This window comes from Tardiphaga sp. (assembly GCF_044340795.1).
Classification (GTDB): domain Bacteria; phylum Pseudomonadota; class Alphaproteobacteria; order Rhizobiales; family Xanthobacteraceae; genus Tardiphaga.
Genome location: NZ_JBIISY010000001.1, coordinates 1 through 86,383, shown reverse-complemented (window position 1 = coordinate 86,383; position 86,383 = coordinate 1). Strand labels below are relative to the sequence as shown.

Sequence of the window (86,383 nt, the reverse complement as noted above, 5' to 3'; positions counted from 1 at the left end):
ACCCGGCAATCCATCTTGAGCGGCAAAACACGGGGCTAAAGATGGGTCCGCGGGTCTCTAGCGAAGCTCGCTTCGCGCTGCCCGCGGATGACAGCTCCATATTGCGGCTTCTCGCCAGAACGAAAAACGGCTGCCGGATACCCGGCAGCCGTGTCCCGAACTGATCTTTCGCGCAACGCGATCAGGCGCTGGCGCTGGTCTCCGCCGCGCGGTCGGAGCGGTCGGCATAGATGTAGAGCGGGCGTGCCGTCCCATCCACGACTTCCTTGGAGATGACGACTTCCTCGACACCTTCCAGACCCGGCAGGTCGAACATGGTTTCGAGCAGGATCGCTTCCAGGATCGACCGCAGGCCGCGGGCGCCCGTCTTGCGCTCGATGGCCTTGCGGGCCACCGCACCCAGCGCCTCGTCGGCGAAGGTGAGCTCGATATTCTCCATCTCGAACAGGCGCTGATACTGCTTCACCAGCGCGTTCTTCGGCTCGACTAGGATCTTCTTCAGCGAGGTCTCGTCGAGGTCTTCCAGCGTCGCGACGACAGGCAGACGGCCGACGAATTCCGGGATCAAGCCATACTTGAGCAGATCCTCGGGCTCGACGTGACGGAAGATTTCACCGGTGCGGCGATCTTCCGGCGCCAACACCTGCGCGGCGAAGCCGATCGAGGTGGTGCGGCCGCGACCCGAAATGATCTTTTCGAGGCCAGCGAATGCGCCACCGCAGATGAACAGGATGTTCGTCGTATCGACCTGCAGGAATTCCTGCTGCGGATGCTTGCGGCCGCCCTGCGGAGGCACGGAGGCAACGGTGCCTTCCATGATCTTCAGCAGTGCCTGCTGCACGCCCTCGCCCGACACGTCGCGGGTGATCGACGGATTGTCCGACTTGCGCGAGATCTTGTCGATTTCGTCGATATAGACGATGCCGCGCTGCGCACGCTCGACATTGTAGTCGGCCGCCTGCAGCAGCTTGAGGATGATGTTCTCGACGTCCTCACCGACATAACCCGCTTCGGTCAGCGTCGTCGCATCGGCCATCGTGAACGGCACGTCCAAGATTCTTGCGAGCGTCTGCGCGAGCAGCGTCTTGCCCGAACCCGTGGGACCGATCAGCAGGATGTTCGACTTCGCGAGTTCGACATCGTTGTGCTTGGTCTGGTGGTTGAGGCGCTTGTAGTGGTTATGCACCGCGACCGAGAGAACCTTCTTCGCATGGAACTGACCGATGACATAGTCATCGAGCACCTTGCAGATTTCCTTCGGGGTCGGGATGCCGTCACGCGACTTGACCAGCGAAGACTTGTTCTCTTCGCGGATGATGTCCATGCACAGTTCAACGCATTCGTCGCAGATGAATACGGTAGGACCCGCGATCAGTTTGCGAACTTCGTGCTGGCTCTTGCCGCAAAACGAACAATACAGCGTATTCTTGGAGTCGCTGGTACCGACCTTACTCATTCCTATCTCCGTCCGCCGTTCGATCTTCGTTCGCAGGGTGTCGCTCAGATCGGGACACGTCCCGTAGATAGAGCAATTGCCGTACCAAAAAAGACCTTTGTTCCAAATTGCCGCGTGAATCCGCGGCCAAATCGAATCTCCGCGATACTAACCGATCCACGCTAGCGAACCATGCTGGCAGCCGATGATCAAGAATTCGCTAATCGGCGCAGCGTCACCATTTATGACGATTACGCGATTTGCGCGCGCTTCGCGAGTGTCCCCGGTAATCCGGAGCGCATTGCGCGAATAAGCGGCTCGTATTGTGGACGAAAGCGGAACTTTGGCGTCCAATTCCGGCACTGAGTACCGGAACGAGCTATTCGATCAGTTAGCTTTGATCTTGGTTTGTATCCGGAAAAGTCGGAGCGCGCATGCGCGATCCGACGCAATGTTGCCAAGCTGTTCCCGGCCAGTGCCGGAAACACCTTCTCGCCTTAGACCGGCTTCGCCGGCGCTGCTTCCTCGGCACGCTTGTCGATGACCTTGTCGATCAGCCCGAATTCCTTCGCCTGATCGGCCGTCATGAAGTTATCGCGCTCGAGCGCGTTGTGGATCTCGTCATAGGGACGGCCGGTGTGCTTCACATAGATCTCGTTGAGCCGGCGCTTCAGGCTCTCGACTTCCTTGGCATGGATCAGGATGTCGGTGGCCTGGCCCTGGAAACCGCCCGAGGGCTGGTGAACCATGACGCGGGCGTTCGGCAGAGCGAAGCGCATGTCCTTCTCGCCTGCGGTCAGCAGCAGCGATCCCATCGACGCGGCCTGGCCCGTGCAGAGCGTCGAGACCGGCGGGCGGATGAACTGCATCGTGTCGTAGATGGAGAGACCCGACGTCACCACGCCACCGGGCGAGTTGATGTACATCGAGATTTCCTTCTTCGGATTCTCGGCTTCCAGGAACAGCAGCTGTGCGACGATCAGCGTCGCCATGCCGTCTTCCACCGGACCGGTCACGAAGATGATGCGCTCCTTCAGGAGGCGCGAGAAGATGTCGTAGGCCCGCTCGCCGCGATTGGTCTGCTCGACCACCATCGGAACGAGGTTCATGTAGGTTTCGATCGGATCGCGCATAGAGCACCCAAAGGGTTGGAGGAGACAGGCCGCGGGAATGCGCGAGTGTCCCGTGATGCAGGAGAGAAGTGCGAGCCCACAGATATGAGCCAATCGGGCGACAACAAGACCATGGGTCGGATCGTCGCCCTGCCCCGCAGTTCAAGCCGATTCTGGCGGGCACCGCAAAGCGATGCAGCACCGTTCGGAACTGATTCGGGCGGTATCCTTAATGACAAAACGCCGGCTGGAGGACCAGCCGGCGTTTTGATTAGAACGTTCTAAAGAGTGCTCTCTCGGTCGTCGTGCCCGGGCTTGACCCGGGCATCCATCTTTCGATGCTTGATGCGAAGATGGATGGCCGGGTCAAGCCCGGCCATGACGGAGAGTGTGCCGGCTTACGCCGCCTTCTCGTCTTCGTCCTTGTACAGGTCTTCCTTGGACACCTTCTTTTCGGTGACCTTGGCGAGCTCGAGGATGAAGTCGACGACCTTGTCCTCGTAGATCGGCGCGCGCAGCTGGGCGAGCGCCTGCGGGTTGCTGCGATAGAAGTCCCAGACTTCCTTCTCGCGGCCCGGCATCGAACGGGCGCGCTCGATCACGGCGCGGCCGATCTCGTCATCGGTGACCGAGATCTTGTTCTTCTCGCCGATCTCCGAGAGCACGAGGCCGAGACGGACGCGGCGGTCGGCGATCTTGCGATACTCTTCCTGCGCGGCTTCCTCGGTGGTGTTCTCGTCGGCGAAGGTCTTGCCCGAGGACGCCATTTCCTGCTGGATCGAATTCCACATCAGCTTGAACTCTTCGTCGACCAGCGACGGCGGAGCATCGAACTTGTGTGTCTCGTCGAGACGGTCGAGCAGATGACGCTTCACGCGCTGGCGGGTCGCACCGGCGAACTCAGCAACCAGACGCTCGCGCGCGGCTTCCTTCAGCTTGTCGAGCGACTCGAGGCCGAGCGACTTGGCGAACTCGTCGTCGATCGCGGTGTCGACCGGTGATTCAATCTTGCTCGCAGTGGTCTCGAATTCCGCGGCCTTGCCGGCCAGCGTGTCGCTGGCGTAGTTGGCGGGGAACGTCACCTTAAGCGTGCGGGTCTCGCCGGCGGCGATGCCAACCAGCTGATCCTCGAAGCCCGGGATGAAAGTGTTGGAGCCGATCTGGACCGGGATGTCCTCACCGGTGCCGCCTTCGAAAGCAACGCCGTCGATGGTGCCCTTGAAGCCCACGACCACGCGGTCACCCGACTCGGCCTTCGCACCGGCGGCCTTCTCGGTGAATGCACGGTTGGCGTCGGCAACGCGCTTGATCGATTCCTCGACGTCAGCATCGCTGACATCGGCAACCGGCTTCTCGACTTCAAAGCTCTTGAAGTCGGCGAGTTCGATCGGCGGCACGACTTCGACGGCCACGGTGTAGGTCAGGTCGGCCTTGCCGGAGAGGATGTCTTCGACTTCCTTCTCTTCGGTCGGCATGGTGATCTTCGGCTCGGTGGCGAGCTTGAGGTTACGTTCGGTGAAGATCTGGGTGTTGGTGGTGCGGATCAACTCGTCCACGGTCTCGGCGGCGACCGAGCGGCCATAGAGGCGCTTCAAATGGCCAGCCGGAACCTTGCCCGGACGGAAGCCATTGAGCTTCACCTTGCCCTTCAGGTCTTCGAGGCGCGCATCGACCTTGGCTTCGATGTCGGCAGCCGGAACGCTGATCTGGAATTCGCGCTTCAATCCGTCGGAGACGGTCTCATTCACCTGCATGGCGTCAATCTTCTTCCCGCTTCGTCCGGCCGTCGGCCGAACAGTGTCAAATTGGTCCGACGCCGGGCCGCAAGGCCTGCGCCAATGGTTAGGCCGATCCGCCTTCGCGGAGGCAAACCCCTCGCGGACACGAATCCGGAAATCATCATGGTCAAACGCTATCTGCGCTTGGTGCGGGCAGAGGGACTCGAACCCCCACAACTTTCGTCACTGGAACCTAAATCCAGCGCGTCTACCAATTCCGCCATGCCCGCAGAAAACATCATGTCCGGCCGCGATGTCGCGAGCGGCGGGCTTATAACACGCAGACGACAAACCGCAGCAAAAAAATGGGCCGGCCGGAGGCCACTTGCCGCAGCCGGTGCAACTGGACTTTCGCGCCCGAAAGTGGTCGGAATTTCCGCATGACGAACAGCCATCTTGCCCTCACCCGTCGTTCCCTGCTGGCAGCTGCCGGCGGTGCCCTGATCGCCCCGCTGCTGCCCCATGCGACTTTCGCTCAGGCCGTCACCGCATTGGAGTTGCAGGCGAAACCCGGCCCGCTGATCGTCCGGCCCGGCACCAATTCGGAAGCGGGAACCCTGCATAGCGCCCAGAAGGGTCCGCTGCGCTTCAACCGCGGCGACGAAATCGACGTTCAGCTGGTCAACCAGCTCCCCGGTCCCATCGTGTTGAATTGCCGCGGCATCAATGCCGTGTCCGGTATCGCGCCTCTACTCGACCGCAAGCCGGTCGCCACCGGCGCGAAGGATTCGTTCAAGCTGATGATGCGCAGCGCCGGCACGTCCTATGTGGACATGCGGCTGCTCGGCGACGGCCAGTCGCTGCCCTCACAAGTGCGCAGCATGGTGGTGCAGGAGACCGATCCGCTTGAGGTCGACCGCGACGAGGTGCTCCTGGTCGAGGACTTCCGCATACTGCCGAACGGAAAGTTGCTGGCACCGGGCGTCGATCCGACAGACTCCGCGGCGATGTTCCTGGCCAACCGGAAGGCGCTCCACGACATTCCGGTCAAGACCAATGAGCGGCTCAGACTTCGCCTTATCAACGGCTGCCAACGCTCTGTGATCGCCCTCAAATTCGAGGATCAGGATGTCCGCGTCATGGCCATTGACGGCCAGCCTGCGGAGCCATTCCCGGCGCGCAACAATCAGGTCGTGCTGGCACCCGGCACCCGCATCGACGTCTTCCTCGACACGATCAAACCTGCGGGAACCGTCACCCCGGTCCTGCTCCACGACGGCAAGGACATCCGCCGCATCGGCCAGCTTGTCACCTTGAAGGACCCGCCGCTCCGGGCCATTCCGATGCAGACGGCAACTCCGCTGCCGTCCAACGGCCTGCCAATCCAGATCGACCTCAAGAGCGCCATGCGTTCGGACCTGGCTGTTGGCTCGCCCGATACCGGCTGGATCAAGCCGCTCGATCTCGGCCCCTCCACCGCCCCGGCCTTCAAGGTGAAGCCCGGACGCCCGGTGGTCCTGACCTTGAACAACAAGGCCAGCACCTCTGCCGTCCTGCAAATGCACGGCCACCACTTCCGCCTGCTGGACAAGCTCGACGACGGCTGGAAGCCATTCTGGCTCGACACCTTGGCCCTCGACCCCGGCCAAACCCAGCGCATCGCTTTCGTGGCCCATCACCCCGGTCGCTGGCTGATTGAATCCTTCACCACCGACTGGGCCTCCCCGCGCCTGGTGCGCTGGTACGAGGTCGGCTGAGCTCAGTAGGGAATGCCAAGCCGGTCGTAGAGCCGCCTGAACACGGCCGGCATGACCTCTGTGAGGTCCTCCGCAATCAGCCCCGGCCCCGCTTCGGAGCCGGCCTCGCCATGCATCCACACGCCGATGCAGGCCGCCTCATAGGCCGGCACGCCTTGCGCCAGAAACGCCCCGATCAATCCGGCCAGCACATCGCCTGAGCCGGCCGTCGCCAGCCAGGGCGGCGCGTTCGCGGCGATGGCTGCGCGGCCATCAGGCGACGCGACCACCGTGTCGGGGCCCTTCAAAAGGACAACGGCCCCGGATTGCCGGGCAGCAGCGGTTACGCGATCGAACTTTGACGGCGCCTCAAGATCCGAGTTCAAGCCACTGAAGACGCGCGAAAATTCACCCTCATGCGGCGTCAGAACAACTTGAGTTTCGGGATCAGCCTTGACCAGATCGAACAGCCGATCGGGCGCATCGGCGAAACTGGTCAGCGCATCCGCATCGAGCACCAGCCTCCGTTTTGCCGCAAGACCTGCCTCTATGAAGCCACACGTTTTCGCGCCGATCCCGGCTCCCGGGCCGATAACGCAGGCATTGATCTTGCCACCGATCAGGCTGGCGAACTCATCCGGCGTATCGACCGGCCGGACCATGACCGCCGTCAGTGCCGCGGCATTCACAGCCAGCGCGTCACGTGGCGATGCCACCGTAACCAGCCCTGCTCCGCCCCGCAGCGCCGCTCGCGCGGACAGCCGCGCCGCACCGGTCGCCGCGATGTCGCCTGAGACGACTACGGCATGCCCTCTGGTGAACTTGTGCCCATCCACCCGCGGCAGCGGGAATGCGTCCTGCCACAGATCGGGATTGTTCTCGGCGGTCTTCGGCCCGATCCGGTCCAGCACCCCGTCATCGATGCCAATGTCGATCACCCGCAGCTTGCCGCAACAGCTGCGGCCGGGAAGCAGCAGATGGCCAGGCTTCGGCCGAAAGAAGGTCACGGTTTCGGTGGCCAGAATGGCCGCCCCCATCACCGCACCAGAATTGCCATTGATGCCGCTCGGCAGATCGACAGAAAGCACCGGCACACCCGACGCGTTGATGGCGTCGATCATGATCTTCAGATCGCCCTTCACTGGACGATCGAGCCCAGCGCCGAACAGCGCATCAATGATCAAGGCCGGCGACCCGATCAGGGAGGGATCGCAGGGCAGCACCTCCCCCTTCCATCCCTTCGCCGCCAGCGCCGCATCGCCCTTCAGGGTCGCGCGATCGCAGAGCAGGATCACAGACACCTCGCGTCCCTGCGCCGCAAGCTCAGCCGCCGCGACAAATCCGTCGCCACCATTGTTGCCGCGACCGGCAATCACAAGGATCGCCCCTTCCTCGGCTAGATCATTCGCCGCATCGGCGACCGCACGGCCGGCGGCTCGCATCAGCTCGAAGCCTGGCGTGCCGGCCGCAATCGTCAGCTCGTCGGCGCGCGCCATCTCTTCTGTGGTCAGGAGCTCCATCACGCCTTCCGTATCGCCTGTTCGAAAGGCAGCCGCGAATTCGACCATGTCGGACGGTCGTGGCTGCACTGAATTTAACCAATCTGCCCACTTGCTAGACAAAAGCGGTGAGGTATTCTCGTCCGAAGCCTCTTCAGTCCTGTCGTAAAAACCTGAAAATGCTTCAAAAATAGCCGCCCGCTGAATTTGGCATGGACCCTGCTTTAAGGGAAGCCAACATCACACCGAGGCAATCCAGCATCAAATGATGGAGAAACCGGGAACATCGATGTTGATTGGCGAGAAATTGCCAACGCTCAAGCGGCGGGAGCGCAACTCCGCCCGAATGTGAGTATCAAACTAACTGTGCGCGCCGCCTCGCGGTCGCTGCGCAGGAACGACGCAACTTCAAGTCCAGAAACTTTCGGCCGAGATTGAGTGCCGGGGAGACGTTCAGTGAAAAAGATCGAAGCCATCATCAAGCCCTTCAAGCTCGACGAGGTGAAGGAGGCGCTTCAGGAGGTGGGGCTGCAAGGCATCACCGTCACCGAAGCCAAAGGTTTTGGCCGTCAGAAAGGTCACGCTGAGCTCTATCGCGGTGCGGAATACATCGTTGATTTCCTGCCCAAGGTGAAGATCGAGATCGTGATCTCCGACGACCTCGTCGAGAAGGCGATCGACGCCATCCGCCGTGCCGCACAGACCGGCCGCATCGGCGACGGTAAGATCTTCGTGTCCAATATCGAGGAAGCCGTGCGCATCCGCACCGGCGAGTCCGGCCTCGACGCGATCTGAGCACAGACCGTCCCTACCGGGCTGGACGCTCTCCAAGGGCGGTGCTATCCGATTCCCCGACGTCTCGAGGCGTCAGCAAAAGGCTGCTTCGGCAGCCTTCTTGTTGCCGCCTCTTGTTGTTGAAGACATATGGCTGTGACCCTTTTGTCATACGCCATCGTACCGTCCGGAATTCGGCCCGCACACAAAGGTAGGGAAACCCATGACGACCGCCAAAGAAGTCCTGCAGTCCATCAAGGACAACGACGTCAAATACGTCGACCTGCGTTTCACCGATCCGCGCGGCAAGTGGCAGCACGTCACCTTCGACGTTTCGATGATCGACGAAGAGATTTTTGCCGAAGGCACCATGTTCGACGGTTCATCGATCGCCGGCTGGAAGGCGATCAACGAATCCGACATGACCCTGATGCTCGATCCCGCCACCGCGGTGATCGATCCGTTCTTCGCCGAGACCACCATGGTCATCACCTGCGACGTGCTCGATCCCGGCACCGGCGAGCCCTATAACCGCGACCCGCGCGGCATCGCCAAGAAGGCGGAAGCCCAGGTCAAGGCCATGGGCGTGGGCGACACCGTGTTCGTCGGCCCGGAAGCCGAATTCTTCGTGTTCGACGACGTCCGCTTCTCGGCCCAGCCCTACAATACCGGCTTCAAGCTCGACTCGTCGGAACTGCCGACGAATTCGGACACCGAATATGAAAGCGGCAATCTCGGCCACCGCGTCCGCAACAAGGGCGGCTACTTCCCTGTGCCGCCGCAGGACTCGCTGCAGGACATGCGCTCGGAAATGCTTGGCGCCATGGCGCGCATGGGCGTCAAGGTCGAGAAGCACCATCACGAAGTGGCGTCGGCCCAGCACGAACTCGGCATGAAGTTCGACACCCTGACCCACATGGCCGACCAGATGCAGGTCTACAAATACTGCATCCATCAGGTCGCGCATATCTACGGCAAGACCGCAACCTTCATGCCGAAGCCGATCTTCGGCGACAACGGTTCGGGCATGCATGTGCACCAGTCGATCTGGAAGGACGGCAAGCCGACCTTCGCCGGCAACAAGTATGCCGACCTGTCGGAAACCTGCCTCCACTATATCGGCGGCATCATCAAGCACGCCAAGGCCATCAACGCCTTCACCAACCCGTCGACCAACTCCTACAAGCGTCTGGTCCCGGGCTACGAAGCGCCGGTGCTGCTGGCCTATTCGGCCCGCAACCGTTCGGCCTCCTGCCGCATCCCGTTCACGACCTCGCCGAAGGCGAAGCGCGTGGAAGTCCGCTTCCCGGATCCGATGGCGAACCCCTATCTCGCTTTCGCCGCGATGCTGATGGCCGGCCTCGACGGCATCAAGAACAAGATCGATCCGGGCCCGGCGATGGACAAGGATCTCTACGACCTGCCGAAGGAAGAGCTGAAGCAGATCCCGACCGTGTGCGGCAGCCTGCGTGAAGCCCTCGAGAACCTCGACAAGGATCGTGCGTTCCTGAAGGCCGGCGGCGTGTTCGATGACGACTTCATCGATGCCTATATCGAGCTCAAGATGCAGGACGTCGAGCGTTTTGAGATGACCCCGCATCCGGTTGAATTCGAAATGTACTATTCGTACTGATCGGATTGCTCGGTCAGCGACAGGATCAAGGCGCCCGGGGAACCGGGCGCCTTTTTTCTATGCCTCTCATGCGCGCGCCGCGTCGCTCTCCAGGACAAAGCCGCAGACCAGCGATGGCCACCTGTACGCGCATGCGGCGAGATCCTTGAGTACTGCTGCAACACTGAACCAATCGGGAGGTTTCAGCTTGATCCCGGGAGGTGTGATGATGTCCCACAATCCTATTCTTCTCGTTGGCGGCTCCGGCATTGTCGGCCGCTGGGCGTCTCGCTTTCTGCGCGAGGCGCATCCCGATGCGCCGCTGCTGATCGGTGGCCGCGACGGCGAGAAAGCCGCAAATGCGGCCGGTGAAATCGGGCGCGCTGAAGGTGTCACGCTCGATATGACGGCCGGCGATCTCGGCCTCGGCGAGCGTGAAGTGAGCGCCGTCGCCGTATTGTTCACCGATGAGCGGGCTGCGGCTTTGCGATTTGCGCAGTCGCGGGGCGTGCCGCATCTAAGCATTTCGCCCGGCATCATTGAACTTGCGCCGGAAGTCGCGGCCTATATCCACAGCCCGTCCGCCGCACCGGTCGTGCTCGGAACGGAATGGCTGGTGGGCGCGACAATGGTGCCGACGCTGGAATTTGCCAAGGCGTTCGGCCGGGTCCACGACATCAGGATCGGCGCACTTCTCGATGAAAAAGACGCGTTCGGGCCGGCGGCGAATGTCGATCTGGAGCGACAGACGAAAACAATGCCCGCAGCGCTCGCGCGCCGCGACGGCGCCTACGTCTGGCGCACCGGTGACGATGCCAAGGCGAAGTTCCGCGCCATCGACGGCACCGAGATGGCTGCCTCGGCGCTGTCGCCCAATGACGTCGTCGGCCTGGCCACCGCGACCGGGGCGCCGAATGTCACTTTCAATCTCGCGCTCGGCGTGAGCTCCAGCCGCCGCCGCGGCGGGCCGATGTCCACCGAGATCATCATCGAACTGGCGGGCGAGGATCGCGACGGGCAGCCGCTGCGGACGCGCCATGCGGTGGTGCATCCCGAAGGACAGATGCCATTGACGGGACTAGGCGTCGCCATGTTGCTCGAACGGCTGACGGGTCTTGATGGACAACCGCCGCCCCCCGCAGGACTCTACTTCCCCTACCAGTTGCTCGACCCTTCCGCCTATTTCACGCGCCTCGCGGACATCGGCGGACAGATACTGACACTGGATGCGACGTGAGACGTGTCGCTATTTCCTCGTAAACGCCCGAGCTGGTTCAAAGGCTTCGGAAAATCCGACAGCTTGTACGGCGCGTGCAGCGTCGGCGTCGCTTTCGGACCACGGGAGTTTGGCGGCAATCGTGCGGGTGACTGGCTGGCCCAGCGAGCCACCAAAATCGAGCGGCCACAATCCGTTCGGTACCGCCTCGACATTCACGGAGCGCAACTTGACGCCCTGCCCTAGCGGCGACAGATCGTCATGCTTCAGACGAACAATCGTGGATGAATCGCGCGGATTGCTAAAGCTCGCCAGCACAGGCATCAATTCGCCGGATACCGGCACGGCGCCGGTCTGGCTGCCGACATCGCGAAAGGCGATCTTGCGGCCGGCAGCCTGATAGGCACGCATCGCCACGAAATTGGCGCCATCGAAGTCGGCATTGCCCTTGTCGTCATGCAGCATGAGCGCAGCAAGGTTCTTGCCGCCGCCGAGATCGACCATCACGGCATCGCCGCGCGACGTCGTCTTTCCACCGGGCTGGTAACCGCGATAGGGATGCACCGAGACGACGCTGGACGCCGACTTGACGCCCTCGGGTGTATCGACTTCGACGGTGAGGCGATATTTGTGCGCGGGACGATCGGTGCGGATCCAGTCGCCGACCACGATCGCCACGAGCAGCACCACCGGCCCCGCCCATTTGAGAATTTTCATCACGGCCTCCCGTATCGGCCATGCACCATGGCGACGCATTCGTCAAAGCGGCGATATGTCGTGGTGACGGATCGAAGCCGTCCCTACACCGATCCATCGATCATGACTTCGACGAGATGGGTCCCCCCGTCCGCAAATGCAGCGTCGAGCGTCGGGCGCAGCTTTGCGGGGTCCGTGACCGTCTCCGCCCTGAGGCCCAGCGACTTGGCTAGCGCCGTAAAGTCGACGGCGGGATCGGCAAAATCCATTCCGACAAAGTGATCGTCCTGATGAAACGACAGCAACCGCTGCTTGATGATGCGGTACCCGCCATTATTGGCGATCACCACCACCAGCGGCAGCTTGTGGCGGGCGGCCGTCCAGAGCGACTGGATCGAATACATCGCGCTGCCGTCTCCGGAGAAACAGACGACGGGGCGATCCGGATTGGCGAGACTGACGCCGACCGACGCCGGCAGGCCCCAACCGATGCCGCCGGAAGCGAGCGCGTGGTAATCGTAGCGATCGCGATAGGGCTTGAGCGCTGTCATATGGCGCGAGGATGTGAGGCCCTCATCGACCATGATCGCATTGGCCGGCATGGCCTCAACCACCTGCAGTGCTAGCCAGTCCGGATCGATCGGCGCGCGCGAAGCAGACTTGCTGATCTGCTCGACCAACCTGGCGCGGCGCGCGGTCCAGTTGCCGGACGCCAGCGCCGCCCTGCCCTTCGCGGCACGCGTTTCGAACTCCGGACCGCCGGCCTCCTGGAGCGCCGGCGTCAGCACCCGCAGCGTTTCCTTCACATCGGCCTTGAGTGCGATCTCGGCGCTAAAATTCTTGGCGAGATCCCAATCGACGAGGCCGACCTGCACGATGGGCATGCCGTCCGGCAACGGCAGCGTTTCACTATGTACTGACATCCGCAGCGGGTCAGCGCCGAGCACGATCAGGAGATCATGGGGCGCCAGCAGGTCGCGCACCTGGGTCTGCGTGCGCGACAGCGATCCCATGTAACAGGGGTGCTCCGACAGAAAGTGCGAGCCGTAAGGCGCTGACTGCTGATAGACCGGCGCGCCGAGTGCAGTTGCGAAATCGGCAGCTTCCTGCAGGGCGTCGCTTTTCACGATCTCGTCGCCCGCAATGATCACCGGACGCTCAGCCTTCAACACCCGTTGCACAATGGCGGCCAGCGCATCGTCCGACGGCCGGATGCGTGTATCGACGCGGGTGGCACGCCCGAGTTCGAGGCCGATCTCTGCATTCAGGATGTCGCCGGGCAGCGAGATGAAGACCGGGCCGGTCGGTGCGGTGGTCGCGATCTTGGCGGCACGGCGCACGATGCGCGGCAGGTCCTCGAGGCGCGTGACCTCCACCGCCCATTTCACCAGCGGCTCGGCCATGCGTACCAGCGGACCATAGAGCAACGGCTCCATCAGGCCATGCCCCTGCTCCTGCTGGCCAGCGGTGAGGATCATCGGTGTACCCGTGAACTGCGCATTGTAGAGCGAGCCCATGGCATTGCCGAGGCCGGGAGCCACATGGACATTGCAGGCGACGAGCCGGCCGGAGGCGCGGCTATAGCCATCGGCGATGGCGACCACGAGACTTTCCTGCATCGCCATCACGTAAGTGAGGTCGGGATGGTCCTTCAGCGCGTGCATGATCGGCAGTTCAGTGGTGCCGGGATTGCCGAACAGATGCGTGACGCCTTCGTCCTTGAGCAGCGCGAGAAAAGCCGAACGGCCGGTAATGCGATTCACGGATGTCCTCCCATTCCCGCGGTCCTGGCCTGCGGGTTCGGTGCATCTTGGCGTGATTTGTGGTGCGGCGGCAGCCGAGACGGGGTCATGGCTGCGTTGCAGGCGGCAATGCGCTGTCTCGCCGCAACAGCTTCGACGCTTGACCGCCGCCCGCAATTCGCGAAACAGTGATTTTCCACGAGGTGAATTTCAGATGCCCCTGCCCGCCGATTCCCATGTCCCATCGCGCAGCGATCTCGCTTGGGCGATTTCGGTGGGTGGCATCACCACGGTGGCGTTCGCGATCTTCGTGGTGTTCGCCTGGTACTTCTCCGCGACGCTGTTCCTGGTCTTTGCCGGTGTCCTGCTCGGGGTTGCGCTCAATGCGATAACGCAATTGCTGGGCCGCGTCATGGGCGGGCCGCAGCCGCTACGGCTGGCGCTGGTCTGCGTATTGCTCGCAGCGATGCTCGGCGGCCTGCTCTATCTCGGCGGTGCAACCATCGCCAGCCAGGCCAAGACGCTGTCCAGCACGCTGAAATCCCAGGTCGTCAGCGTGAAGACCTATCTGGAACAGCATGGCGTCGACACCAGCTATTTCGACTTCAACAGCATTCTGTCGGAAGTACCGAAGGACGGCGAGAAGGAAACGACAGCAGCCGAAATCCCCGGCACCGTCGCGCCCAGCACGGCACCCATCCCCCGCACCAGCAACCTGCCGAGCGCAGGCACCATCGCTTCATCGGGCGGCGCCATCGTGACCCAGACGCTAAAAATCCTGCTTGGCACCGTGGGTGCCGTCGGCAATTTCTTCATCGTGCTATTTCTGGGCCTCGCCTTTGCAGCGCAGCCGAGCGTCTATCGCAGGGGCCTGCTGCAACTCACGCCGAGGAAACATCGCGCGCCCGTGACCGTCGTCGTCGATCGCATCAGCGACACGCTGCAGCGCTGGCTCGTCGCCCAGATGATCACCATGGTGGCGGTGGGTGCCGTCACCTGGCTCGGCCTGAAGCTGATCGGCATTCCCAGTGCATTCATTCTCGGCGTACAGGCCGGCCTGCTCGCCTTCATTCCTACCGTCGGTGCCATTCTCGGGGGCCTGATCGTGGTACTGGCCAGCCTCGCCTCGGGCTGGTTCGCCGGCGCATCGGCCTTCGTGCTGTTCATGGCCGTGCACGCGCTGGAAAGCTACATCCTGACGCCGATCCTGCAGCGCCAGGCGCTGGATATTCCGCCGGCGACGCTGTTTGCATTCCAGATCACGCTGGGCGTGGTGTTCGGCGTCTGGGGCCTGGCGCTGGCATTGCCGGTGATGGCCATCGGCAAGGTGGTGATCGATTTCCTGCGCGAAGACGACGAAGACCCCGCGCAGGAGCGTGAAGCGGCGACGGCCTAGCTTACGTCGTCAGCACCGTCTCGGTGTGCTCGACATAAGGCGGCGTTTCGAAATAGGGCCCGACCAACGCGCGCCATTCGGCGAAATCCGCGGAGCCGCGGAAATCCACCGTGTGGTTTTCCAGGGTTTCCCACTTCGCCACCAGCCGATAGCGCGACGGCAACTCGACCGATTTGTGCAATTCGAAGCCGAGGCCGCCTTTGGCACGCAAGAATAGCGGCTTGGCCTTGGCGACGGCCGCCTCAAAATCATTTTCGCTGCCCGGCTTGACGTCGATTTGTGCGATTTCCGTGATCATCGTTTCCCGACCCTTTGTTTGCGGTCGGGCAATGTAGCCCGGATGCGACGAAGCGCAATGCGCCGCGTGGGATCACGACTTCGCGAAATAAACCGCAACCGTGGCGATGATCGCCGTGCAGGTGGCGATGAAGGCGATCAATGGTCCGCGGCTTGTCTGCGTGCCGTAACGCCCCTGCGCGCGGCGCTGCGCGATCAGCGCGGTCTCGTACTCGTCCGAGGAAGAGAACATGCAGGCAAATCCCGAGCGCGCTGCGCTGGCAGCGGCATCAAGGGAGAGAAGAGCTGGATGAGAGGAGTGATCGCGCGAGGTCATCATGCGATCAGCATGGAATCGATTGGTAAACCGTCCCTTACTGGGCGATTTCCATTTTCATCGTCACACCGGCGCGGGCGACGGTTACTGCCGGTTTCGGCATCAGTCCGGATGCCGCGGCTTTACGTCCCTGCGCGAGCGATAGCGGCTCCTCTTCGGCCGACTGCACGCGGTTACGGCCGCCACGCTTGGCTTGGTAGAGCGCCGTATCGGCCGCAGCGAGCAGCACGTCGAGCTCGGTACCGGCAGGGCCACCGGCCACACCGATGCTGACGGTGGTCGCCACCGGTGCTGCGTCGACCTCGATGCCGCAACCGGCGAAATTTTCACGCACCCGCTCGGCAGCCTGCATCGCCTCGTCCAGGTTACATGGCAGCATGGCGGCGAATTCCTCACCGCCGATGCGCCCGGTCAGATCGGTAATGCGCAGCGAATGGGTGATGACCGAAGCAAACAGCTTCAGCACCTCATCGCCGACGGGATGGCCAAAGCGGTCGTTGATCGACTTGAAGTGATCGATGTCGAAGATCATCACCGTGATCGGGCGACGGGCCTTCGCCTCGCGTTCGATCATTCGTGCGGTCGCCTCGGCAAAGCCGCGCCGATTGAGCAGGCTCGTGAGCGGATCACAGGACGCCGCTACCTTGTGGGCCGCGACGGTCCGTTCGGACACGAGCACGAAGATCAGGAACACGGTGCCGACGGCATAGAGAACCAGTTCGACTGCAAAGGCCGTCACCCAGATGCTGTTGCCGAAGGTCGCATCGTCCGGATGCAGCACATCGCCAAGCAGGATCGGGAGCATCAAGGCGAAACCATGCAGAAGCGGTACCAGCACTGTCGGCCAGCGACGTTGCACCGATTTTCTGCGCTCGAGCCCGAGCTCATAGGCGGTGAGGACCGCATAGAACGCGACGATGCCCGCACCGATAGTGGTCCGCAGCGGCATCATATCGGCCGGCAAGGCAAAGATCGCTGCAATCCAGGCGCCGGCGCCGAAAAACACGCCGCGCCATATGGGCGCGCGGCCGTGGAAGACCCGTGCAGCAGTCCACACCATGCCGCAAGCGACGAAGCCGATCGCTGTGAATGCCAGTGTCGACATCTCGCCCAGCAACGGCCCGACAAACGTCCACAGGCCGACCGAGGCACCGCCGAGCAGATAGGCCGAGCCCCACCAGTTCAGCGCAGGGATATTCTCGTGCCGTCCGAAATAAAGGAGCATTCCACCAAGCATCGCGGCGACAAGGGTCGCCACCAGGTAGAGTGTGGATGTGTCGAGCAGCATGTCCGCGCACCGGCAATCATTTGCAATATCACCGACCTGCATCGGTCGGCTGGAAGAATCGCGATTGCGCGAACGTAGCTATGTACCCATTGGAAATTCGTTTTATCGCAAAGCAAAGTTTTCGGGAAAAACTACATCAATCTGTCTGGATGCCGTCGCCGGATACCCAAACACAAAAAAGGGCGCCCGAAGGCGCCCTTTTCCGTATCGATTTGAACGAGGCGATTAACGCTTCGAGAACTGGAACGAACGACGAGCCTTCGCCTTACCGTACTTCTTACGTTCGACGACACGCGCGTCGCGGGTCAGGAAGCCGCCCTTCTTCAGAACCGAGCGAAGCTCCGGTTCGAAGTTGGTCAGAGCCTTGGACAGGCCGTGGCGCACGGCGCCTGCCTGGCCGGACAGACCACCACCGGCGACGGTGCAGATCACGTCATACTGACCGGCGCGGGCTGCGGCGACCAGCGGCTGCTGGATCAGCATGCGCAGCACCGGGCGAGCGAAGTACACTTCGACGTCGCGGGTGTTGACGACAACCTTGCCGGAGCCCGGCTTGACCCAGACGCGGGCAACCGCGTCCTTGCGCTTGCCGGTGGCATAAGCGCGGCCCTGCTTGTCGACCTTCTTCTCATAACGCGGCGCGTCCGGTGCGGAGACCTTCAGCGAAGCGAGCTGGTCGAGAGACTGCATGGTATCGGACATTATGCGGCCCTCTTGTTCTTGCGGTTCAGCGCGCCGACGTCGAGCGTCTCGGGCTGCTGTGCTTCATGCGGGTGCTCGCTGCCTGCGTAAACACGCAGGTTGCCCATCTGGACGCGACCGAGCGGACCACGCGGGATCATACGCTCGACAGCCTTCTCCACGACGCGCTCCGGGAAGCGACCTTCCAGGATCGACTTGGCCGAACGCTCCTTGATGCCGCCGATGAAGCCGGTGTGGTGGTAATACATCTTGTCGTCGCGCTTGCGACCTGTGAACACCACCTTATCCGCGTTGATGATGATGACATTGTCACCGCAATCGACGTGGGGGGTGTAGATCGGGAGGTGCTTGCCGCGCAGGCGCATGGCGACCAGCGTGGCGAGGCGGCCGACCACGAGACCGGTGGCGTCGATGACGATCCACTTCTTCGTGACCTCGGCCGGCTTTGCCGAAAAGGTTTTCATTTTGAGATCCGTATAAGTGCGACGGGGTGAAACAGAGATCGGCGCCCGTGAAGGCGCCGAATTGAGGGTGGTTCTAGAGAACCGCCCGGATTCCGTCAATGGTCGTCAGCGCAAAAATCTAAAGCGGAATCAATACCTTATAATTAAGGTGCAATATTACCTCAGGAATCACGCTTTATTCGGAATGGAATAGGTGGATGTCACATGGGCAATCGGGTCCGCCGATGTGCCCGACAGCAGGTTCACTTCCCCCACGGCCAGACGCTTGCCGAGTTTCAGAAGCTTCGCGGCCGCCAGAACGTCCTGCCCCGGTTGGCCCTTGCGCAGGAAATTGATGTTGAGGCTGGTGGTGACCGCGAGGCCCACAGGACCGATGGCGGACAGCAGCACGACATACATGGCGAAATCGGCCAGAGCCATCAGCGTCGGGCCCGAGACCGTACCGCCCGGGCGCAGCATGCGCTCGCCATAGGTCTGGCGCAGCAGGCAGGTGGTGCCGTCTGCATGTTCGATGGCAATATCCCCGGCGCCAAAAGCCTGCGGAAACTCGCGCTTCAGGAACTCTTCGAGCTCCGGCACCGTCATTTTCGCGTCCGTCATGTCCCCGTCCCGTCGCTCCGTCTTTTCGCCGACACCGTCCTGTTACATTATGGTGACGAATAAGCCCAGCCGATGGAAGACAAGACATGGTTCAACCTGCCCGCGCGGAAACGGCGCACCCATCCATTCTCTTGCGTGAGCAGGTCGGCGATGTCGCCGTGCTCACGCTCAACCGTTCCGCGGCGCGCAACAGCCTGTCGGACGGATTGATTGCAGAGCTGCATGCGGCATTGGATGAGATAGCCGGCGACACGTCCGTCCGCGCCGTTGTGATCACCGCGAAGGGACCAGCCTTCTCTGCCGGCCATGACCTGAAGGAATTGACGGCCCGCCGCGCCGATGACGATCGCGGCCGCGCCTATTTCGGCCAGTTGATGAATGCCTGCAGCGCAATGATGCAGGCCGTGGTGCGATTGCCGAAACCGGTGGTCGCCGCCGTGCAGGGCATCGCGACGGCGGCTGGCTGCCAGTTGGTGGCCAGCTGCGATCTGGCCATCGCCTCTGAAGAAGCCCGCTTTGCCACTCCCGGCGTCGATATCGGCTTGTTCTGTTCGACGCCCATGGTCGCACTGTCGCGTAACGTCCCGCGCAAACAGGCGATGGAAATGCTGCTCACGGGCGAACCGATTTCGGCCGAGCGCGCAAGGGAGATCGGTCTCGTCAATCGCGTGGTGCCGGCCGGCACGGAGCGCGATGCGGCCATTGCGCTCGCCCAGCAGGTGGCGCGAAAATCCGCGCATACGATCAAGATCGGCAAGGAAGCGTTTTATCGCCAGGCCGATATGAATCTCGCCGATGCCTATCGTTTTGCAGCTGAGGTGATGACGGAGAATATGATGGCGCGCGACGCCGAGGAAGGCATTGGTGCGTTCATCGAGAAGCGCATGCCGACATGGGAAGATCGATAACGCTCCCCCTCATCCTGAGGAGCCGCGCAGCGGCGTCTCGAAGGATGACCACGGGCTCCGTTGCCTTGCATCTCATGGTTCGAGACGCGTGCGTTGCGCACTCCTCACCGTGAGTGACTGAGATGAAACTGGAAAGATAATGAACCACGACAATTACAGCGACGCCTATATCCGCGAAATCCTCAACACCGTCAAAACCGTCGCGATGATCGGCGCGTCGCCGCAGAATGTGCGGCCGAGCTACTTCGTGTTCAAGTATCTCAGTGAACGCGGCTACGACATGATTCCGATCAATCCGGGCCAGGTCGGCAAGAGCCTGCTCGGCAAGCCCTTCGTCAGATCGTTGGACGACATCGACCGCCCCATCGACATGATCGACATGTTTCGCGGCAGTGAGCATGCGATGCCGATCGTCGAAGCTGCGCTTGCCCTCAAGACACTGCCGAAGGTGATCTGGATGCAGCTCGGCGTGCGCAATGACGAAGCCGCAGCCAAGGCCGAGGCGGCCGGCATCAAGGTCGTCATGAACCGCTGCCCGAAGATCGAATATGGGCGGCTGTCGTCGGAGATCCAGTGGATGGGCGTCAATTCGCGCACCATCAGCGCCAAACGTGCGCCGATCCCCACCCAGGGCATGCGGCTGTCATTGAACCGCCAGAGCCTGGGTGGCGGCAGCACGACTGCGGCGGATCGCATCGCCCAGCTCGGCAAAGACAAGAACGACATCGTCTGATCGCAGGATGCAGCAGTTTATTTTTGCTGCAATCACCTGCTGCAGTGCGGCTGTTGCGAAGTCCGGGCAGGATGTCGCCTCACCTTGACGACGCCGCTGCGCCCGATCAGTTTGGCGCCAACCAAATCGACCTTTGATGGGGAGTGATGATGAACGACCGTATTCCAGGTTTCGGGACCCTCGCGGTGCATGCCGGCGCGCAGCCCGATCCGACCACCGGCGCCCGCGCGACGCCGATCTACCAGACCACCTCCTTCGTCTTCAACGACGCCGATCACGCGGCCTCGCTGTTCGGCCTGCAGTCCTTCGGCAATATCTATACGCGCATCACCAATCCAACGACCGCCGTGCTGGAAGAGCGCGTTGCCGCCCTTGAGGGAGGCACCGCTGCCCTCGCCGTGGCATCCGGCCATGCCGCGCAGCTTGTCGTCTTCCAGCAGTTGCTGCAGCCCGGTGACGAATTCATCGCCTCACGAAAACTCTATGGCGGCTCGATCAACCAGTTCAGCCATGCCTTCAAGAGCTTTGGCTGGAACGTGGTCTGGGCCGATCCCGATGACATCGCGTCGTTTGAACGGGCCGTGACGCCGAAGACCAAGGCGATCTTCATCGAGTCCATCGCCAATCCGGCCGGCTCGATCACCGATATCGAAGGCGTCGCCGCCGTTGCCCGCAAGGCCGGTGTACCGTTGATCGTCGACAACACGCTGGCCTCGCCCTATCTGATCCGCCCGATCGATCACGGCGCCGACATCGTCGTGCATTCGCTGACCAAATTTCTCGGCGGCCACGGCAACTCGCTCGGCGGCATCATCGTGGACGCCGGTACCTTCGACTGGTCGAAGGACGGCAAATATCCGGTGCTGTCGGAGCCGCGCCCGGAATATCACGGCATCAAGCTGCAGGAGACGTTTGGCAATTTCTCCTTTGCCATCGCCTGCCGCGTGCTCGGCTTGCGCGATCTCGGCCCGGCGCTGTCGCCATTCAATGCCTTTCTGATCCAGACCGGTATCGAGACGCTGCCGCTGCGCATGCAGAAGCATAGCGACAATGCCAAGGCGGTTGCCGAATGGCTGTCCACGCATCCGGGCGTGGCCGCGGTGAATTATGCGGGTTTGCCGAACGACAAGTATCATGCCCTTGCCCGCAAATATGCGCCGAAGGGCGCGGGTGCGGTGTTCACCTTCAGCCTGAAGGGCGGTTACGACGCGGGCGTCAGTCTGGTGTCGAACCTGAAACTGTTCTCGCATCTGGCCAATGTCGGCGACACCCGCTCGCTGGTCATCCACCCGGCTTCGACCACCCACAGCCAGCTCGACGACGACGCCAAGACGCGTTCGGGCGCCGGCCCGGACGTGGTCCGCCTGTCGGTGGGCATCGAAGACAAGGAAGATCTGATCGCAGATCTGGAGCAGGCGCTCAGCGCGTAAGCTCAGCATGTAGGGTGGGCAAAGGCGCTCTAGCGCCTTGCCCACCATCAAGTACACGGATGGTGAAGGTGGGCACGCTACGCTTTGCCCACCCTACATAACAACGATCACGCCGGACGCAGAACCGGCGCGGCCAGCGGCGCGTCGCGTACCTTCATCCGCTCCACCTGCAGGATCGCCAGCGTCAGCACGATGATCGCCACGCCCTGATGCGCGAGCGCGAGATCGATCGGGACCTGATGCAGCAGCGTCAGGATTCCGAGCATCGCCTGCACCGCAATCGTCGCGACCAGCCACAACGCACCATTCACGACTGACCGTTCCGCCCGTCCGAGCAGCGCATCGAGCGCATGCCAGATGGCGACGGCGAACAGCAGATAGGCCGTCATGCGGTGCTGGAACTGCACCGTCAGCGCGTTGTCGAACATATTGCGCCACCACGGATCCTCGAAGAACAGCCGTGACGCCGACGGGATGAAGGCGCCATCGATCTCCGGCCAGGTATTGAAGACGCGCCCGGCGCGGAGGCCTGCGACCAGTGCACCAAAATAGATCTGCAGAAAGGTGAGCCCGAGCAGAACCCAGCTCGTCACGCGCAGACGTGTCGATGCAAGCGCCGTGGTGCCGGCATTCATCCGCCGCAGCACCCACACGATCGCAGCAAAAATGATCAGCGCCAGCATCAGATGCACGGCAAGGCGATATTGCGACACCTCGACACGATGGGTCAGGCCCGAGGCCACCATCCACCAGCCGACAAAGCCCTGCAGGCCGCCCAGTGCGAAGATCACCCACAGCCGCGCCTTCAGTCCGGATGACAACACCCCGCGCCACAGGAAGAACAGGAACGGCAGCAGGAACACCATGCCGATGGTGCGACCGAGCAGCCGGTGGCTCCATTCCCACCAGAAGATGTTCTTGAATTCGGCGAGGCTCATGCCGTGATTGAGCTCACGATATTGCGGGATTTTCTTGTAGGCTTCGAAAGCCTCGTGCCAATGCGCTTCGGTCAGCGGCGGCAACGTGCCGGTGACAGGCTTCCATTCGACGATCGAGAGGCCGGATTCCGTCAGCCGCGTCGCGCCGCCGACCAGCACCATGGCGACGATCATCGCCGCGACCACCATCAGCCACCAGCGCACCGGGCGCAATTCCTTGTCGCGGATTTGGGAAATGGCGGCCATTGCAATCAATCTCGGCGCTTTCAGACAGCGCTTTACAAAACAGCGCTTTTAACGAATTTTCGCGCCCCTTATAGTCCGCCCGCCCCGCCCTGCAAAGTTGGGCACTTTGCCCACCCAGCCCCGGCTTTCATGAAGATCCGCACGCGAAAATTCCTTGGAACCATCCTGCTCCTGATCCTGGTGGTGGTGTGGTCGCTGCTCGGCATGGCGATGGCGCAGATGCCCTGGCTCGCTGCCTCGGGCTGGCGGCAGGCGATCTTCTATGTGGTGGCAGGCATCGGCTGGGTGCTTCCGGCCATGCCGATCGTCAGCTGGATGCAGAAGCCCGATCCGGAAGATGCGTGAGGCTTAAAGCGCTCCGCTCATCATCACGCGCAGAACCCGCAACGAGCTGCGCCGGCCATCCCATGCGAGCCGTGGCAGCATATGCAGGTCGGCACCAGCCGTCACCATGCCGGGCACCGACGTCACCGCACTCGTCAATCCCTGCTCCGCCACCATCGCGACGTCGCGCGCGCCGAAGGCGGCCCTGTCGCCGAACGGAAAGGCAAAATGCCGCGGCCGCACCGGGAGCGCTGCCTCGGCGACCGCCTGCCCTTGTGTAATCTCCCGCTTGGCCGCTGCATCGTCGAGGTTGGCGAGGATCGGATAGTTCAACGTGCTGCTGCCGACCGTCGCCAGCGGATCATCGGCGAAAGTCGCCACGTCGTCCCATGTCATCGCGGTCTTGCGCGACAGTGCGGCGAGATCGATGCCGTAGCGCGCACAGAGATCATCGATCGCAAGAGCGAGCTGCTGCGGCGGCAAGCTGCGCAACCAGCCATGCAGATAGTGATATGCGTGATATTTATCGGCCGTGCTCACCGTCTCGAAATAGCGTCTCCGGTCATCAATGACTGTGTTGATGCGATCCTGCGTCGCGATTACCTGCTCGAGCGCGAGCCACCACATCCGCCCCAGCCCGTCGGGAAACGCACTCGGCAGATACAGAGTGAACGGCACCTGATGACCTGACAGCAGCGGCCAGGCATAGTCGACGAAATCGCGGGTGCCGCCATCGAAGCTCAACACGACAAAACGGCGACCGCCGTGCGGCGCTTGCACCCGGCGACAGGCCTCGTCCATGGACACGATGTCGAATGGCCAGTGTTTCAGTTTGATGATCACCCGGTGCAGGAATTGCGGCGTGACCTCGCTGGCCTTGAGCGGCTGGAACGCGGCATGCCGCGCAGGCCGCACCCGCTCGAATTTCAGGATGATACCCGCGCCGCCCTGCATGGGTTCCAGCAGACGCCAGAGGCCGCTGGCATAGGCTATTTCCAGCTTCAGCGCCGCCCAATCCGTTCCCAACGACACTGCCATCCCCGCCGCGGCATCATCGCCGCTCCGCCATAGTCCTTACCGTTTGTTGAGATTTCTTTGCAAAACTCCGCCCCAAACGGAAAAATCCCGACAGGGCATCGCAATGACCATGGCTGCGGCAATGGATAAACCAATCGCGGCACATCCCGGCGCGCCCCGCATCGCACGCGTCGATATTCTGCGCGATTTCGCTGATGCCGAACCCGTGTGGCGGCAGTTCGAAACATCCGCACATCTGGCAACGCCCTATCAGCGCTTCGACTTCCTCTCCGCCTGGCAGGCCCATGCCGGCAACGCGGAAGGCGCGCAGCCGTTGATCGTGGCCGCCTATGATGCCAGTCAGGAGCCGGTCCTGTTGATGCCGCTCGTCGTCAGCCGAGAGAACGGCATGCGAGTGGCGAGCTTCCCCGGCGGCAAGCATGTGACGTTCAACATGCCGCTGTGGCGCCGGGATTTCGCAGAGACCGCGACCCGCGCCGACATGGACGCTCTGCTCAAGGGCATTCAGGCAAGCAATGACAGGATCGACGTCCTGGCCTTGCTGCAGCAGCCACAGGCGTGGCGCGGCATTGCCAATCCGATGGCGCTGCTGCCGCATCAGCCCTCCGCCAACGAATGCCCGGTGCTCAACATGACACCGGACACGGCACCGACCGACCGCGTCTCCAGCTCAATGCGCAAGCGGCTGAAGACCAAGGAAGCCAAATACAAGGGCCTGCCCGGTTACCGCTATCTGCATGCGGCGACGCCTGCAGACGCGACGCGCGTGCTCGACATGTTCTTTGCCGTGAAGCCGCTACGGATGGCGGAACAGGGCCTGCCCGATGTCTTTGCCGAACCCGGGATCGAGGGCTTTCTGCGCCAGGCCTGTGCGGCCCCACGCGCCGGCGGCTACGCTATCGATGTCCACGCCCTCGTCTGCGACGAGGAGGTGATCGCCATGTATGCCGGCGTCACCGACGAGCAACGCTTCTCGATGATGTTCAACACCTACACCATGTCGGCGAATGCGAAATACAGCCCCGGCCTGATCCTGATGCGGAGCATCGTCGATTATTACGCCGACCAGGGCATCCGCTCGCTCGATCTCGGCATCGGCGAAGGCGACTACAAACGGATGTTCTGCAAGGACGACGAGGCGATCTTCGACAGCTATATCCCGCTCACGACCCGCGGTCGCCTCGGCGCGCTCGGCCTGTCGTCGGTGGCCCACGCCAAGCGGATGGTGAAGCAATCGCCGGCACTTCTGCAGATGGCACAGAAGCTCCGGAGCGCCTTTCAGCGCTAACCGCCAGCCAGCCCGCTCCCATCCATCAACTATTTTTTCAGATATTTCACAAAGCGTCGGAACCATCCGGCTTCGGCAGGATTGAGAGCGATCACAGGAGGCACCCATGCAGCGCCCCGATCCCTCGCCCGACCGTTCCAGTGCCATCGCCTTCGTTGCCTTTGCCGCGGCAGCCACGGTCTGGATCGGCGTGATGGCCATCCAGCCAAGGCCGGAAAGCCTTCAGGCCTCCGTCATCGTCATGTCCAAGGACATCGCCATGACCATGCCGCGGGCGCCCTGGGCGGAACTGGCGGATCTCTCGCGCTAAACACGCGCCTTACTTCACGACGATGGTTCCCGTCATCCCGGCCTCGCGATGGCCAGGGATGAGGCACGCATATTCGAATTCGCCGGCCTTGGTGAACTTCCAGAGAATATCGCTGGCCTTCTTGGGATCGAGCATCTTCGCATTCGGATCGTCATGCTTCATCGACCCGGCCTTCATGGCTTCGGCGTGAGCGAGGTTCTCGTCCGTGGTCGCCAGCACGAATTCATGCTCGAGCTCACCGGCGTTGCGCAGCACAAATTTGACCTGCTCGCCTTTGCGCACTTCCAACCTGCTCGGAACGAAAAGCATTTTCCCGCCGGCCTCGGTCATTGCCACGTTCACGAGCCGCGCCGGACGCTTCGCATCGCCGGGCTCGCCGGCCGCAAATTTGGCTGCACCACCGTGATGGCCGTGGTGACCGGCATCAGCGAAAGCAGGCGGGGTCGCCGTTATCAGAAGCGTCGCCGCGATCATGGCGCCGAAGATTGTCTGCATGGCCGGTCCTGCTCTATCATCCCACCCAATCTGGGGCGCCTCTTTGAAATCGTCTGATTTAGCCACAGGTCCAGATCGGCCCGATCGGGGTGCGCGTGTAGCACGGACCAAAGCTGCCGCCGTTATACTGGCCGCCATTGAAGCCGGGCCGCCCGGGATAGCGCCACTGCCCTTCCCACCAATTGTAATATTGCGGCGTCTTGTCGATGTACCATTGGCGCTGATCGCGCTTCGCCATCTTCAGATCCGCCTTCTTCTGCATGAACAGAGGCACGCTGTTGTTCAGGGGCTGGCGATAGCCTGGCAGGAAGCCGTAGCCCTGCCAGCCTTTGGCGTTCTTCTTTGCGGGCGCCGCCATCGCATCGGCGGACAGCAACGACATGACAACAGCGAGTGAGAGGCAAATCAGGCGCGACATAGCCGGATCATAGACGCGGACCTGTGCGAACGCCACTGACACCTCGCCGCGGCCCGCTCAGCTTTCCACACGCCGCATTCGCGCACAAAGCTCGGCCGTATGATCCATCACCGGCACCACCGCGGGTGTGTCCGGGGCGGTCTCGCCTGGTGACTGCCCCGTCCGTGTCAGAGTGGCCAGCGACGCCATCACTGCGGGCGCTGCCACGCGTGCGACCTGTGCGACACCCGCCATCATGTCAAACCGTGGATGGCTGACCACCATCTCCACCACCAGGGCGAAACCGGCCAGCCCCAATGTGCGCTTGCGTGACTTGATGGACAATTTGCGAAACTTCATCCCCATGACGGGCTCACCAGGCTCGAGGGCTACGCGCCAGACTCAGCGCGCATCGACGGGTCGTCCCCTCCCAACATAACCGTGACTGTGGCAATACGTTTCGCATCTGCGAACAATACTGATCGCAAGTGATCACGTTGCGCTGAGGCGCGCGTGAATGAGATTGCGCGCAAAATTCCGCGCCGTGGCAACTAGGACAACCCGCAGCGGCCTTTCGTCTAGTTTCCCGCATGGTTCGGCGTGTATTAGCTTACCCTTGGGAATCCGGGCGTTCGCGCGTCTCGGGCGGGCCGACAACGATAAGAATGTGACACGTTGCGATTTCGGGATCGGCGCTGCGGCGCTCCCCGCCGTCTCGGAGATCGCACCGGATATCGAGGAAATGCAATGACACGAGGTTTCGCTCGCGCGCTCGGCGCAGTCGCCATCCTGCTGGCCGGCGCCGGCAGCGCCCAGGCGCAGAACTGGCCCAACAAGCCGATCCGCATGGTCGTGCCCTACACTGCTGGCGGCTATACCGACCTGATGGCCCGTCTTGTCTCCGAGAAAATGTCGACCGCACTGGGCCAGACAATCGTGATCGAGAACAAGCCGGGCGCCAATGCGGTGATCGGCACCGATGCCGTCGCCAAGGCTGCTCCCGATGGCTACACCTTCGGCACCGTGATCGCCGCGCATTCGGTGAACCCTTCGCTCAATCCGAAGCTGCCCTATGACACGATGAAGGACTTCACCTATGTGTCCCTCACCTCAGTGGCACCGCTGATCCTGATCGCGACGCCGTCTCTGCCGGCCAAGGACATGAAGGAATTGATCGCGCTCGCGAAATCGAAGCCCGGACAGCTGAACTTCGCATCCAGCGGCATTGGCTCCGCCGCACATCTCACCATGGAAATGCTGAAGAGCCGCGAAGGCCTCAATCTGCAGCACATCCCGTACAAGGGCACGGCTGGTGCGCTGCAGGATACGGTCGGTGGCCAGATCAACGTGATGTTCGACGTCATCGGCCCACTGATGTCGCAGGTGAAGTCCGGCAACGCCAAGGCGCTCGCCGTGGCTGCGAATGCCCGTGTGCCCGCCGCCGGCGACGTGCCGACCATGGCGGAGGCCGGTGTGGCGGATTTCACCTCCGGTACCTGGTCGGGCATCATCGCGCCGGCAGGCACGCCGCAGGAGATCGTCGATCGCGTCGCGGCCGAAGCCAAGAAGGCCCTCGCCGATCCCGAGCTGCGCAAGAAGCTCGACGATCAGGGCATCGTGCCAATGGGCACGTCGCCGGAGGAGTTCAAGACCTTCGTCACCGGCGAAATTGCGCGATGGAAGAAGGTGATCACCGACGCGGACATCAAGGTCCAGCAGTAAGATCGATCAATCGCGCGTCCGTGATCGGACGCGCGATTGCTTACCGAGCAGACAGGTGTACTGCAGGAAACAGCAATTGGCACGACAATTTCAGCTCTATGAGCGACATGACTAAAACCACCAGCGCCTCGCCGTCCAGCCTGATCGATGCACGCATCGAGGAGCTAGGCGACTGGCGTGGCGCGACGCTCGCGCATGTCCGCGCATTGATCAAGGCGGCGGTGCCTGACGTCACCGAGGAATGGAAATGGCGCGGGGTGCCAGTCTGGGAGCACAACGGAATCATCTGCACGGGCGAAAGCTATAAAAACGCGATAAAGCTCACTTTTGCCAAAGGCGCAGCACTCGACGATCCCGCGGGCCTGTTCAATGCCAGCCTCGACGGCAATGTCCGCCGCGCCATCGATCTCCATGACGGCGATCCGATCGACGAAATGGCTTTCACGGCGCTGGTACGAGCAGCTGCCGCGTTGAACACAACGAAGAAGCGGAAGTAGCCAAACGCGCAAGCTGCACATAACGCGCTACCATCATAGAATTATTCCATGTGGATGAGTGCGCCGCGGCAAGGGTTCCTTGTCGCCTGCAGCCATCTGGCATCTCACAATCCCTGCATTTCCAAGAGTGATTTGCAGGTCTGACATGCGATTGATCGGTGCAGTTCTGGTCGCTTTCCTCTGCCTCTATTTCATCGACCATCACTTTGCCAACGGCCGCTACACCAGCGTGGCCACGTCCATGGTGAAGCGGATTTTCTGACGCGTGTAGCCATTGTCTGAGCAATTTGCCGCATGGCGCGGCGTTGGTTGTCGCGCGCTGCAACTGTTAGCTTGCGGGAAATGAGCGAGGTATCGCGATGAACATTTCCTGCCTGTGTAACGCCGTGCAAATCCGGATTTCCGCCGAACCTATTGCGCAATTCTGGTGTCACTGTGCCGACTGCCAGAGCGTGCACGGCGCGGCCTATGTGGCCGAGTCGATCTATCCCGCAACAGGAGTTGAGATCGTCTCGGGCGAGACCACGAGATTCGCGCTAAAACGCACCCCGCGGATCAGCTGCGCCAGATGCAGCACGCGCCTCCTGGTCGAGCTCCCGGAAATCGAGATGCGGGCCGTCAACGGCTATCTCCTCAAGGACCTGTTCAAACCGGCCCTGCACATCCATTGCAGTGAAGCCGCAGCGCCGGTGAAAGATGGCCTGCCTCATTTCGCCACCAAGCCAGCAGCATTTGGTGGCGATGACAGGATGGTGGATTGGTAGCCCAAAAAGCCCACGGCCGCCACTTGCATGCAATTGCATCCATCCTTAGGTGTTCCGGACCATTCACCTGCTCCGGAGCAGCCCGATGACCGATGCCCCCTACACACCCCCGAAAGTCTGGACCTGGAACAAGGAGAATGGCGGCGCTTTCGCCTCGACCAACCGGCCGACAGCGGGTGCCACGCATGAGAAGGAGCTGCCTGTCGGCAAGCATCCCTTCCAGCTCTATTCGCTGGCCACGCCGAACGGGCAGAAGGTCACGATCATGTTCGAGGAGCTGCTGGCCGCCGGCCACAAGGGCGCGGAATATGATGCCTGGCTGATCAAGATCGACGGCAACCAGTTCGGCTCGGGCTTCGTCGACGTCAATCCGAATTCCAAGATTCCTGCCTTGATGGATCGCAGCGGCAGCAAGCCGTTTCGCGTGTTCGAATCCGGTGCCATCCTGATGCATCTCGCCGAGAAATTCGGCGCCTTTCTCCCAAAAGACGGCCCAGAGCGTGCAGAAACCCTATCCTGGCTGTTCTGGCAGATGGGCAGCGCGCCCTTCCTCGGCGGCGGCTTCGGTCACTTCTACACCTACGCGCCCTTCAAGATCGAATACGCCATCGACCGTTATGCCATGGAGACCAAGCGCCAGCTCGACGTGCTCGATCGCCAGTTGGCCAAGACCGAATTCATCGCAGGCCAGGACTACAGCATCGCTGACATGGCGATCTTCCCCTGGTATGGCGCCCTTGCCGAAGGCGTCATCTATAACGATGCCGGCACATTCCTCGACGTCGCCAGCTACAAGAACCTGCAGCGCTGGGTCAAAGCCGTTGGTGATCGCCCCGCGGTCAAGCGTGGTCGCATGGTCAATCGCACGTCCGGCGATCCAGCCCGTCAGCTTCACGAGCGTCATGACGCCAGCGATTTCGAGACGAAAACACAGGATAAAATCGAGGCGCAGGCTGGCAAGGCCTGATCGACCGAGACAAGAAAAAGCCCCGCACCAGCGGGGCTTTTTGGTCTGATGTAACGGGCTGTGCGCTCGCGCGCTCAGCCTTTCATGCACTTGTCGATGGAGCTTTTCTTGGCAGCCCCGGAGAGCGGCTTGCCTTCGGCACTCTTGGCATTATCCGTGCAGCACTTCTTCATGTGGCTCGTCTTGGCGGCGCCGGCGAGCGGCTTGCCATCGGCCGACATGGCGGTGCAGGCGGCCCCCTGCGCCAGAGCGGGCGCGGCGGCAAACATGCTCAAGAGGACGAGAACAGACAGGCGTTTCATGGACCGACTCCCAGTTTGTTGGAATCGCAGCCTAGCGTAACGGCACGACGCCGCAATGGCAGCAACGCGCACCGATATACCGTTTTTAGACGCTGTGGCGTGGCTTTGCGATCTCGCCGCGCGTGGTCGCGACGCCCATCTCAAAGCTGTCGGCGATACGGCGGGCACGCAGGTTGATGGCGTCGGCGACATCCGTGTCGAAGATCTCGCGCACCGTCGGCTCGAACAGCAACAGCCAGCGGTCGAAATGCGCCCCGGTCAGCGGCAGCATCAGATGCGGGCGCATTGGCCGGCCGTTGTAGCGACCGGTCTTCAGCATCATCGACGACCAGAAATCGGTGAGTTGGGACAGGTGGTGGTCCCAGTCGGCCACCGCCGCCTTGAAGATGGGGCCAAGCAGATCGTCTTCCCGGGCGCGGCCATAAAAGGTCTGCACCAGGAGTGCGATATTCGCCTCGTTCAGGGATGGCTGAAAGCTGGTGAAGCCGATTGCCGAGGGCTGCGTCATGCGCCTGATGTAGGCGACGGCGGCTGCCGCGGCAACTGCTCTTTCCCGCGGAGTTGATCCAACGCAAACTCGGTTGCGACCATCCGCCATCTGCGCCCGTTCCATCGGATCCCGGTATTCTCCGGCTTTTTGCTATAGGATGACGCCAAAAAAACGGGACCCGAAATTGCAAGGACGCCTTCACTTGCCCGAAGCTCTCTTCTCCGGCCGCTCCGGCGAGTTTCCAACCTTTGAAACCTCGGATTTCGCGGGCGAAGGTTCATTCTACTTCGATCTTGTCCGACTGGAGGACCGCGACGACATCCCGCGCGGCTTCCTGCACCGGCACAACTACTACCATCTGCTCTGGATGACCCGCGCCAGCGGCACGCATACGCTCGACTTCGCGCATTTCGACGTGCGCGACCACGCGGTGTTCTTTCTCTCGCCGGGTCAGGTCCATGCATGGACGTCGTCGGTCAAGCCTCATGGCTACGTGCTGAACTTCAGCACAGACTTCTTCGCCCGGATGTTTCCGCGCGCCGACGATGTCGCGAAACTCCCGTTCTTCCAACCCGCGCGCGGCAACAGCGCACTCTATCTCACGCAGGCCCAGCATGACGGCATGCTGCCGCTGCTCCGCGAGATGGAAAGCGAGTCCCGCGATCGCCGGCCGGGCTTCCCCGATGTGGTGCGATCCTGCCTGCTGATCCTGCTCACGCGCCTCCGCCGTCTGTGCCCCGACAACGAGCCCGCTGGTGGCATAGGCTTGCACCAGGCGCTCGCGCGCCGTTTCACGATGCTGGTGGAAACACACTACCTGCGCTTCGAAACCATCGGCCAATATGCCGAGGCGCTTTGCGTGAGCGAGCGTCAGCTCAATGACGCGGTCAAGCGAACTTTGGCGCGCACAGCCGGCCAAGTGGTGCAGGAACGCGTGCTGCTCGAGGCCAAGCGCTGGCTGAGCAATACCGAGACGGGTATCGCCGAGATCGCGTTCCGCCTCAATATCGAGGACCCCGCCTATTTTGCGCGCTTCTTCAAGAAGCAGACCGGCGTCACGCCGGGTGACTTCCGAAGGAAGCATTGCCGTCCGCTGGACTGGCACGCGGAAAAGTCCAACACAACGTCTGATCCGTCCTAGCGCCGCCGCCGCACGGCTGCATACAGTGTTCCGCATGGACGCCTGACCGGGCGTTGCCGTCGCCACTTTGCGCGTTCGCATGCGCATGTCGACAGAACATAAAAACAAAAGGCCGAGGAAACGAATGTACAAGGCAATCACTCCGTTGCGGGGCCTCGTCGTGGCCGCAACACTGGTCCTCACCTCCGTCAGCGCGCTGGCCGACTACCCGGATCGTCCCATGCGCGTGATCGTGCCGTTCGCCGCCGGTGGCGCCACCGACGTAATCGCGCGCACCGTGGCGCAAGCGATGTCGGTCCGGCTCGGCCAGTCGATCGTGGTGGAAAACAAGGCCGGCGCCAACGGCAATATCGGCGGTGCGGCCGCTGCGCGCTCGGAACCCGATGGCTACACCCTGCTGATGGCCACTTCGAGCCACGCAATCAACGCATCGCTCTACAAGAACCTGAGCTACAGCCTGACGCGCGATTTCGTGGCCTTGTCGAATCTGGCATCGGTGCCGCTGCTGTTGGTGGTGCACCCGTCGGTGCCGGTCAATTCGGTGAGCGAGCTGGCCGCTTACGCCAAGGCCAATGCAGAGCGCATCAACTATGCGTCGGGCGGCGTCGGCACTGCGTCCCATCTGTCCGGCGAACAGTTCAGCACACTCGCGGGCGCGAAGATCACGCACGTCGCCTACAAGGGCGGCGCGCAGGCGCTCAATGACATGATCGGCGGCCAGGTGCAGATCATGTTCGCCAACCTCCCCGAAGTTCTCTCTCTGGTGCAGGGCGGCAAGCTCAAGGCGCTCGCGGTGACCGGCAGCACGCGCCATGCCGCCTTACCCGACGTGCCCGCTTTCTCAGAGACGCCGTATCCCGGCATGAACCTCCGCTCGTGGTTCGGCCTGTTCGTACCGGCCGGCACGCCACCTGCTATCGTCGAGAAGCTTTCGCAGACCATCGTTCAGAGCGTGGCCGACCCTGCTGTCCAGGAGAAGCTCAAAGGGCTCGGCGCCGACCCTGTCGGCGACAATCACGCGGCATTCCAGAAATACGTGAATGACGAGGTGGCGCGCTGGGCCGTGCTCGTCAAACAATCCGGCGCCACCGCCGAATGACCCCGTTGATCTGCCACCGCTCGAGGAAACCCCATGCTGCTTGACGTCCGCACCTATACCTGCCGCCCCGGCACCATCAAGAAACACCTGGCGCTGTATGCCGAGCACGGCTTCGCGATCCAGAGCCGCCATCTCGGCAAGCCGCTCGCCTACGCGCAAATCGAGACCGGCAATGTCAACAGCTACATGCACATCTGGGTCTATGACAGCGCCGCCGATCGCGAGGCCAAGCGACAGGCGCTGCAGAAGGATCCGGAATGGGCAGGCTACCTGAAGATCAGTGCCGAGGCTGCCTATCTCGTCAGCCAGGAAAACCAGCTGATGACCCCAGTCTCGTTCTTCAAGCCTTAAACGGATCTGCAGTCGCGGCATCTAAAATGCCGCGACCGCCATTACAAATTTAGTTGCGATAGGACGGGTCGGCCCGATCCAGCTTGCGCAGCAGCGCCGGCCAGGCGAGCTCGCCGCTGAGGCCGGGAACATTGTCGCGCGGCTTCATGCGGTCATAGGTGTCCTGCAGCACGTGCTGCGGCGGCGTTACCAGCTTGGTGTTGCAAGACAAGGCCGCCACCTGCACCTCGCAGGCCCGCTCCATCCGGAACAGCACGTTGAAGGCAGATGCGATGGTCTTGCCGACCACCAGCAGGCCGTGATTGCGCAACACCATTGCCTCGTGATCCCCAAGATGGGCGATCAGGCGCTCACGCTCCTCGGGATTGTCCGCGATGCCTTCGAAGTCATGATAGGCGACATGGAGGAACCGCATGCAGGTCTGCGCCACCGGGAGCAATCCGCATTCCATCGCCGAGACGGCCATGCCGGCAACCGTATGCGTATGAGCGACGCAATCGACATCGTGGCGCGCCATATGGATGGCGCTGTGAATCACGAAGCCTGCGGCATTCACGCTGTAGTCGGAGGCATTGAAAATCGTGTTGCCGTCGAGGTCGATCTTCACCAGGCTCGATGCGTCGATCTCCTCATAGAGCATGCCATAGGGATTGATCAGGAACTGATCTTCCGTTCCCGGCACGCGGCAGGAGATGTGGTTGGCGATCATCTCGGTCATGCCGTACATCGCCGTGAGACGATAGCAGGCGGCGAGATTGACGCGGGACTGCCACTCCTCCGGGCTCACCTGCTCCTGAACGGAGCGGACGACCTTGACGGCGGGTGCGCTGACGGCTGCATTCATTGGTGTTCTCCTCTCTCACGCGGTCAATCGACCGTGATATTCGCTTCACGAATAAGCTTGCCGAGACGTTCGCTTTCGCTCTTCACATGCGTGTTGAGTTCGGCAGGCGTCATCGGCCAGGGCTGATTGCCCATCGGATCCATCTTCTTGGCGAATTCCGGCGTCTTGATCACCTTGTTGATGGCAGTACTGAGCTTGTCCACCACCGGCTGCGGCGTGCCCGCCGGCGCGAAGACAGCGAACCAGGTGGAGCCGACGATGCTCGGGAATCCAAGCTCCTTGAAGGTCGGGACATCCGGCAGCTGCGGCAGGCGCTCTTCCGACAGAACCGCAATGGCGCGATACAGGCCGGCATTGTGGTTCGGCACCGTATTGGTCAGCGCTTCCACATTGCTGTCGACCACGCCGGCAAGCAGATCGTTCATCGCCGGCGCGGCGCCGCGGTAATGCACATGCTGCAATTTCACGCCGAGCCCGCGGGCGACGATCTCGCCCATCAGATGCACGGTGCTGCCGGGTCCGTTGGTGGCGTTATTAACCTTGCTGGGATTGGCGAGTGCATAGGCCCGGAACGCCGCGACGTCCTTGGCCGGGAAATCCTTCTTCACGTTGAAGGCGAACGGCACCTTCACAACCATCGATACAGGCGCGAAGTCATCGAGCTTGTACTTGATCGAAGCCAACAGATGCGGATTGGTTGTAAACGTCGTCGCCGCGGCAAACAGCAGCGTGTAACCATCCTTGTCGGCGCCCGCGACATATTGCGCCCCGATCGAAGTCGAGGCGCCACCGCGGTTTTCGATGATGACCTGCTTGCCCAGCTCATTGCCGAGCTGCTCGGTGAGCACGCGCGCGACAATGTCCGTCGTTCCGCCCGGCGGAAATGGCACCACCATCGTAATGTTGCGATCAGGATATTGCTGCGCCTGCCCCGGCGCCACGGCAATCAGCGATGCGGCAAGGGCCGCGGCGATGGCAATGCATCGACCAGTCTTGATGCTCACGTTCACTCCCGTTTTGCGCCGTCCCATCGCGTCTTCGACGACGTGGGCCGGCATTATCGGGAGAAGCTAGAGCAACGTTCCGGGCGATGCGAGAACTAAATCAGCCCATCAGCCATCGGAATATGCGGACTGAGATCAGTGCGCAGTGGCCTTTGAAAACACATTGATGACGACCACGCCCGCAACGATCAGGCCGAGACCGCCCAGAGCTGGCGCATCCAGTTTCTGGCCCTGGAACACCCATGCAATCGTCGTGATCAGGACGATGCCGACACCCGACCAGATGGCATAAGCGATGCCACTCGGAATGGTACGAAGTGCCAGCGACAGGAAGTAGAACGAGATCGCATAACCCGCGACCGTGATGGCCGACGGCATTGGTCTGGTGAAACCATCCGATATTTTGAGAAAGCTGGTGGCGATCACCTCCGACAGGATCGCCACCGCAAGATACAGATAGGTCATGATATCCGCCTCGCTCGGCCCTGCTCCGGCTTCGTGTTCGCCACGCGCTCCAGATAGTCGCGATGGATCGCCTGCACCGTAACACGGTCGTCGAACTTCACCCGCATGCTGTTCGGCGAGCCCATGCCGACGATGACGCCCTCACGGGCGCCATAACTCGGATGTCGCTCGAGCCCCAGCGGCGACATCCGCACCCGGTCGCCATAAGTCAGGCGATCCGGATCCAGTTCGCGATCGAATTCATCAATCATGCTTCGCGGCATCGATGTCTTCCCCGTCAACTTGGCCGTGACGCGGCGTCATGGGCAGGCTCGGCGGCCCCGCCGTCGTCGCGATGTTTGCGCTTCTCCGGCATCCGCTTGAGCACGAACACATAGAACACCGGCACGAACAGCACCGCGAGCACCGTGGCCGAGATCATGCCGCCGAGCACACCAGTGCCGATGGCATTCTGGCTGCCCGCACTGGCGCCGGTTGCGATCGCCAGCGGGGTCACACCGAGAATGAAGGCAAGCGACGTCATCAGGATCGGCCGGAAGCGGAGATAGGCCGCTTCGATCGCTGCCTCCCGCAAGGACTTGCCCTCGGCATGCAACTCCTTCGCAAATTCCACGATCAGGATCGCGTTCTTCGCGGACAGGCCGATGATCGCGATCAGGCCGACCTTGAAATAGATGTCGTTCGGCATGCCGCGCATCATCACCGCGAGCAGCGATCCGATGATGCCAAGCGGCACCACCAGCATCACCGACAGCGGGATCGACCAGCTCTCATACAGCGCCGCCAGCAGGAGGAAGACGAACAGCACACTGAGCGCCAGCAGGAACGGCGCCTGGTTGCCGGACTCGATCTCTTGCTGCGATTGACCCGCCCACTGGAAACCGAAACCATCCGGCAACTGGCCGACCAGCCGCTCCATTTCCTTGATGGCGTCACCTGACGAGAAACCCGGCGCCGCATCGCCGGCGATACGGATCGACGGATATCCGTTGAAACCGACCACCTGCACCGGTCCCTTCGCCCACTCCGTGCGCGCGAAAGCCGAGAGCGGGACCATGCCGCCGCTGGCATTGCGCACATTGAGCTTCAGGAGATCATCCGCCTGCATGCGATGATCGTCCGCGGCCTGAATGGTGACACGCTGCATGCGACCGGCATTGGGGAAGTCGTTGACATAGGACGAGCCGAGGCTCGCCGACACTGTGGCATTGATGTCCGCAAAAGACACGCCGAACGTATTCGCCTTCTCGCGGTCAATGACGAGATTGAGCTGTGCTGAATTTGACAGGCCCTCGATCCGCAATCCGACCAGCACCGGGCTCTTGGCGCCTGCGGCCATCAGCTGGCTCGCTGCAGCGGACAGCGCCGCCGATCCGCGGCTGCTGCGATCCTGCAGACGGAAGGTGAACCCGGTGGAATTGCCAAGACCTTCGATCGGCGGAGGAGAGAGCGCGAACGCCTGCGCATCGCCGATCTTGGCGAATTCGGCATTGGCGCGGTTGACGATCTCGGGCGCAGCGTCCTTCGCCTTGCGTTCGCTCCAGTCCTTCAGCGTCGGGAATGCGATGCCGGAGCTTAGGCCATTGCCGGAGAAACTGAAGCCGAGCACGGTGAACATGCTCGCGACGCCCTCCTCCTTCATGAAGACGCTCTCGACCTGCTTCACGGATTCCAGCGTGCGCGACTGGCTTGCTTCCGGCGGTGCCTGAATATCGGTGATCACGTAGCCCTGGTCCTCCGTCGGCAGAAAGCCGGATGGCAACCGCATATAGGCCCAGCCGAGGCCGACCAGCAGAGCGAGATAGACAACCATGATACGGCCGGTGCGATTGGTCACCCAACCGACGCTGGAGCGATAGCTGCCGGCAAGACGATCGAAGCCGCGATTGAACCAGCCGAAGAAGCCGCCCTTCTCGTGATGGCCTTTCGGGATCGGCTTGAGGAACGTCGCGCACAATGCCGGGGTCAGCGTCAGCGCGAGAAAGCCCGAAAACAGGATCGACACCACCATGGTGAGGCTGAACTGCCGATAGATGATGCCGACCGCGCCCGGGAAAAATGCCATCGGCACGAACACGGCCGTCAGCACCAGCGTGATGCCGATGATGGCACCGCTGATCTGCTTCATGGCCTTGATGGTCGCCTCACGCGGCGACAGCCCCTCTTGCGCCATCAGCCGCTCGACGTTCTCGACCACGACGATGGCGTCATCGACGAGAATGCCGATCGCCAGCACCATGGCGAACATGGTCAGCACGTTGATGGAGAATCCGGTGGCGAGCATCACCGCACAGGTGCCGAGCAGCGCGATCGGCACCACGATGGTCGGGATCAGCGTGTAGCGGAAGTTCTGCAGGAACAGGAACATGACGATGAAGACGAGACCGATCGCCTCCGCCAGCGTGTGCAGGACCTTCTCGATCGACGCCTTGACGAATGGCGTCGTGTCATAGGGGATTTCGTAGGTCAGCCCCTTCGGGAAGAACTTTGACAGCTCCTTCATCTTGGCATTAACGGCCTCGGAGGTCGCCAGCGCGTTGCCCGTCGCCGACATCTGCACGCCAATAGCCGCTGCCGGCTTGCCATTCAGGCGGCTGGCGAAGTTGTAGTCCTCGCCGCCGACCTCGACGCGCGCGACATCGCGCAAACGTACCGAGGATCCGTCGCGATTGGCGCGCAACACGATGGCGCCGAACTCGTCGGGTGTACCGAGCTGGCCCTTGACCAGCACGGGCGCGGAGACTTCCTGCGACACCGGATTGGGCGTCGCGCCGATACGGCCGGCCGACACCTGGGCATTCTGTGCCGCGATCGCGGCCGTGATGTCGGTGGATGTCAGACCGAGGCCGAGCATCTTGTCGGGATCGATCCAGACGCGCATCGAGCGCTGGGTGCCGAACAATTGCCCCTTGCCGACTCCCGGCACGCGCCGGATTTCGCTTAGCACGTTGCGCGTGATGTAGTCGCCAAGCGCGATACTATCCATGCTGCCATCGGTGCTCTGCATCGAGATGAATAGCAGGAACGCGATAGAGCCTTCCTCGACGATGATGCCCTGCTGGGTCACTGCGCGCGGCAGCCGCGATTCCACGCGACGGATGCGGTTCTGCACATCCACCGTCGCCTGCGCGATGGTTGTGCCCGGCTGGAACGTGACGTCGATCTGGATCGCGCCGGTCGCATCCGCCGTCGACTCGAAATACATCAGGCCGGGAATGCCGTTGAGCTGATCCTCGATCAGCCGCGTCACGCCCTGATAGATTTCCTCGGCAGACGCACCGGGATAGTTGGTGGTGATGGCAATGCGCGGCGGCGCGATGCTCGGATATTGCGCCACCGGCAAATTCGGTATCGCCAGCGCGCCGGCGATCATGATGAAGATGGCGACCACCCAGGCGAAGATCGGTCGCGCAATGAAGAAATTTGACATGGATGGCCCGCCTTACTTCGATGCCTGCGGGGCGGCATTGGCTGAGCGGCCGATCCACGGTTTCGGATCGACGGCTGCGCCGGGCGCGAGCGTCTGGAAACCTTCGACCACGACGCTGTCGCCGGCGTTCAGACCGTTCTTGATGATCCAGCGTCCATTGACGAGACGCGACGGCGTCACGCTGCGCAGTTCAGCCTTGCGTTCGGCATTGACCACATAGAGCTGTGCCTGCCCGCCGGGATCACGCTGAAGCGCCCGTTCCGGGACCGACAGCGCGTCCTTCTGCTCGCCCTGCACGATCTGCACGCGCACATACATGCCCGGCAACAGATCGCCCTCCGGATTTGGGAATTCGCCGCGTAGCGTGACCTGGCCAGTCGTCGCATCGACGGCCGCTTCCGAGAACAGCAGACGTCCCTGCTGCGCATATTCCGAACCATCATCGAATTTGAGACGGACGTCGGCCGCATCGCCGCCCTGCGCCTTCGCACTCGCCTGCGCAGCGCGCTTGAGCGTCAGCAGCTCGTTCGCCGACTGGGTGAAGTCCGCATAGACAGGCTCGAGCTGCTGAATGGTCGCAAGGCTCTCGCTGCCGCCGACGCTGACCAGCGCGCCTTCGGTGATCAGCGCGCGGCCGATACGACCGGTGATCGGCGCGCGGACTTCGGTGTATTGCAGATCGAGCTGTGCGGACTCCAGACCCGCGCGCGCCGACATTTCGTCGGCTTCGGCCTGCGCGAGTTCAGCCACGGCGCGATCATAGAGCTGGCCCGTGGTGACATCACGCTCCTTCAGCTGCGTTTGACGATCCGCCTGCTGCTTGGCCAGTACCCGGGTCGCTTCCGCGCGTTGCAGCGCCGCCTTGGCGCTGGTGACGCGCACACGGAATGGCGCGGGATCGATGCGATAGAGCACATCTCCTTCACGGACGATGGTGCCCTGCTTGAACACCCGCTCGACCACGATGCCGGCGACCCGCGGCCGCACTTCGGCGATCCGTGTCGGCGCAATGCGCCCTGGCAGGTCGTTGACGATCCGCAGGGTCTCCGGTGTCACCGTGACAACACCGACCGAGGCTGCCGGTGCTGCCTGGTCGGCCCCGGCCTGCTTGCCATCGCCGCAGCCCCCGAGCGCAAAGGCGATTGCCAGCACCCCCGCAATGCGAACAGGAAATGTCGAAATTTCAGCCACTTATATCACCATCAAACAGAACGCCGGAGCTCGCCTGACAAGGCGCTCACGGCGGGAAACCAGATCCGGTCATTGACTCGGGCCAGAAACATACCATCTGGTTGGTTTGCGTTTCAACCCGATTTCCTGCAATGCAGCAAAGCACGATCCCGTGACCGTTATTGCTTGCAACGACCGGCCCTGCCCGGCGAGATGATGCGATGTCCGAAGGCTATGAGCGCAAAAAACAACCCGAACTGGTTCGCCGCACGCTGATCGACTGCGCGGCGCGTCTCGCCACCGAATGCGGCCTGCAGGCCGTCACTGTGCAGGCGGTGGCAGATGCTGCGGGCGTGACCAAAGGCGGCCTGTTCCACCATTTCCCGAACAAGCAGGCGCTCATCGAGGCGGTGTTGAAGGACCAGCTCGACCGGTTCGACGCGGTCATCGAGGCGCAGCTGACGCAGGATGGCGACAGCCATGGGTGCTTTACCCGCGCCTATGTGATCGCCAACCTGTCGATGGCCGAATACGCGCCTGCGCTGGAATCCACCTGCATCGCGCTACTGACCGATCCGGTCGCACGGAACCATTGGTCCGACTGGCTGCGGGCGCGCCTTGCCCGTCACCATGCAACGGATTCAGCCCCCGAGCTCGAACTGGTCCGCTATGCCGCGGACGGGGCCTGGCTCGCCGATCTGCAGCAGGTGCCGGCCGATCTGCGGATGTCGCGCGACCAGCTGCGCGCCAAACTGGTTGCGCTCACGACCATGCGTCCGGGGTAAATCAGCACCGCTTTCCCGGACGGTGTGGCGGCTCGTCACACGGACTATCTCCGCACCACTCAACGACGCGAGATACCCGTGACCGACGTGACACCCCTGCCCGCCGCTGCGCTTGATCCAGCCTTCTTCCAATTGCTCACGACGAGTTTCGCGCGAACCGTCGGCCGGCCACTGGTCGCCTCGAACCAGGACGCGACATGGCTCTATGCCGAGGCGCCATTCGCCGTGCTCGCGCATAGCGCGGCCGCCGATCCGATCTTCGTTTACGCGAACAAGACCGCGCAGCGCTGTTTCGAATACAGCCTGGATGAATTCGTCACGATCCCGTCACGCCTGTCGGCGGAAGCGCCCAACCGCGAGGAGCGGCAGCGCCTGCTCGACGCCGTTGCCCGCGACGGCTTCATCGACAATTATCGCGGATTGCGGATCGCGAAATCCGGCCGCCGCTTCTGGATCGAAGGCGGTATCGTCTGGGAACTGACCGACGACAACGGCCAGCGCCGCGGTCAGGCAGCACTGTTCACGTCATGGACGGATGTCTGACCGCGATCAGCGGTGACCGCCACCAAAACTGCTCTTGATCTGGTGCAGCAGCGTCAGCACCCAGCACAGCGCGAAGGAGCCCGCGAGGCCGTAGCCGGTGCGGCGGTCGATCAGCGACAGGCCGGTCCAGAGATAGACGCGATAGAGCCAGAGCCCGGCCAGACCGACGCCAAGCAGACAGACCAGCAGCTTCACGAAGCGCGCATTGGCGACGCCGACCGCGGCGAACAGAATGGTCAGCGGAACCAGAAACAACTGGCAGACGGCAATCAGGCTCTCGTTCACGGGCAGCTCCAGCAGAATCGCGACGGCGACTCATCTGGCGCACCCTAGTCAGCCAATTTGAAACAAATGGTTGCCCGCCTCAGGCGGTCTCGGCCACCAGCAGCTCCGCCTTGCGGATCAGCTTCAGGCTCGCCTGCAGGCGCAGGCTGCGCTTGCCGGCCAGCGCGGTCGCTTCCAGTTCGGCCCCCTTGGCATCACATGTCCCGGAAAAGCCGATGCCGATTTCATAACCACCGAACACCGGAACCTCTCCAAGCGACGGAGTGTGCTCCTGGTTGAGCATCTCGCCTTTCCAGCGGCCATCGGCCGACGAATAGGAACCGAGATAATAGAAGGACGCATCCCCACCGAGGATCCAGCCGTCCTGAAGCAGCATCACCCCGGTGAGGCCGCCATCGATGCCGTCGAGGGTGCGCAACTGGATCGAATACAGGCCATTGGCGATACCGCCCTCGCCGACCTCGCCCGGCGGTGGCAGCTCGCTATCGTCCAGGCTGGTCATCAGCGACTTGAAGGCCGCCCCCGGCATCTGCGGTGAACCACCATCGAACACGTAGGTGTCACCGGAAGCACGGCCGATGACCTTGATGGTCGAGACATCCTGCCCGAGCAGCGATTCATAGTCCGGGTCAAAGCAGTGACGGCGGCTCTCGATCTCGGCCAGCACCTTGTCGCCTTCGAAGCGATAGGTTCCGATATGCGCAAAGCCGGAATTGCCGCCGAGCATGGTGCCGCCGCGAACATACATCACGCTGCGGCCCACCGCCTCGTCGACGCTATACTCGCACTTGTAAAACCCGGTCCGCACTGACCATTCCCCACTACGCTCTCCGTAATGTAGCCGACATTGCGCAGTGAAGGAAAGCGCACCGTGTCAGCTTGGAACGATTCCGGCGGCCTTGATCACAGGCAACAGCCTGGTTTCTTCCTTGTCGCGGTATGCGGTGATGTCGGTAGTTGTAGTCGGAAATGGCTGCGCGCCGAGCTCGGCATATTTCGCGGCCAGAGTCGGATCCTTCAATGCCTGCACGGATAGCTCATTGATCCGCGCAACGATATCAGGCGGCATCCCTGCCGGGCCACACACGGCCACCCACGATGTCAGCTCATAACCAGGCAGGACTTCAGCCATGGCCGGTACATCGGGAATCGCGGGACTACGATTGGTCGTCGTCACCGCGAGCGCGCGAACCGCACCGTCCTTGATCTGCTGCAGCGAACCCGGAAGATTGTCGAACAGCGTATCCACGCGCCCCGCGAGGAGATCGACCATTGCGGGATTGCCGCCCTTGTAGGTGATGTGCTGCAGGTCGATGCCTGCGGCGCTCTTCATCATCTCGCCCGACAGATGCAGCGTCGTGCCGATGCCCGGCGAGGCATAGCTGTATTTGCCGGGATTGCCCTTGGCGAGCGCGATGAACTCCTTGAGGTCCTTCACCGGCAGGTCCTTTTTCACCACCAGGACATTCGGCAACTTCCAAAGGCCGCTGATGAAGGTGAAATCCTTGCCTGCGTGAAATGGCAGCTTGGCGTAGGTGCCGACGGCGATCGCATTGGTGGCGATCGAACCCATGCCGATGCCATAGCCATCCGGCTGTGACTTTGCGACCGCGTCGGCACCAAGCACGCCGCCTGCCCCGCCACGGTTCTCGACGACGAATTGCTGGCCGGTCAGCTCGGACATCTTCTGGCAGTAGATGCGTGACAGCGTGTCAGTGGCACCACCGGCGGCGAAGCCGACATAATAGCGAACGCTGCGGCTCGGCCATGCGCCTTGCGCTCTGGCGACATGCGGCGAGGCAATCGACGCGCCGAGCAAAGCAAGCGCGTGGCGACGAGACATGGAAATGCTGGTCGTCATGTTTCTCTCCCGTGATCTCCGCGCGCCGTGATGCCGCAGAAATTGCGGCATCCGGAATTTTTGTGCGCGTGTTAACGTGAGAGACAGTCTGGGGCTCAGGTGTGCGTTGTCAACGTGGCGTGCGGGCGCGGCTCGCTCTCGTGCGATCCCGGTGCCAACGGCGCAGTCTGATCCACCGTCGCTTCGCCATGCTGGGTCAGCGGGCGGTTACCCGCCATGGCGCGGAGCAGCACATAGAACATCGGCGTGAAGAAGATGCCGAAGGCTGTAACGCCGATCATGCCTGCGAAGACCGCAACGCCCATCGCCTGCCGCATCTCGGAGCCAGCGCCGGTGGATGTCACCAGCGGCACCACGCCCATCACAAAGGCCATCGACGTCATCAAGATCGGACGCAGACGCAGCCGGCTGGCCTCGATCGCCGCCTCGATCGGCTTGCGGCCGGCGAATTCCAGCTCGCGGGCAAATTCCACGATCAGGATCGCGTTCTTCGCCGACAAGCCCACAAGGACAATCAAACCAATCTGGGTGAAGACGTTATTGTCACCCTTGGTGATCCAGACGCCGAACATCGCCGCGAGCAGGCCCATCGGCACGATCATGATGATCGAGAGAGGCAGTGTGAGGCTTTCATACTGGGCCGCCAGCACCAGGAACACCAGCAGCAGCGCCACCGGGAACACGATCAGCGATGAATTGCCGGCGATGATTTCCTGATAGGTCAGCTCCGTCCATTCGAAGTCGATGCCCTTGGGCAGCGTCTCCTTGGCAACACGCGCCACCGCATCCTGCGCCTGCCCGGTGGAATAGCCCGGCGCAGCGCCACCATTGATATCGGCGGACAGGAAGCCGTTGTAGCGCATGGCGCGTTCCGGACCCGCACTCTCCTTCACGCGCAGCAGCGTCGACAGCGGGATCATCTCATTGCTGTCCGAGCGCACCTTCAACTGGCCGATATCGTCAGCCCGCGCGCGATATTTTGCGTCGGCCTGGACACGCACCGAATAGGTGCGGCCAAACTTGTTGAAGTCATTCACATAGAGCGAGCCGAGATAGATCTGCATCGTGTCGAAGATCGACGTCACCGGCACATTGAGCTGGCGGGCCTTGGTGCGATCCACATCCGCATAGAGCTGCGGCACATTGATCTGATAGCTCGAGAAAAGGCCGACGAGCTCCTTCTGCTGCATCGCCTTGGCGACAAAGGCCTTGGTGGCGTCGTTCAGCGCCTCATAACCGAGACCGGCGCGATCCTCGATCTGCAGCTTGAAGCCGCCGATCGTGCCGAGGCCGGCGACCGGCGGCGGCGGGAACATGGCGATGAAGGCATCCTGCAAGCCGGCATATTTCTTGTTCAGCGACAGCGCGATCGCATTGCCGGACAGCGACTTGTCCTTGCGGTCCTTGAAATCCTTCAGGCCGATGAAGACGATGCCGGAATTCGACGAGTTGGTGAAACCGTTGATCGACAGGCCCGGGAACTGGATGGCGTTCTCGACACCCGGCTCCTTCAGCGCGATCTCGCCCATCTTGCGGATCACCTCTTCGGTACGATCCAGCGTGGCACCGTCCGGCAACTGCGCGAAGCCGACCAGATACTGCTTGTCCTGGCCGGGCACGAAGCCGCCGGGCACCGCATGGAACAGATAGCCGGTGACACCGACAAGCCCGAGATAGAGCCCCATCACGATGGCACGGCGCGAGATCACCCGCTTGACGCCACCGCCATAGGCTTCCGACGAGCGCGTAAAGAAGCGATTGAAGCGCACGAAGAACCAGCCCAGCGTCTTGTCCATGAAGCGCGTCAGTACATCCTTCGGTGCATCATGTCCCTTCAGCAGCAGCGCCGCGAGCGCCGGCGACAGCGTCAGCGAGTTGAAGGCCGAGATGACTGTCGAGATCGCCACCGTCAATGCGAACTGCTTGTAGAACTGCCCGGTCAGGCCGGTGATGAAGGCCAGCGGCACGAAAACCGCGACCAGCACCAGCGCGATGGCGATGATCGGCCCGGTCACTTCGCGCATGGCCTGATAGGCCGCATCCTTCGGGCTCAGCCCCCGCTCGATATTGCGCTCGACGTTCTCGACCACGACGATGGCGTCGTCCACCACGATGCCGATGGCCAACACGAGACCGAACAGCGTCAGCGCGTTCACCGAGAAGCCGAACACATGCATGACCGCGAAGGTGCCGACCACAGACACCGGCACCGCGATCAGCGGAATGATCGACGCCCGCCATGTCTGCAGGAACAGGATGACCACCAGCACGACCAGCGCAATGGCTTCCAGCAGCGTGTGGATGACCGCCTCGATGGACGCGCGCACAAACTGCGTGGGGTCATAGACGATGTCGTAGGCGACACCGTCCGGCATGTTCTCCTTCAGCTCCTTCATCGTCTTGCGGACATTGTCGGAGATCTGGATCGCATTGGAGCCTGGCGACTGGAAGATCGGGATCGCCACTGCGGACTTGTTGTTCAGCAGCGAGCGCAGCGCGTAGTCAGCTGCACCGAGTTCGATGCGCGCGATGTCGCGCAGCCGCACGACTTCGCCATTGTCGCCGTTCTTTACAATGATCTCGCCGAATTCCTCTTCGCTCTGCAGGCGACCTTGCGCATTGATGGAGAGCTGCAGATCGAGGCCGGGCTCGTTGGGCGAACCGCCCACCTGCCCCGCTGCCGCCTGCACGTTCTGCGCACGGATCTCGCGCACCACGTCGCCCGGCGACAGGCCGCGCTCGGCGACCTTCTGCGGGTCGAGCCAGACGCGCATGGAGTAATCGCCCGAACCGAACAGCTGCACCTGGCCGACGCCCTCGATGCGCGCGAGGCGATCCTTAACGTTGAGCACGGCGTAATTGCGCAGATAGGTCATGTCATAGCGGTCGTTCGGCGACAGCAAGTGAACGACCATGGTGAGGTCAGGCGCGCTCTTGATCGTGGTGACCCCGAGCGCCCGCACTTCCGCCGGCAGCCGCGGCTCGGCCTGCGAGACCCGGTTCTGTACCAGCTGCTGCGCCTTGTCGGGGTCGGTGCCGAGACGGAACGTGACATTGAGCGTCATGCGGCCATCGGTGGTCGCCTGGCTGCTCATATAGAGCATGTTCTCGACGCCGTTGATCTGTTCCTCGATCGGCGTCGAGACGGTTTCCGCAATCACCTTCGGATTGGCGCCGGGGTAGTTGGCCGTCACCACCACGGTCGGCGGCGCAACTTCCGGATATTCAGAGATCGGCAGAGCCGGCATCGCCAGCAGACCCGCCAGGAAAATCACCGCGGAAAGCACGCCGGCGAAAATCGGGCGGTCGATGAAAAACTTTGAGAAGTTCATGACGATGATCCGTAAAACCTGCCCCGTCCGGGCGCAGTGATCTCATGCGGTCCCGAAAGGCGGCCGCGGTGACGACAAAATTGAGAGGAAAATTCCCCGCCGCGAACGGGCGGAGAAACAGGCGCAGAAACAGAAATCAGTTGGCAGATGCGGTCTTGGTCTGCGGCAGCGAGGCCGATGTCATCGCCACCATTTCGGGCTTGATGGTCACACCGGGCCGGACGCGCTGGAGGCCGTTGACGACGATGCGCTCTCCGGCCTTGAGACCGCTGAGGATGATGCGCATGCCGTCCACGGACGCGCCGAGCTGGACTTCGCGATACTCGGCCTTGTCCTTGCCATCGACCACCATCACGAACTTCTTGTTCTGATCGGTACCGACGGCGCGCTCCGAGATCAGCAACGTCTGCTCCGGCTTCGGCTGCCCCATCGAGAGGCGTGCGAACTGACCCGGCATCAGACGGCCCTCGTGATTATCGAACACCGCACGCACGCGCACGGTGCCCGAGCGCGGATCGACCTGGTTGTCGATGAACTGCATCTTGCCCTTAACCGGTGACGCGTCGGAAATCGTGGTCATCTGCACGGGAACACGCTCGATCTCGTTCGGCGTCTTCTCGTCGGCGAGCGTCTTGAGCGCGCGCGACACCACCAGTTCATCCGCATTGAAGCTGGCATAGATCGGATTGACCGACACGAGTGTGGTCAGCAACGGCGAAGATGGACCGGCGGCAATCAGATTGCCGACAGTGATCTCGACCTTGCCGACGCGGCCGGACACGGGCGCACGAACTTCGGTGTAGCTGAGATTGAGCTGAGCGGTCTTCAGAGCCGCCTGGGTGGCGGCGAGATTGGCTTCAGCTTCATGGAAAGCGTTGGAGCGATTGTCGAGATCGCGCTGCGTGATGCTGGATGTCGTGAGCTGCTGGCCGCGATCGTAATCCGCCTTGGTGAAGATCAGGCGCGCCCGCGCGGCAGACACCTGCCCCTGGGCACGATCGACTTCGGCCGCATAGAGCGCGGGATCGATCTGCACCAGCAGATCATCCTTCTTCACCAGCGCGCCTTCACGAAAATGGATCTCCTGAACGGCACCGGCGACGCGGGAACGAATTTCCACCCGTTCGATCGCCTCGAGCCGGCCGGAGAACTCGTCGGACGGCGTCGTGGCCTTGGCCTCCACCGTCGCCACCGAAGCCGGAACCGCCGGCGGAGCGGCAGGAGCCTGTTCTGCCTGAGCGGCGAATCCGGCAAGATCCCAAAGGGCGGCGCCGCCGCCCACAGTCACCGAGACGAGGAAAATACCGGCGCCAAGTGCGAATTTCCGGGCAAGAGAATTGGCCATCATGGACTCCATTTAATCTTGGACAGGACTTGAGAAAGCCCTGTCATTCCAATAGCTAAGGAAAGTACCGCCGCGCTGGCGACCCGATTTCCGGGGAATCTTGCTGCGACGCACATATCCGTAACGCCCGGTATAGATGGTCTATCGACATCCAGTGTCAAGGGACTTATCTACTGAGCGGTAGAAATCTTTTGGAGGACCCGGCAATGGCCATGGGACGTCCGCGTGAATTCGATGTCGATGCCGCACTCGACCTCGCGCTGCATGTATTCTGGCGCAAGGGTTACGAGGGCGCGTCGATGGCCGACCTCACCGATGCCATGGGCATCACCAAGCCGAGCCTCTACGCCGCTTTCGGCAACAAGGAAGAACTGTTTCGCAAAGCGCTCGATCGCTATGTGGATGGGCCCGGCGGATACTTCCGCACCGGCCTGGAAATGCCGACCGCGCGCGAGGTCGTTCAACACATCCTCTATGAGTCCGTCGAGGCCGTGACCGATCCGAAGAACCCCGGCTGTCTCGCTGTCCAGGGTGCGTTGTGCTGTGGCGATGCGGCCGAGACCATCAAGCAGGAACTGATGGCACGTCGCTCCAAGGGCGAGCAGGATCTGCACATCCGTTTCACGCGCGCGATCGCCGAAGGTGATCTGCCGACTGATGCCGATGCCGGCGACCTCGCACGCTATGTGTCAGCCATCCTTCAAGGTATGGCTGTGCAGGCTGCCGGCGGCGCGCCGCGCGAGCAATTGCGCAAGCTGGCCGACATGGCGATGCGTAGCTGGCCACCTGTGTAGGTGCTATCGTCCGCTGCGACGATCAAGCTGATGCAAAATCGGCTTCATGCGTTGGCGCGAGCGTGCGGTTCATGACATGATGCCCGTGGGAACGGGATGATGGGATGAGACTTCGCACGACGGACTGAGCAATGCAGGCAAGTAATACCCGGGAGAGCGACCGTCTGAGTGCGCTTGACCGTTACGACATTCTCGACACCCCGCCCGAAGAAGCTTTTGATCGCATCACACGGTTGACGCGGAATGTCTTCGACATGCCGATGTCGGTGATCAGCCTGATCGATGGCCATCGCCAGTGGTTCAAATCCCGACAGGGGTTTGAAGCTTGCGAGACCGGTCGCGACACCGCGTTGTGCAACTACACCATTCGCGAGACGCGCCCCCTCGTCATCCCCGACACGCTTGCCGATCCGCTCTATCGCGAGCATCCGGCCGTGATTGGCGAGCCGCATGTTCGCTTCTATGCGGGCGTCCCGCTGCGGGTTGCCGGCGGCTATGCCATCGGCACGCTCTGCACGTTTGATTCCGTGCCGCGCGCGTTCAGCGCAGAACAGTCGGCCATGCTGCAGGACTTTGCCAGCATCGTGCTCAGCGAACTCGAATTGCGCACGCTGCTGATGGAGGACAGCCTCACCGGCGCGCTATCCCGTCGCGCGTTTCGCGACGAAGCCACCCGCGCCAGCACCCTCGCCGTCCGTCACGGGCACAATCTCAGCCTGATCATGTTCGACCTCGATCATTTCAAGGCGATCAACGACAACAACGGCCACCATGTCGGCGACCGTGTTCTCAAAGCCTGCGTGCAGGCCGTTCAAAGCTTGCTGCGCAAAGCCGACTCCATCGGACGCGTCGGCGGCGAGGAATTTGCGATACTGCTGCCGCATACCAATCGCGACGATGCGATGCTGGTGGCCGAAAAAGTGCGCGAGGCCATCGCCAATGTCGTCGTAAACGGGGCGAATGGGCCACTTCCGATTACAGCGAGCTTTGGCATCGCCACGCTCGAGCGCAATGCCTGCGACATCGACGAGTTGCTCCGCCGGGCGGACACGGCGATGTATGAGGCCAAGCAAAGCGGCCGTAACCGCTGCGTCGAATGGCAAGTTCGCGAAGTGGCGCCGAGCAATCTTCGCCGCGTGTTCAAGGCAGGCCATATCTCGTTCAATGGCGGGCATTCCACCATTGACTGCACCGTGCGCGGCCTGTCCGACAAGGGCGCCAGTCTCGACGTGTTGAGCACGAAGGACATCCCCGAGCACTTCAAGCTCAGTATCCCGGTCGATCACCTCTCACGCGCCTGTCACATTCTCAGCAAACGTGAGCGCCACATCGAGATCGCCTTCGGCTAGAACGCCGTCATTGCGAGGAGCCGAAGGCGACGAAGCAATCGAACGGGTCAAAGCAAGAAACAACTGGATTGCTTCGCCGCGCTCTCTAGGACGACAGAGCGGTATTCCGCCCTCTTCACGACAACGAGATCACCGCTGCGCGCAATGCTGCGTCCTGCACGCAGCCTTTGTGCTGCGCCTGCGAACATGACATTTCTCCGGATATTGCGACGCAATATTTCCGTCCAGGAGAAATCCCATTCGCATTTCCCTTCCAATTCTTGCCCTTGCAGCAGCGTCGTTCGGCATCGGCACGACCGAATTCGTGATCATGGGACTGCTGCCGGATGTGGCGCGCAGCCTGTCGGTGACCATCCCCCAGGCCGGCTACCTCGTTTCAGGTTATGCGCTCGGCGTCGTGGTTGGTGCGCCCCTGGTGGCGATGGCGACGGCCGGCATGCCGCGCAAGGCAGCCCTGTTGGCGCTGATGGCGCTGTTCACCATTGGCAATGTCGGCTGCGCGATCGCGCCCGACTATTGGCTGCTGATGCTGGCGCGCGTGGTCACATCCTTCGCGCACGGCGCGTTCTTCGGCATCGGCGCGATCGTGGCCAGCAATCTGGTGCCGCGTGAGCAGCGCACCCAGGCAGTCTCGCTGATGTTTGCGGGCCTCACCCTCGCCAATGTCCTCGGCGTTCCGTTCGGCACCGCGCTCGGTCAGGCCGCCGGCTGGCGCGCGGCGTTCTGGGCCGTCGTCGTGATCGGCGTCATCGCTTTCCTCGCCATCCTGCGTTACGTGCCGTCGGGCATGTCCGGCACACGCGGCGGCCTCGGCCGCGAATTCCGCGCGCTCGGCCGCTGGCCGGTGCTGCTGCCGATGCTGATCTCCACCACCGCCTCGGTCAGCATGTTCAGCCTCTTCACCTACATCACGCCGCTGCTCGAAGAAGTCACCGGCCTGACGCCGCATGGCGTCACCGGCGCGCTGCTGGCCATCGGCGTCGGCCTCACCGTCGGCAATCTGATCGGCGGCCGCCTCGCCGACAAGAACCTGCTGTCCACCGTGATCGGCGCGTTCATCTGCCTCGCGCTGGTGCTCGGCGCGCTCGCCGCTGTCGTGCATATGGCGATCCCGACCCTGGTGCTGCTCGTGCTGTGGGGCGGCATCGCTTTCGCGCTGGTCTCCCCGTTGCAGATCTGGGTGGTGGACGCCGCCACCGACGCGCCAAATCTGGCCTCGACGCTCAATCAGGGCGCCTTCAATCTCGGCAACGCCACCGGCGCCTGGATCGGCGGCGTCGCATTGAATGCCGGCGTGCATTATGGCCAACTGCCGCTGCTGGCGGCTTGCGTTGCGCTGGCCGGCCTTGCGATGACACTGACGCGGTTGATCAATCGCAGCGAACGTTCGGCGCAGGTCAGTCCGGCGGAATAGGCTGCACGACCTCTTCGTTTCGGTTTCAAGGACATCATTGTGGCGCTCGGGCGCGATACGTTTGCTTTTACCGCTTTCCTGGGCACCCTCACCGCGCTGCCGCCGCTGTCGATCGACATGGGCCTGCCCGGCCTCCCCGCCATCGAGGCGACATTCGCGGATGCCGCCGGCCGCGGCCCGCTGACGCTCAGCCTGTTCATGGCGGGCTTTGCGATCTCGCCCCTGATCTGCGGCCCGCTCGCCGATCGTTTCGGCCGCCGCGCCATGCTGCTCGATGGCCTGCTGCTGTTCTCGCTGGCAGCGGGCGCCTGCGCCCTTGCCCCGAATTTCACCGTGCTGCTGGCCTGCCGCCTGCTTCAGGGCTTTGCCGCCGGGGCCTGCGCGATCCTGCCCATCGCCATCGTGCGCGACCTGTTCGTTCACGGCGCCGCGCGACAAAAGCTGTCGCAGATCGCGGCCGTGCTCGGCATCGCGCCGATGCTGGCGCCGGTGCTCGGCGGCTGGGTGATGACAGTCAGCGACTGGCGCGCGATCTATGCGGCACAGGCCGCGGTCGGCCTCATCCTGCTCGTCGTCGGCGCCATCGGTCTTGCGGAATCGCAACCGGTCGAGAACCGCCGCTCGCTCAATCCGCGGCAGCTCACGGAAAGCTATCGCTTCGTGCTCGGTGATCGCAGCTTCGTCGGCTACGCCCTGCTCTATGCCTGCGCCTTTGCCTGCATGTTCGCCTTCATCTCCGGGGCTCCCTCGGTGCTGATCGGCAATCTCGGCCTGTCCACCACCAGCTTCTCGCTCCTGTTCGGCCTGACCTCCTGCGGCGTGCTGGTGGCGTCGCTGATCTCGGGCCAGCTCAGCAAACGCCAGGTGCCGTCGCGAAAGATCATCGCCTTCGGCCTGTTGCTGATGGCGGCGAGTGCCGTCGGGGCCTTGCTGCTGGTTCCTGCAAATGCTGTGACTGTCGCTTCGCTTACGCCGCTGATGGCGCTGACCATCTTCGCCTTCGGCATTCTCGCGCCATCGACCAATCATGAGGCGCTGGCAAACCTGCCCCATGTGGCGGGTTCCGCCGCCGGCGTCATGCGCTGCACCCAGATGGTGATGGGCTCCTTCGCCAGCGCCATGATCGCGGTGCTGGAGCCGTTCGGCCATCCCGCTCTGGTGATGACCGGCCTGATGTCTGTCATGGCGATCATTGCAGGCAGCATCTATCTTTGGGTCCTGCCCGCGGCAAAGGCGGGCGCAGATCACAGCTAGGCGGAGGCACCATTGATGCAGAAGAAGATCGTCGTGATCACCGGCGCTGCCGGCGCACTCGGCCGGGTCGTCGCGGATCGTGCATTGAATGACGGCGCGACCGTCGCCGTGATCGACCACGGGCACAATGACATCGACTCCACACCACAGCGCTTACAGATCGGCGGCGTCGATCTGTCCGACGCTGCGCAGGCCAGCAAGGCGATCGGCGATGTCGTCGCGCAGCTCGGCCGCATCGACGTGCTGATCAATATCGCCGGCGCCTTCAAATTCGAGACCGTCACTGAGGGCGACGGAAAGAGCTGGGAGACGATGCATCGTCTCAACCTGCTCACGGCTCTCAACACATCGCGCGCAGCGATTCCGCATCTGGTGAAATCACATGCCGGGCGGATCGTGAATATCGGCGCCATCGGCGCATTGGAGGCCGGCAGCGGCATGGGCCCCTATGCGGCGTCAAAGGCCGGTGTGCATAAACTGACGGAAACCTTGGCTGCGGAGCTGAAGGGCAAGGTCACGGTCAATGCCGTGCTGCCCTCGACCATCGACACCTCGGCGAACCGCCGCGACATGCCCGATGCGGATTTTTCGAAATGGGTGACGCCGGATGAACTGGCGAGCGTCATCCTGTTTCTGGCCAGCGATGCGGCCAGTGCGGTGACCGGCGCATTGGTACCGGTGCGCGGGCGGGTGTAGCGGCCGAACTGTCATCGCCCGCAAAAGCGGGCGATCCAGTAAACACTGACGTCCGTCCTGAATCGCAGCAGCCGGTGTCTACTGGGTCACCCGCTTTCGCGGGCGACGACAATAGAGCGGGCTGCGCTAGTTAGGTCTCAACCCCGGTCCTTTTTCTTCTTCCCGAACGCCGGCTTCTCGAACTTTGCGGCGCCATCGCGCTTGGCCTTGGCCACGTAAGTCTTCTTTTCCTTACGCGGCTTGTCGTGGAAATCCGGCTTCTTGCCTTCATAGGGCTTCTTGCCCTCATAGCCACCGTCACGCTTCGGCTTGCGATCGTCCCAGCTCGCAGACGGCTCGCGCGCACGATCGGCTTTCAACGGATCATATTTCGGCTTGCGATCCCCGCGCGGCTTGTCATCGAAATTCTGGCTGCCATAGGGCTTGTCGCTGCGCGGACGCTCACGCGGGCCGTCGTCCTTCCACGACTTGCCCTTGTAGGAATCCTTCGCCTTGAAATCCGGACGATCACCGTCAGACTTCCGGAAGTCGTCGCCCTTGCGGTGACGCTTCGGCGGGAAGTCACGATCGCCGCCGCGCGGCATCGGCGTGATCGGGCCGCCTTCCGGACCGTTCGGCAGCGCGTCGATGCGGATATTGTCTTCCTTGTCCGGGCGCTTGATCATGGTCACGAAGCGCTCGGCAGCCGCCGCCGAGATCTCGAACTCGGTGGCGCCGTCATAGATCTTGATGGCGCCGACATCGTTCTTCTCGATGCCGCCACGGCGGCAGATCATCGGCAGCAGCCAGCGGGCTTCGGCATTCTTCTGCCGGCCGATGGCGGCGCGAAACCACTTTGCGCCCTCGCCCATCGGCTCGTTCTTCTTCGGGGTCTTGCGGACGGGCAGACCATCCTCGCCCTTGCGACGGCTGCCGGCACGATCTTCGCGATCACGCGCACGGAACGTGCCGGGATCCTCGACCTCTTCCGGCGACGGCAGACGCGAACGATAGAGTCGCGCCAGTGCGGTCGCGATGGTCTCGGCCGGATGCCGCTCGAGCAGCTTCTTGGCGAACACCGCATCGTCCTCATTCGCCGCATCGTCGAAAATCTTGTCCGACATCATGCGCTCTTCGTCGAGCACGCGGATTTCATCCACGGTCGGTGCTGCGCCCCAGACCGCTTCGGTCTCGGCAAGCTGCAGCAGGAATTCGGCACGGCGACGACGCGACGGCGGCACCAGCAAAACGCTGATGCCCTTGCGGCCGGCGCGGCCGGTGCGGCCCGAGCGATGCTGCATCACTTCCGGATCGTTCGGCAGTTCGGCATGGATGACCAGACCGAGATTGGGCAGATCGATGCCGCGCGCGGCGACGTCGGTGGCGACGCAGATGCGCGCATGGCCATCGCGCAGCGCCTGCAGTGCGTGGGTACGTTCGTTCTGCGACAGCTCGCCCGACAGCGCGACGACGGAGAAGCCGCGCTCCAGCAGCACGCCCTGCAGATGCTTCACCGAATTGCGGGTGTTGCAGAACACGATCGAGGTCGGCGATTCGAAATAGCGCAGCACGTTGACCACCGCATGATCGACGTCGTTCGGCGAGATGCGGATGGCGCGGTATTCGATGTCCGAATGGCCACCTTCGCTGCCGGCGACTTCGATGCGGAAGGCGTTGTTCTGATATTCCTTGGCGAGATTGGCGATGCCGCGCGGCATGGTCGCCGAGAACAGCAGCGTGCGGCGGCTCTCCGGCGTGGTCTCGAGGATGAACTCCATATCCTCCCGAAAACCCATGTCGAGCATCTCGTCGGCCTCGTCGAGCACGACGGCCTTGATCTGCGAAATGTCGAGACGGTTGCGGCGGAGATGGTCGCACAGGCGGCCCGGCGTGCCGACAACGATGTGTGCACCGGAAGCGAGCGCGCGCTGCTCCGTGCGCGGGTCCATGCCACCGACGCAGGACACGACACGGGCGCCGGCCTGGGCATAGAGCCAGGTCAGTTCGCCGTGCACCTGCAACGCTAGTTCGCGCGTCGGCGCCACGATCAACGCCAGCGGCGCGCCGGCCTGCGGCAGCCGCTCGGCGCCTTCGAGCAGATCGGCCGCAATCGCGAGGCCATAGGCGACGGTCTTGCCGGAGCCGGTCTGCGCGGAAACCAGCAGGTCACGGCCGACGGCTTCGTCAGCCAGCACGGCGGTCTGTACGGGGGTGGATTCGCGATAGTTGCGCTCAGCCAATGCACGGGCGAGCGCCGGGGGCGTCGATTCAAAAGACACGGATGTTACCTTGGTTGCAGCAGGCCGCATGGTGCGGCCAGGACTCATCGCGACGAGCGATGCTCGAAATCGAGATACCTGGACCAAACGGAAACGAATCGGCCGTCCTTCATTTGACGGTCACGTCGGGTCCAAGGAGTCCGGAGCGTATCGGGATGGCGCGCTTTTACGCTGCTTTGCAGCAAAGCGCCAGCCCATCCTCCGGCTAAAGTTCGCTATGCGGCTTGGCCCCGTTCTGGTCTTCCTTTCCGCCCTCCTCCTTGAACGGAACCAGCAGCCACAGAGTGAGGAAGGTGAACAGGGAGATGACGACGGCGACATCGTAGGAGCCGAGTCCGACGGCCGCACCGGTGGCGCCGGTCGCCCACAGGCTGGATGCCGTTGCCGTGCCGCGGACCGAGCCGCCGTCCTTCAGAATGGCACCGCCCCCGATGAACCCCATGCCCGTCATCAGACCTTCGATGATGCGCGCGGTGCCTTCGGGGTGTCCGTTCAGGATGCCTTCCGTGGCCTGAACGATGCCGCAGGTCGCGAGCGCTACCAGTGGAAACGTCCTCAGTCCGGCACTGCGTTCGGCGCGCTCCCGGTTCCAGCCGATCGGAAGGGCCAAAATATAAGCGATCGACAGAGCAACGAGATGCGGCAAAACACCAAAAGTATCAGTTGTTTCCAAGAGGGTTTTCACGTGAGCTCCGATGATGTTCGCAAGGTGCTGGAGAATGCCAAGCCGCGTCGGCGCGGATAAACTCCTTCCCGCGACTCGCGGTTCCATCCTTGTCGTGCCCTGCCTTGATCGCTCGCCCAAATTTGGACTTCGCCTTGGAAACCTCGCTCTATCTTCCTGTGAAACGCTTCCTCGAAGACCTCGGCTTCTCGGTGAAGGGCGAGATATCGGGATGCGATCTGGTGGCACTGAAAGGCGAGGATCCGCCCGTTGTCGTGATCGGCGAGCTCAAGCTGAGCTTTAATCTGGAGCTGATCCTGCAAGCCGTGGAGCGCGCCGGCGCCTGCGACGAACTCTGGATCGCCGCCAGGATGTCGATCCGTGGCAAGGGACGCGAGAGCGATGCGCGCTACCGCAACCTGTGCCGCCGCCTCGGCTTCGGCATGTTGGGGGTCACCGATGCCGGGACGGTCGAGATCCTGGTCGAGCCGCCGACCACGGGCCCACGTCGCAATCCGAAGAAGCGCGCCCGGCTGATCACTGAACACAGGAAGCGGATCGGCGACCCCGCCCTTGGCGGCAGCACCAAGACGCCAATCATGACCGCCTATCGCCAGCAGGCGCTCGGCTGCGCCGCCGCCCTTGCCCTCGGCCCGCGCCAGCTGAAGGAGCTGAAGCCGATCTATCCCGACGCGCAGAAGATCCTGCACCGGAATGTCTATGGCTGGTTCGAGCCCGTGTCGCGCGGGATCTACGGACTGACGCCTGCGGGCCATCAGGCACTGGAAAAGTGGCCGCAACCGGCGCGCGGTCTGACCTCAGACTCAGCTTTGCAATAAAGCTACTCACCAAAGCCGTCCGGGATCACGCGGACGTAATGACGCATGGCAGCTTTGCCATGGGTTTTTCATATTGCAATGCAACAATGGCTTCGTTAGGAAGCAAATACGCAACCAGAGGCAGGACGATGAGCGGCGAGTGGAATACGAAATATGGCACCCGGCGCGTGCGGCATGATCCGCCGACCCTGGATGAGGCCATCTTCGCAGCCATCGGCATCACCGAGGACCTCGACCAGCAGGCCGAGATCGCTGCATCGCTGATGGGCCTCCCGATCGAAGAAGTTCAGGCGCAGGTCAAGAAGGCCAGCCGCCCTTCCGGCACGCTTCGGGTCAGCCGCGTCATCGCCGGCGAACAGGGCGCACAGCGCACCGTGGTCGTCGAGCGCCGCGTCACCCGGAAGATCGCCGTCGCCAAGCGCGCTTAACTTCCAAGGCATCGAACCAATAAAAAAGCAGGGCCATGGCCCTGCTTTTTCGTATCTGGATCGGATGATGCGAAAGCTCAGTGTTTGCCGAAACCGGCGGCATTGAACCAGGCACGCCATGCGGCGCGATTGTACTCGCCGACGGCCGTGGCGACGTCCACCGCGCCGGCCTTTGGCGGCACTGCAGCCTTTGCAGGCTTGTCCGACAGATCGATCAGACCCGTGGATTCGCCGTGGCGGAACGACAGCTTGGCGCCGAACTTGCCGGCCAGAGCGCGCATCGCATCGTTCTGTGCACCGGTGGTGACGCGCAGCTTCTTGTACCCCATCGACTTCGCTTTCGCGATCAACTGGGTGAACAAAACGCTGCCAACGCCCTTGCGGCGCATGCAAGATTCCACGCTGAAGGCCACTTCCGGCTCGACATTGACGAGGTCGGCCTGATGCAGCTCGGCGGCGCCGCGAATGACGCCGTCCTCGAAAAAGGCCAGGATCACCGTGCCGTCCTGCACCGAGCGCTCGGCATATTTCGCGACCCATTCATCGCTCAGCGAACCGTTGAAACGGTCGCGGCGGCTGTCACGGTCGAGGCGGAGCAGATGGTCACGGAACAGCGGGAGTTCGCTGGCCGCAAGGACACGAACCGGTCCGCCCTTGGCCGAAGCCTTGGGCGCGCGGTTGGCGATTGCGATGATTGTAGCGGGGCTGAACATGGTCCAATTCCGACGGTTAGCCGTCCGGAACACCTTGATTCTTGTACGCCCCCAATATTGTGCATCGCACAACGAATTTCAAGATCGAACACCTGCGGCAAGACCGCACCTGCCGCAGGCGAGCTATGCAACAGCTTGGAAGTTAATGGAAATTCACCATTCCATGGCGTCAGAGCACGAGTTGTGTCTGTGTCACGACACCCACCAGCTTGCCCTGCTCCGTTTCGATCCGGGTCTGCCAGACCTGGGTGCGGCGGCCGCGATGGATCGGGGTCGCCGTGGCGCGCACCGTGATGCCGGCAGCCGCGCCGCTGACAAAATTGGTTTTGCTTTCAATGGTGGTGGTGCCCTTCGCGTCTTCCGGCAGGTTGACCACCGTGGCCGCAGCCCCCACCGCATCGGCCAACGCCATCACGGCCCCGCCGTGAATGGTATGCCGCGCGGTGCACAGGTCCTCGCGCACAAGCATGGTGGCGACCACGCGGTCGAGTTCGGCCTCGATGAAGGTGACGCCCATGGATACCGAAAACGGCATCGATACGGACTTGATCTTGTCGAGCGGCGTCATGTTGTCTCCCCTGTATGATCGTCCGTCGTGGCGCGGACTGATGGCCCATGGAGACGGATGCGGGGTGCCGTGACAAGTCCCTGTTTCCGCGGCATAGCGATGCGATGCGCCACTTCCCGCCCGAACGCATTGTCTGCCTCACGGAAGAAACCGTAGAGACACTGTATCTGCTCGGTGAACAGGACCGCATCGTCGGTGTCTCCGGCTATGCGGTGCGGCCACCGCAGGTGCGGCGGGAGAAGCCGCGGGTATCGGCTTTTATATCTGCGGACGTACCCAAAATTCTCGCGCTGGAGCCCGATCTGGTGCTCTGCTTTTCGGATCTGCAGGCCGAGATTGCCGCTGCACTGACCCGCGCCGGGGTCGCCGTGCATGTGTTCAATCAGCGCGACATTGTCGGAATTCTCGCGATGATCCGCACTTTGGGCGCTCTGGTTGACGCCAAAACACGCGCGGAAGCGCTGGTGACGCAGCTTTCGTTGCGGCTTTCCAGCGTCAACACAGCGGCAAACTTGCGGCAGGCCAGACCGCGCGTCTATTTCGAGGAATGGGACGATCCGCTCATCACCGGCATCGGCTGGGTGTCGGAACTGATCGAACTCGCCGGCGGGATCGACGTGTTTCCGCAAATGCGTTTTCAGAAATCCGCCAGGGATCGCATCGTGTCGCAGGATCAGGTCCGCGAGGCCATGCCGGATGTCATCCTCGCCTCCTGGTGCGGCAAGAAAGTCGCGACCGAGCGGATCAGGCAACGGCCGGGATGGGGTGACATTCCAGCCGTGCGCGACAATCGCATCATCGAGATCAAATCGCCGCTGATCCTGCAACCGGGACCAGCGGCTCTGACCGATGGGCTCGATGCCATTGTGAAGGCGTTGTGGCCGTAGCCTTCAGCCGTTCGGATATTCCAGCGCATAGGCATCGGTCAGCGCGTCATCAAGCAACCGGCCCTCGCTGAAAATCTGCAGCGATGCAGGACGCTCGACACCGGGCAGCAGACGCGGGCACGGCTCCGGTGCGCCGATCACGGTCTTTACCGGAATGCGCTCGGCATAGATCGGCAACTCGTAGTCCTCATCGTCATCCGCCACGCCCTTGGCGCGGATTTTGGCGGAGGCTTCCTCGATCTCCATCGCGATGAAGGACGTCGCCTTCATCTCCTGCGCCGTGGTCGCGCGCAGGCTCGCGGTGCGATCGGGGAAGAAGCGATCGACCATGGCGATGCCGGCACGATCCTTCTCCGCGGGATCGGTGACGAGATAGGCATTTCCGAAGGCCATCACCGCGCGATAGTCGGCCGAGTGATTGAAGCCACAGCGCGCCAGCACGAGGCTGTCGAGAAAGGCGACGGTGAGACAGACGCGCTGATGCGCGGTCTGGTTCTTCAGCATGCGGCTGGCGCTGGAGCCGTGCCAATAGAGTTTCGTGCCTTCGCGCCAGAAGAAGGTCGGCGTGCAGTAAGGCTGGCCATCGATGACATAGGAGACGTGGCACATCATCGCCGCGTCGAGAATCTTGTGCACGGTCTCGTGGTCGTAGAAACCACGATCGTGCCGCCGCTTCACGCGGTTGCGGGCGGTGAGCGGATAGGATGGCGCAGTCTCGTCAGTCGTCTTCAGTTCGGCCGTGCTCACAACATGTCCCCATGATCTGGAAGTGTTCAAAACAGTTGTAGCTCCCAGATTGGTCTGCGATAGTGCCAATTCCATGCAAAAAATTCCGACCAATTCTCGTGCAGGAAAATCGACATCGGCGGGCCCGCACGCATTGCCGCTCGATCTCGATGGCGCCCATATCGACAGGCAGGCCCCCGCGCCCGATCGCCTCTATCAGGCCCTTCGCCATGCCATCACATCCGGCACGGCCAAGCCCGGCGAAGCGCTGCCACCGTCGCGGCATCTCGCCGGACAGACCGGCTTTCGTCGCAACACCGTCACCGATGCCTATGAGCGCCTGATCACCGATGGCTTTGCCGTGGCCCGCGTCGGCTCCGGCACCTTCGTGGCCGAACGCATTCCGTCGGCCGTTTCTGACAAGGCAGCGAAGCGTATCGCCATCGCCGAACCCCAGCGCGGCATTCTGGCGCTCGGCTGCACCGACATCGACGAAACGGCGCTGCGCCGCTTCCGCGCCTTTGTCGGCCGCCGCATGCGCGCCTTCGGCAGCGAGCACCTGCATTACGGCGATCCACGCGGCAGCCGTGAATTACGCATCGCCATCGCCAATCACCTGCTCTCGGCGCGCGGCCTGCGCTGCGACCCGGACCAGGTCATGCTGACGTCGGGGACCCAGCATGGCCTGCGCATCGTGCTCTCGGCCATCCTCAAACCCGGCGAACAGATCTGGGTGGAGGATCCCGGCTACCCCGCCGCGCGAAAATCCATCGAGCATTATGGCGGCCGCCCTGTTTCGGTACCGGTCGATGACAACGGCATGATCGTCGACAAGGGACGCGCAGCCGCGCCGCGTGCACGTGCTGCTTACGTGACACCGTCGCACCAGTTTCCACTGGGCGTCCAGATGGCGATGCCGCGGCGGCTGGAGCTGCTCGACTGGGCGCGCGAGGCCAATGCCTTCGTGTTCGAAGACGATTACGACAGTGAATTCCGCTATGACGGCGCACCATTGCTGTCGCTGGCCGGCATCGATCACCTGCGCCGCGTCGTCTATATGGGCACCTTCGCCAAGACATTGTTTCCCGGCCTGCGCATCGGCTACTGCGCCCTGCCTGAAAGCCTCATCGGCCCGGTCGCAGCCGCGCGCGCCGCGATGGATCGTTTCCCGGCCACGATGATGGAAGGCGCCATCGCCGACATGCTGAATTCCGGCGCCTTCGCCGCGAACCTGCGCAAGATGCGCGGTCGCTACCGGGAAGCGCGCGATGCGCTGGCGCAAACCTTGACGGATGCATCAGACGGGCAACTCACGGTCCCCGTCCCGTCCCAGGGCCTGCATCTGGTCGCGAAATTCGCATCAACGACGCCGTTGCAGATCGCCGCAGATGCCAAGGCTTCCGCGGATGTCGAAGGCTGGCTGCTTGCCGACACCTATCTGCGCGCCCGTCCCGCGCCCGGCTTCGTGCTCGGCTTTTCCGGCCACCCTATCCGCAAGCTCGTGGCCGCTGCGACGACACTTGCAAAAGCATCGGCGACAACCGCGCGCTTCCACCAAAAGACGAAGCGACGTCGTGGAACCGTTGCCGGGGGATCGTAATTATGGGGAACGGCCGCGTGCTTTCAGAATCGGGTGCGCGTCCGTAATTTGCATCACCAACGGCCCCACGGAGACCTCATGTCCGGCAACCGCAACATCCTCTTCCTGATCATTGGCGCCCTCGTCGTCGGCATCGGCGTGCTCGGCTACAATCTCTATCAGGAGAAGAAGGAGCCGCAGGGCCTGCAGATCAATGTCGGGCCCGATGGCCTGAAGGTGCAGAACAAATAACGGACCATTCCATGCGCACGGCCCTCGCCTTCGGCATTCTCGCACTCGTAACCGTCGCCTCACCGGCTTTCGCGGTCGACCAGGTGTCGCGCGAGGAAGACATCGTCGATCTGCGCCTGGGCCAGCGCATCTGGGTGGATGACGGCTCCTGCCCCACCGGCCAGATCAAGGAAGTCATGGGCGCAACACTCGCCGGCAATGGCAACGTCGCCCGCGTCAAGAAATGCGTGCCGCGCGCAGGATCACGGCGCTGAGGCGAGAAACCGCCCTGCGTCATTGGCCGGACTTTCGGTGATCAGAACATCCCGCTCTCGTACGTGGACTCCAGCGGCCGGCTGAGTGACGTCCTGATGTTCGTGTATCGAGATCATCTTTAGTGTTTCGACGGCTCGCTCGGGGGCACAGGGATATTGCTTTCGCCTGAGCTCGTACCGCCGTCGATCGGCAGTGTGATGCCGGTAATCCAGCGGGATTCGTCGCTGGCGAGAAACAGCACGCCGTAACCGATATCCCAGCCGGTGCCTTCGGTACCGAGCAGCGTCACGCCGGCGCGCGCCATCCGCATCTCTTCACTCATGCCGCGCGACGCCACCATGGGGGTGTAGACCGTGCCGGGCGCGATGCAATTGACGCGGATACCGCAGCGGCCGTGATGGGCCGCCATGGCCCGGGTCAGGCCGATCACGGCGGATTTCGAGGTTGGATAGAGCAGGCTTGGATGGCCGCCGCGCAGGCCTGCCACCGATGTCAGGTTGATGATCGAGCCCCCGCCGGTCTTCACCATCTCGGGGATCGCATATTTCGACATCAGCATCATGGAGGCGACATTGATGCGCATCGCCTCGTCCCAGGACCCGACATCGACCTCGATGGCGTCGCCGCGCGGCCCGGTTATCCCGACATTGTTGACGAGAATATCGATCCGGCCGAAGCCTGCCATGGTGCGCTCGACAATGGCCTCGCAGGTGGCGGGGTCGCTGACGTCACCGTCATAGATCTGGGAGGAGCCGCCCTCGGCGGCGACGAGGCGCGCTGTCTCTTCGGCCCAGTCCGGATTTAGGTCGACCAGTGCGACCTTCGCGCCATGCCGAGCCAGCAGCACGGCCGCGGCGCGTCCGTTACCAATACCGTCGCCACGCGAACCGGCACCGGTGACAATCGCCACCTTGCCCTTCAACCGACCGTCGCCTGTCATCAATGTCCCCTGAAACATGCATTCCAGAGGCCTCCGGCACTGCATTCCCCGCTGAAAGATAGCGCGCAACCCCTGTTCGCCGCAACGATTAGCTTCGCCGCAGAGGTGTGGAAGTAAATTATACCTCCTACACGCGATCAGATTTATGGAGCGATCAATCCAGCACCGGATCATACATACATTGCAATGTCGGCTTGGCGATCTGACTGAAAGTCGCGCTGATAAGTTGCTGCTTGGCGGGCGGGACCCAGTCTTTCTCGATGCTCGGCACGCCGCGCTCGCTGATGCCGCGCATCAGCGCCTCGCGCAGGTCCTGATCCTCGACACTCGCAACGGCATGATCATGCAGGCAGGTGCAGACGCTGTCTGGATGCGCCCAGCGGCCGACCATATGCGGCACACACTGACGCACGAATTCGACACGCCGATCGGTCAGCTTCCGGAGGCCGGAGGAATCCCAGAACTGGGCCTGCGCAGGCTGCCCGGCGAGGCCGGCGAGGCCGGCGACAACGACAGCGAGGACCGCGATGGCGTGACTTTTGACTTTGGTCATTCCGATTTTCTTACCGATTTTCCTGTTCTCCCGGCTGGTGCGACAGCTCAGCGCACCAACGCCACCGCCGTCACCGTTGGCGCCACCACGGACGTGCCATGGAAGGTGAAGCTACCGACATGTGGGAGGCCGCCATCAGCCGATCCCGCCAGCGACGGGCCGGCGACCATCAGGGCAACAGCGAGGATGAGACTGGCGAAGCGCATCTGGCATCTCCCGAGAGCGGCGCCGTTCGCGGCGTCCCAAGGCATTGATAGCCAGCTGCCGTTTCGACCGCCCTGCGTGCCAAGCGCGAAATGGTTTCGTCGGTCGCCTGATCTGTTTCGTCGGAACCGGCGCGACGAAACAATCGCCGTCAAAAGGTCACGCCGACGTCACCCGAGCTTAACCGTGCTGCGCTTTAACCGGCCTGCGACATGACGGGCTGCAACTATTTCAGGCAGTTGCGCGTTTCCACTGCTCTGGACAGAAGGACAGCCGCCGTGGCGGAGAATGACGACAAGCGCATCATCGACACCATCGAGCTCAATCTGACCATTGCGCCTGCGGCAACCCAGCCGAACGCTATTTCGCAACAGCCGCCGCGCTGCCTGCGCGACAATGAGAGTTCGCAGCAGCAGCTGGTGCGCCTCGTCGGCTATCGCGGACCGGCGGTGTCGACGGCAGCGTCCTGGGACCGGCTGCGCCGCGAACAGGCGGCGCTGCAAGCGGGCTGACCGCTACTTGATGAACTCACCGCATTTCTGAACGGCCGTGTCGGCCTGTCCCCACGGCATGATCGGCACTGACGACGTCGAGTTTTTCGGAGAACCTTCAATGATCCGGTCGGAATACACCATGTAAACGAGCACGTTTCGCTTCGCGTCGCAGCCTCGCACGATCTGCATCTTCTTGAAGAACAGCGAGCGACGCTGCCGGAACATGTCCTCGCCCTGATCGCTCTTGGCCTTGAACTTGATCGGGCCGATCTGCCGGCATGCCAGTGAAATGTCCGAGACTTCCTCGGCCAGACCCAGCCAGCCCTTGAAGCCGCCCTTTTCCGGCACGGTGAAGTGGCACGCCACCCCTTCGACTTCCGGATCATCGACGCCATAGGTGGCAAGCTTGTCGTTCGGGCTCAGCCATTTGAAAACGGTGGAGCGGCGAAAGATCAGGTCGGGCTCGTCAGCCGCCTGCGCGACGCTGCCGGCACCGATGGCCATGGCGACCAATGCGAGCGCGGCCGCGCGCATCCAACCGCAGCGAAAGCTAGAACCGATCAAGGACATTCAACTCTCCGTGTCTCACACCGCATATGTAGCGATTGCACGGCGCGGCGGTAGACCGCAGGTGCCCGCGTTAATCCAATGTGAGTGTTTTTTGTTACCCTCTGGGCTCAAGTCTGCAGCGGCGCGATTCGCCCCGCCGGTGAACGCCTTTTGCGCCTGCGACACTAACGCTTCGAGACAGTTTCGAGGAATTTTCAGCGTGACGATTGTTCAGTTTTCGGGGAGCGCTTCCGGCAAGCGCACATTCTTGAGCGGCACTTCCATTTCGCGTCACACATGGTCCCCGCGTCACCTGTTGCAAGCGGCATTGCTGGCGAGTTTCACGCTCGGCGTGGCGGCACCGGCGCATGCGGTGTTCTGGTTTGATGAAGACCCGATGCGCCCGCGCATGATGGAGCAGATGCCGCCGCCGGTGCCGCCACAGGTCCAGCGCGACAACCGGCTGAAGCAGCAAGGCGCTGCGCTTGAGAAAGCGGCGAAGGCCCATGCCAAGCCGGTCGGCCCGGTCGTCATCATGATCTCCATCGACAAGCAGACCCTGCGGGTGTTCGACGCCAACGGCCTGTTCGCGGAATCCAAGGTCTCCACGGGGATGAAGGGCCATGAGACGCCGACCGGCGTCTTCAGCATCATCCAGAAGAACAAGTGGCATAAGTCGAACATCTACAGCAACGCACCGATGCCCTATATGCAGCGCGTGACATGGTCCGGCATCGCACTGCATGCCGGCGCACTCCCCGGTTATCCGGCGTCCCATGGCTGCATCCGCATGCCGATGGCGTTCTCCACCAAGTTGTGGGCCTGGACCCGCATGGGCGCCCGCGTGATCATCACGCCCGGCGAGGTTTCGCCGACGGAGTTTTCGCATCCGCAACTGATTGCGCAGAAGCCGGCGCCCGCCGCTGTTGCGCCGATGGCCGCGCCAAAGGACGAGCAGCCTGCGGCCGCGAAGCCGGATGGCAGGACGACCGAGATGAAGCCGGACGATCTCGGCCTCAAGCCGGCGACGTCCGCCGAGCGCAGCAAGACCGTTACGGCGGATGCCACCAATGCGATCGGTGATCGGCCGAAGCCGGTGCTGTCCGATGCAAGTTCGGCGATGGCGCAGATGCCCGCGACCAGCACGGATAGTGCAAAGCCTACCGAGAAAAAGACCGACGATGCGGCGCGCGTGACGCGCCAGGACGTCGATGCGGCGGCGGCGAAAATCGCCGACGCGCCGGTATCGGAAAACAAGACGGCGCCTGAAGCCCGCGCCGGGCAACTGCCGCCGAAGTCCCCGCTGGCCGATGCGCCCAAGGTCGATGAAAAGATCGACGCAAAACCCGAATCCAGGCCTGAGACGGCCAAGCTGGATGCCGTGGATATCCCGCCACCGCCGGATACGTCGCCGAAGCGCACCGGCCAGATCGCCGTGCTGATCAGCGGTAAGGACGGCAAGCTCTATGTGCGGCAGAACTTCTCGCCGCTGTTCGAGACCGACATCACGATCAAGCCGAGCGATCGTCCGCTCGGCACGCATATCTTTACGGCGCGCATCGACAAGGATGAGGCGAAGAGCATTCACTGGACCGCAGTCTCGCTCCCCTCGGTTCCGCATCGTGCTGCCGCCGGCCGCAAGCAGGCTGCCGCCGCGGAAGCGCCTCCGCTGGCAGGCAGCGCCGCCGAGGCGCTCGATCGCATCAACATTCCGGAGGATGCCATGGCGCAGATCGCCGAGGCGATCGCCACCGGTGGCTCGATCATCGTCTCCGACCAGAGCATCAAGGCCGGCGGCGAAACCGGCCAGGGCACCGAATTCGTGGTGCCGATGCGCTAGTTTTCTGGCGCATGATCCTGTCCGAAAACCGGACACCACTTTTCGGGATCGTGCGCTGATGCGGCCTGTTGACGTCAGCTGCGGGCGGGATCACCCTGCCGGCATTCGACGAACGAGGCGCGCCATGATCAACCGCAGACATCTGCTGACAACGCTGCTCGGCGGCGCAGCTGCCGCTGCGGCCCTGTCACGCGCGGGCGCCCAGACCAGCCGGATGACCGCCTATGGCTTTTCCTTCCCGGGCCTGAAGGGCGGCGACATCAAGCTCGCGGACTATGCCGGCAAGCCGATCCTGGTGGTGAACACCGCCTCGCAATGTGGCTACACCCCGCAATATGCCGGCCTGCAGGAGCTCTGGACCGAGTTCAAGGACCGCGGGCTGATGGTGATCGGCGTGCCCTCCAACGATTTCGGCAATCAGGAGCCCGGCGGGCCGCACGAGATCGACGATATCGCCCGTGGCCGTTTCGGCATCAGCTTTCCCATCGCCGCCAAGACCGTGGTGAAGGGTCCGAACGCGCACCCGTTCTACAAATGGGCCGCCGAGGCGCGTCCGCGCGACCTGCCGCGCTGGAACTTTCACAAATATCTGGTCGGCCGTGACGGCTATCTCGTCGATGCCTTCGGCTCCGAGCTGGAGCCAATGGACACGCGGGTGAAGACCGCGGTGGCGCGGTCGCTGACGGTGGTGTGAATCGACGCGGCCGATGATCTCCCTCCCCGGAGCGAAGCGAATGGGGAGGGTCCGCCGATAGGCGGGGGTGGGGTCTATCCCCGCGGTATGACGTCACGTGGGGATAGACCCCACCCGTCTCAAAGCTCGCTGAACGCTCGCTTTGATCCACCCTCCCCGCCGCGGCCTCGCCGCTTGGGGAAGGGAAAAGAGCTACGCCGCCACGACCTCGCGCGGCTGATAGATCGCGATGTGCTGGCAATGCGCCACCGGCGTCACGCCATTGGCGACCACCAGTGCATCCAGCTCGACAAAGCGGTGGCCCTTTTTCTCGTAATTGCCGGTCACCTTGGCCCGCGCCACCAGCTCGTCATCGACGGAGGCTGCAGCCAGGAGCTGCATCCGGCTGCCGACATGGATCCACGGGCCGAGGATGGCATTGTCCACCAACACCTTGTTCATGATCCGCTGCAGCACACCGGGATGGACGAGACCGTCACGGAGATACATTTCCTCGGTCTCGCGCACCTCACCCAGATATTCCGCGAGCCCGTCCTCCGGCCACACCCGCGGCGCGGTGCCGAGCCACTTGTCCTGGGCGTAGGAATCCGGATTGACCGGCAGACGTTTCGCCACCGCCGGCGTATCCGGAAAATCGTCCAGCGCCGGAACCACGGGGAAAGCCGCCAGCGACGCAGAACCCGTGGCACGGATATCACCCTTGCCCTCCACCGCCAGTTTCAGGCCCTCGCCGGCAGTCTCGGCCGTCACATCGACGGTTTCGCCGTCATAGACCGGCTTGATGAACCGTGCCTCGATCAGCCCGCGCTCCAGGAACTCGCGGCCCCAATGCGCAACTGCCGGATGCACCATATAGGCCAGCACGTCGACGCCCGGGACGAGACCGCCGGAAAAGCCGAATTTCTGCGCCACGGTGTCGTCATGCATCTTATTTTCGGACTGCTTGGCCGTGTTGAAGGCCTCGACGCGATAGGGCGTGATCCGCTGTGTCATGTTCCCTCCCGAACGCTCGCGAAGATTGGTATTCGCTTTCAGGAGATGATACCCCTCACCCCGCGCGAGGCAAGGCGAGGCAGTCGGAACCGCCGGCGTTGTGACATCCGGAGCACAGGCACCACTTGAATACCCGCATCTATATCGACGCCGATGCCTGCCCGGTGAAAGACGAGATCTATCGCGTCGCCGCGCGTTTCAACCTGCCGGTCAGCGTGGTCGCAGGAACCTGGCTGCGGGTGCCTCAGGATCCGATGATCGAATGCATCGCCGCCGGCTCCGGCATAGACGCTGCGGATGACTGGATCGCGGAACGCGCCACCAAGGGCGATGTGGTGATCACCGCCGACATCCCGCTGGCAAGCCGCTGCGTCAAATCCGGCGCCGCCGTCATCGCGCCGAATGGAAAACCGTTCACCGAACAATCCATCGGCATGACGCTGGCGATGCGCAACCTGATGACCGACCTGCGCTCCACCGGCGAAATCACCGGCGGGCCCAAATCCTTCGCGCCGCGCGACCGCTCGGCCTTTCTCTCCGCGCTCGACCAGACGATCCGCCGCATCCAGCGCGATCAGGCTGCCAGCGCGCCCAAGCAAAGTTGAACTGACGTCATGGCTCCTCCGCTCATCCAGCTCAAGGACATCTCGCTGACCTTCGGCGGCACGCCGCTGCTCAAGGGCGTCGAACTCACGGTGTCGCAGGGCGACCGTCTCTGCCTGATCGGCCGCAACGGCTCCGGCAAATCGACGCTGCTGAAAATCGTCGCCGGCCTTGTCGACAACGACAATGGCAGCCGCTTCGTGCAGCCCGGCGCCACCGTGCAATATCTGCCGCAGGAGCCGGACTTTTCAGGCTTCGCCACCACACTCGCTTATGTCGAGGCGGGCATGCATGACGGCGACAATCACTATCAGGCGCAATATCTGCTCGAGCAGCTCGGCCTCACCGGCCAGGAGAATCCGGAAAACCTCTCCGGCGGCGAAGCGCGCCGCACGGCGCTCGCCCGCGTGCTGGCGCCGGAGCCCGACATCCTGCTGCTGGACGAGCCGACCAACCATCTCGATCTCACCACCATCGAATGGCTGGAAAGTGAACTCGCCTCGCGGCGCTGCGCGCTGGTGCTGATCAGCCATGACCGCCGCTTCCTCACCAATCTGTCGCGCTCCACCGCCTGGCTCGATCGCGGCCAGATCCGCCAGATCGATCGCGGCTTCGGTGCCTTCGAGGAATGGCGTGACGAGGTGCTGGCGGAAGAAGAGCGCGACCAGCACAAGCTGGACCGCAAGATCGTCAATGAAGAACACTGGCTGCGCCACGGCGTCTCCGGCCGCCGCAAGCGCAACGTCAAGCGCCTGGCCGGCCTGCATGAGCTGCGCGCGCAGCGCCGCGACTATCGCGGCGCCCAGGGGAATGCGACGCTCGCCGCTGCAGAGGCGGAAAAGTCCGGCAAGCTGATCTTTGAGGCGAAGAACATTTCGCGCACCTATGGCGATCGCAAGATCGTCGAGGATTTCTCGATCCGCGTGCAGCGTGGCGATCGCATCGGCGTGGTCGGTCCCAACGGCGCCGGCAAGACGACGATGATCAACATGCTGACCGGCAATGAACCGCCGGATTCCGGCACGGTCCGCTTCGGCGCCAATATCGAAATGGCCACGCTGGATCAGCATCGCGAAAGCCTCAATCCGAAGACCACGCTGGCGGAAGCGCTGACCGGCGGCCGCGGCGACCATGTGATGGTCAATGGCCAGCTCAAGCATGTGGTCGGCTATATGAAGGACTTTCTGTTCTCGCAGGAGCAGATGCGCACGCCGCTGGAAGTGCTGTCCGGTGGCGAACGCGGCCGCCTGATGCTGGCGCGCGCATTGGCCAAGCCATCGAATGTGCTGGTGCTGGACGAACCGACCAACGATCTCGATCTCGAGACCCTCGACGTGCTCGAGGAAATGCTGAGCGAATATCAGGGCACGGTGATCCTGATCAGCCATGACCGCGACTTCCTCGATCGCGTGGTGACCTCGGTGATCGTGCCGGATGGCAACGGCAAATGGACCGAATATGCCGGCGGCTATACCGACATGCTGGCGCAGCGCGGTGCTGATCTGAAGCGCGAGGCGAAGGTGGTTGTGGCTGAGGCCAAGAGCAGCGGCGCATCGACTGCGGCCAAGCCAGCCTCCAAGCGCAAGATGAACTTCAAGGAAAAACACGCGCTGGAAACGCTGCCGAAGACCATGGCGAACCTGCAATCCGAAATCGCCAAGCAGCAGCGTCATCTCGACGATCCCAATCTCTATGCCAAGGATCGCAAGAAATTCGACACGGCAAGTGCTGCGCTGTCGAAGGCGCAGAAGGAATTGGCGGACGCCGAAGAACAGTGGCTGGAGCTGGAAATGCTCCGCGAGGAAATCGAGAACGCGTGAGTTTGTGGCCCATCCTTCGAGGCTCGCCCAAGTGGGCGAGCACCTCAGGATGACGGCAGAGTTTGTGTTGCGAACGAAATGGAAGCCGTCATCCTGAGGTGCGAGCTATTGCGAGCCTCGAAGGACGACGGCGAAGCACCGGAGCCAGAGATCGATGACCACATCCCTCGCCGCCAAGATCGCCCGCGACTACGGCACGCCTGCCCTTGTCATCGACATGGACCGTGTCGAGCGCAATATCGCGCGCATCCAGAAGGTCTGCGACGAGGCCGGCATCGCCAACCGCCCGCATATCAAGACGCATAAAAGTCCGGTGCTGGCAAAACTGCAGATCGACGCCGGCGCCAAGGGCATCACCTGCCAGAAGCTCGGCGAAGCCGAGATCATGGCGGATGCAGGGATCGACGACATCCTGATCAGCTACAACCTGCTCGGCGACGAGAAGATGGCCCGTCTCGGCGCGCTGCAGGCGAAGGCAAACATGACCGTTGCCGCCGACAACTCCTTCGTCGTCGACGACCTCACGAAAGCCGCTGCGATCTCCGGGCGCGATCTCCATGTCGTCGTCGAATGCGACACCGGCCGCAAGCGCGCCGGAGTCGAGACGCCTGCGGAAGCGATCGCGCTCGCGCGTGAGATCAAGGCAGCGAAGGGCCTGAGTTTTGCGGGCTTCATGCTCTATCCGACAGAAGACGGCTGGGCCGATGCGCAGCGCTTTTTTGATGAAGCGCTGGCCGGCGTGCGCGCCGAGGGGCTGGAGCCGACCATCGTCTCCACCGGCGGCACGCCGAACCTGAAGAATGTCGGCTCGCTCAAGGGCGCGACCGAACATCGCTTCGGCACCTACATCTATAACGACCGTATGCAGGTGGCCGCCGGCTCCGCCACCTGGGACGACTGCGCGCTGAATGTCTATTCCACGGTGGTCAGCCGTGCCGGCCCCGAACGTGGCATTCTCGATGCCGGCTCGAAGACGCTGACGGCGGATACCGGCGGGCTCGACGGCTATGGCCTGATCCTCGAACATCCCGAAGCGAAGATCGCAAAGTTTGCCGAGGAGCACGGCTTCCTCGATCTTGCCCGCAGCAACACGCGTCCGAATGTCGGCGACGTCGTCCGGATCGTGCCGAACCATGTCTGCGTGGTGGTGAACATGTTCGACGAGGTGGTGATGGTGCGCGGCGACGAGATCGTCGGCACGCTGCCGATCGCGGCGCGGGGGAAGCTGAGATAATCGCCGCAGCCGTAGGATGGGTAGAGCGCAGCGAAACCCATCGGCCGAGCATGCCGCAACGACGGATTGATGGGTTTCGCTCCGGCGCTATCGCGCCTGCGCTCTACCCATCCTACGATCCGAGATACTTTTGCACACCCTGCCCGGCCGCGACGCCCGTCGCGAACGACGCCTGCAGCAGATAGCCCCCGGTCGGTGCTTCCCAGTCCAGCATCTCGCCGGCGACGAACACGCCGGGCAAACGCTTCAGCATGAAGGCGTCGTCGATCTCGTCGAAGGTGATGCCGCCAGCGGTGGAGATCGCACGGGCAATCGGCGCGACACCGGTGACCGTGATCGGGACGGCATTGATCAGAGCAGCCAGCTTCTCCGGTGCCAGCGCGGCCAATTGCACGCCTTCCGCGATGGCCATCTCCTGCAATAGCCCGATCGCCACCGGCGACAGATGCAGCGCCTTGCGCAAGAAGTTGGAGAACGACTGCTTGCCGCGCGGGGCCGCGAGCTTGCGTGTTAGTTCACCGCCATCGAGATCGGGCCGCAAAGCGATCTGCAGCACGGCCTTGCCATCCGTCATCACGGCCTCGCGCAAGACCGAGGACAGCGCATAAATGCCGCCCCCTTCGATGCCGGAACGCGTGACCATCGCCTCGCCGCGAACCGCATGCGCACCGAAGGACAGTGCGATGCCCTTGAGCGGCTGGCCTTCGAAACGATCCTTGAAGATATCCGACCATGCGACATCGAAGCCGACATTGGCCGGCCGCAGCGGCGCGATGCTGACGCCCTTCGCAGCGAGCAGATCGACCCATACGCCATCGGAGCCGAGTTTCGCCCAGCTTGCACCGCCGAGTGCAAGCACGGTCGCTTTGGCCGCAACAAGCCGTTCGCCTTCGGGCATTTCAAACCGTAACGCACCATCGGCGCTCCAGCCGATCCAGCGATGGCGAAATGCGAAGGACACGCCGCCGCTGGAGCCGATGAAAGTGGGTTGGCCGAGCACATCGCTCCAGGAGCGTAGATCGGTCGGCGTAAAGCTTTCGATCGCCGGCGTGAGCTTGCTCTCAGCTGCGCCATAGCGCTTGAGGAAGTCCGGCAGTGGTTCGCTATGGGTGAGATTCAAGCCGCCGCGGCCGGCCATGAGAAACTTGCGGCCGGCGGATGGCATGGCGTCAAAGACGGTGACGCGCGCGCCCGCCTTGGCCAGCACCTCGGCAGCCATCAGGCCGGCTGGACCGGCGCCGATGACGGCGACCTCGTTTGTCGGAATGTCGATCATCCCGCTGGGGTATCATGTAGGGTGGGCAAAGCGAAGCGTGCCCACCTTCACCAGCCGTGCACTTGAAGGTGGGCACGCGCTGCGCGCCTTTGCCACCCTACAGGGTCACATCTTGAGGCCGAGCCTCCTGGCTGCCTGCTCGACATATTTTTGCGTCTGATGGAAGGCGCCATCAAGCACGCGGGCATTGGACATGTCGCTGATCTCGGCGAAGTTGGCCGCGACCGTGTCGGCCGTCCACTGATCCTCGGGGAAGTTCTTGCCTTCGCTTTCGAGGATGCGGATCACCGCGAACGATCCTGCGCCGGCGCCCATGATGGTCTTGGTCGGCGCATTCTCGCTCAGCATGTATTCGACGGCCGGGGTAATCGCCTCCGGCTTCATCAGCTTCAGCGCTTCCGGCGGCAGCAGCTCTTCCGTCATGCGCGTCGCCGCCGTGGGCGACACGATGTTGACGCGGATGTCGGTCTTGCGTCCCTCTTCCGCCAGCACATTCATCAGGCCGACCATGCCGGTCTTGGCGGCGCCGTAATTGGCCTGGCCGAAATTGCCATAGAGGCCCGAAGACGAGGTGGTGAGTACGATGCGGCCATAGTTGCGCGCGCGCATGCCGTCCCACACGGCCTTGCAGCAATAGAAGGTGCCGACCAGATGCACGTCGAGCACCTTCTGGAAATCGGCCACTTCCATCTTGCCGAACGACTTGTCGCGCAGAATGCCGGCATTGGCGCAGAGCACGTCGACACTGCCCCACTCCTTCGTGGCCTTCTCCACCATGGCGGTGACCTGCTCGAAATTCGAGACGTCGGCGCCGTCAGCCATGGCCGTGCCGCCGGCGGCGCGGATTTCCTCGACCACGGTTTCCGCCGCGGTCAGCGAGCCGCCGGTGCCATCGCGCGCGCCGCCAAAGTCGTTGACGACGACTTTGGCGCCGAGTTTGGCGAGGCCCAGCGCATGGGCGCGGCCGAGACCGTTGCCGGCGCCGGTGACGATGGCCACGCGGCCGTCAAAGCGAATGGTCATGATGCGTGCTCCTTAGGTGAAGTAAACGAGGCCGAGCCAATCGGCCACCAGCGCCGGCTTGTCCTCGCCTTCGATCTCGACGGTGGCCGATGTGCGGGTGAAGAGTTCGTTCGGCTTGCGCAGCGTGGCTTCCGTCAGAACGAAGCGGCCGCGCAGACGCGAACCGGCTTTGACCGGCGAGATGAAACGGATCTTGTCGGTGCCGTAATTCACGCCCATAGCGACATCGGCCAGTTTCGGCAGCGCTTCATAGGAAAATACCGAGAGCAGCGACATGGTGAGAAAGCCATGCGCGATGGTGGTGCCGAACGGCGTCTCGCGCGCCTTTGCAGGATCGACGTGGATGAACTGGTGATCCTCGGTGGCGGTGGCAAAGGCATCGATGCGGGCCTGATCGACCAGATGCCATTCGGAGACGCCGACTTCCTTGCCGACCATAGCCATATAGGCTTCACGCGAGATCATCGTTTCCGGTATTCCCTTCCTGTTTGCGCGCGCAGATTCCACGAAGCGGCCGGCAATGCCAAGCCCCCAGCACTCCGTCTTTTGGCCTAGCCGCCCGATACGCCGGGGCCGCGCAACTGGGGAAAATCCTCTTCCTTGAACTCGATGCCGCGCAACGGGTCCTGGCGATCGTTCTCGTGCTCGAGGCGGCGAAGATGGACGCGGCGAATCTTGCCGGAAATCGTCTTCGGCAATTCGGTGACGAATTCGATGCGGCGGATGCGCTTGAACGGCGCAAGCCGCTCCTGCAGATGCGTGTAGATCGATAGCGCCGTGTCGGCATCCGGCTTCGCGCTGCCGACCAGCATCACATAGGCTTTCGGGATCGCCAGACGGATCGGATCGGGGCTCGGCACGATGGCGGCTTCGGCGATGGCATCGTGCTCGATCAGGATGCTTTCGAGCTCGAACGGCGAGATGCGATAGTCCGACGACTTGAACACGTCATCGGCGCGGCCGACGAAAGTGAGATAGCCGTCGTCATCGACGAAGACGACATCGCCGCTGCGATAGATCTCGCCGCTGGCGCCGGTGACACCGCCGTCATCGGTCTGATAGCCCTGCATCAGGCCGGCGGGGCGATCTCTGCCCAGCACGAGCCCGACCTCGCCCTCCTTCGCCGGCTGGCCGTCGGCGTCGATCACCTTCACCGTGTAGCCGGGTAGCGGGCGGCCCATGGAGCCGACCTTTACCGGCTGGCCCGGCGAATTGCCGGCGAGTGCGGTGGTTTCGGTCTGGCCGTAGCCGTCGCGGATGGTGAGGCCCCAGGCGGCCTGCACCTGCTCGATCACTTCCGGATTGAGCGGCTCCCCGGCGCCGCAGACATCGCGCAGTGAGACCTTCGTGTCGGAGAGCTTCTCCTGAATGAACAGCCGCCACACCGTCGGCGGCGCGCAGAGCGTTGTGACACCACAGCGGGCGATGGTGACGAGCAGGCTCTTGGCATCGAAGCGCGGCTGGTTGACCACGAACACGGTGGCGCCCGCATTCCACGGCGCGAAGAAGCAGGACCACGCATGCTTGGCCCAGCCCGGCGAGGAAATGTTGAGATGGATGTCGCCGGGCTGCAGGCCGATCCAGTACATGGTGGAGAGCCCGCCAACGGGATAGCTGCGCTGGCTGTGCCGCACGAGCTTCGGCTTCGCTGTGGTGCCCGAGGTGAAATAGAGCAGCATCGGATCGTCAGCTTTGGTCGGACCATCCGGTGTGAAAGTTTCGTGGAAATCGGCCGATGTCTCGAACGCGAGCCAGCCGTCATGCGGCTTGGATGCGTTGACGACGATCTGCCCAACACCGGCCGTCTTGAGGCTGCCAAATTTGGCGACCTGATCCTCGGCGGCGACGACGAGTTTTGCTTTGCCGCGATCGAGGCGATCCTGCAATTCGTCTGATGTCAGCAGCGTCGTTGCGGGGATGATGACGACGCCGAGCTTGATCGCCGCCAGCATGGTTTCCCACAGCGGCACGACATTGCCGAGCAGCAGCAGCAGATGATCACCACGCGTCAGCCCCTGCGCGCGCAGGAAGTTTGCAACCTGATTGGAGCGGCGTGAGAGATCGGCAAAAGAAAGTTTTGTCTCGTTGCCGGTGGCTGCATCGACGATCCACAGCGCTGGACGATCCTTGCTGGCAGGATCGCGGGCGAGTTCGGCATCGAACCAGTCGAGGGCCCAGTTGAAATCGACAGGATCGGGCCAGCGGAAATCGGTGACGGCCTTGTCGTAGTCTGTGCGGTGTTCGAGGAGAAAGGCGCGGGCCTGCTTGAACGTGGTCATGCTTCCTCACCCTGTTTGTTTTTCTTTGTCATGCCCGGGCTTGACCCGGGCATCCATGTTTAATTGATGTCGAAAGGAAGTTGGGTGGCCGGGACAGGCCCGGCCATGACAACCCGCGTTACTTCGCCAGCTTCCGCAGGTGGTTCACGATCCCCGAAAAATCGACACCGCCCTGCCCGTCCTTGTCAAAGGTCTCGTAGATGCTCTCCGCATGCGCCCCGAGCGGCGTCTGTGCGCCGGCCGCCTTGGCGGCTTCCTGCGAGAGTTTGAGATCCTTCAGCATCAAGGCCGCGGCGAAGCCGGGCTTGTAGTCGTTGTTCGACGGAGAGGTCGGCACCGGGCCCGGCACCGGGCAATAGGTGGTCAGCGACCAGCACTGGCCCGACGAGGTGGATGCCACGTCGAACAGCGCCTGATGCGACAGGCCGAGCTTTTCAGCGAGCACGAAGGCTTCGCTGACGCCGATCATGGAAATGCCGAGTATCATGTTGTTGCAGATCTTGGCCGCCTGCCCCGCGCCCGCATCGCCGCAATGGACGATCTTCTTGCCCATCGCTTCGAGGATCGGTTTGGCGGATGCAAATGCTTTGCTGTCGCCACCGGCCATGAAGGTCAGCGTCGCGCCCTTGGCGCCGCCGGTCCCGCCGGAGACTGGCGCATCCACGGAAGGAAGCTGTTGAGCGGCTGCAAGCCCATGGGCCTTGCGAGCGCTTTCCACGTCGATGGTCGAGCAATCGATCATCAGCGCGCCCTTCGCGGCGGCCGGGATCACCTCGCTCCAGACCGACACCACATGCTTGCCGGCAGGCAGCATGGTGATGATGACTTCGGCGCTCTTCACCGCATCGACGGCGGTGGCGACGATGGCAACGCCATCGGCCTTGGCTTGCGCAAGCGAGGCTTCCACGAGATCAAAGCCCGTCACCTTGTGGCCGGCCTTGACCAGGTTGGCGGCCATCGGGCCGCCCATATTGCCGAGACCGATAAATGCGATGCTGGTCATATCCTGCCCTCGTCTGTTTTGATTGTTATCGAATGTCGGCTCCGCTGATGGAATCCGACTTTCGTTCAGAAAGTGAGCGAAACGTCGCGCGGCGCCAGATAGCGTGCCACGATCTCGGGTGTGACGCCTTTCAGATCAGGCGGCTGCCATTTCGGATTGCGATCCTTGTCGATGATCGCGGCGCGGACGCCCTCGACGAAATCGGCGCTGTCGAACACTTCGAGCGCCGCGAGATATTCGCGCGACAGGCATTCTTCGAGCGACGACGACGCCCGCGCCAGACGCAACAGCTTGAGCGTCACCTTCAAGCCGCGTGGCGACTTGTCGGCCATCGCCTTCAGCGTGGCCTGTGCGAATTCGGAACCGTCCTGCTCCAGCGCCGTAACGATCTCCTCGACGCTGTCATGGGCAAAGGCGCGATCGATCAGCGCGCGTTGGGCGGTGACCGGGCCGGTCTGCTCCGGCGCGGAAAAACTCTTGAGCTTGGCCATGACCGTGGCCGCATCGGTGTTCGGTGCAAGCCTGGTCAGTGCTTCACGCAGCGCAGGCCAGTTATTGGTGTCGATCAACACATCGGCCATCCGCGCGGCCAGTGCATCGGCGCCATTGGCATTCTGGCCCGTCAGCCCGAAATAGGTGCCGAGTTCGCCCGGCGCGCGCGACAGCAGCCATGTGCCGCCGACATCGGGGAAGAAGCCGAGGCTCACTTCCGGCATCGCCATCCTGGTCTTTTCGGTGACGATGCGATGGCTGGCATGGCCGGCGAGACCGACGCCGCCGCCCATCACGAAACCGTCCATATAGGCCACATAAGGCTTCGGGAATTTCGCGATGCGCGCATTGAGGATGTACTCCTCGCGCCAGAACACCTTGCCGAGATCGCCTTTCACTTTGGCGCTGTCATAAAGGCCGCGGATATCGCCGCCGGCGCAGAGGCCACGTTCGCCGGCGCCTTCGAGAATGATGACGGCGACCGAAGGATCGGCTTCGAACTTGTCGAGCGCCGCAACGATCTCGCGCGTCATTTCCAGCGTCAGCGCGTTCAGCGCCTTCGGCCGGTTCAGCCGCAGAATGCCGGCCGCGCCTTCCTTGCGGGCGATCAGATCGCCCTCCACCATGCCATTACTCATCGTGCGCCCTCGATCAGTTTGCGCGACACGATCAGCCGCATGATTTCATTGGTGCCTTCGAGGATCTGGTGCACGCGCAGATCGCGCACGATCTTCTCGACGCCATATTCGGCGAGATAGCCGTAACCGCCATGCAGTTGCAGCGCTTCATTGGCGACCTCGAAGCCGATATCGGTGCCGAAGCGTTTGGCCATGGCGCAGAGCATGCTCGCATCGGCATCCTTGCGATCCAGTGCCGCGGCTGCGCGCCAGAGGAAGGTGCGCGCCGCTTCCAGTTCGGTTGCCATGTCGGCAACACGGAATTGCAGCGCCTGGAATTCATCGAGCTTCTTGCCGAAGGCCTTTCGCTCTTTCATGTAGGTGAGCGACTTGTCGAGCGCCGACTGCGCGCCGCCGAGCGAGCATGCGGCGATGTTGAGGCGGCCACCATCGAGACCCGCCATGGCGATCTTGAAGCCGATGCCTTCAGCGCCGAGGCGATTGGCCACGGGCACGCGGGCATTCTCAAACATCACCGCGCGGGTCGGCTGCGCGTTCCAGCCCATCTTGCGCTCATTGGAGCCGAAGGAGAGCCCGGGCGTGTCCTTGTCCACCACCAGCGTCGAGACACCACCGGCGCCCTCGCCGCCCGTGCGCACCATCACGACATAGATGTCCGTTTCGCCGGCGCCGGAGATGAACTGCTTCTGGCCGTTCAGCACGTAATGATCGCCGTCGAGCATCGCCTTGGTCCGCAGCGCGGCCGCGTCGGAGCCCGAGCCCGGTTCGGTCAGGCAATAGCTCGCCAGCAACTCCATGGTGCAGAGACGCGGCAGCCATTTCTGACGCTGCGTGTCGCTGCCATAGGAGTCGATCATCCACGACGCCATGTTGTGGATGGAGATGAAGGCTGAGGTGGTCGGACATCCCGTCGCCAGCGCTTCAAAAATCAGCGCGGCATCGAAACGTGTCATGGCGGAGCCGCCGACATCGTCGCGGATATAGATGCCGCCCATGCCGAGTTCGGCGGCGGCGCGCATCACGTCTTTCGGGAAATGCCTGTCTTCGTCCCACTTGAGCGCGAAGGGCGCGATCTTCTCGGCGGCGAAATCGCGCGCCATGTCGCGGACAGCGGTTTGTTCCTCATCGAGAGCGAATTGCATGACGCCCTTCTTTGTTGATTGCGGATCAAAAAGCAAACGGCCCGGCGCATCGGGGATGCGGCCGGGCCGTGGTATTCGTCTTACTTCATCAGCGGGATGGAGAATTCCGCCCCTTCCTTGACACCCGACGGCCAGCGCGAGGTGACCGTCTTGGTCTTGGTGTAGAAGCGCACCGAGTCCGGGCCATGCTGGTTGAGGTCGCCGAAGCCCGACTTCTTCCAGCCACCGAAGGTGTAATAGGCAATCGGCACCGGGATCGGCACATTGATGCCGACCATGCCGACATTGACGCGCGCGGCAAAGTCGCGGGCGGCATCGCCGTCGCGGGTGAAGATGGCGACGCCGTTGCCATAGTCGTGATCCGACGGCAGCGCGAGGGCTTCCTCATAGTCATGCGCGCGGACGACCGACAGCACGGGGCCGAAGATTTCTTCCTTGTAGATGCGCATGTCCTTGGTGACGTTGTCGAACAGACAGCCACCCATGTAAAAACCCTTCTCGTAGCCCTGCATCTTGAAGCCGCGGCCATCGACTGCGAGGGTCGCGCCTTCCTTGACGCCGATATCCACATAGTTGCGGACGCGCTCGACGGCTTCCGCCGTCACCAGCGGGCCGAAATCGGCAGACGGATCGACCGAGGTGCCGATCTTCAGCGCTTCGACGCGCGGGATCAGCTTTTCCATCAGGCGATCGGCGGTGGCCTTGCCGACGGGGACTGCGACCGAGACGGCCATGCAGCGCTCGCCGGCCGAGCCGTAGCCGGCGCCGATGAGCGCATCCACTGCCTGGTCCATGTCCGCATCCGGCATGATCAGCGCGTGGTTCTTGGCGCCACCGAAGCACTGGCAGCGCTTACCGGTCTGGGCTGCGCGGGTGTAAATATATTCGGCGATCGAGGTCGAGCCGACAAAGCCGATGGCCTTGATGTCCTCGTCGTCGAGGATGGCGTCCACCGATTCCTTGTCGCCGTTGACGACATTGAGGATGCCCGGCGGCAGGCCGGCTTCGATCATCAGTTCTGCGAGCATCATCGGCACGCCCGGATCGCGCTCCGAAGGCTTGAGGATGAAGGCGTTGCCGCAGGCGATCGCCGGGGCGAACTTCCACATCGGGATCATGGCCGGGAAGTTGAACGGCGTGATGCCGGCGACGACGCCGAGCGGCTGGCGCATCGAATAGATGTCGATGCCGGGGCCGGCGCCTTCGGTGTATTCACCCTTCATGAGATGCGGAATGCCGCAGGCGAATTCGACCACTTCGAGGCCGCGCTGGATGTCGCCCTTGGCGTCCGGCACGGTCTTGCCGTGCTCACGCGCGAGGCGGTCGGCGAGCTTGTCGTAATCGCGCTGGGCGAGTTCGAGGAACTTCATCATCACGCGCGCGCGACGCTGCGGATTGGTGTTGGCCCAGGCGACCTGTGCCGCCTTGGCATTCTCGACCGCGGCGCGGAGTTCGGCCTTGGAGGCCAGCGCGACCTTGGCCTGCACTTCGCCGGTCATCGGCTCGAAAACATCGGCGAAACGCCCAGATGTGCCGGCGACTTCCTTGCCGCCAATGAAATGTCCGATCGTCTTCATGCGTTCCTCCAGAGGGTGCCAATTTGGAGGGGATGTTGATCAGGCTTTGCCGGCTTTGAAAAGGCCTCGAATGCGCAACGGTTTTGCGAAAATGCAAGCCATCGAAGGCGGCGCGCATCCCGACAAATGTCGCTGCCGCGACAATGTGTCAGACGCGCACGCGCCGTCGATTTTCACGCCTTTTTGGCGGTCTTCTTCGCGGTCGCGCGCCTGCCGCCCGGTTGCACCGCGGCACGCTCCAGCACGGTGTCGCGACCGACCTTGAGGAATTCGTCGGACACCTCGCCGGAGCCGGCGATACGCGACATCAGGATGCCGCCCATCATGGTGGCGAGCGCGGCGATCGCCTGTTTTCGCGCCGCTGCGGGATCGCCGGAATACTGCTCCGCCATCATCTCGATCATGTCGTCCAGCTTGGCCGCAAAGGCCCGGCGCGTCTTCGGGCTTTCGCGCGCGATCTCCGCGCCGAGTGCCGGCATCGCACAGCCATGGCCTGGATTGTCGCGGTGCTGGGGCGAGAGATAGGTGTCGACGAGATGGGCCAATCGCTGTTCCGGCGCCAGGTCTGCAATCTGCTGCCGCCGGCGTGTCATGGAGCGGTCCATGGCGTAGTCGAACGCCTCGACCACCAGCGCCTCGCGCGAGTCGAAATGAGCATAGAAGCCGCCATGGGTCAGACCGGCCTCCTTCATCAGGTCGGCGACGCCGATGCCATGGGCGCCGCGTTCGCGCAGCCGCACCGACGCCTTCTTGACGATGCGGGCGTGAGTCTCTGCCTTGTGCTCTTTGGAGTAACGCATTCCCGGTCCGTTCCGCCGAAAAAGATGATGCTGATCATATTAATTGCTCTGCGTCTTGCGCGCAACGCGTCCCGCCTCGCGCGCTTGACTTTACCCCTTCTTGCTAGGGAACCTGTGTGCCCAAGACCGGCGATCCGCGGCGGCGAAAAAGGCGAGAAACTCCCATGCACATGCTCAATCCGCATTGCGGCATCGACCGCGATTCCCGAGGCGTTGTTCGCCTGACGATCTGCAATGCGGGATCGCTCAACATTCTCGGCACCACGGTCATCAATCACGTGCGCGAAGGTATCGAGAGCCTCGCCACGGATCGCGACATCCGGGTGCTGGTCATCGCCGGCGCGAGCGAGAAGAGCATGATCGGCGGCGCCGATATCAAGGAGATGGCAGGTCTCGACCAGCGCTCGGCGGAAACGTTCATCTCGGGCCTGCGCGCGCTTTGCGACGCACCGCGGCACTTCCCTGCCCCGGTGATCGCGCGCATTCCCGGCTGGAGCCTCGGCGGCGGGCTCGAATTCGCCGCGGCCTGCGATTTTCGCGTGGCTGCGCATGACGCGAAATTCGCCATGCCGGAGGTCCGCGTCGGCATCCCCTCGGTGATCCAGGCAGCGTTGCTGCCGCGGCTGATCGGCTGGGCCCGCGCCCGCTGGCTGATCATGACGGCCGCGACCATCGATGCGCCGACGGCGCTGAACTGGGGCCTTGTGGATGTGGTGGCCGCCGAAGGCGCGCTCGATGCCGAGATCGAAAAGCTGGTCGACGCCCTGCTGGAATGCGCGCCGGAAGCGCTGAGATCGCAAAAAGCGATGCTGCGTCAATGGGAAGAGCTGCCGCTGAAGGAATCCATGGATCTCAGCGTCGGCGTGTTTGGCCAGGCCTATCTGACCGGCGAACCGCAGAAGTTGATGGGCGATTTCATCAACCGCAAGCGGTAACCCAGTCGTCATTGCGAGCGTAGCGAAGCAATTTAGTTCTTTCTTCGTGCGACTTCTGGATTGCTTCGTCGCTACGCTCCTCGCAATGACGGCGCAACGGTCATTGCCGCCTCCCTTGCAATTGCCGCAGCGCATCATATGATGAGCATCATCTTCCTCATCACATGGACGCTCCGATGATCTCCGGATGGCTTTCGACCGCCCTCGCCCGCCGCAACATCCATTATGGCTGGGCGATGATCGCCGTGACCTTCGTCACCGCGCTGGTGAGCGCTGCGGCGGTCGGCGCGCCTGGCGTGTTCATCGTCCCGCTGCAGAAGGAATTCGGCTGGAGCACCGCCGAGATCTCATCGGCGATGTCGATCCGTTTCGTGCTGTTCGGCCTGATGGCGCCTTTCGCCGCGGCGCTGATGAACCGCTACGGGCTACGCAATGTCACGCTGACGGCGCTGGTGATCGTCGTGGCCAGCCTCGTATTGTCGCTCGGCATGACGGAGCTCTGGCAGCTGGTGGCGCTGTGGGGCTTCGCCGTCGGCGTCGGCACCGGCATGACGGCCCTCGTGCTCGGCGCCACCGTGGCCTCGCGCTGTTCAAGGAGCGGCGCGGCCTCGTGATCGGCATCCTCACCGCCAGCGCCGCCACCGGGCAGCTGATCTTCCTGCCGATCCTGGCCAGCATCACCGCGCAGGTCGGCTGGCGCTGGGCGCTCGCTCTGATGTGCGTGATGCTCGCATTTGCCGCCATCGCCGTGCTGCTGGTGATGCGCGACCGGCCGAGCGATCTCGACCTGCGCCCGTTCGGCGATACCGGCACCGATCCGCTGCCGGCGCCGCCGCCGGCCAATGCGCCGATCATGGCCGCTGCACTTGGCGCACTGCGCGATGCGGCGAAGACAAAAGTGTTCTGGATTTTGTTCGCGACCTTCTTCATCTGCGGCGCCAGCACCAACGGCCTCGTGCAGGTGCATCTGATCCCGATGTGCCTCGATTTCGGCATTCCCGAAGTGCAAGCCGCCGGCCTGCTCGCGGCCATGGGCATCTTCGACTTCGTCGGCACCATCGCGTCGGGCTGGCTGTCGGATCGTTACGACAACCGCTATCTGCTGTTCTGGTATTACGGCCTGCGCGGGCTTTCGCTGCTGGCGCTGCCCTTCACCGACTTCACCTTCTACGGCCTGTCGCTGTTCGCGCTATTCTACGGCCTCGACTGGATCGCCACGGTGCCGCCGACCGTCCGGCTCACCGCCGCGCGGTTTGGTGCGGAGCGTGCCGGCCTCGTGTTCGGATGGATCTTTGCGGGCCATCAGCTCGGCGCAGCGACCGCCGCCTTCGGCGCCGGTCTCTCGCGCACGGTACTGCTGAGCTACCTGCCCGCCTTCTTCGCGGCAGGTGCCCTGTGCATCGTGGCCGCCGTGATCGTGCTGGCGATCACGAAGGAGAAAAAGGTCGCGACGGCGTGAAGCCGTAGGGTGGGCAAAGCGCAGCGTGCCCACCGTCCCGGCCGTGCACTTG

Annotated in this window: 87 protein-coding genes, 1 tRNA gene and 1 pseudogene; 39 read left to right on the top strand and 50 right to left on the bottom strand. The window is 62.8% G+C overall.

What is annotated here, in order from left to right:
• Positions 1 to 181: 181 nt before the first annotated feature.
• The 4 genes from clpX to ACIQ17_RS00430 form a co-directional block, all read right to left on the bottom strand.
• Positions 182 to 1,456 (bottom strand): ATP-dependent Clp protease ATP-binding subunit ClpX, encoded by a 1,275-nt coding sequence (gene clpX, locus ACIQ17_RS00445; RefSeq protein WP_398464221.1) that lies wholly within the window; start codon positions 1,454 to 1,456, stop codon positions 182 to 184.
• Positions 1,457 to 1,932: 476 nt separating this feature from the next.
• Positions 1,933 to 2,568 (bottom strand): ATP-dependent Clp protease proteolytic subunit, encoded by a 636-nt coding sequence (locus ACIQ17_RS00440; protein ID WP_398464219.1) that lies wholly within the window; start codon positions 2,566 to 2,568, stop codon positions 1,933 to 1,935.
• A gap of 377 nt (positions 2,569 to 2,945) precedes the next feature.
• Positions 2,946 to 4,301: a trigger factor gene (tig, locus tag ACIQ17_RS00435; protein ID WP_398464217.1), complete on the bottom strand. Its 1,356-nt coding sequence runs from the start codon at positions 4,299 to 4,301 to the stop codon at positions 2,946 to 2,948.
• A 169-nt stretch (positions 4,302 to 4,470) separates the two neighbouring features.
• Positions 4,471 to 4,555, bottom strand: a tRNA-Leu gene (locus tag ACIQ17_RS00430).
• A gap of 150 nt (positions 4,556 to 4,705) precedes the next feature.
• On the opposite strand from ACIQ17_RS00430, the gene ACIQ17_RS00425 reads away from it, so the two are divergent.
• On the top strand, positions 4,706 to 6,022 hold the full coding sequence (locus tag ACIQ17_RS00425; RefSeq protein WP_398464215.1) for a multicopper oxidase family protein: 1,317 nt from the start codon (positions 4,706 to 4,708) through the stop codon (positions 6,020 to 6,022).
• Between the two features lie 2 nt (positions 6,023 to 6,024).
• Here the strand turns inward: ACIQ17_RS00425 and ACIQ17_RS00420 are convergent, their stop codons facing one another.
• On the bottom strand, positions 6,025 to 7,521 hold the full coding sequence (locus ACIQ17_RS00420; RefSeq protein ID WP_398464232.1) for an NAD(P)H-hydrate dehydratase: 1,497 nt from the start codon (positions 7,519 to 7,521) through the stop codon (positions 6,025 to 6,027).
• Between the two features lie 435 nt (positions 7,522 to 7,956).
• On the opposite strand from ACIQ17_RS00420, the gene ACIQ17_RS00415 reads away from it, so the two are divergent.
• From ACIQ17_RS00415 to ACIQ17_RS00405, 3 genes are all read left to right on the top strand, one after another.
• Positions 7,957 to 8,295: a P-II family nitrogen regulator gene (locus ACIQ17_RS00415; protein WP_143573288.1), complete on the top strand. Its 339-nt coding sequence runs from the start codon at positions 7,957 to 7,959 to the stop codon at positions 8,293 to 8,295.
• 202 nt (positions 8,296 to 8,497) lie between these two features.
• A complete protein-coding gene (glnA, locus tag ACIQ17_RS00410; RefSeq protein ID WP_398464212.1) occupies positions 8,498 to 9,907 on the top strand; it encodes a type I glutamate--ammonia ligase in 1,410 nt (469 codons plus the stop codon).
• Between the two features lie 208 nt (positions 9,908 to 10,115).
• Positions 10,116 to 11,123, top strand: coding sequence for an NAD(P)-dependent oxidoreductase (locus ACIQ17_RS00405; protein ID WP_398464210.1), 1,008 nt, complete (start codon positions 10,116 to 10,118; stop codon positions 11,121 to 11,123).
• Positions 11,124 to 11,132: 9 nt separating this feature from the next.
• Here ACIQ17_RS00405 and ACIQ17_RS00400 read toward each other — a convergent pair whose 3' ends face one another.
• Both ACIQ17_RS00400 and ACIQ17_RS00395 read right to left on the bottom strand, forming a co-directional pair.
• A complete protein-coding gene (locus tag ACIQ17_RS00400) occupies positions 11,133 to 11,819 on the bottom strand; it encodes a hypothetical protein (protein WP_398464208.1) in 687 nt (228 codons plus the stop codon).
• Positions 11,820 to 11,902: 83 nt separating this feature from the next.
• Positions 11,903 to 13,561, bottom strand: a complete 1,659-nt coding sequence (locus tag ACIQ17_RS00395) for a thiamine pyrophosphate-binding protein (protein WP_398464206.1) — start codon at positions 13,559 to 13,561, stop codon at positions 11,903 to 11,905.
• Between the two features lie 193 nt (positions 13,562 to 13,754).
• On the opposite strand from ACIQ17_RS00395, the gene ACIQ17_RS00390 reads away from it, so the two are divergent.
• On the top strand, positions 13,755 to 14,936 hold the full coding sequence (locus ACIQ17_RS00390) for an AI-2E family transporter (RefSeq protein WP_398464204.1): 1,182 nt from the start codon (positions 13,755 to 13,757) through the stop codon (positions 14,934 to 14,936).
• A 1-nt stretch (position 14,937) separates the two neighbouring features.
• On the opposite strand, the gene ACIQ17_RS00385 is transcribed toward ACIQ17_RS00390, so the two are convergent.
• The 6 genes from ACIQ17_RS00385 to ACIQ17_RS00360 form a co-directional block, all read right to left on the bottom strand.
• Positions 14,938 to 15,234: an antibiotic biosynthesis monooxygenase family protein gene (locus ACIQ17_RS00385; RefSeq protein ID WP_398464202.1), complete on the bottom strand. Its 297-nt coding sequence runs from the start codon at positions 15,232 to 15,234 to the stop codon at positions 14,938 to 14,940.
• A gap of 72 nt (positions 15,235 to 15,306) precedes the next feature.
• On the bottom strand, positions 15,307 to 15,552 hold the full coding sequence (locus tag ACIQ17_RS00380; protein WP_398464200.1) for a hypothetical protein: 246 nt from the start codon (positions 15,550 to 15,552) through the stop codon (positions 15,307 to 15,309).
• Between the two features lie 34 nt (positions 15,553 to 15,586).
• The gene (locus ACIQ17_RS00375) at positions 15,587 to 16,837 is read right to left on the bottom strand and encodes a diguanylate cyclase (RefSeq protein WP_398464198.1); all 1,251 of its coding nucleotides are present in this window, start codon (positions 16,835 to 16,837) and stop codon (positions 15,587 to 15,589) included.
• A 225-nt stretch (positions 16,838 to 17,062) separates the two neighbouring features.
• Complete coding sequence (rpsI, locus tag ACIQ17_RS00370) at positions 17,063 to 17,539, bottom strand: 30S ribosomal protein S9 (RefSeq protein ID WP_398464196.1); 477 nt, start codon at positions 17,537 to 17,539, stop codon at positions 17,063 to 17,065.
• Positions 17,539 to 18,003, bottom strand: a complete 465-nt coding sequence (rplM, locus tag ACIQ17_RS00365; protein WP_398464194.1) for a 50S ribosomal protein L13 — start codon at positions 18,001 to 18,003, stop codon at positions 17,539 to 17,541. The genes rpsI and rplM overlap by 1 nt, the downstream gene beginning before the upstream one ends.
• 168 nt (positions 18,004 to 18,171) lie before the next feature.
• Positions 18,172 to 18,603, bottom strand: coding sequence for a PaaI family thioesterase (locus tag ACIQ17_RS00360; protein WP_211908832.1), 432 nt, complete (start codon positions 18,601 to 18,603; stop codon positions 18,172 to 18,174).
• Positions 18,604 to 18,689: 86 nt separating this feature from the next.
• On the opposite strand from ACIQ17_RS00360, the gene ACIQ17_RS00355 reads away from it, so the two are divergent.
• From ACIQ17_RS00355 to ACIQ17_RS00345, 3 genes are all read left to right on the top strand, one after another.
• Entirely contained in the window at positions 18,690 to 19,511 is an 822-nt protein-coding gene (locus tag ACIQ17_RS00355; RefSeq protein WP_398464193.1) for an enoyl-CoA hydratase, read from the top strand.
• A 139-nt stretch (positions 19,512 to 19,650) separates the two neighbouring features.
• Positions 19,651 to 20,244 (top strand): CoA-binding protein, encoded by a 594-nt coding sequence (locus ACIQ17_RS00350; protein WP_398464191.1) that lies wholly within the window; start codon positions 19,651 to 19,653, stop codon positions 20,242 to 20,244.
• Positions 20,245 to 20,393: 149 nt separating this feature from the next.
• Positions 20,394 to 21,674, top strand: a complete 1,281-nt coding sequence (locus ACIQ17_RS00345; RefSeq protein ID WP_398464189.1) for an O-acetylhomoserine aminocarboxypropyltransferase — start codon at positions 20,394 to 20,396, stop codon at positions 21,672 to 21,674.
• 107 nt (positions 21,675 to 21,781) lie between these two features.
• On the opposite strand, the gene ACIQ17_RS00340 is transcribed toward ACIQ17_RS00345, so the two are convergent.
• Positions 21,782 to 22,858 (bottom strand): COX15/CtaA family protein, encoded by a 1,077-nt coding sequence (locus ACIQ17_RS00340; protein WP_398464187.1) that lies wholly within the window; start codon positions 22,856 to 22,858, stop codon positions 21,782 to 21,784.
• 129 nt (positions 22,859 to 22,987) lie between these two features.
• Here ACIQ17_RS00340 and ACIQ17_RS00335 point away from each other — a divergent pair, with 129 nt between their 5' ends.
• Positions 22,988 to 23,203, top strand: a complete 216-nt coding sequence (locus tag ACIQ17_RS00335; RefSeq protein WP_398464185.1) for a DUF2842 domain-containing protein — start codon at positions 22,988 to 22,990, stop codon at positions 23,201 to 23,203.
• A gap of 3 nt (positions 23,204 to 23,206) precedes the next feature.
• On the opposite strand, the gene ACIQ17_RS00330 is transcribed toward ACIQ17_RS00335, so the two are convergent.
• Positions 23,207 to 24,214, bottom strand: a complete 1,008-nt coding sequence (locus ACIQ17_RS00330) for a polysaccharide deacetylase family protein (protein WP_398464183.1) — start codon at positions 24,212 to 24,214, stop codon at positions 23,207 to 23,209.
• Positions 24,215 to 24,323: 109 nt separating this feature from the next.
• Here ACIQ17_RS00330 and ACIQ17_RS00325 point away from each other — a divergent pair, with 109 nt between their 5' ends.
• Both ACIQ17_RS00325 and ACIQ17_RS00320 read left to right on the top strand, forming a co-directional pair.
• Positions 24,324 to 25,508 (top strand): GNAT family N-acetyltransferase, encoded by a 1,185-nt coding sequence (locus ACIQ17_RS00325; protein ID WP_398464181.1) that lies wholly within the window; start codon positions 24,324 to 24,326, stop codon positions 25,506 to 25,508.
• A gap of 106 nt (positions 25,509 to 25,614) precedes the next feature.
• On the top strand, positions 25,615 to 25,818 hold the full coding sequence (locus ACIQ17_RS00320; protein WP_398464179.1) for a hypothetical protein: 204 nt from the start codon (positions 25,615 to 25,617) through the stop codon (positions 25,816 to 25,818).
• Between the two features lie 9 nt (positions 25,819 to 25,827).
• On the opposite strand, the gene ACIQ17_RS00315 is transcribed toward ACIQ17_RS00320, so the two are convergent.
• From ACIQ17_RS00315 to ACIQ17_RS00305, 3 genes are read right to left on the bottom strand one after another with little or no spacing between them, the layout of a single operon-like run.
• Positions 25,828 to 26,313, bottom strand: coding sequence for a plastocyanin/azurin family copper-binding protein (locus ACIQ17_RS00315; protein ID WP_398464177.1), 486 nt, complete (start codon positions 26,311 to 26,313; stop codon positions 25,828 to 25,830).
• A 58-nt stretch (positions 26,314 to 26,371) separates the two neighbouring features.
• Positions 26,372 to 26,731, bottom strand: coding sequence for a hypothetical protein (locus ACIQ17_RS00310; protein WP_398464230.1), 360 nt, complete (start codon positions 26,729 to 26,731; stop codon positions 26,372 to 26,374).
• 57 nt (positions 26,732 to 26,788) lie between these two features.
• On the bottom strand, positions 26,789 to 27,076 hold the full coding sequence (locus ACIQ17_RS00305; protein ID WP_398464175.1) for a hypothetical protein: 288 nt from the start codon (positions 27,074 to 27,076) through the stop codon (positions 26,789 to 26,791).
• A gap of 381 nt (positions 27,077 to 27,457) precedes the next feature.
• On the opposite strand from ACIQ17_RS00305, the gene ACIQ17_RS00300 reads away from it, so the two are divergent.
• The 4 genes from ACIQ17_RS00300 (at position 27,458) to yghU (ending at position 30,660) form a co-directional block, all read left to right on the top strand.
• Entirely contained in the window at positions 27,458 to 28,432 is a 975-nt protein-coding gene (locus ACIQ17_RS00300; protein ID WP_398464173.1) for a Bug family tripartite tricarboxylate transporter substrate binding protein, read from the top strand.
• Positions 28,433 to 28,530: 98 nt separating this feature from the next.
• Entirely contained in the window at positions 28,531 to 28,929 is a 399-nt protein-coding gene (locus tag ACIQ17_RS00295) for a DUF1801 domain-containing protein (protein ID WP_398464171.1), read from the top strand.
• Positions 28,930 to 29,288: 359 nt separating this feature from the next.
• Positions 29,289 to 29,693 carry a GFA family protein gene (locus tag ACIQ17_RS00290; RefSeq protein WP_398464169.1) on the top strand — a complete coding sequence of 135 codons (405 nt, stop codon included), beginning with the start codon at positions 29,289 to 29,291 and terminating at the stop codon, positions 29,691 to 29,693.
• Positions 29,694 to 29,778: 85 nt separating this feature from the next.
• Entirely contained in the window at positions 29,779 to 30,660 is an 882-nt protein-coding gene (gene yghU / locus ACIQ17_RS00285) for a glutathione-dependent disulfide-bond oxidoreductase (RefSeq protein ID WP_398464167.1), read from the top strand.
• 74 nt (positions 30,661 to 30,734) lie between these two features.
• Here yghU and ACIQ17_RS00280 read toward each other — a convergent pair whose 3' ends face one another.
• The gene (locus ACIQ17_RS00280) at positions 30,735 to 30,962 is read right to left on the bottom strand and encodes a hypothetical protein (protein WP_398464165.1); all 228 of its coding nucleotides are present in this window, start codon (positions 30,960 to 30,962) and stop codon (positions 30,735 to 30,737) included.
• Between the two features lie 85 nt (positions 30,963 to 31,047).
• Positions 31,048 to 31,470: a group III truncated hemoglobin gene (locus tag ACIQ17_RS00275; protein WP_398464163.1), complete on the bottom strand. Its 423-nt coding sequence runs from the start codon at positions 31,468 to 31,470 to the stop codon at positions 31,048 to 31,050.
• A gap of 73 nt (positions 31,471 to 31,543) precedes the next feature.
• On the opposite strand from ACIQ17_RS00275, the gene ACIQ17_RS00270 reads away from it, so the two are divergent.
• From ACIQ17_RS00270 to ACIQ17_RS00260, 3 genes are all read left to right on the top strand, one after another.
• The gene (locus tag ACIQ17_RS00270) at positions 31,544 to 32,593 is read left to right on the top strand and encodes a helix-turn-helix domain-containing protein (RefSeq protein WP_398464161.1); all 1,050 of its coding nucleotides are present in this window, start codon (positions 31,544 to 31,546) and stop codon (positions 32,591 to 32,593) included.
• 124 nt (positions 32,594 to 32,717) lie between these two features.
• Positions 32,718 to 33,692 (top strand): Bug family tripartite tricarboxylate transporter substrate binding protein, encoded by a 975-nt coding sequence (locus tag ACIQ17_RS00265; RefSeq protein ID WP_398464159.1) that lies wholly within the window; start codon positions 32,718 to 32,720, stop codon positions 33,690 to 33,692.
• Between the two features lie 33 nt (positions 33,693 to 33,725).
• Positions 33,726 to 34,043, top strand: a complete 318-nt coding sequence (locus ACIQ17_RS00260; RefSeq protein ID WP_398464157.1) for an NIPSNAP family protein — start codon at positions 33,726 to 33,728, stop codon at positions 34,041 to 34,043.
• Positions 34,044 to 34,092: 49 nt separating this feature from the next.
• Here ACIQ17_RS00260 and ACIQ17_RS00255 read toward each other — a convergent pair whose 3' ends face one another.
• The 6 genes from ACIQ17_RS00255 to ACIQ17_RS00230 all read right to left on the bottom strand — a co-directional run bounded on the left by ACIQ17_RS00255 (position 34,093) and on the right by ACIQ17_RS00230 (position 40,977).
• The gene (locus ACIQ17_RS00255) at positions 34,093 to 34,887 is read right to left on the bottom strand and encodes a class II aldolase/adducin family protein (RefSeq protein ID WP_398464155.1); all 795 of its coding nucleotides are present in this window, start codon (positions 34,885 to 34,887) and stop codon (positions 34,093 to 34,095) included.
• A 23-nt stretch (positions 34,888 to 34,910) separates the two neighbouring features.
• Positions 34,911 to 35,891: a Bug family tripartite tricarboxylate transporter substrate binding protein gene (locus tag ACIQ17_RS00250; RefSeq protein ID WP_398464153.1), complete on the bottom strand. Its 981-nt coding sequence runs from the start codon at positions 35,889 to 35,891 to the stop codon at positions 34,911 to 34,913.
• Between the two features lie 135 nt (positions 35,892 to 36,026).
• Positions 36,027 to 36,356 (bottom strand): DMT family transporter, encoded by a 330-nt coding sequence (locus ACIQ17_RS00245; protein WP_398464151.1) that lies wholly within the window; start codon positions 36,354 to 36,356, stop codon positions 36,027 to 36,029.
• Positions 36,353 to 36,619: a hypothetical protein gene (locus tag ACIQ17_RS00240; protein WP_398464149.1), complete on the bottom strand. Its 267-nt coding sequence runs from the start codon at positions 36,617 to 36,619 to the stop codon at positions 36,353 to 36,355. The genes ACIQ17_RS00245 and ACIQ17_RS00240 overlap by 4 nt, the downstream gene beginning before the upstream one ends.
• A 14-nt stretch (positions 36,620 to 36,633) precedes the next feature.
• Positions 36,634 to 39,786, bottom strand: a complete 3,153-nt coding sequence (locus tag ACIQ17_RS00235; RefSeq protein WP_398464147.1) for a multidrug efflux RND transporter permease subunit — start codon at positions 39,784 to 39,786, stop codon at positions 36,634 to 36,636.
• 12 nt (positions 39,787 to 39,798) lie between these two features.
• The gene (locus tag ACIQ17_RS00230) at positions 39,799 to 40,977 is read right to left on the bottom strand and encodes an efflux RND transporter periplasmic adaptor subunit (RefSeq protein ID WP_398464145.1); all 1,179 of its coding nucleotides are present in this window, start codon (positions 40,975 to 40,977) and stop codon (positions 39,799 to 39,801) included.
• A gap of 200 nt (positions 40,978 to 41,177) precedes the next feature.
• Between ACIQ17_RS00230 and ACIQ17_RS00225 the strand changes: the two genes are divergently transcribed.
• Positions 41,178 to 41,741, top strand: coding sequence for a TetR/AcrR family transcriptional regulator (locus ACIQ17_RS00225; protein WP_398464142.1), 564 nt, complete (start codon positions 41,178 to 41,180; stop codon positions 41,739 to 41,741).
• A gap of 78 nt (positions 41,742 to 41,819) precedes the next feature.
• Positions 41,820 to 42,284: an MEKHLA domain-containing protein gene (locus tag ACIQ17_RS00220; protein WP_398464140.1), complete on the top strand. Its 465-nt coding sequence runs from the start codon at positions 41,820 to 41,822 to the stop codon at positions 42,282 to 42,284.
• A 6-nt stretch (positions 42,285 to 42,290) separates the two neighbouring features.
• Here the strand turns inward: ACIQ17_RS00220 and ACIQ17_RS00215 are convergent, their stop codons facing one another.
• From ACIQ17_RS00215 to ACIQ17_RS00195, 5 genes are all read right to left on the bottom strand, one after another.
• Positions 42,291 to 42,569 (bottom strand): hypothetical protein, encoded by a 279-nt coding sequence (locus ACIQ17_RS00215; RefSeq protein WP_398464138.1) that lies wholly within the window; start codon positions 42,567 to 42,569, stop codon positions 42,291 to 42,293.
• A gap of 79 nt (positions 42,570 to 42,648) precedes the next feature.
• Positions 42,649 to 43,377 (bottom strand): GrlR family regulatory protein, encoded by a 729-nt coding sequence (locus ACIQ17_RS00210; protein ID WP_398464136.1) that lies wholly within the window; start codon positions 43,375 to 43,377, stop codon positions 42,649 to 42,651.
• A gap of 66 nt (positions 43,378 to 43,443) precedes the next feature.
• The gene (locus ACIQ17_RS00205) at positions 43,444 to 44,430 is read right to left on the bottom strand and encodes a Bug family tripartite tricarboxylate transporter substrate binding protein (protein ID WP_398464134.1); all 987 of its coding nucleotides are present in this window, start codon (positions 44,428 to 44,430) and stop codon (positions 43,444 to 43,446) included.
• 95 nt (positions 44,431 to 44,525) lie between these two features.
• The gene (locus tag ACIQ17_RS00200; RefSeq protein ID WP_398464132.1) at positions 44,526 to 47,762 is read right to left on the bottom strand and encodes an efflux RND transporter permease subunit; all 3,237 of its coding nucleotides are present in this window, start codon (positions 47,760 to 47,762) and stop codon (positions 44,526 to 44,528) included.
• A gap of 136 nt (positions 47,763 to 47,898) precedes the next feature.
• The gene (locus ACIQ17_RS00195) at positions 47,899 to 49,107 is read right to left on the bottom strand and encodes an efflux RND transporter periplasmic adaptor subunit (protein WP_398464130.1); all 1,209 of its coding nucleotides are present in this window, start codon (positions 49,105 to 49,107) and stop codon (positions 47,899 to 47,901) included.
• A gap of 206 nt (positions 49,108 to 49,313) precedes the next feature.
• Between ACIQ17_RS00195 and ACIQ17_RS00190 the strand changes: the two genes are divergently transcribed.
• From ACIQ17_RS00190 to fabG, 5 genes are all read left to right on the top strand, one after another.
• The gene (locus ACIQ17_RS00190; RefSeq protein WP_398464127.1) at positions 49,314 to 49,901 is read left to right on the top strand and encodes a TetR/AcrR family transcriptional regulator; all 588 of its coding nucleotides are present in this window, start codon (positions 49,314 to 49,316) and stop codon (positions 49,899 to 49,901) included.
• A 131-nt stretch (positions 49,902 to 50,032) separates the two neighbouring features.
• Positions 50,033 to 51,250 carry a GGDEF domain-containing protein gene (locus tag ACIQ17_RS00185; protein WP_398464125.1) on the top strand — a complete coding sequence of 406 codons (1,218 nt, stop codon included), beginning with the start codon at positions 50,033 to 50,035 and terminating at the stop codon, positions 51,248 to 51,250.
• 244 nt (positions 51,251 to 51,494) lie between these two features.
• Positions 51,495 to 52,664, top strand: a complete 1,170-nt coding sequence (locus ACIQ17_RS00180; protein ID WP_398464227.1) for an MFS transporter — start codon at positions 51,495 to 51,497, stop codon at positions 52,662 to 52,664.
• A 39-nt stretch (positions 52,665 to 52,703) separates the two neighbouring features.
• Entirely contained in the window at positions 52,704 to 53,918 is a 1,215-nt protein-coding gene (locus ACIQ17_RS00175) for a multidrug effflux MFS transporter (RefSeq protein ID WP_398464123.1), read from the top strand.
• Positions 53,919 to 53,933: 15 nt separating this feature from the next.
• Positions 53,934 to 54,614: a 3-oxoacyl-ACP reductase FabG gene (fabG, locus tag ACIQ17_RS00170; protein ID WP_398464121.1), complete on the top strand. Its 681-nt coding sequence runs from the start codon at positions 53,934 to 53,936 to the stop codon at positions 54,612 to 54,614.
• Positions 54,615 to 54,751: 137 nt separating this feature from the next.
• On the opposite strand, the gene ACIQ17_RS00165 is transcribed toward fabG, so the two are convergent.
• Positions 54,752 to 56,872, bottom strand: coding sequence for a DEAD/DEAH box helicase (locus tag ACIQ17_RS00165; protein ID WP_398464119.1), 2,121 nt, complete (start codon positions 56,870 to 56,872; stop codon positions 54,752 to 54,754).
• A 205-nt stretch (positions 56,873 to 57,077) separates the two neighbouring features.
• Positions 57,078 to 57,557 (bottom strand): MgtC/SapB family protein, encoded by a 480-nt coding sequence (locus tag ACIQ17_RS00160; protein WP_398464117.1) that lies wholly within the window; start codon positions 57,555 to 57,557, stop codon positions 57,078 to 57,080.
• A 134-nt stretch (positions 57,558 to 57,691) separates the two neighbouring features.
• Here ACIQ17_RS00160 and ACIQ17_RS00155 point away from each other — a divergent pair, with 134 nt between their 5' ends.
• On the top strand, positions 57,692 to 58,375 hold the full coding sequence (locus tag ACIQ17_RS00155) for a DUF2161 domain-containing phosphodiesterase (RefSeq protein ID WP_398464115.1): 684 nt from the start codon (positions 57,692 to 57,694) through the stop codon (positions 58,373 to 58,375).
• 128 nt (positions 58,376 to 58,503) lie between these two features.
• Positions 58,504 to 58,803: a hypothetical protein gene (locus ACIQ17_RS00150; protein WP_398464113.1), complete on the top strand. Its 300-nt coding sequence runs from the start codon at positions 58,504 to 58,506 to the stop codon at positions 58,801 to 58,803.
• Positions 58,804 to 58,880: 77 nt separating this feature from the next.
• Here the strand turns inward: ACIQ17_RS00150 and ACIQ17_RS00145 are convergent, their stop codons facing one another.
• Both ACIQ17_RS00145 and ACIQ17_RS00140 read right to left on the bottom strand, forming a co-directional pair.
• Complete coding sequence (locus ACIQ17_RS00145; RefSeq protein ID WP_398464111.1) at positions 58,881 to 59,516, bottom strand: GNAT family N-acetyltransferase; 636 nt, start codon at positions 59,514 to 59,516, stop codon at positions 58,881 to 58,883.
• 169 nt (positions 59,517 to 59,685) lie between these two features.
• A complete protein-coding gene (locus ACIQ17_RS00140) occupies positions 59,686 to 60,084 on the bottom strand; it encodes a PaaI family thioesterase (RefSeq protein ID WP_398464109.1) in 399 nt (132 codons plus the stop codon).
• 104 nt (positions 60,085 to 60,188) lie between these two features.
• Here ACIQ17_RS00140 and ACIQ17_RS00135 point away from each other — a divergent pair, with 104 nt between their 5' ends.
• On the top strand, positions 60,189 to 60,971 hold the full coding sequence (locus ACIQ17_RS00135) for a cobalamin-binding protein (protein WP_398464225.1): 783 nt from the start codon (positions 60,189 to 60,191) through the stop codon (positions 60,969 to 60,971).
• Between the two features lie 3 nt (positions 60,972 to 60,974).
• Here ACIQ17_RS00135 and ACIQ17_RS00130 read toward each other — a convergent pair whose 3' ends face one another.
• A complete protein-coding gene (locus tag ACIQ17_RS00130; protein ID WP_398464107.1) occupies positions 60,975 to 61,718 on the bottom strand; it encodes a pyridoxamine 5'-phosphate oxidase family protein in 744 nt (247 codons plus the stop codon).
• Between the two features lie 73 nt (positions 61,719 to 61,791).
• Between ACIQ17_RS00130 and ACIQ17_RS00125 the strand changes: the two genes are divergently transcribed.
• The 3 genes from ACIQ17_RS00125 to ACIQ17_RS00115 all read left to right on the top strand — a co-directional run bounded on the left by ACIQ17_RS00125 (position 61,792) and on the right by ACIQ17_RS00115 (position 63,782).
• Positions 61,792 to 63,297 carry a PLP-dependent aminotransferase family protein gene (locus ACIQ17_RS00125; RefSeq protein ID WP_398464104.1) on the top strand — a complete coding sequence of 502 codons (1,506 nt, stop codon included), beginning with the start codon at positions 61,792 to 61,794 and terminating at the stop codon, positions 63,295 to 63,297.
• A gap of 78 nt (positions 63,298 to 63,375) precedes the next feature.
• A complete protein-coding gene (locus ACIQ17_RS00120; RefSeq protein ID WP_398464102.1) occupies positions 63,376 to 63,528 on the top strand; it encodes a hypothetical protein in 153 nt (50 codons plus the stop codon).
• Between the two features lie 11 nt (positions 63,529 to 63,539).
• Positions 63,540 to 63,782 (top strand): DUF6719 family protein, encoded by a 243-nt coding sequence (locus ACIQ17_RS00115; protein WP_398464100.1) that lies wholly within the window; start codon positions 63,540 to 63,542, stop codon positions 63,780 to 63,782.
• Between the two features lie 119 nt (positions 63,783 to 63,901).
• Here the strand turns inward: ACIQ17_RS00115 and ACIQ17_RS00110 are convergent, their stop codons facing one another.
• The 3 genes from ACIQ17_RS00110 to ACIQ17_RS00100 all read right to left on the bottom strand — a co-directional run bounded on the left by ACIQ17_RS00110 (position 63,902) and on the right by ACIQ17_RS00100 (position 65,482).
• Positions 63,902 to 64,723 (bottom strand): SDR family NAD(P)-dependent oxidoreductase, encoded by an 822-nt coding sequence (locus tag ACIQ17_RS00110; RefSeq protein ID WP_398464098.1) that lies wholly within the window; start codon positions 64,721 to 64,723, stop codon positions 63,902 to 63,904.
• Between the two features lie 154 nt (positions 64,724 to 64,877).
• A complete protein-coding gene (locus tag ACIQ17_RS00105) occupies positions 64,878 to 65,276 on the bottom strand; it encodes a hypothetical protein (protein WP_398464096.1) in 399 nt (132 codons plus the stop codon).
• A gap of 47 nt (positions 65,277 to 65,323) precedes the next feature.
• Positions 65,324 to 65,482, bottom strand: a complete 159-nt coding sequence (locus ACIQ17_RS00100) for a hypothetical protein (protein ID WP_398464094.1) — start codon at positions 65,480 to 65,482, stop codon at positions 65,324 to 65,326.
• A gap of 276 nt (positions 65,483 to 65,758) precedes the next feature.
• Here ACIQ17_RS00100 and ACIQ17_RS00095 point away from each other — a divergent pair, with 276 nt between their 5' ends.
• Positions 65,759 to 65,992, top strand: a complete 234-nt coding sequence (locus ACIQ17_RS00095) for a hypothetical protein (protein WP_398464092.1) — start codon at positions 65,759 to 65,761, stop codon at positions 65,990 to 65,992.
• Between the two features lie 3 nt (positions 65,993 to 65,995).
• On the opposite strand, the gene ACIQ17_RS00090 is transcribed toward ACIQ17_RS00095, so the two are convergent.
• Positions 65,996 to 66,508: a CreA family protein gene (locus tag ACIQ17_RS00090; RefSeq protein WP_398464223.1), complete on the bottom strand. Its 513-nt coding sequence runs from the start codon at positions 66,506 to 66,508 to the stop codon at positions 65,996 to 65,998.
• A 331-nt stretch (positions 66,509 to 66,839) separates the two neighbouring features.
• Here ACIQ17_RS00090 and ACIQ17_RS00085 point away from each other — a divergent pair, with 331 nt between their 5' ends.
• Together ACIQ17_RS00085 and ACIQ17_RS00080 are read left to right on the top strand one after the other, a co-directional pair.
• Positions 66,840 to 68,363: a L,D-transpeptidase gene (locus ACIQ17_RS00085; protein ID WP_398464090.1), complete on the top strand. Its 1,524-nt coding sequence runs from the start codon at positions 66,840 to 66,842 to the stop codon at positions 68,361 to 68,363.
• A 124-nt stretch (positions 68,364 to 68,487) separates the two neighbouring features.
• Positions 68,488 to 69,057, top strand: coding sequence for a glutathione peroxidase (locus tag ACIQ17_RS00080; protein WP_398464088.1), 570 nt, complete (start codon positions 68,488 to 68,490; stop codon positions 69,055 to 69,057).
• A 192-nt stretch (positions 69,058 to 69,249) separates the two neighbouring features.
• On the opposite strand, the gene ACIQ17_RS00075 is transcribed toward ACIQ17_RS00080, so the two are convergent.
• Positions 69,250 to 70,050, bottom strand: coding sequence for a hypothetical protein (locus ACIQ17_RS00075; RefSeq protein ID WP_398464086.1), 801 nt, complete (start codon positions 70,048 to 70,050; stop codon positions 69,250 to 69,252).
• A gap of 125 nt (positions 70,051 to 70,175) precedes the next feature.
• Between ACIQ17_RS00075 and ACIQ17_RS00070 the strand changes: the two genes are divergently transcribed.
• The 3 genes from ACIQ17_RS00070 to ACIQ17_RS00060 all read left to right on the top strand — a co-directional run bounded on the left by ACIQ17_RS00070 (position 70,176) and on the right by ACIQ17_RS00060 (position 73,707).
• Complete coding sequence (locus ACIQ17_RS00070; protein ID WP_398464084.1) at positions 70,176 to 70,655, top strand: YaiI/YqxD family protein; 480 nt, start codon at positions 70,176 to 70,178, stop codon at positions 70,653 to 70,655.
• A 9-nt stretch (positions 70,656 to 70,664) separates the two neighbouring features.
• Entirely contained in the window at positions 70,665 to 72,473 is a 1,809-nt protein-coding gene (locus ACIQ17_RS00065; RefSeq protein ID WP_398464082.1) for an ABC-F family ATP-binding cassette domain-containing protein, read from the top strand.
• A gap of 154 nt (positions 72,474 to 72,627) precedes the next feature.
• Complete coding sequence (locus tag ACIQ17_RS00060; protein WP_398464080.1) at positions 72,628 to 73,707, top strand: D-TA family PLP-dependent enzyme; 1,080 nt, start codon at positions 72,628 to 72,630, stop codon at positions 73,705 to 73,707.
• A gap of 112 nt (positions 73,708 to 73,819) precedes the next feature.
• Here ACIQ17_RS00060 and ACIQ17_RS00055 read toward each other — a convergent pair whose 3' ends face one another.
• From ACIQ17_RS00055 to ACIQ17_RS00015, 9 genes are all read right to left on the bottom strand, one after another.
• Positions 73,820 to 74,983: an NAD(P)/FAD-dependent oxidoreductase gene (locus ACIQ17_RS00055; RefSeq protein ID WP_398464078.1), complete on the bottom strand. Its 1,164-nt coding sequence runs from the start codon at positions 74,981 to 74,983 to the stop codon at positions 73,820 to 73,822.
• A gap of 105 nt (positions 74,984 to 75,088) precedes the next feature.
• Positions 75,089 to 76,006: an SDR family NAD(P)-dependent oxidoreductase gene (locus ACIQ17_RS00050; RefSeq protein WP_398464076.1), complete on the bottom strand. Its 918-nt coding sequence runs from the start codon at positions 76,004 to 76,006 to the stop codon at positions 75,089 to 75,091.
• A 12-nt stretch (positions 76,007 to 76,018) separates the two neighbouring features.
• Positions 76,019 to 76,471 carry a MaoC family dehydratase gene (locus ACIQ17_RS00045; RefSeq protein ID WP_398464074.1) on the bottom strand — a complete coding sequence of 151 codons (453 nt, stop codon included), beginning with the start codon at positions 76,469 to 76,471 and terminating at the stop codon, positions 76,019 to 76,021.
• 86 nt (positions 76,472 to 76,557) lie between these two features.
• The gene (locus ACIQ17_RS00040) at positions 76,558 to 78,285 is read right to left on the bottom strand and encodes an AMP-binding protein (protein WP_398464072.1); all 1,728 of its coding nucleotides are present in this window, start codon (positions 78,283 to 78,285) and stop codon (positions 76,558 to 76,560) included.
• 118 nt (positions 78,286 to 78,403) lie between these two features.
• Positions 78,404 to 79,288: a 3-hydroxyisobutyrate dehydrogenase gene (gene mmsB, locus ACIQ17_RS00035; protein WP_398464070.1), complete on the bottom strand. Its 885-nt coding sequence runs from the start codon at positions 79,286 to 79,288 to the stop codon at positions 78,404 to 78,406.
• A gap of 65 nt (positions 79,289 to 79,353) precedes the next feature.
• Entirely contained in the window at positions 79,354 to 80,418 is a 1,065-nt protein-coding gene (locus ACIQ17_RS00030; protein ID WP_398464068.1) for an enoyl-CoA hydratase/isomerase family protein, read from the bottom strand.
• Positions 80,415 to 81,560 (bottom strand): isobutyryl-CoA dehydrogenase, encoded by a 1,146-nt coding sequence (locus ACIQ17_RS00025; protein WP_398464066.1) that lies wholly within the window; start codon positions 81,558 to 81,560, stop codon positions 80,415 to 80,417. Before ACIQ17_RS00025 ends, ACIQ17_RS00030 begins: the two co-directional genes overlap by 4 nt.
• Before the next feature lie 80 nt (positions 81,561 to 81,640).
• Positions 81,641 to 83,137 carry a CoA-acylating methylmalonate-semialdehyde dehydrogenase gene (locus ACIQ17_RS00020; protein WP_398464063.1) on the bottom strand — a complete coding sequence of 499 codons (1,497 nt, stop codon included), beginning with the start codon at positions 83,135 to 83,137 and terminating at the stop codon, positions 81,641 to 81,643.
• A gap of 173 nt (positions 83,138 to 83,310) precedes the next feature.
• On the bottom strand, positions 83,311 to 83,937 hold the full coding sequence (locus ACIQ17_RS00015; RefSeq protein ID WP_398464061.1) for a TetR/AcrR family transcriptional regulator: 627 nt from the start codon (positions 83,935 to 83,937) through the stop codon (positions 83,311 to 83,313).
• Positions 83,938 to 84,101: 164 nt separating this feature from the next.
• Between ACIQ17_RS00015 and ACIQ17_RS00010 the strand changes: the two genes are divergently transcribed.
• Positions 84,102 to 84,872, top strand: a complete 771-nt coding sequence (locus ACIQ17_RS00010; RefSeq protein WP_398464059.1) for an enoyl-CoA hydratase — start codon at positions 84,102 to 84,104, stop codon at positions 84,870 to 84,872.
• Between the two features lie 176 nt (positions 84,873 to 85,048).
• Positions 85,049 to 86,331: pseudogene (locus ACIQ17_RS00005) on the top strand (MFS transporter).
• Positions 86,332 to 86,383: the final 52 nt, after the last annotated feature.

Excerpts from the sequence above, each read along its gene's own strand:
- clpX (WP_398464221.1), bottom strand. The coding sequence starts at position 1,456 with ATGAGTAAGGTCGGTACCAGCGACTCCAAGAATACGCTGTATTGTTCG.
- ACIQ17_RS00440 (WP_398464219.1), bottom strand. The coding sequence starts at position 2,568 with ATGCGCGATCCGATCGAAACCTACATGAACCTCGTTCCGATGGTGGTC.
- tig (WP_398464217.1), bottom strand. The coding sequence starts at position 4,301 with ATGCAGGTGAATGAGACCGTCTCCGACGGATTGAAGCGCGAATTCCAG.
- ACIQ17_RS00425 (WP_398464215.1), top strand. The coding sequence starts at position 4,706 with ATGACGAACAGCCATCTTGCCCTCACCCGTCGTTCCCTGCTGGCAGCT.
- ACIQ17_RS00420 (WP_398464232.1), bottom strand. The coding sequence starts at position 7,521 with ATGGAGCTCCTGACCACAGAAGAGATGGCGCGCGCCGACGAGCTGACG.
- glnA (WP_398464212.1), top strand. The coding sequence starts at position 8,498 with ATGACGACCGCCAAAGAAGTCCTGCAGTCCATCAAGGACAACGACGTC.
- ACIQ17_RS00405 (WP_398464210.1), top strand. The coding sequence starts at position 10,116 with ATGTCCCACAATCCTATTCTTCTCGTTGGCGGCTCCGGCATTGTCGGC.
- ACIQ17_RS00400 (WP_398464208.1), bottom strand. The coding sequence starts at position 11,819 with ATGAAAATTCTCAAATGGGCGGGGCCGGTGGTGCTGCTCGTGGCGATC.
- ACIQ17_RS00390 (WP_398464204.1), top strand. The coding sequence starts at position 13,755 with ATGCCCCTGCCCGCCGATTCCCATGTCCCATCGCGCAGCGATCTCGCT.
- ACIQ17_RS00385 (WP_398464202.1), bottom strand. The coding sequence starts at position 15,234 with ATGATCACGGAAATCGCACAAATCGACGTCAAGCCGGGCAGCGAAAAT.
- ACIQ17_RS00380 (WP_398464200.1), bottom strand. The coding sequence starts at position 15,552 with ATGATGACCTCGCGCGATCACTCCTCTCATCCAGCTCTTCTCTCCCTT.
- ACIQ17_RS00375 (WP_398464198.1), bottom strand. The coding sequence starts at position 16,837 with ATGCTGCTCGACACATCCACACTCTACCTGGTGGCGACCCTTGTCGCC.
- rpsI (WP_398464196.1), bottom strand. The coding sequence starts at position 17,539 with ATGTCCGATACCATGCAGTCTCTCGACCAGCTCGCTTCGCTGAAGGTC.
- rplM (WP_398464194.1), bottom strand. The coding sequence starts at position 18,003 with ATGAAAACCTTTTCGGCAAAGCCGGCCGAGGTCACGAAGAAGTGGATC.
- ACIQ17_RS00360 (WP_211908832.1), bottom strand. The coding sequence starts at position 18,603 with ATGACGGACGCGAAAATGACGGTGCCGGAGCTCGAAGAGTTCCTGAAG.
- ACIQ17_RS00355 (WP_398464193.1), top strand. The coding sequence starts at position 18,690 with ATGGTTCAACCTGCCCGCGCGGAAACGGCGCACCCATCCATTCTCTTG.
- ACIQ17_RS00350 (WP_398464191.1), top strand. The coding sequence starts at position 19,651 with ATGAACCACGACAATTACAGCGACGCCTATATCCGCGAAATCCTCAAC.
- ACIQ17_RS00345 (WP_398464189.1), top strand. The coding sequence starts at position 20,394 with ATGAACGACCGTATTCCAGGTTTCGGGACCCTCGCGGTGCATGCCGGC.
- ACIQ17_RS00340 (WP_398464187.1), bottom strand. The coding sequence starts at position 22,858 with ATGGCCGCCATTTCCCAAATCCGCGACAAGGAATTGCGCCCGGTGCGC.
- ACIQ17_RS00335 (WP_398464185.1), top strand. The coding sequence starts at position 22,988 with ATGAAGATCCGCACGCGAAAATTCCTTGGAACCATCCTGCTCCTGATC.
- ACIQ17_RS00325 (WP_398464181.1), top strand. The coding sequence starts at position 24,324 with ATGACCATGGCTGCGGCAATGGATAAACCAATCGCGGCACATCCCGGC.
- ACIQ17_RS00320 (WP_398464179.1), top strand. The coding sequence starts at position 25,615 with ATGCAGCGCCCCGATCCCTCGCCCGACCGTTCCAGTGCCATCGCCTTC.
- ACIQ17_RS00315 (WP_398464177.1), bottom strand. The coding sequence starts at position 26,313 with ATGCAGACAATCTTCGGCGCCATGATCGCGGCGACGCTTCTGATAACG.
- ACIQ17_RS00310 (WP_398464230.1), bottom strand. The coding sequence starts at position 26,731 with ATGTCGCGCCTGATTTGCCTCTCACTCGCTGTTGTCATGTCGTTGCTG.
- ACIQ17_RS00305 (WP_398464175.1), bottom strand. The coding sequence starts at position 27,076 with ATGGGGATGAAGTTTCGCAAATTGTCCATCAAGTCACGCAAGCGCACA.
- ACIQ17_RS00300 (WP_398464173.1), top strand. The coding sequence starts at position 27,458 with ATGACACGAGGTTTCGCTCGCGCGCTCGGCGCAGTCGCCATCCTGCTG.
- ACIQ17_RS00295 (WP_398464171.1), top strand. The coding sequence starts at position 28,531 with ATGAGCGACATGACTAAAACCACCAGCGCCTCGCCGTCCAGCCTGATC.
- ACIQ17_RS00290 (WP_398464169.1), top strand. The coding sequence starts at position 29,289 with ATGAACATTTCCTGCCTGTGTAACGCCGTGCAAATCCGGATTTCCGCC.
- yghU (WP_398464167.1), top strand. The coding sequence starts at position 29,779 with ATGACCGATGCCCCCTACACACCCCCGAAAGTCTGGACCTGGAACAAG.
- ACIQ17_RS00280 (WP_398464165.1), bottom strand. The coding sequence starts at position 30,962 with ATGAAACGCCTGTCTGTTCTCGTCCTCTTGAGCATGTTTGCCGCCGCG.
- ACIQ17_RS00275 (WP_398464163.1), bottom strand. The coding sequence starts at position 31,470 with ATGACGCAGCCCTCGGCAATCGGCTTCACCAGCTTTCAGCCATCCCTG.
- ACIQ17_RS00265 (WP_398464159.1), top strand. The coding sequence starts at position 32,718 with ATGTACAAGGCAATCACTCCGTTGCGGGGCCTCGTCGTGGCCGCAACA.
- ACIQ17_RS00260 (WP_398464157.1), top strand. The coding sequence starts at position 33,726 with ATGCTGCTTGACGTCCGCACCTATACCTGCCGCCCCGGCACCATCAAG.
- ACIQ17_RS00255 (WP_398464155.1), bottom strand. The coding sequence starts at position 34,887 with ATGAATGCAGCCGTCAGCGCACCCGCCGTCAAGGTCGTCCGCTCCGTT.
- ACIQ17_RS00245 (WP_398464151.1), bottom strand. The coding sequence starts at position 36,356 with ATGACCTATCTGTATCTTGCGGTGGCGATCCTGTCGGAGGTGATCGCC.
- ACIQ17_RS00240 (WP_398464149.1), bottom strand. The coding sequence starts at position 36,619 with ATGCCGCGAAGCATGATTGATGAATTCGATCGCGAACTGGATCCGGAT.
- ACIQ17_RS00235 (WP_398464147.1), bottom strand. The coding sequence starts at position 39,786 with ATGTCAAATTTCTTCATTGCGCGACCGATCTTCGCCTGGGTGGTCGCC.
- ACIQ17_RS00225 (WP_398464142.1), top strand. The coding sequence starts at position 41,178 with ATGTCCGAAGGCTATGAGCGCAAAAAACAACCCGAACTGGTTCGCCGC.
- ACIQ17_RS00205 (WP_398464134.1), bottom strand. The coding sequence starts at position 44,430 with ATGACGACCAGCATTTCCATGTCTCGTCGCCACGCGCTTGCTTTGCTC.
- ACIQ17_RS00200 (WP_398464132.1), bottom strand. The coding sequence starts at position 47,762 with ATGAACTTCTCAAAGTTTTTCATCGACCGCCCGATTTTCGCCGGCGTG.
- ACIQ17_RS00195 (WP_398464130.1), bottom strand. The coding sequence starts at position 49,107 with ATGGCCAATTCTCTTGCCCGGAAATTCGCACTTGGCGCCGGTATTTTC.
- ACIQ17_RS00190 (WP_398464127.1), top strand. The coding sequence starts at position 49,314 with ATGGCCATGGGACGTCCGCGTGAATTCGATGTCGATGCCGCACTCGAC.
- ACIQ17_RS00185 (WP_398464125.1), top strand. The coding sequence starts at position 50,033 with ATGCAGGCAAGTAATACCCGGGAGAGCGACCGTCTGAGTGCGCTTGAC.
- fabG (WP_398464121.1), top strand. The coding sequence starts at position 53,934 with ATGCAGAAGAAGATCGTCGTGATCACCGGCGCTGCCGGCGCACTCGGC.
- ACIQ17_RS00150 (WP_398464113.1), top strand. The coding sequence starts at position 58,504 with ATGAGCGGCGAGTGGAATACGAAATATGGCACCCGGCGCGTGCGGCAT.
- ACIQ17_RS00145 (WP_398464111.1), bottom strand. The coding sequence starts at position 59,516 with ATGTTCAGCCCCGCTACAATCATCGCAATCGCCAACCGCGCGCCCAAG.
- ACIQ17_RS00140 (WP_398464109.1), bottom strand. The coding sequence starts at position 60,084 with ATGACGCCGCTCGACAAGATCAAGTCCGTATCGATGCCGTTTTCGGTA.
- ACIQ17_RS00135 (WP_398464225.1), top strand. The coding sequence starts at position 60,189 with ATGCGCCACTTCCCGCCCGAACGCATTGTCTGCCTCACGGAAGAAACC.
- ACIQ17_RS00125 (WP_398464104.1), top strand. The coding sequence starts at position 61,792 with ATGCAAAAAATTCCGACCAATTCTCGTGCAGGAAAATCGACATCGGCG.
- ACIQ17_RS00120 (WP_398464102.1), top strand. The coding sequence starts at position 63,376 with ATGTCCGGCAACCGCAACATCCTCTTCCTGATCATTGGCGCCCTCGTC.
- ACIQ17_RS00115 (WP_398464100.1), top strand. The coding sequence starts at position 63,540 with ATGCGCACGGCCCTCGCCTTCGGCATTCTCGCACTCGTAACCGTCGCC.
- ACIQ17_RS00110 (WP_398464098.1), bottom strand. The coding sequence starts at position 64,723 with ATGACAGGCGACGGTCGGTTGAAGGGCAAGGTGGCGATTGTCACCGGT.
- ACIQ17_RS00105 (WP_398464096.1), bottom strand. The coding sequence starts at position 65,276 with ATGACCAAAGTCAAAAGTCACGCCATCGCGGTCCTCGCTGTCGTTGTC.
- ACIQ17_RS00100 (WP_398464094.1), bottom strand. The coding sequence starts at position 65,482 with ATGCGCTTCGCCAGTCTCATCCTCGCTGTTGCCCTGATGGTCGCCGGC.
- ACIQ17_RS00090 (WP_398464223.1), bottom strand. The coding sequence starts at position 66,508 with ATGCGCGCGGCCGCGCTCGCATTGGTCGCCATGGCCATCGGTGCCGGC.
- ACIQ17_RS00080 (WP_398464088.1), top strand. The coding sequence starts at position 68,488 with ATGATCAACCGCAGACATCTGCTGACAACGCTGCTCGGCGGCGCAGCT.
- ACIQ17_RS00075 (WP_398464086.1), bottom strand. The coding sequence starts at position 70,050 with ATGACACAGCGGATCACGCCCTATCGCGTCGAGGCCTTCAACACGGCC.
- ACIQ17_RS00065 (WP_398464082.1), top strand. The coding sequence starts at position 70,665 with ATGGCTCCTCCGCTCATCCAGCTCAAGGACATCTCGCTGACCTTCGGC.
- ACIQ17_RS00060 (WP_398464080.1), top strand. The coding sequence starts at position 72,628 with ATGACCACATCCCTCGCCGCCAAGATCGCCCGCGACTACGGCACGCCT.
- ACIQ17_RS00055 (WP_398464078.1), bottom strand. The coding sequence starts at position 74,983 with ATGATCGACATTCCGACAAACGAGGTCGCCGTCATCGGCGCCGGTCCA.
- ACIQ17_RS00050 (WP_398464076.1), bottom strand. The coding sequence starts at position 76,006 with ATGACCATTCGCTTTGACGGCCGCGTGGCCATCGTCACCGGCGCCGGC.
- ACIQ17_RS00045 (WP_398464074.1), bottom strand. The coding sequence starts at position 76,471 with ATGATCTCGCGTGAAGCCTATATGGCTATGGTCGGCAAGGAAGTCGGC.
- ACIQ17_RS00040 (WP_398464072.1), bottom strand. The coding sequence starts at position 78,285 with ATGACCACGTTCAAGCAGGCCCGCGCCTTTCTCCTCGAACACCGCACA.
- mmsB (WP_398464070.1), bottom strand. The coding sequence starts at position 79,288 with ATGACCAGCATCGCATTTATCGGTCTCGGCAATATGGGCGGCCCGATG.
- ACIQ17_RS00030 (WP_398464068.1), bottom strand. The coding sequence starts at position 80,418 with ATGAGTAATGGCATGGTGGAGGGCGATCTGATCGCCCGCAAGGAAGGC.
- ACIQ17_RS00025 (WP_398464066.1), bottom strand. The coding sequence starts at position 81,560 with ATGCAATTCGCTCTCGATGAGGAACAAACCGCTGTCCGCGACATGGCG.
- ACIQ17_RS00020 (WP_398464063.1), bottom strand. The coding sequence starts at position 83,137 with ATGAAGACGATCGGACATTTCATTGGCGGCAAGGAAGTCGCCGGCACA.
- ACIQ17_RS00015 (WP_398464061.1), bottom strand. The coding sequence starts at position 83,937 with ATGCGTTACTCCAAAGAGCACAAGGCAGAGACTCACGCCCGCATCGTC.
- ACIQ17_RS00010 (WP_398464059.1), top strand. The coding sequence starts at position 84,102 with ATGCACATGCTCAATCCGCATTGCGGCATCGACCGCGATTCCCGAGGC.